97 protein-coding genes, 4 tRNA genes and 1 pseudogene (2 of these 102 cut by a window edge) are annotated in these 113,909 nt (G+C 67.3%); 31 read left to right on the top strand and 71 right to left on the bottom strand.

From position 1 onward, the window contains the following. From rnc to coaD, 4 genes are all read right to left on the bottom strand, one after another. Nucleotides 1-709, bottom strand: the 5' portion of a protein-coding gene (gene rnc / locus ACFTSA_RS11140) for a ribonuclease III (RefSeq protein WP_377951312.1). 68 nt of this gene lie to the left of the window's left edge; 709 of the gene's 777 nt are visible here — the first part of the coding sequence; its start codon is at nucleotides 707-709; the stop codon falls past the left edge of the window. 21 nt (nucleotides 710-730) lie between these two features. Beyond that, nucleotides 731-934, bottom strand: coding sequence for a 50S ribosomal protein L32 (rpmF, locus tag ACFTSA_RS11135; protein WP_003806041.1), 204 nt, complete (start codon nucleotides 932-934; stop codon nucleotides 731-733). A 36-nt stretch (nucleotides 935-970) separates the two neighbouring features. Next, nucleotides 971-1,495 (bottom strand): YceD family protein, encoded by a 525-nt coding sequence (locus ACFTSA_RS11130; protein WP_377951311.1) that lies wholly within the window; start codon nucleotides 1,493-1,495, stop codon nucleotides 971-973. Nucleotides 1,496-1,664: 169 nt separating this feature from the next. After that, on the bottom strand, nucleotides 1,665-2,141 hold the full coding sequence (gene coaD, locus ACFTSA_RS11125; RefSeq protein ID WP_377951310.1) for a pantetheine-phosphate adenylyltransferase: 477 nt from the start codon (nucleotides 2,139-2,141) through the stop codon (nucleotides 1,665-1,667). Nucleotides 2,142-2,232: 91 nt separating this feature from the next. Between coaD and ACFTSA_RS11120 the strand changes: the two genes are divergently transcribed. Together ACFTSA_RS11120 and ACFTSA_RS11115 are read left to right on the top strand one after the other, a co-directional pair. Then, complete coding sequence (locus ACFTSA_RS11120) at nucleotides 2,233-3,441, top strand: aminotransferase class I/II-fold pyridoxal phosphate-dependent enzyme (protein ID WP_377951309.1); 1,209 nt, start codon at nucleotides 2,233-2,235, stop codon at nucleotides 3,439-3,441. Nucleotides 3,442-3,443: 2 nt separating this feature from the next. After that, complete coding sequence (locus ACFTSA_RS11115) at nucleotides 3,444-4,229, top strand: spermidine synthase (RefSeq protein WP_377951308.1); 786 nt, start codon at nucleotides 3,444-3,446, stop codon at nucleotides 4,227-4,229. On the opposite strand, the gene rsmD is transcribed toward ACFTSA_RS11115, so the two are convergent. Genes rsmD through ACFTSA_RS11095 form a run of 4 tightly spaced genes read right to left on the bottom strand, consistent with a single transcriptional unit; the run spans nucleotide 4,230 to nucleotide 9,209 of the window. Further along, nucleotides 4,230-4,838 carry a 16S rRNA (guanine(966)-N(2))-methyltransferase RsmD gene (gene rsmD / locus ACFTSA_RS11110; RefSeq protein ID WP_377951307.1) on the bottom strand — a complete coding sequence of 203 codons (609 nt, stop codon included), beginning with the start codon at nucleotides 4,836-4,838 and terminating at the stop codon, nucleotides 4,230-4,232. It abuts the gene before it with no gap. 39 nt (nucleotides 4,839-4,877) lie between these two features. Beyond that, a complete protein-coding gene (locus tag ACFTSA_RS11105) occupies nucleotides 4,878-7,097 on the bottom strand; it encodes an ATP-dependent DNA helicase RecG (protein ID WP_377951306.1) in 2,220 nt (739 codons plus the stop codon). Further along, nucleotides 7,094-8,161: a DAK2 domain-containing protein gene (locus ACFTSA_RS11100; RefSeq protein WP_377951353.1), complete on the bottom strand. Its 1,068-nt coding sequence runs from the start codon at nucleotides 8,159-8,161 to the stop codon at nucleotides 7,094-7,096. Before ACFTSA_RS11100 ends, ACFTSA_RS11105 begins: the two co-directional genes overlap by 4 nt. 22 nt (nucleotides 8,162-8,183) lie before the next feature. Beyond that, the gene (locus ACFTSA_RS11095; protein ID WP_377951305.1) at nucleotides 8,184-9,209 is read right to left on the bottom strand and encodes a thiamine-phosphate kinase; all 1,026 of its coding nucleotides are present in this window, start codon (nucleotides 9,207-9,209) and stop codon (nucleotides 8,184-8,186) included. Nucleotides 9,210-9,283: 74 nt separating this feature from the next. Here ACFTSA_RS11095 and ACFTSA_RS11090 point away from each other — a divergent pair, with 74 nt between their 5' ends. Next, a complete protein-coding gene (locus ACFTSA_RS11090) occupies nucleotides 9,284-9,799 on the top strand; it encodes a DUF3515 family protein (protein ID WP_377951304.1) in 516 nt (171 codons plus the stop codon). A gap of 69 nt (nucleotides 9,800-9,868) precedes the next feature. Here ACFTSA_RS11090 and ACFTSA_RS11085 read toward each other — a convergent pair whose 3' ends face one another. The 6 genes from ACFTSA_RS11085 to leuC form a co-directional block, all read right to left on the bottom strand. Further along, entirely contained in the window at nucleotides 9,869-11,002 is a 1,134-nt protein-coding gene (locus tag ACFTSA_RS11085; RefSeq protein WP_377951352.1) for a D-alanine--D-alanine ligase family protein, read from the bottom strand. Nucleotides 11,003-11,046: 44 nt separating this feature from the next. Next, a complete protein-coding gene (locus tag ACFTSA_RS11080; RefSeq protein WP_377951303.1) occupies nucleotides 11,047-12,099 on the bottom strand; it encodes an NAD(P)H-dependent glycerol-3-phosphate dehydrogenase in 1,053 nt (350 codons plus the stop codon). Next, nucleotides 12,096-12,842 (bottom strand): lysophospholipid acyltransferase family protein, encoded by a 747-nt coding sequence (locus ACFTSA_RS11075; protein ID WP_377951302.1) that lies wholly within the window; start codon nucleotides 12,840-12,842, stop codon nucleotides 12,096-12,098. Before ACFTSA_RS11075 ends, ACFTSA_RS11080 begins: the two co-directional genes overlap by 4 nt. 10 nt (nucleotides 12,843-12,852) lie before the next feature. Next, the gene (gene murA / locus ACFTSA_RS11070) at nucleotides 12,853-14,178 is read right to left on the bottom strand and encodes a UDP-N-acetylglucosamine 1-carboxyvinyltransferase (RefSeq protein WP_377951301.1); all 1,326 of its coding nucleotides are present in this window, start codon (nucleotides 14,176-14,178) and stop codon (nucleotides 12,853-12,855) included. A 189-nt stretch (nucleotides 14,179-14,367) separates the two neighbouring features. Beyond that, a complete protein-coding gene (leuD, locus tag ACFTSA_RS11065; protein ID WP_003806025.1) occupies nucleotides 14,368-14,970 on the bottom strand; it encodes a 3-isopropylmalate dehydratase small subunit in 603 nt (200 codons plus the stop codon). Nucleotides 14,971-14,979: 9 nt separating this feature from the next. Continuing rightward, complete coding sequence (leuC, locus tag ACFTSA_RS11060; protein WP_377951300.1) at nucleotides 14,980-16,434, bottom strand: 3-isopropylmalate dehydratase large subunit; 1,455 nt, start codon at nucleotides 16,432-16,434, stop codon at nucleotides 14,980-14,982. A 111-nt stretch (nucleotides 16,435-16,545) separates the two neighbouring features. Here leuC and ACFTSA_RS11055 point away from each other — a divergent pair, with 111 nt between their 5' ends. The 3 genes and pseudogenes from ACFTSA_RS11055 to ACFTSA_RS11045 all read left to right on the top strand — a co-directional run bounded on the left by ACFTSA_RS11055 (nucleotide 16,546) and on the right by ACFTSA_RS11045 (nucleotide 19,645). Next, the gene (locus ACFTSA_RS11055; RefSeq protein ID WP_043420062.1) at nucleotides 16,546-17,265 is read left to right on the top strand and encodes an IclR family transcriptional regulator; all 720 of its coding nucleotides are present in this window, start codon (nucleotides 16,546-16,548) and stop codon (nucleotides 17,263-17,265) included. A 183-nt stretch (nucleotides 17,266-17,448) separates the two neighbouring features. Further along, nucleotides 17,449-19,084: pseudogene (locus ACFTSA_RS11050) on the top strand (DUF222 domain-containing protein). Nucleotides 19,085-19,093: 9 nt separating this feature from the next. Next, nucleotides 19,094-19,645, top strand: coding sequence for a DUF1697 domain-containing protein (locus tag ACFTSA_RS11045; RefSeq protein ID WP_377951299.1), 552 nt, complete (start codon nucleotides 19,094-19,096; stop codon nucleotides 19,643-19,645). A gap of 31 nt (nucleotides 19,646-19,676) precedes the next feature. On the opposite strand, the gene ACFTSA_RS11040 is transcribed toward ACFTSA_RS11045, so the two are convergent. The 18 genes from ACFTSA_RS11040 to ilvD all read right to left on the bottom strand — a co-directional run bounded on the left by ACFTSA_RS11040 (nucleotide 19,677) and on the right by ilvD (nucleotide 42,834). Further along, a complete protein-coding gene (locus ACFTSA_RS11040; RefSeq protein WP_377951298.1) occupies nucleotides 19,677-21,290 on the bottom strand; it encodes a GTPase in 1,614 nt (537 codons plus the stop codon). Continuing rightward, on the bottom strand, nucleotides 21,287-23,047 hold the full coding sequence (locus ACFTSA_RS11035; protein ID WP_377951351.1) for a dynamin family protein: 1,761 nt from the start codon (nucleotides 23,045-23,047) through the stop codon (nucleotides 21,287-21,289). The genes ACFTSA_RS11040 and ACFTSA_RS11035 overlap by 4 nt, the downstream gene beginning before the upstream one ends. 150 nt (nucleotides 23,048-23,197) lie before the next feature. Further along, nucleotides 23,198-23,270 (bottom strand) — tRNA-Glu (locus ACFTSA_RS11030). A 129-nt stretch (nucleotides 23,271-23,399) separates the two neighbouring features. After that, nucleotides 23,400-23,471: transfer RNA gene (locus ACFTSA_RS11025), tRNA-Gln, on the bottom strand. 162 nt (nucleotides 23,472-23,633) lie between these two features. Continuing rightward, nucleotides 23,634-24,386 (bottom strand): HAD family hydrolase, encoded by a 753-nt coding sequence (locus ACFTSA_RS11020; protein WP_377951297.1) that lies wholly within the window; start codon nucleotides 24,384-24,386, stop codon nucleotides 23,634-23,636. Next, nucleotides 24,386-25,897, bottom strand: coding sequence for a glutamate--tRNA ligase (gene gltX, locus ACFTSA_RS11015; protein WP_377951296.1), 1,512 nt, complete (start codon nucleotides 25,895-25,897; stop codon nucleotides 24,386-24,388). Before gltX ends, ACFTSA_RS11020 begins: the two co-directional genes overlap by 1 nt. A gap of 62 nt (nucleotides 25,898-25,959) precedes the next feature. Continuing rightward, nucleotides 25,960-26,736: a fumarylacetoacetate hydrolase family protein gene (locus ACFTSA_RS11010; protein ID WP_111905966.1), complete on the bottom strand. Its 777-nt coding sequence runs from the start codon at nucleotides 26,734-26,736 to the stop codon at nucleotides 25,960-25,962. Between the two features lie 18 nt (nucleotides 26,737-26,754). After that, nucleotides 26,755-27,561 carry an MBL fold metallo-hydrolase gene (locus ACFTSA_RS11005; protein WP_377951295.1) on the bottom strand — a complete coding sequence of 269 codons (807 nt, stop codon included), beginning with the start codon at nucleotides 27,559-27,561 and terminating at the stop codon, nucleotides 26,755-26,757. Nucleotides 27,562-27,696: 135 nt separating this feature from the next. Continuing rightward, entirely contained in the window at nucleotides 27,697-28,809 is a 1,113-nt protein-coding gene (locus ACFTSA_RS11000; RefSeq protein WP_377951294.1) for a branched-chain amino acid aminotransferase, read from the bottom strand. Nucleotides 28,810-28,909: 100 nt separating this feature from the next. Next, complete coding sequence (locus tag ACFTSA_RS10995) at nucleotides 28,910-29,962, bottom strand: 3-isopropylmalate dehydrogenase (protein ID WP_377951293.1); 1,053 nt, start codon at nucleotides 29,960-29,962, stop codon at nucleotides 28,910-28,912. A gap of 212 nt (nucleotides 29,963-30,174) precedes the next feature. After that, nucleotides 30,175-31,734 (bottom strand): methionine--tRNA ligase, encoded by a 1,560-nt coding sequence (gene metG / locus ACFTSA_RS10990; RefSeq protein WP_377951292.1) that lies wholly within the window; start codon nucleotides 31,732-31,734, stop codon nucleotides 30,175-30,177. Between the two features lie 34 nt (nucleotides 31,735-31,768). Further along, nucleotides 31,769-32,524, bottom strand: a complete 756-nt coding sequence (locus tag ACFTSA_RS10985) for an ABC transporter ATP-binding protein (RefSeq protein ID WP_377951291.1) — start codon at nucleotides 32,522-32,524, stop codon at nucleotides 31,769-31,771. Next, nucleotides 32,521-35,316, bottom strand: a complete 2,796-nt coding sequence (locus ACFTSA_RS10980) for an ABC transporter permease (protein WP_377951290.1) — start codon at nucleotides 35,314-35,316, stop codon at nucleotides 32,521-32,523. Before ACFTSA_RS10980 ends, ACFTSA_RS10985 begins: the two co-directional genes overlap by 4 nt. Before the next feature lie 231 nt (nucleotides 35,317-35,547). Beyond that, nucleotides 35,548-37,137: a phosphoglycerate dehydrogenase gene (gene serA / locus ACFTSA_RS10975; protein ID WP_377951289.1), complete on the bottom strand. Its 1,590-nt coding sequence runs from the start codon at nucleotides 37,135-37,137 to the stop codon at nucleotides 35,548-35,550. Between the two features lie 116 nt (nucleotides 37,138-37,253). Continuing rightward, on the bottom strand, nucleotides 37,254-38,279 hold the full coding sequence (ilvC, locus tag ACFTSA_RS10970; protein ID WP_377951288.1) for a ketol-acid reductoisomerase: 1,026 nt from the start codon (nucleotides 38,277-38,279) through the stop codon (nucleotides 37,254-37,256). Between the two features lie 86 nt (nucleotides 38,280-38,365). Then, the gene (gene ilvN, locus ACFTSA_RS10965; RefSeq protein ID WP_050054685.1) at nucleotides 38,366-38,878 is read right to left on the bottom strand and encodes an acetolactate synthase small subunit; all 513 of its coding nucleotides are present in this window, start codon (nucleotides 38,876-38,878) and stop codon (nucleotides 38,366-38,368) included. Between the two features lie 2 nt (nucleotides 38,879-38,880). Further along, entirely contained in the window at nucleotides 38,881-40,782 is a 1,902-nt protein-coding gene (locus ACFTSA_RS10960; RefSeq protein WP_377951287.1) for an acetolactate synthase large subunit, read from the bottom strand. Between the two features lie 330 nt (nucleotides 40,783-41,112). Beyond that, nucleotides 41,113-42,834: a dihydroxy-acid dehydratase gene (gene ilvD, locus ACFTSA_RS10955; protein ID WP_377951286.1), complete on the bottom strand. Its 1,722-nt coding sequence runs from the start codon at nucleotides 42,832-42,834 to the stop codon at nucleotides 41,113-41,115. 225 nt (nucleotides 42,835-43,059) lie between these two features. Between ilvD and ACFTSA_RS10950 the strand changes: the two genes are divergently transcribed. From ACFTSA_RS10950 to ACFTSA_RS10940, 3 genes are all read left to right on the top strand, one after another. Then, nucleotides 43,060-44,091, top strand: a complete 1,032-nt coding sequence (locus ACFTSA_RS10950) for a hypothetical protein (RefSeq protein ID WP_377951285.1) — start codon at nucleotides 43,060-43,062, stop codon at nucleotides 44,089-44,091. Nucleotides 44,092-44,130: 39 nt separating this feature from the next. Next, on the top strand, nucleotides 44,131-45,381 hold the full coding sequence (locus ACFTSA_RS10945; RefSeq protein ID WP_377951284.1) for a PQQ-dependent sugar dehydrogenase: 1,251 nt from the start codon (nucleotides 44,131-44,133) through the stop codon (nucleotides 45,379-45,381). 116 nt (nucleotides 45,382-45,497) lie between these two features. Further along, nucleotides 45,498-45,573: transfer RNA gene (locus ACFTSA_RS10940), tRNA-Lys, on the top strand. A gap of 101 nt (nucleotides 45,574-45,674) precedes the next feature. Here the strand turns inward: ACFTSA_RS10940 and ACFTSA_RS10935 are convergent. Then, complete coding sequence (locus ACFTSA_RS10935) at nucleotides 45,675-46,955, bottom strand: alpha/beta hydrolase (RefSeq protein ID WP_377951283.1); 1,281 nt, start codon at nucleotides 46,953-46,955, stop codon at nucleotides 45,675-45,677. Nucleotides 46,956-47,105: 150 nt separating this feature from the next. Between ACFTSA_RS10935 and ACFTSA_RS10930 the strand changes: the two genes are divergently transcribed. Further along, complete coding sequence (locus tag ACFTSA_RS10930) at nucleotides 47,106-48,416, top strand: alpha/beta hydrolase (protein ID WP_377951282.1); 1,311 nt, start codon at nucleotides 47,106-47,108, stop codon at nucleotides 48,414-48,416. Between the two features lie 5 nt (nucleotides 48,417-48,421). Next, entirely contained in the window at nucleotides 48,422-50,947 is a 2,526-nt protein-coding gene (locus ACFTSA_RS10925; RefSeq protein WP_377951281.1) for a bifunctional lysylphosphatidylglycerol flippase/synthetase MprF, read from the top strand. A gap of 31 nt (nucleotides 50,948-50,978) precedes the next feature. Here ACFTSA_RS10925 and ACFTSA_RS10920 read toward each other — a convergent pair whose 3' ends face one another. The 5 genes from ACFTSA_RS10920 to ACFTSA_RS10900 all read right to left on the bottom strand — a co-directional run bounded on the left by ACFTSA_RS10920 (nucleotide 50,979) and on the right by ACFTSA_RS10900 (nucleotide 55,736). Beyond that, the gene (locus ACFTSA_RS10920) at nucleotides 50,979-51,503 is read right to left on the bottom strand and encodes a DoxX family protein (protein ID WP_377951280.1); all 525 of its coding nucleotides are present in this window, start codon (nucleotides 51,501-51,503) and stop codon (nucleotides 50,979-50,981) included. Nucleotides 51,504-51,643: 140 nt separating this feature from the next. Next, nucleotides 51,644-52,678 carry a Gfo/Idh/MocA family oxidoreductase gene (locus ACFTSA_RS10915; protein WP_377951279.1) on the bottom strand — a complete coding sequence of 345 codons (1,035 nt, stop codon included), beginning with the start codon at nucleotides 52,676-52,678 and terminating at the stop codon, nucleotides 51,644-51,646. Between the two features lie 9 nt (nucleotides 52,679-52,687). Beyond that, entirely contained in the window at nucleotides 52,688-53,623 is a 936-nt protein-coding gene (locus ACFTSA_RS10910) for an ATP-binding cassette domain-containing protein (RefSeq protein ID WP_377951278.1), read from the bottom strand. Between the two features lie 5 nt (nucleotides 53,624-53,628). Beyond that, nucleotides 53,629-54,684, bottom strand: a complete 1,056-nt coding sequence (locus tag ACFTSA_RS10905; protein WP_377951277.1) for an ABC transporter permease — start codon at nucleotides 54,682-54,684, stop codon at nucleotides 53,629-53,631. Nucleotides 54,685-54,740: 56 nt separating this feature from the next. Further along, nucleotides 54,741-55,736, bottom strand: coding sequence for a substrate-binding domain-containing protein (locus tag ACFTSA_RS10900; protein WP_377951276.1), 996 nt, complete (start codon nucleotides 55,734-55,736; stop codon nucleotides 54,741-54,743). A gap of 345 nt (nucleotides 55,737-56,081) precedes the next feature. Here ACFTSA_RS10900 and ACFTSA_RS10895 point away from each other — a divergent pair, with 345 nt between their 5' ends. Further along, nucleotides 56,082-56,234, top strand: coding sequence for a hypothetical protein (locus tag ACFTSA_RS10895; RefSeq protein WP_377951350.1), 153 nt, complete (start codon nucleotides 56,082-56,084; stop codon nucleotides 56,232-56,234). Here ACFTSA_RS10895 and ACFTSA_RS10890 read toward each other — a convergent pair. After that, nucleotides 56,231-56,707: a MarR family transcriptional regulator gene (locus ACFTSA_RS10890; RefSeq protein ID WP_314191690.1), complete on the bottom strand. Its 477-nt coding sequence runs from the start codon at nucleotides 56,705-56,707 to the stop codon at nucleotides 56,231-56,233. The genes ACFTSA_RS10895 and ACFTSA_RS10890 overlap by 4 nt on opposite strands. Nucleotides 56,708-56,802: 95 nt before the next feature. On the opposite strand from ACFTSA_RS10890, the gene bcp reads away from it, so the two are divergent. The 6 genes from bcp (at nucleotide 56,803) to ACFTSA_RS10860 (ending at nucleotide 65,221) form a co-directional block, all read left to right on the top strand. After that, nucleotides 56,803-57,279, top strand: coding sequence for a thioredoxin-dependent thiol peroxidase (gene bcp, locus ACFTSA_RS10885; protein ID WP_377951275.1), 477 nt, complete (start codon nucleotides 56,803-56,805; stop codon nucleotides 57,277-57,279). A gap of 133 nt (nucleotides 57,280-57,412) precedes the next feature. Then, nucleotides 57,413-57,494, top strand: a tRNA-Leu gene (locus ACFTSA_RS10880). Nucleotides 57,495-57,730: 236 nt separating this feature from the next. Then, nucleotides 57,731-58,417, top strand: a complete 687-nt coding sequence (locus ACFTSA_RS10875) for a fasciclin domain-containing protein (protein ID WP_377951273.1) — start codon at nucleotides 57,731-57,733, stop codon at nucleotides 58,415-58,417. A 207-nt stretch (nucleotides 58,418-58,624) separates the two neighbouring features. Next, a complete protein-coding gene (locus ACFTSA_RS10870) occupies nucleotides 58,625-60,301 on the top strand; it encodes an ABC transporter substrate-binding protein (RefSeq protein WP_377951272.1) in 1,677 nt (558 codons plus the stop codon). Between the two features lie 77 nt (nucleotides 60,302-60,378). Continuing rightward, a complete protein-coding gene (locus ACFTSA_RS10865) occupies nucleotides 60,379-61,884 on the top strand; it encodes a malate:quinone oxidoreductase (RefSeq protein WP_377951271.1) in 1,506 nt (501 codons plus the stop codon). Nucleotides 61,885-62,002: 118 nt separating this feature from the next. Then, nucleotides 62,003-65,221 (top strand): efflux RND transporter permease subunit, encoded by a 3,219-nt coding sequence (locus ACFTSA_RS10860; RefSeq protein ID WP_377951270.1) that lies wholly within the window; start codon nucleotides 62,003-62,005, stop codon nucleotides 65,219-65,221. A 35-nt stretch (nucleotides 65,222-65,256) separates the two neighbouring features. On the opposite strand, the gene ACFTSA_RS10855 is transcribed toward ACFTSA_RS10860, so the two are convergent. Next, the gene (locus ACFTSA_RS10855; RefSeq protein ID WP_377951269.1) at nucleotides 65,257-66,003 is read right to left on the bottom strand and encodes a hypothetical protein; all 747 of its coding nucleotides are present in this window, start codon (nucleotides 66,001-66,003) and stop codon (nucleotides 65,257-65,259) included. Between the two features lie 243 nt (nucleotides 66,004-66,246). On the opposite strand from ACFTSA_RS10855, the gene ACFTSA_RS10850 reads away from it, so the two are divergent. Further along, nucleotides 66,247-67,392 (top strand): LLM class flavin-dependent oxidoreductase, encoded by a 1,146-nt coding sequence (locus ACFTSA_RS10850; protein WP_377951268.1) that lies wholly within the window; start codon nucleotides 66,247-66,249, stop codon nucleotides 67,390-67,392. Then, nucleotides 67,389-67,871: a MarR family winged helix-turn-helix transcriptional regulator gene (locus ACFTSA_RS10845; RefSeq protein ID WP_377951267.1), complete on the top strand. Its 483-nt coding sequence runs from the start codon at nucleotides 67,389-67,391 to the stop codon at nucleotides 67,869-67,871. The genes ACFTSA_RS10850 and ACFTSA_RS10845 overlap by 4 nt, the downstream gene beginning before the upstream one ends. 110 nt (nucleotides 67,872-67,981) lie before the next feature. Here the strand turns inward: ACFTSA_RS10845 and ACFTSA_RS10840 are convergent, their stop codons facing one another. Together ACFTSA_RS10840 and ACFTSA_RS10835 are read right to left on the bottom strand one after the other, a co-directional pair. Continuing rightward, on the bottom strand, nucleotides 67,982-68,788 hold the full coding sequence (locus ACFTSA_RS10840; protein ID WP_377951266.1) for a transglutaminase family protein: 807 nt from the start codon (nucleotides 68,786-68,788) through the stop codon (nucleotides 67,982-67,984). Nucleotides 68,789-68,865: 77 nt separating this feature from the next. Beyond that, nucleotides 68,866-69,654, bottom strand: coding sequence for a hypothetical protein (locus ACFTSA_RS10835; protein WP_377951265.1), 789 nt, complete (start codon nucleotides 69,652-69,654; stop codon nucleotides 68,866-68,868). Between the two features lie 84 nt (nucleotides 69,655-69,738). Between ACFTSA_RS10835 and ACFTSA_RS10830 the strand changes: the two genes are divergently transcribed. Together ACFTSA_RS10830 and ACFTSA_RS10825 are read left to right on the top strand one after the other, a co-directional pair. After that, nucleotides 69,739-70,401, top strand: coding sequence for a DUF1684 domain-containing protein (locus ACFTSA_RS10830; RefSeq protein WP_377951264.1), 663 nt, complete (start codon nucleotides 69,739-69,741; stop codon nucleotides 70,399-70,401). Nucleotides 70,402-70,447: 46 nt separating this feature from the next. Further along, complete coding sequence (locus ACFTSA_RS10825) at nucleotides 70,448-71,320, top strand: fumarylacetoacetate hydrolase family protein (RefSeq protein ID WP_377951263.1); 873 nt, start codon at nucleotides 70,448-70,450, stop codon at nucleotides 71,318-71,320. Here ACFTSA_RS10825 and ACFTSA_RS10820 read toward each other — a convergent pair. Genes ACFTSA_RS10820 through ACFTSA_RS10800 form a run of 5 tightly spaced genes read right to left on the bottom strand, consistent with a single transcriptional unit; the run spans nucleotide 71,313 to nucleotide 77,230 of the window. After that, nucleotides 71,313-72,479: a cysteine desulfurase family protein gene (locus tag ACFTSA_RS10820; RefSeq protein ID WP_377951262.1), complete on the bottom strand. Its 1,167-nt coding sequence runs from the start codon at nucleotides 72,477-72,479 to the stop codon at nucleotides 71,313-71,315. The genes ACFTSA_RS10825 and ACFTSA_RS10820 overlap by 8 nt on opposite strands. A gap of 7 nt (nucleotides 72,480-72,486) precedes the next feature. Continuing rightward, nucleotides 72,487-73,359: a carboxylating nicotinate-nucleotide diphosphorylase gene (nadC, locus tag ACFTSA_RS10815; protein ID WP_377951261.1), complete on the bottom strand. Its 873-nt coding sequence runs from the start codon at nucleotides 73,357-73,359 to the stop codon at nucleotides 72,487-72,489. Then, on the bottom strand, nucleotides 73,352-75,202 hold the full coding sequence (locus ACFTSA_RS10810; protein ID WP_377951260.1) for an L-aspartate oxidase: 1,851 nt from the start codon (nucleotides 75,200-75,202) through the stop codon (nucleotides 73,352-73,354). The genes nadC and ACFTSA_RS10810 overlap by 8 nt, the downstream gene beginning before the upstream one ends. 13 nt (nucleotides 75,203-75,215) lie before the next feature. After that, entirely contained in the window at nucleotides 75,216-76,523 is a 1,308-nt protein-coding gene (gene nadA / locus ACFTSA_RS10805) for a quinolinate synthase NadA (RefSeq protein WP_377951259.1), read from the bottom strand. After that, nucleotides 76,520-77,230, bottom strand: coding sequence for an NUDIX domain-containing protein (locus tag ACFTSA_RS10800; protein WP_331574896.1), 711 nt, complete (start codon nucleotides 77,228-77,230; stop codon nucleotides 76,520-76,522). The genes nadA and ACFTSA_RS10800 overlap by 4 nt, the downstream gene beginning before the upstream one ends. 185 nt (nucleotides 77,231-77,415) lie before the next feature. On the opposite strand from ACFTSA_RS10800, the gene ACFTSA_RS10795 reads away from it, so the two are divergent. The 3 genes from ACFTSA_RS10795 to ACFTSA_RS10785 all read left to right on the top strand — a co-directional run bounded on the left by ACFTSA_RS10795 (nucleotide 77,416) and on the right by ACFTSA_RS10785 (nucleotide 80,540). After that, nucleotides 77,416-78,798 carry an amino acid permease gene (locus ACFTSA_RS10795; RefSeq protein WP_377951258.1) on the top strand — a complete coding sequence of 461 codons (1,383 nt, stop codon included), beginning with the start codon at nucleotides 77,416-77,418 and terminating at the stop codon, nucleotides 78,796-78,798. Nucleotides 78,799-78,918: 120 nt separating this feature from the next. Beyond that, nucleotides 78,919-79,746: an alpha/beta fold hydrolase gene (locus ACFTSA_RS10790; RefSeq protein WP_377951257.1), complete on the top strand. Its 828-nt coding sequence runs from the start codon at nucleotides 78,919-78,921 to the stop codon at nucleotides 79,744-79,746. Between the two features lie 140 nt (nucleotides 79,747-79,886). Next, nucleotides 79,887-80,540 carry a phosphoribosyltransferase gene (locus ACFTSA_RS10785; RefSeq protein ID WP_377951256.1) on the top strand — a complete coding sequence of 218 codons (654 nt, stop codon included), beginning with the start codon at nucleotides 79,887-79,889 and terminating at the stop codon, nucleotides 80,538-80,540. Here the strand turns inward: ACFTSA_RS10785 and ACFTSA_RS10780 are convergent. From ACFTSA_RS10780 to ACFTSA_RS10770, 3 genes are all read right to left on the bottom strand, one after another. Next, entirely contained in the window at nucleotides 80,537-81,868 is a 1,332-nt protein-coding gene (locus ACFTSA_RS10780) for an MFS transporter (protein ID WP_377951254.1), read from the bottom strand. The genes ACFTSA_RS10785 and ACFTSA_RS10780 overlap by 4 nt on opposite strands. A gap of 131 nt (nucleotides 81,869-81,999) precedes the next feature. Then, nucleotides 82,000-83,454: a 4-hydroxyphenylacetate 3-monooxygenase, oxygenase component gene (gene hpaB / locus ACFTSA_RS10775; RefSeq protein ID WP_377951253.1), complete on the bottom strand. Its 1,455-nt coding sequence runs from the start codon at nucleotides 83,452-83,454 to the stop codon at nucleotides 82,000-82,002. Between the two features lie 53 nt (nucleotides 83,455-83,507). Beyond that, nucleotides 83,508-84,038 (bottom strand): flavin reductase family protein, encoded by a 531-nt coding sequence (locus ACFTSA_RS10770; protein WP_377951252.1) that lies wholly within the window; start codon nucleotides 84,036-84,038, stop codon nucleotides 83,508-83,510. A gap of 184 nt (nucleotides 84,039-84,222) precedes the next feature. Here ACFTSA_RS10770 and ACFTSA_RS10765 point away from each other — a divergent pair, with 184 nt between their 5' ends. Next, entirely contained in the window at nucleotides 84,223-84,957 is a 735-nt protein-coding gene (locus ACFTSA_RS10765; RefSeq protein ID WP_354258651.1) for a helix-turn-helix domain-containing protein, read from the top strand. Here ACFTSA_RS10765 and ACFTSA_RS10760 read toward each other — a convergent pair. From ACFTSA_RS10760 to ACFTSA_RS10745, 4 genes are all read right to left on the bottom strand, one after another. Then, nucleotides 84,945-86,336 carry an MFS transporter gene (locus ACFTSA_RS10760; RefSeq protein WP_377951251.1) on the bottom strand — a complete coding sequence of 464 codons (1,392 nt, stop codon included), beginning with the start codon at nucleotides 86,334-86,336 and terminating at the stop codon, nucleotides 84,945-84,947. The genes ACFTSA_RS10765 and ACFTSA_RS10760 overlap by 13 nt on opposite strands. Nucleotides 86,337-86,479: 143 nt before the next feature. Next, the gene (locus ACFTSA_RS10755) at nucleotides 86,480-89,620 is read right to left on the bottom strand and encodes an AAA family ATPase (RefSeq protein WP_377951250.1); all 3,141 of its coding nucleotides are present in this window, start codon (nucleotides 89,618-89,620) and stop codon (nucleotides 86,480-86,482) included. After that, nucleotides 89,617-90,807 carry an exonuclease SbcCD subunit D gene (locus ACFTSA_RS10750; RefSeq protein WP_377951249.1) on the bottom strand — a complete coding sequence of 397 codons (1,191 nt, stop codon included), beginning with the start codon at nucleotides 90,805-90,807 and terminating at the stop codon, nucleotides 89,617-89,619. The genes ACFTSA_RS10755 and ACFTSA_RS10750 overlap by 4 nt, the downstream gene beginning before the upstream one ends. A 55-nt stretch (nucleotides 90,808-90,862) precedes the next feature. Further along, nucleotides 90,863-91,819: an MIP/aquaporin family protein gene (locus ACFTSA_RS10745; RefSeq protein WP_377951248.1), complete on the bottom strand. Its 957-nt coding sequence runs from the start codon at nucleotides 91,817-91,819 to the stop codon at nucleotides 90,863-90,865. Nucleotides 91,820-91,988: 169 nt separating this feature from the next. Between ACFTSA_RS10745 and ACFTSA_RS10740 the strand changes: the two genes are divergently transcribed. Beyond that, complete coding sequence (locus ACFTSA_RS10740; RefSeq protein ID WP_377951247.1) at nucleotides 91,989-93,089, top strand: ADP-ribosylglycohydrolase family protein; 1,101 nt, start codon at nucleotides 91,989-91,991, stop codon at nucleotides 93,087-93,089. Here the strand turns inward: ACFTSA_RS10740 and ACFTSA_RS10735 are convergent. Beyond that, on the bottom strand, nucleotides 93,076-93,600 hold the full coding sequence (locus ACFTSA_RS10735) for a DUF4395 domain-containing protein (RefSeq protein WP_377951246.1): 525 nt from the start codon (nucleotides 93,598-93,600) through the stop codon (nucleotides 93,076-93,078). The two genes, ACFTSA_RS10740 and ACFTSA_RS10735, sit on opposite strands and share 14 nt — an antisense overlap. A 424-nt stretch (nucleotides 93,601-94,024) precedes the next feature. Further along, nucleotides 94,025-95,050, bottom strand: a complete 1,026-nt coding sequence (locus tag ACFTSA_RS10730) for an exonuclease domain-containing protein (protein ID WP_377951245.1) — start codon at nucleotides 95,048-95,050, stop codon at nucleotides 94,025-94,027. Nucleotides 95,051-95,118: 68 nt separating this feature from the next. Here ACFTSA_RS10730 and ACFTSA_RS10725 point away from each other — a divergent pair, with 68 nt between their 5' ends. Next, nucleotides 95,119-95,892 (top strand): DedA family protein, encoded by a 774-nt coding sequence (locus ACFTSA_RS10725; protein WP_377951349.1) that lies wholly within the window; start codon nucleotides 95,119-95,121, stop codon nucleotides 95,890-95,892. 101 nt (nucleotides 95,893-95,993) lie between these two features. Here ACFTSA_RS10725 and rdgB read toward each other — a convergent pair whose 3' ends face one another. From rdgB to clpS, 6 genes are all read right to left on the bottom strand, one after another. Further along, entirely contained in the window at nucleotides 95,994-96,638 is a 645-nt protein-coding gene (gene rdgB, locus ACFTSA_RS10720) for an RdgB/HAM1 family non-canonical purine NTP pyrophosphatase (protein ID WP_377951244.1), read from the bottom strand. Between the two features lie 32 nt (nucleotides 96,639-96,670). After that, a complete protein-coding gene (gene rph / locus ACFTSA_RS10715; RefSeq protein ID WP_377951243.1) occupies nucleotides 96,671-97,429 on the bottom strand; it encodes a ribonuclease PH in 759 nt (252 codons plus the stop codon). Between the two features lie 38 nt (nucleotides 97,430-97,467). Beyond that, nucleotides 97,468-98,265, bottom strand: a complete 798-nt coding sequence (locus ACFTSA_RS10710; protein WP_377951242.1) for an MBL fold metallo-hydrolase — start codon at nucleotides 98,263-98,265, stop codon at nucleotides 97,468-97,470. Then, on the bottom strand, nucleotides 98,262-99,287 hold the full coding sequence (murI, locus tag ACFTSA_RS10705; protein WP_377951241.1) for a glutamate racemase: 1,026 nt from the start codon (nucleotides 99,285-99,287) through the stop codon (nucleotides 98,262-98,264). The genes ACFTSA_RS10710 and murI overlap by 4 nt, the downstream gene beginning before the upstream one ends. A 143-nt stretch (nucleotides 99,288-99,430) precedes the next feature. After that, a complete protein-coding gene (locus ACFTSA_RS10700; protein WP_377951240.1) occupies nucleotides 99,431-99,997 on the bottom strand; it encodes a DUF2017 domain-containing protein in 567 nt (188 codons plus the stop codon). Beyond that, nucleotides 99,990-100,367 carry an ATP-dependent Clp protease adapter ClpS gene (clpS, locus tag ACFTSA_RS10695; RefSeq protein ID WP_331574915.1) on the bottom strand — a complete coding sequence of 126 codons (378 nt, stop codon included), beginning with the start codon at nucleotides 100,365-100,367 and terminating at the stop codon, nucleotides 99,990-99,992. The genes ACFTSA_RS10700 and clpS overlap by 8 nt, the downstream gene beginning before the upstream one ends. A gap of 214 nt (nucleotides 100,368-100,581) precedes the next feature. Here clpS and ACFTSA_RS10690 point away from each other — a divergent pair, with 214 nt between their 5' ends. Together ACFTSA_RS10690 and ACFTSA_RS10685 are read left to right on the top strand one after the other, a co-directional pair. Next, complete coding sequence (locus ACFTSA_RS10690) at nucleotides 100,582-101,910, top strand: nicotinate phosphoribosyltransferase (RefSeq protein ID WP_377951239.1); 1,329 nt, start codon at nucleotides 100,582-100,584, stop codon at nucleotides 101,908-101,910. Between the two features lie 19 nt (nucleotides 101,911-101,929). Then, nucleotides 101,930-102,565: an isochorismatase family protein gene (locus tag ACFTSA_RS10685; RefSeq protein WP_377951237.1), complete on the top strand. Its 636-nt coding sequence runs from the start codon at nucleotides 101,930-101,932 to the stop codon at nucleotides 102,563-102,565. A 4-nt stretch (nucleotides 102,566-102,569) separates the two neighbouring features. Here the strand turns inward: ACFTSA_RS10685 and ACFTSA_RS10680 are convergent, their stop codons facing one another. The 8 genes from ACFTSA_RS10680 to ACFTSA_RS10645 form a co-directional block, all read right to left on the bottom strand. Then, nucleotides 102,570-104,348, bottom strand: a complete 1,779-nt coding sequence (locus ACFTSA_RS10680; RefSeq protein ID WP_377951236.1) for a DEAD/DEAH box helicase — start codon at nucleotides 104,346-104,348, stop codon at nucleotides 102,570-102,572. Continuing rightward, nucleotides 104,348-104,689 carry a DUF3039 domain-containing protein gene (locus ACFTSA_RS10675; protein WP_377951235.1) on the bottom strand — a complete coding sequence of 114 codons (342 nt, stop codon included), beginning with the start codon at nucleotides 104,687-104,689 and terminating at the stop codon, nucleotides 104,348-104,350. The genes ACFTSA_RS10680 and ACFTSA_RS10675 overlap by 1 nt, the downstream gene beginning before the upstream one ends. A 50-nt stretch (nucleotides 104,690-104,739) precedes the next feature. Beyond that, complete coding sequence (nagB, locus tag ACFTSA_RS10670; protein WP_377951234.1) at nucleotides 104,740-105,522, bottom strand: glucosamine-6-phosphate deaminase; 783 nt, start codon at nucleotides 105,520-105,522, stop codon at nucleotides 104,740-104,742. Nucleotides 105,523-105,609: 87 nt separating this feature from the next. Continuing rightward, the gene (locus ACFTSA_RS10665) at nucleotides 105,610-107,181 is read right to left on the bottom strand and encodes a transporter (protein ID WP_377951233.1); all 1,572 of its coding nucleotides are present in this window, start codon (nucleotides 107,179-107,181) and stop codon (nucleotides 105,610-105,612) included. Next, complete coding sequence (locus tag ACFTSA_RS10660) at nucleotides 107,163-107,927, bottom strand: ABC transporter ATP-binding protein (protein ID WP_377951232.1); 765 nt, start codon at nucleotides 107,925-107,927, stop codon at nucleotides 107,163-107,165. The genes ACFTSA_RS10665 and ACFTSA_RS10660 overlap by 19 nt, the downstream gene beginning before the upstream one ends. An 85-nt stretch (nucleotides 107,928-108,012) precedes the next feature. Next, a complete protein-coding gene (locus tag ACFTSA_RS10655; RefSeq protein ID WP_377951231.1) occupies nucleotides 108,013-109,110 on the bottom strand; it encodes an NADH:flavin oxidoreductase/NADH oxidase in 1,098 nt (365 codons plus the stop codon). 5 nt (nucleotides 109,111-109,115) lie between these two features. Continuing rightward, complete coding sequence (locus ACFTSA_RS10650; RefSeq protein ID WP_377951230.1) at nucleotides 109,116-110,108, bottom strand: co-chaperone YbbN; 993 nt, start codon at nucleotides 110,106-110,108, stop codon at nucleotides 109,116-109,118. A gap of 79 nt (nucleotides 110,109-110,187) precedes the next feature. Beyond that, nucleotides 110,188-111,951 carry a hypothetical protein gene (locus ACFTSA_RS10645; protein WP_377951229.1) on the bottom strand — a complete coding sequence of 588 codons (1,764 nt, stop codon included), beginning with the start codon at nucleotides 111,949-111,951 and terminating at the stop codon, nucleotides 110,188-110,190. A gap of 326 nt (nucleotides 111,952-112,277) precedes the next feature. On the opposite strand from ACFTSA_RS10645, the gene ACFTSA_RS10640 reads away from it, so the two are divergent. Next, the gene (locus ACFTSA_RS10640; protein WP_377951348.1) at nucleotides 112,278-113,468 is read left to right on the top strand and encodes an AI-2E family transporter; all 1,191 of its coding nucleotides are present in this window, start codon (nucleotides 112,278-112,280) and stop codon (nucleotides 113,466-113,468) included. Between the two features lie 20 nt (nucleotides 113,469-113,488). Here ACFTSA_RS10640 and ACFTSA_RS10635 read toward each other — a convergent pair whose 3' ends face one another. Continuing rightward, a protein-coding gene (locus ACFTSA_RS10635) for an alpha/beta hydrolase (protein ID WP_377951228.1) crosses the window boundary here: on the bottom strand, nucleotides 113,489-113,909 show its 3' portion. It continues 377 nt past the right edge of the window; the window shows 421 of its 798 coding nt (coding positions 378-798); the start codon falls outside the window, past its right edge; its stop codon occupies nucleotides 113,489-113,491.

Below are 113,909 nucleotides of genomic sequence, written 5' to 3'. Positions count from 1 at the left end.
GTGCAGACCCCTCGGCCGGGGCCTTGGCTTCCGCGCCGGAGAGCTTCCGCCACGCATCCGCGGCAGCTTCCTGCTCGGCTTCCTTCTTGGAGTGGCCTGAGCCCTTTCCGTAGGCAGTCCCTCCGATCTGGAGGACGGCGACGAACGTGCGCGCGTGGTCCGGGCCGGAGCCCTCCACGGCGTAGTAGATGCTGCCCAGCTGGCGTCCTGCCGCCAGCTCCTGGATGCTGGTTTTCCAGTCCGTGCCGGCGCCGAGGGCGGCGGCATCCTTCAGGAGCGGTCCGATGAGACGCATCACCAGCTGGCGGGCGGTCTCGATGTCGTTGGACACGTAGGTGGCGCCGATGAGGGCTTCCATGGTGTCCGCCAGGATCGAGGCCTTGTTCTTGCCCTCGGTGAGCTTCTCCCCCTGGCCGAGGTAAATGTAGTCCCCGATGCCCAGGCTGCGGCCGATGCCGGCGAGGGCACGGGTGCTCACCACGGCCGACCGGCGCTTGGCCAGATCGCCTTCGGGAAGCGTCGGGTTGTCACGGTACAGCGCGTCAGTGACGGAGAAGCCAAGAATGGAGTCGCCCAGGAACTCAAGGCGCTCGTTGGTGGGTATCCCGCCGTTTTCATAGGCGTACGAACGGTGTGTCAGAGCAAGACGAAGCGTCCCGGCGTCAATGAAGACACCGAGACGCTTCAGAAGCTCTTCAGTTGAAGACATCCTGATCAGCTTGGGGGCCGATTAGACGTCCGCGACCTTGCGGCCCTTGTACTCAAGGAACAGCGCAGTGCCAGCCGAGTCGGTGACGACCTTTGCCTGGTGCGGCAGGCTGTAGGTGACCTGGCCGTTCTCGATGGTCTTCACCAGGTGGGGGGCAGTTGCCTTCCACTGGGAGCGGCGGGCGCGGGTATTCGAGCGAGACATTTTCCGCTTGGGAACAGCCACGGCTAACTCATTTCTCTCTAGAAAAACACTTACAAATCAATTTTGCCGGTCAGGCTTAGCCAGATCAGCTAGGGCAGCCCAGCGAGGATCTACGACCTCGTGGTGGTGCCCCGGCTCGTCTTCCAGGCGCGCTCCGCATTCGGAACACAGACCCTGGCAGTCTTCCCGGCACACCGGCTGGAACGGCAGCATGGTAACAACTGCGTCCCGCAACACCGGCTCAAGATCGATCAGATCGTGCTCGACTCGACGTTGCTCTTCTTCGTCTTCTTCATCCGAGAACACAGCGCCCTCGTAGAAGAAAAGCTCTTGCACATTGACCGCAAGGTCATACGCAAGGGGATCCAGGCATCGGCCGCACTCACCTTTGACTTCGGCGAGGGCGGTTCCTGATACCAGAATTCCTTCGTGTACGGCCTCAAGCCTCAGGTCGAGCTCGATATCCGAGCCTTCCTGAACGCCAATGAGCGCCACGCCGAGATCCCCCGGCGCGGGTACATGTTCCGTCAGTGTACGCATGCTCCCCGGACTGCGTCCGAGGTCCTTGACATCGAACATCAAGGGCGAACTTGCATCTCGCTTAATGAGAACTCCTGTTGAACATATGACCGACGTACCATCTTAGCCTGAACTCCCTGACGGACTCAAACCGGATGCCACGCCGGGGCACGCGGCCGGCGTGCACCGGAAACGTACCGGACAAGCCTACCCCTTTGGAAGACCCGCCCGCTTAAGGCGCGCCCGAAAGAAGCCGCTTCAGCACGGACCTCGGGACGTATTCAGAGACGCTGCCGCCGAGGCTGGCCACTTCCTTGATGAGGGTGGATGAGAGGTGGAGGTAGTGCGCCTCGGCTGGCAGGAACACGGTCTCCACGCCGCTCAGCTGGCGGTTCATGGTTGCCATGGGAAGTTCGTAGTCAAAGTCCGACGACGACCGCAGCCCCTTCACGATGGCGGACACGCCACGCTGCCGGCAGTACTCCGCCAGGAGGCCCTCCCCGACGGGTTCCACGACGATGCCGCGCAGCGAGGCCAGGGTCTCCCTGGCCATCTCGATCCGCTCCTCGAGCGGAAACCGGTACTTCTTGGCATAGTTGGTGGACACGGCGACGATCACCTCATCAAACAGGCTCGCGGCTCTGGCGATCACCTCGAGGTGTCCATTGTGGATGGGGTCGAAGGAGCCTGGGCATACGGCGCGTCTCATGCTCCGAACCTACCGTATCGGCGGGCCGGGATACCATGACACAGGCACCGGCCGCCACGGGGCCGTGGCCGAACAGACAGGCAGGAAACCAATGACTCAAACACGTCCGGCACCCTGGCAGCGCGCGGCCACCGGGGCGAACCTGTTGGCAAGTGACGGCGCCTTGGGCGTGACGATCTTCGAGGAGATGACCACGCTGGCCCTGCAGACCGGCGCCATCAACCTGGGGCAGGGTTTCCCCGACGAGGATGGCCCCGCGGAGATCAAAGCGGCCGCCCAGGCCGCAATCGCCGAAGGCTCCAACCAGTACGCGCCCGGCAAGGGGATCCCCCAGCTGCGCAAGGCCGTGTCAGCACACCAGAGCCGGTTCTACGGGCTGGAACCGGACCCGGACACCGAAATCATCGTCACTACCGGCGCCACCGAGGCCATCGCCGCGTCCCTGCTGGCCTTCGTCGGACCCGGCGACGAGGTCCTGACGTTCGAGCCGTTCTACGATTCCTACGGCGCGATCATCGGGCTCTCCGGCGCCACGCATGTCACTGCCCCTCTGCTGGCCCCCGAGTTCCTGCCTGATTCCGCAGCCCTGGCGGCGGCGTTCACCGACCGCACCAAAGTCGTGCTGCTGAACAATCCGCATAACCCCACCGGTGCCGTGTTCCCGCGCGAGGTGCTTCAGCGCGTCGTCGACCTCGCCCGGCAGCATGACGCGGTCATCATCACCGACGAGGTGTACGAACACCTCACGTTCGGTGTCCGGCACATCCCGGTGGCCACGCTGCCGGGGGCGGCCGACAGGACGGTCACCATCTCCTCGGCGGGCAAGACGTTCTCCTTCACCGGCTGGAAGGTCGGCTGGCTGAGCGGCCCCGAGCACCTGGTGGCGGCGGTCCGGACGGTGAAGCAGTTCCTCACGTACAGTTCCGGCACCCCGTTCCAGAGTGCGATCGCCACCGGCCTGGCCCTGCCCGACGAATTCTACGAGGGCATCTCCGCCACGCTGCGGAACAAGCGCGACATCCTGAGCGTGGGGCTGCGTGCGGCCGGCCTAGACGTGTTCACGCCCGACGGCACCTACTTCGTCAACGTGGACACCTCGCCGCTGGGCATCCGGGACTCGGTGGACCTGGCCCGGCGCCTGCCCGGGCTGGTGGGTGTGGCAGCGATCCCGGTTCCCGTGTTCTGCCACCCGGAGGGCGCGGAGCGGACGCGCAGCCTGCTGCGGTTCGCGTTCTGCAAACGCAATGAAGTCCTCGAGGAAGCCGCGGCACGGCTGGCCACCCTCCAGGACAGGCTCTGACCATGGCCGACGGCAGCGTCCGGGCGTCGCGCTTCCTGCGTGCCATCGGCCAGCATGCTGTCATCGAACCGGATACGTACACGGACGGCGGGTTCGTGCTCAGCATCGGCGGGGCCGAGCAGTCCCACGTGGACCTGGCCGATCCCGAGGATATCTTCTACGAATACCTGCGCCGCATCGGGCACATCGTGGATCTCGCCGCTCCGTGGGGTGAACCCATCCGCGCGCTTCACCTGGGCGCCGGCGCCCTGACCCTGGCCCGGTACATCCAGGCGACCCGCCCCGGCTCCCTGCAGTACGCCGTGGAACTGGAGCGGGAGCTGCTGGACTTCGTGCTGGAGAGGCTGCCGCTGCCGGAGGGCACCGACCTTCACACGGTCATCGGCGACGCGCGCGACGCCCTGGCGGAGCTGCCCGCGGACCTGCGTTTCGACGTCGTCATCCTGGACATCTTCTCCGGGCCGGAGGCGCCGGCGCACATCGCCTGCACCGGGTTCTACCAGGAAGCCGCTGCGCTCCTCACGGACCGGGGCGTGCTGATCGTGAATGTCGGCGACGAGCCCGGCTTGACGCTCGTCCGGAGCCAGGTGGCGGCGCTGCGGAGGGTCATGACGGACGTGGCCGCCTGTGCCGAGTCGGGGATGTTCACGGGAAAGTATCCGGGGAACATTATCCTTGCCGGCACCAGGAAGCCGTGGCCGCCCGAGTGGTCCGCCGCCCTCACCGCGCGCGGACCCCATCCGGCCAAGGTCCTGGCCGGGACGGAACTGGACCGGCTCTCGGACTAGCTACTGGTCCTCGGCCTCCAGCGCCACGTCCACGTCCTGGCCGCTGGACGGTTCCGCGTACCACAGCCGGGTCTCACCGTATTTCTTCTCGGCGAACCGCTCCAACCCTTCCGGCCACCCGGGTTCCGTGGCCCGGGACGAGCGTTCCACCACTACCACCGCACCGTCGTTGAGGTGCGGCGCGAGCTTTTCCAGGACCGAGGCCAGCGCCGGCTCTTCGAGGGGGTAGGGCGGGTCCAGGAAGGCGACGTCCCATGTGGCGTCTTCGGCAGCGCGGTCGAGGAAGGACTCCACCTTCGAGCGGTGGACCGTGACGGCCTTGCGGCCCAGGACGCCGTTGATGACGTCGGCGTTGCGCTGGCACACGGCGCTGGCCTTCGCGTCGAACTCGACGAGATCGACAGTTTCCGCTCCCCTGCTGGCGCTCTCCACCCCCAGCGCGCCGGAACCGGCGTACAGGTCCAGGACCCGGGCGCCGCCGAGCACGTTGAACGCGTCCAGCCGGGAAAACAGTGCCTCCTTGACCCGGTCGGTGGTGGGTCTGGTCTGGGACCCGGGCACGTTGGCCAGCGGGGTTCCACCCGCGGCACCGGCAACGATCCTGCTCATGCCCCGGCCCCCGCCGGCCCGGGTGGGAGGGGGTTCGTGCTAGCCGCGTTCAAGGAACGCCTCCTTCTCGGGATTCAAATACTCGTCAATGGCCTCGGCAAGTGCCGCATAGCCGGTCAGCGCGGGGTCCGCGGCGACGATCTTCTGGGCGTCCTGCCTGGCGCGGGCGATGATGTCCTCGTGCTCGAGCACGCGGAGCAGCTTCAGCGTGGACCGGCCACCGGACTGCGAGGCGCCGAGGATGTCACCCTCGCGGCGCAGCTTCAGGTCCTCCTGGGACAGCTCGAATCCGTCGGTGGTGGCCGCCACGGCGTCCAGCCTGCGCCGGCTCGGGTGCCCCGGTTCGAGCGTGGTCACCAGCAGGCACGTGCCCGGCAGCCCGCCCCTGCCCACGCGCCCGCGGAGCTGGTGAAGCTGGGAGATGCCGAAGCGGTCCGCGTCCAAAATGACCATCAGGGTGGCGTTGTGGACGTCCACGCCCACCTCAATGACGGTGGTGGAGACGAGCAGCTTGGTCTGGTTGGCGGTGAAGGAGGCCATGGTCTCGGACTTCAGGACCGGGTCCTGGCGTCCGTGGAGCGGCGCCAGCGCCACTCCGGCCAGGGCCGGTTCCTCTTTGAGATGCTCGACGACGGCGGTCACGGAGGCCAGTTCGCGCGCGGCTCCGTCGCCCTCCAGTTCCCCGGGCTCAGGTTCCGCTTCACCGGGAGTGAAGTCGCCGTCGTCGTCCGTGCCGATCTTGGGGCACACGACGTATACCTGGTGTCCTGACTCGATGTCCTCACGGGACCGGGACCAGATGCGGGCTGCCCAGGCGGGGTTCTCCGCAAGGCCCACAACATGCGTGGTGATGGGTGCCCGGCCTGCCGGCAGTTCGTCAAGCACGGAGGTTTCGAGGTCGCCGAACACCGTCATGGCCACGGTCCTGGGGATCGGGGTGGCGGTCATGACCAGCAGGTGCGGCGGCTTGCTGGCCTTGGCACGCAGGGCGTCGCGCTGTTCCACCCCAAAGCGGTGCTGCTCATCCACCACGATGAGGCCCAGATCAAAGAAGGTGACGTTCTCGCTCAGCAGCGCGTGCGTGCCGATGACGATCCCGGCCGTGCCGGACGCGGCGTCGAGCAGCGCCTGCTTGCGCGCGGCGGTGGGCATGGAGCCGGTAAGCAGGCTGACCTGCACCGAATGGTCGCCCAGTCCGCCCAGGAGCCCGTCGCGGGCCAGCGGGCCGAGAGTCCGCCGGATCGAGTCGAAGTGCTGTGCCGCCAGGACTTCCGTGGGCGCCAGGAGCGCCGCCTGCCCCCCGGCGTCGACCACCTGGAGCATGGCCCGCAGCGCCACAATGGTTTTGCCGGAGCCGACCTCTCCCTGCAGCAGCCTGTTCATGGGCCAGTCCTGGGACAGCTCCGCCGAGAGGGTCTTGCCGACGGCTGACTGGCCGGCGGTCAGGGTGAACGGCAGTTGGCGGTCGAAGGCTGCGAGCAGCCCGTCCGGCACAGGCCGACGCGCGGTGGCCTCCTCGGAAGCAAGCTGGGCACGGCGGCGGGCCAGGGCTGACTGGAGGACCAGGGCTTCCTGGTAGCGGAACCGCTCCCTGGCCTTACGCCAGTCCTGCGCGTTCTCCGGGGTGTGGATGAGCCGGTAGGCCTCCGGCACCGGAAGGAACTTTTCACGTGCGGATATGGCCGCCGGAACCGGGTCCGGCAGAGCGTCCAGGTCGGCGGTTTCCAGCAGGGCTTTCACGACCTTCTGGATGGACCAGCTGGTGATGCCTGCAGTGGCCGGGTATACCGGGATGGGCATGGCCGCGAGCTTTTCCGGGTCCATGTCCGGGACCTCCGGGTCGTTGTCCAGCAGCTGGTAGTTCGGGTTGGTCAGTCCCAGTGAACCCTGGTAGCGCGTGACCTTCCCGGAGAACATGGCCCGCCGGCCGGGATGCAGCTCGGCCCTGGCGAGGCGGCCGTTGAAGAAACTGATTTTCAGTGTGCCCGTTCCGGCGTCGTCGGTGACGACGACGTCGGTGATGGAGCCCTTCCGGGCGCGCATCTGCCGGGTGCTGTTGGACACGACGCGGGCGATAAGCGTCACTTCCTCATCGAACGGGAGTTCGCTGATGCGCGTCAGGTCACCGCGGTTGAGGTAGCGGCGCGGGAAGTGGTTGAGCAGGCCGCCGACGGTGGTGATGCCCAGATGCTTCCCGATGGCCGTCGCGGAGCGCTTGCCGACCCGGCGCTCCAGGCCGAGTTCCAGTTCGGCGTTCATCGTCCTTCTGCGCTCACTTCTCCCGACGGGTCCCGGGGCAGGGCGAGCTCGCTGACGGACACGTCCGCCGGAGCGCCCAGCGACCTGATCATGTCAAGGGCCGGGGCGGGGTCCGGGACATGCACGTGGACCCGCCACCGGTACCGGCCCTCGGCGTCGGCGGAAGGGCCCACCTGGCTCATGATCACGGAATCCCCGAGTTCATCCAGCCGCTGGCGGAGCGTGGCGGCGTCCAGCGGGGACAGGCTGATGGTGCACATGACCTCCACACCGTCGTCGGCCGGCATGCCGGTGTGGATGTGCGGGTCCTGGAGGTCGTATCCGTGCAGGCCGTCGAGCAGTTCGTTGCGGAGCTCCTCGCCGAGCACCGCCGAACGGAGGCAGTCCAGGATCAGCAGCATCCCCACGCCGCCGGCGTCCACCACGTGCGCGGCCTGCAGGGCATCAAGCTGCCCCTCAGTGCGGACCACGGCCTCGAGGGCCGCCTCCACGGCCGCGTCCAGGACCAGGCCCAGGGCATGGTTGCTGTCGTTGCCGTTCTGGCCGGCGTCGACGGCGGCCGCGGCCCGGCCCGCTGCTTCCATCACGGAGAGCATGGTGCCGGGAACGGGGTCGCTCAGTGCGGACCAGGCCCTGATCTGGGCCCGGTTGAGGGCGGCGGCGAGCAGAGACGAGGTGAGCCTCGCATGTCCGGCCAGTGGCTCTGCCGCGGCGCAGAGAAAAACGGAGAACAGCGTGCCGGAGTTCCCTCTGGCCTGCTCCATCGCCGCCTGGCCGGCGCGCGCCAGTACGGCGCCCACGTCATTGAGCTGCGCGGGTTGGCCGGGCTGCGCGGGCTGGCCGGGCTGCGCGGGCTGGCCGGGCTGCGCGGGCTGGCCGGGCTGTGCGGGCTGGCCGGAATCTGAGGGAGCACCGGCATCCTGCAGCGCCCGGGCTGCGGCACGGACCGTGAGGTACAGGTTGGTTCCGGTGTCGCCGTCGGCCACCGGGAAGATATTGATGGCATTGAGGCGGTCGCTGTGGTTGCCCAGTGCGGTTTCGGCCTTGCCCAGCCACCGCTTCATGGCTTGCGCGTTCGCGGCAACCTTAGTCTGCAAAGTGATCCCATCCCACGGAGTCAGCGGACCGTCCCGCGATCGTCACGCCCGGCGCCTTGTCTGCGCCGCAGGCCTGTACTGAGCCTATCCCAGTAAACCCGGGCGGTACCTGCATGCCCGCCGGGAATGTGGCGAGGAGCCCGTGGTCTTCGCCGCCGCCGAGCACCCAGGCGCGCGGGTCCGCGCCCAGCAGGCTGGCCGCGGTGCGGAGCGGCTCTGCGAGCACGGCCAGTTGCCCGGGTTCCAGGTCCAGCACAACGTGGCTGGCCGCGGCCAGTCTGGTTGCGTCCCGGACCAGGCCGTCGGAGATGTCCATCATGGCCGTGGCGCCGGACACGCGCGCCAGCGGTCCGGCCTCCAGGGGCGGCTCCGGCCGGCACTGAAGTTCGAGCAGTGACAGCTGCTCCGGGGTCAGGGAAGCCACATGATGGGGGGACTCCAGCAGCGCCAGCCCGGCGGCGGCCCAGCCTGCCCGGCCGGCGATGCCTAGCGTGTCGCCTTCCCGGGCGCCGGACCGCAGGACCGGCTGGCCGCCGTCGAGCGTTCCGAGAACCGCAACGGTGACGGACAGCTCGCGGCCGCGGCCAAGGTCGCCGCCGGCGACCGAGCAGGCCCCCGCTCCCAGTTTGCTGATGGCGGCCGTGAGGCCGTCCGCCAGGTCCTCGACCCAGCCGACAGGCGTGTCCGGGGGCATGGTCAGGCTGACCACCATGGAGGTTGCCGAGGCGCCCATGGCGTTGATGTCGCTGAGGTTTTGCGCAGCAGCCTTCCAGCCGACGTCGTACCCAGTGGTCCGGTAGCCGTTGTTCCACTCAAGCCGGAAGTCCTGGTCCTGGACCTGGGTGTCGATGCTGATGACCGTCCTGCCGTCCGGAACCGCGACGATGGCGGCGTCATCGCCGGGTCCGAGGACCACGGCGGCACTGTGCAGGGCGCTGAGTTCCAGGCGCGGGAAAATGCGCGCCAGAAGCTCCGCTTCGGACAGTTGGGCGACAGTCAATGGTGTTTGGGGCACGCCACTACGCTACCGCCACGGACAGACATTTTCGGCGGTCGGTCCGGATACCCGCGGAACGATAGGCTTGAGGGATGCATTGCCCGCCTGCCAAGAAACCCGTCCAGAAACCCGTCCGCAGGCTTGGGGCGGCAGTGGCCGCCGCGTTGACTGGGCTGGCGCTGGGCGGCTGTTCACCCGCCGTCGACGTCGCCCCCGCCGCCGATGCAGCCAATCCGGCCTGCGCCCCGATGATGGTGGCGCTTCCGGATGCCATCGGCGATGCCGGGCTGCGGAAAACGAACAGCCAGGCCACCGCCGCCTGGGGCGACCCGTCGCTGGTGGTCCTGCGGTGCGGGGTCAACGTCCCCGGGCCCACCACCGACCGCTGCGTCAGTGTCAACGACGTCGACTGGGTCATCAAGGAGGGGAACCCCGTGTGGACCCTGACCACCTACGGCCGGGAACCCGCCACGGAAATCCTGATGGATCCGAACAAAATCAGCTCGGCCACCGTCCTGGCTGACCTCTCCGGCGCAGCCGCGAAGATCAAGGCCAGCCGCAAATGCGTAGGCCAGCAGGACGTCCAGAACCTGCCCACCAGCAAGTAGGCAGGTTCCGGGCCCACGCCGGCAGGGTTCCCTGGCCGAAGCGGAGCGAGGTTAGGGTGCCGGTGGGGATTAGCGCAGGCCTGTCTTGCGGGTCAGCGCCAGGTGGATCAGCTCGTCGATCAGGTCCGGATAGGACAGGCCGGTGGCCGCCCACATCTGCGGGTACATGCTCTTCGGCGTGAACCCGGGCATGGTGTTGATCTCGTTGATGATGAGGTCGCCGTCCGGGGTGTAGAAGAAGTCGACCCGGCTCAGGCCCTCCGCCCCCACGGAATCGAACGCCGCGGCGGCAAGCTCGCGGACGCGGGCAATCGCTTCCTCCGGCATGTCCGCGGGGCAGCTCAGTGCGGCCGCGTCATCGACGTACTTGGCCTGGAAGTCGTAGAACTCGTGCTCGCCGGCGGCCACGGAGATCTCGCCGGGCAGGGACGTGCGGGGCGCATCGCCGCCGCGGCCCTCGAGCACGGCGCATTCGATTTCCCGGCCCATGATGCCGGCCTCAATCACCAGCTTCGGATCATGCTGGCGTGCCGCTTCAATCGCGGCATCCAGCGCGTCAAGGGAGTCCACCTTGGAGATGCCCATCGAGGATCCGGCGCGGGCAGGCTTGACGAACACCGGGAAGCCCAGCAGGTCGACCTGCTTGCGGACGGATTCGGGGTCGTTGCGCCACTGCCGGTCGGTCACGGCGATGTAGGGGCCAACCTTCAACCCGGCGGCCTCAAAGACCACCTTCATGAAGTGCTTGTCCATGCCCACGGCCGAGGCCAGGACGCCGGCGCCGACGTAGCGCGTGTCGGAGAGTTCCAGGAGCCCCTGGATGGTGCCGTCCTCGCCGAACGGCCCGTGCAGCAGCGGGAACACCACGTCGACGGTGCCGAGTTCCTGCGGGACCTCGTTGGGGGCCGTGACGATGAGCTGGTGTGCCCCGCCGATCTCGGTGAGGCTGACCGTCTGTTCCGACGGCGGGACCTCCGGAAGGGAGGTGGCGGAGAGGGACCACTGGGCAGTGTCCCCGGACGCGAGCACCCACTGGCCGGATTTAGCGATGCCGATGGGAACGACATCGTATTTGGTCCGGTCGATGGCCCCGAGCACTCCGGCAGCGGTCACGCAGCTGACGGCATGTTCACTGGAGCGGCCGCCAAAGAGGACGGCCACCCGTGGCTTGCGCCGGGCCGTCCCATCCTGGGTGGTGGTGATTTGGTTGGTCTTGTCCGCTGCGGTCAAGTTTTCTTCCGACACTGTCAGTAATCGCCTTCGGCTTTAAGTTCCCGGGACAGCAGCAGCGGCCCGAGTTGGTCAACGGACAATCTTCCGGCAAGGACCGCGACGACGGCCGCCGTGATGGGCATGTCGACGCCGAGCTTGCCGGCCAGTTCGTGGACGGCCTGGCCGGACTTGATGCCCTCGGCCGTCTGGGTCATTTTCTGGGCGACCTCATCCAGCGTGAGCCCCTGCCCCAGCAGGCGGCCCGCGGTGTGGTTCCGGGACAGCGGTGACGAGCAGGTGGCCACCAGGTCCCCGAGCCCGGCCAGGCCGGCCATGGTGTGGGCCTTCCCGCCAAGGGCCAGGGCAAGGCGGGAGGTTTCGGCCAGGCCGCGGGTAATCACGGAGGCCTTGGTGTTGTCCCCCATCTGCTTTCCTTCACAGATGCCCACGGCCAGCGCGATGACGTTCTTGACGATCCCGCCGATCTCGACGCCGACGATGTCGGAGGTGGTGTAGGGACGGAAGTACGGGGCGGTGCAGCTTCTGGCGATCCAGCCGGCGGCGGCTGCATCGGGGCAGGCGACCACCGAGGCCGTGGGTTCCTCCCGGGCGATCTCCATGGCCAGGTTGGGGCCGGATACGGCAGCGATGCGGTCGGCGGGGATGTCCAGTTCCTCGGCGATCACCTCGCTCATCCGGGCGTCCGAGCCCAGTTCAAGGCCCTTCATCAGGGACACCACGAGCGCATCGGGCCCGATCAGGGGCTTCCACTGGCGCAGCTGGAGGCGCAGCGACTGCGCCGGAACGGCAAGGACCACCAGGTCGGCCCCGGACAGCACCTCCGCCACATCGGTGGACGCAGTGATGCTCAGCGGAAGGTCGATGTCCGAAAGGTACTGCGGGTTGCGGTGGTTGCCGTTGATCTCAGCCACCACCTCCGCCCGGCGGCCCCAAATCCGGATCCTGCGGTCAACTCCCGACGCCGTGGCGGCGTCGGCCAGGGTTTTCGCGAACGTGGTCCCCCACGAACCGGCGCCGAGGACCGCCACGGACAGGGCTGAACCGGGCCGGCCGTGGACAACCGTCATTTCCCGCCCCGCTCGACGTCGCGGCCGTGCTTGGTCTGGTTGTGGGCGCTGGGGTCCCAGCGCCGGGCCGGCGGCTGCTCGCCGCGGAGTTCAGCCAGGAGTCCGGTCACGGCATCCATGATGACATCCGTGGCCTCCGCAAGGGTGGCCCTGTCCCGCGACCGTCCCGCAAAGCGCGAGAGGTCAACGGGGTCGCCGATCCTGATCCTGGAGGTCTTGCGCGGGAACAGGTGGAACCTCTTGGCGTAGCGGGGAAAGAGCTCGTGCGCGCCCCAGTGCGCCATCGGCACCACCGGGATGCCGGTCTCCAGGGCCAGGCGGGCGGCACCGGTATGGCCCTTCATCGGCCACAGGTCGGGGTCGCGGGTCAGTGTGCCTTCGGGGTAGATGATGATCGCCCCGCCCTCAGCCACAATCTCCTGGGCGAGCTGCAGCGAGCGGTTGGCCCCCGCCGTCGAACGTTCCACCGGAATCTGCTTGGTGGCATGCAAAATGGAGCCGACGACCGGGACCTTGAAGAGGCCCGACTTCGCAAGGAAGTGCGGGGCGCGCTTGTTGCTGTACAGCATGTGCCCGATCACGAGGGGGTCGATCTCGGTGCAGTGGTTGGGCACGGCGATGAAGCCGCCCGCGGGAAGCTTGTCCGTGCCCTCCCATTTCTTGTTCATGATCAGGTTCAGGGCCGGCCGAACAATGCCGGCGATGATGACGAACGTTATGTGGCTTTTGGCCGATTCTTTCACCGGGCCTCCGCTACTTCGCCGACGAAATGTCGAAGTCGGCGCCGAGCCCGGCCAGCTTCTCGGTGAACCGCTCGTAGCCGCGGTTGATGATGTCGATTCCGGTCACCCGCGAGGTGCCGGTGGCGGCCAGGGCGGCGATCAGGTGGCTGAAGCCGCCGCGCAGGTCCGGCACGTCGATGTCGGTTCCCTTGAGCTGGGTGGGGCCGGAGATGACGGCGGAGTGCAGGAAATTGCGCTGCCCGAAACGGCAGGGCACGCTGCCCAGGCATTCCCGGTGCACCTGGATGCTGGCGCCCATGCGGATCAGGGCGTCGGTGAAGCCGAAGCGGTTCTCGTAGACGGTCTCGTGCACGATGGACACGCCTTCGGCCTGGGTCAGGGCCACGACGAGGGGCTGCTGCCAGTCGGTCATGAATCCGGGGTGGACGTCCGTTTCGAGGACGAGCGGACTGAGCTTGCCGCCGCGGTGGTAGAACCGGATGCCGTCCTCGCCGATGTCCATGCCGCCGCCCACCTTGCGGAAGGTGTTCAGGAAGGTCATCATGTCCCGCTGCGAGGCGCCTTCGACGAAGATGTCGCCGCGCGTCACCAGCGCCGCGGACGCCCAGGAGGCCGACTCGTTGCGGTCCGACAGGGCCCGGTGGTTGTAGCCGCCCAGGTCGCGGACGCCCTCGATGCGAATGGTGCGGTCCGTCTGGACGCTGATGATGGCGCCCATCTTCTGCAGCACGGCGATGAGGTCGACGATCTCGGGCTCGGTGGCGGCACCGGAGAGTTCGGTGATGCCTTCGGCGCGGGTTGCGCTCAACAGCACCTGTTCCGTAGCTCCGACGGAGGGGTACGGCAGGGAGATCTTGGCCCCGTGCAGCCCCTTGGGCGCGGAAATGTGGATGCCGCCCGGGCGCTTCTCGACGACGGCACCGAACTGCCGCAGCACGTCCAGGTGGTAGTCGATGGGCCGGTCGCCGATCTTGCAGCCGCCCAGGTCCGGGATGAAGGCCTCGCCGATCGCGTGGATCAGGGGCCCGCACAGCAGGATGGGGATCCGTGAGTCGCCGGCGTGGGCGTCGATGGCCGTGCTCGGGGCCGTCTTGGCCGCCTTCGGATCCAGGGTCAGGTCGCCGGTGACGGGGTCCTTATCGACGGTCACGCCGTGCAGCTGGAGCAGGCTGGTGACCACCTCCACGTCCTTGATCTCCGGAACGTTCCGCAGCACGGAGGGCTCGTTGCCCAGCAGGGCAGCCACCATGGCCTTGGGCACAAGGTTCTTGGCACCGCGGACGCTGACACGGCCAGTTAGCGGGACGCCTCCGCGGATTGTCAGAACACTACTCATTTACCGGTTTCCTCACGACTACTCGCCCCCAAATCCTTACAAAGGCACCAGCTAAGCATATGAGTTCGCGTTACCGAACCGAAATACTGACGCGGGCGTGTGGGGCCCGGCGGCCGTTCCGGGGACAGCGGAAAGGCCCGCCGCGGCTATGCACGGCGGGCCTTCCGGCGTTGCTTTTGGGCTACCCGGTCAGGAGGTCCTGGCCGGCAGCGTCAGGGGTTTGAAGGACGGCCGCGTGGCTTCGTAGGCCGTAATGTCCTCCTCGTGCTGCAGGGTCAGCCCGATGTCATCGAGGCCCTCGAGCAGGCGCCAGCGTGTGTAGTCGTCGATCTCGAACGGGGCCACCACGTTGCCGCAGGTCACGGTCTTGGAGGCAAGGTCAACGGTCACCTCGGTCCCGGGCGCGTTCTCGAGCGTCTTCCAGATCAGCTCAATGTCATCCTGGGCAACCTGGGCCGCAAGGAGTCCTTGCTTGCCCGAGTTGCCGCGGAAGATGTCGGCGAAACGGGAGGAGAGCACGGCACGGAAGCCATAGTCCTTGAGCGCCCAGACGGCGTGCTCGCGGGAGGATCCGGTGCCGAAGTCGGGGCCTGCCACCAGCACGGACCCGGCGTTGAACGGCTCCTGGTTCAGGATGAAGGACGGATCCTTGCGCCACGCTGAAAACAGCGCATCTTCAAAGCCGGTGCGGGTGATGCGCTTGAGGTACACGGCCGGGATGATCTGGTCCGTGTCGACGTTGCTCTGGCGCAGCGGGACGCCAATGCCGGTGTGGGTGGTGAACTTTTCCATGGCGTCTTCCTAGGCGGCGTCGGTGGTGAGGGCTGCGGATTCCGGTGCCGGATCGAGGTCCGACGGCGAGCTAAGCGTTCCGCGGACGGCCGTCGCGGCTGCGACCACCGGGGAAACGAGGTGGGTGCGGCCACCCTTGCCCTGCCGGCCTTCGAAGTTGCGGTTGGAGGTGGAGGCGCACCGCTCCCCCGGCTCCAGCTGGTCCGGGTTCATGCCCAGGCACATGGAGCAGCCGGCAAATCGCCATTCGGCGCCGAAGTCCTTGAAGACCCTGTCCAGGCCCTCGGCCTCAGCCTCGAGCCGCACGCGGGCCGAGCCGGGAACCACGAGCATCCGGACCTTCGGGTCCTTCTCACGGCCGCGGATGATGTCCGCGGCGGCCCGCAGGTCCTCGATGCGCGAGTTGGTGCAGGAGCCGAGGAAGACGGTGTCCACCCGGATGTCCTTCATGGGCGTTCCGGCTTCCAGACCCATGTACTGCAGGGCGCGTTCCGCGGCGGCCTTGGCGTTCTCGTCGCCGAAGTCCTCCGGGGACGGCACCTGGGCTGACAGCGAGACGCCCTGGCCCGGGTTGGTGCCCCACGTGACGAAAGGCTCGAGCGTGTTCGCGTCCAGGTCGACCTGGGCGTCGAAGACGGCGTCGTCGTCTGTACGCAGCGTGTTCCAGTACTCGACGGCGGCGTCCCACTCGGCCCCCTGCGGCGCGTGCGGCCGGCCGTTCATGTACGCGTAGGTGGTCTCGTCCGGAGCCACCATGCCGGCGCGCGCGCCTGCTTCGATGGACATGTTGCAGATGGTCATCCGGGCATCCATGGACAGCGCGCGAATGGCTGAGCCGCGGTACTCCAGGACGTAGCCCTGGCCGCCGCCGGTGCCGATTTTGGCGATCACGGCGAGGATAATGTCCTTGGCGGTCACTCCGGGGCGCAGCGTGCCCTCGACGTTGATGGCCATGGTCTTGAACGGCTTGAGCGACAGCGTCTGGGTGGCCATGACGTGCTCCACCTCGGACGTGCCGATGCCCATGGCCAGCGCACCGAACGCGCCGTGCGTGGAGGTGTGGGAGTCGCCGCACACCACGGTCATGCCGGGCTGGGTCAGTCCCAGCTGCGGACCCACGACGTGCACGATGCCCTGCTCGGCGTCACCGAGAGGGTGCAGGCGGACGCCGAACTCCTCGCAGTTGTTGCGCAGGGTCTGGATCTGGGTCCGGCTGGTGAGGTCGGCGATCGGCTTGTCGATGTCCAGCGTCGGGGTGTTGTGGTCCTCGGTTGCGATGGTGAGGTCCGGGCGGCGCAGCTTGCGGCCGGCCAGGCGGAGACCCTCGAACGCCTGCGGGGAGGTCACCTCGTGGACGAGGTGCAGGTCGATGTACAGAAGGTCAGGCTGGGCGTTGGCGCCTTCGCCGTCGCCTTTGCGCACCACGTGCGCGTCCCAGACTTTCTCGGCCAATGTTTTGGCCATGGCCATCTCCCTTCGATGCTGTTTGTTGTTGGATCCACTGAAACAGCAGACCCCGGTAATAAGCCAGTCAAAAGATTTGCATCTCAGATAATGAGACGGCAATATCAGTACATGGACAATTCTAGTGGAGTCGGTGTCATTGATAAAGCGGCCCAGGTGCTCGACGCGCTTGAGGCTGGACCCACCACTCTTGCGCAGCTGGTCGCTGCCACGGGACTGGCGCGGCCAACAGTGCACAGGCTGGCGCTGGCGCTGGTCCACCACCGCCTGGTGAGCCGCGATATCCAGGGCCGCTTTGTCCTCGGCAGCCGCCTGGTGGAGCTGGCATCCGCCGCCGGCGAGGACAGGCTGATCGCCTCCGCCGGTCCGGTCCTGATGCAGCTCCGCGATGCCACCGGCGAAAGCGCCCAGATCTTCCGCCGCCAGGGCGACTGGCGGGTTTGCGTTGCCTCCGCCGAACGGCCCATTGGCCTGCGCGACACCATTCCCGTGGGCACCCAGCTGTCCATGAAGGCCGGCTCCGCCGCCCAGGTGCTGCTCGCCTGGGAGGACCACGACCGCCTGCTGGAGGGGCTGCAGTCCGCTCGCTTCACGCCCACCGTTCTGGCGGGAGTACGACGGCGGGGCTGGGGCCAGAGCCTCGGCGAACGGGAGCCGGGAGTCGCCTCAGTCTCCGCACCTGTGCGCGGACCATCTGGGCGGGTTATTGCCGCCGTTTCCATCTCCGGCCCGATTGAGCGGCTCACCCGGCAGCCGGGCCGGCTGCACGCGGAGGTTGTTTGCAACGCGGCCCGCGTTCTGACGGAAGCCCTCCGCAAGAATAACGACTGACTTCACGTTTGGGTGGCCCCGTCGCCCAACTGGGTGGCAGGCCAGGGCGTTCCCATGGCCGAAAACGCCCCCTGCTGCTACCCAGTTTTCGTTCTGAGATGGATCTAAAAAACTTTCAGGCCTTGCCCACATCTGGTGCCCGACGGACCCTTTAATGTCAGTGGGCATTGGCAGACTGTGTTCATGGAAGGCAGCCGGAATTCAGCATTGACAGGAGAGGCGCCGCGCGCCGGCGTTGTGCGCTCTGCTGCGGTTCCTGAGTTTGCGGTCCACGGGTTGGCCTACGACGATGACCCCAACTTCGTGTACCCCGACGACGTTTCTCCTGAGGACCCTTTCGCCGACGCCCCGATTGCTGACGATGACTTCCCGGAGGACCCCTTTCCTGAAGCCCTGTTTGCTGACGTTTTGTTCCCCGACGGCGCTGCCTGTGGCGGACCTAGGCCGAGTTTAACGGCCAGGGTCGCGGCGGCACCCACCCTTTTGCCGGTCGACCTCACCGCCGACGGCGCCGGGCTGATTGACCAGACCCGCGCGCTGGAGAAACTTAAATGCTGGGCTGCCGGGCAACAGGCGCGGCTTGCGGTTGCCTTCGAGATACGGCACCGCGACGAACACGCCGAACTCGGGGAGCAGGGCAGCCCTGAGACGCTGTTGGCTGAGGACCTCGGCAAGAAACGCCCCAAGGAAAACACCCTCGGGGTGGCCGGGCAGATCGCCCTGGCCCGGGGCGAGTCCCGCACCGCGGCGGCCTGCTGCTCGGCATGGCCAAGGCCCTCGTCACCGAAATGCCCACACGCTGGCCGCCTTGCATACGGGCCAGTTGAACGAAGAACGCGCCATGTACGTCGTGAAAGATACAGCAGTCCTGACCGTCGAAGACCGGATGGCCGTCGATGAGGAACTCGCCGCTGACACCGGAACTTTCACGGGCGCCGGAACCCGGACCATCATCGCCGCCGTCAAGGCCGCCGCCACCCGACGGGACCCGCGTTCGGTCACCCAGCGCGCCAGCCATGCCGTGTCCGAGCGGTTCGTGAGCCTGCGCCCGGCCCCGGACTGCATGACCTACCTGACCGCGCTGCTGCCCGCCCACCAAGGCGACGCCGTGTATGCGGCCCTGACCCGGCACGCCGAAACCCTCAAGTCCGCCGGGGACCCGCGTTCGCGAAACCAGCTCATGGCCGACACGTTCGTCGAGAGGACCACCGGTACCCCCGGCGGTGTCACCGGCATTGAGGTCAACCTCGTCATGACCGACCGCACCTTCCTCAAAGGCGACAGCGAACCCGCAAGGCTCGCTGGTTATGGCATCGTCCCCGCCACTTGGGCCCGGGAACTCATCAACCGGGAAGAAGCACCGGAACACAAACAAGAACCGGTACAAGAACGTCGGGCTGCTGGCCCAGGTGTGCCCGGCTCAAACAATGGCCAGAACGATGCGGTGAAGGAACTGAAGATCTGGCTCCGGCGCCTGTACACCGCCCCGGACACCGGCGACCTCGTCGCCATGGACTCGAGACGGCGCCTTTTCCCCGCCCCGCTGCGCCGCTTCATCCAAATCAGGGACCACACGTGTCGAACCCCGTATTGCGACGCCCCCATCCGCCACCACGACCACATCATCCCCTGGCACAACAATGGCCCAACCAGCCTCGCCAACGGCGCCGGACTCTGCGAAGCCTGCAACCACACCAAAGAACTCCCCGGCTGGAAAGCCCAACCCAGACCCGGCCCGAGGCACACCTACGAAATCACCACTCCAACCGGCCACACCTACCACTCCACCGCACCCCCGCTGCCAGGAACCGGGCAGTAGTCTGGGCGCATGACCAGCTATGCAGTGTTCCTCCGCGGCATCAACGTGGGCGGCATCAACATCAAAATGGCGGACCTCAAGGAGGCCCTCAAGGCGGGACCATTCACCGGCGTAAAGACCCTGCTGGCCAGCGGCAATGTGGTGCTGGCCAGCGATCTCGGACCTGCAGCCGTCAAGAAGGAATTCGAGGCCACCCTGCGGAAGGCGTTCGGCTACGACGCCTGGGTGGTGGTGCTGACAGCGGACCGGGTAGCCGAACTCGTTGCCGCGTGCCGCTACCCTGCCGACGACAAAACAACCCACACCTATCTCACCCTGGCTTCGGATAAGGCGGCACTGGACGAGCTGTTCGCCTCCGGGAAAGCGCTGGACGGCGCCGAGCAGGAGCGGCTGGGTCCCGAGGCCATGGCGTGGCTGGCGCCCGCCGGCGGCACGCTCGAGAGCCCGTTCAGCAAACTCTCCGCCAAGCCGAAGTACAAGGCCTCCACCACCACCCGGAATCTCCGCACCATGATCAAGGTCCGGGACGCCGCCACAGCTTTGGAGTCGGCGGCGGGCTGAGCAGAACTAACTGGCGGCGGGCTGAGCAGAACTAGCCGGCGGCGGCCCGCAAAGCCGCGTTGAATGATGCCAGCCGCCGCACCTCCACCTCGACCGGTTCCACCACCAGCCGGCCCGCCACCTCCGCCACGGCTGCATTGAGCCGCTTCCTGGCCCTCGCGCCGCGGCGGCGCGCCACGCCGGCGGAGATGAATTTGGCCGTCACGGCGAGCAGGATCCCAACCGCAGCTCCGCCCGCAATCAGCAGGGTGGGGACCGGCCAGCCTTCCACCCGGGGCACCTCCGGCACGGGCAGCTGCAGGTAGCCGAGACCGGCCAGCACACCGAGCCACCCGAGCCCTGCCACGGCCGCGAGCAGGGCCAGCCACTGGATCACGTTGAATGCGCCCCACCACCAGGACGTGCGGCCGGCAGCCAGGTCTGCCCCGGCGATCGCTTGGTCAAGAGCATCCGGCAACCGGTCCCTCCCCCTCCGGGCCGCCGCGCGGATGGACGCCCGCCACGGGCCGGGAGCGCCGTCGCTGGCGGCGTCGGCAAACTGGCGGACCGCGGTATCGGTCCGCGCCCGTTCCGGGGCTCCGGCGGGCGGCAGGGATGTCCGGTTCACCTCCGCGCTGGCATTGCGCCGCAGGTTGAGCCGGCGGAGCGGATCTGGCCGGAAACGGACAAGCCAGCGCGTCACGGGCCAGCCGGTGCGCCGGGTGGACTCGATCCGGTAGGACGCGGACACTGCGTCAGCCACCAGCGGCACGTTGGCCGCCGTGGCCAGTTCATCGGCAAGCCGCGCCACGGTCCCGCTCTTCACGCCGGCGGCTTCCCCGCGGCCCGAGGCTTCCTCCAGCTGTGCGGCTGTCTTGGTCACGTCCGCGGACAGCCGAAGGGACAGCGCCTCCCGCTGCGACACCACGCGGCGAATGGCAGCCCGGACGCCGTCCACTCCCGCTCCTGTCAGTGCGGAGGCCGCCAGGACCTGTACCTTGCCCAGTCCGTCGCGGGCCAGGATTCCGTGCAGGGACTCCAGCACCGGCCCGACGTCCGCTGCCGGAAGCCTGTCCACCTGGTTGAGCACAACCAGGGTGACGGCCCCATGTGACGCCAGCGGAGCCAGGAAGCCGTCATGGACAGCGGCGTCGGCATACTTTTGCGGGTCCAGCACCCAGACCAGGACGTCAACCATCCCCACGAGCCGCTCCACGATCTCCCGGTTAGCGGTACGGGTGGAATCGAAGTCGGGCAGGTCCAGCAGGATCAGCCCGGTATCCTCGTCGGCAAATCCGTCCACGGGATCTGCGAGGTGGCGGGCCCGCACGTCCAGCCAGTCGAGCAGCGGCTCACTGCCGTCAGCGCCCCAGACGCTCGCCAGGGGCTCGGAGGTGGTGGGCCGGCGCGCGGCCGCCGTGGCGATCTCGGCTCCGTTCACGGCGTTGAACAGTGTGGATTTCCCGCTTCCTGTCGCCCCGAAGAAGCCGACCACCGTATGGTCTGCCGAGAGCGCCCGCCGCGACCGGGCACGTTCCAGCACCCCAAGCACGTCCTCGAGGGCGGCCTCGGGAAGCACGCCTTGGGCCAACTCCCGCGCCGTGCCCAGAGCCTCGAGGCGGCCCTGCAGCCGCGTCTCGTCCTTCGCCCTCCCCCGGCGGCTCACGTGGCATCCGCCAGCCGGGTCAGCGCCCGCGCATGTTCGGCGAGTTCGACGGCGGCCTGCCCGGCTTCCGGGTCCAGCCGGTCCAGGAAGCGCTCCTGCTCGGCCGCCAGCAGGCCACGGCACCTGCTGCTCAGGTCCTCGCGGGCGGTACGGGCCAGCCGGCGGACGGCGTCCTCACCAAAGACGGCTTCGAGCAGTTTCTGGCCTACGACGGCGGTTCCTCCCGCCACGCCGATCTCAAGGCCGGTCAGCCCGGCGGTCATGGAGAAAACCACAATCATCAGGGCGGCACCGAGGCCGTTAATGCCGAAGGAAAGCCACCGTGCCTGGGTCCGTTTCTCCTGCCCTTCAGTCCTGATCAGTTCCATGAGGCCCGCCTGCCAGTCGCGTATTTCCGCCGCCACGAGGTCCCCGAAGCCGGGGCTCGTTCCTGAGAGGTCATCTGCGCCCAGGAGCTGCCGGCCCGCCGGGTCCGAGCGCCAGCGCTGGTCCGCGTCCTCCGCCGCCTTGGCAGCCTCATCCAGGATGACGGCCTGGAGGCCTGTCTCAATGGCGGTTTCCACTTTTACGGCGGGCGCGGGCTCGCCGCGGAAGAAGGCCCCCAGCCGGTCACGGAACCGCCCGACGTTCTGCTCCAGGCTCCGGAAGAACTCACCCGTTCCCACAAAGTCCTGCCAGCGGGCCAGGACCTCCCCGCGGAGCAGGGCCCCGTCCTTAGTGGCGTCGATGATCCGGGTGCCCGCGTCCCGGTAGGCGGCGCGCACGTCGTCGCCCAGCAGGCCGGCCGCGCGGCCCTGCTCGTTGGCGGCGTCGGCGATCCGTCCCACGCGCTGGCCAAGCTCCCGTACGGCGCCGTTCAAGGTCCTCCGTACGATGTCGGCCCGGGCAACGGCGTCGGCGGCAAGGCCGCGAAGCCAGGCCTGCAGGGGCTGCACCGTTTCCGCCGGCAGCATGCCGGAACCGCCAAGGTGGACTTCCGGGATGACGAAGAGGCGGGCGGTTCCAAGTCCCTCCCGCGCCAGCATGCTGCGCAGGTCCTCGCTCACTTCGGCTTCCGCAGCCGGCGGCACGCGGTCCAGGACCACCGCCACCATGATGTCCCTCGAGGCCGCGTTCAGCAGCAGCTTCCACGGCACAGCGTCAGCGTAGCGGTTGGCGGTTGTCACGAAGATCCACAGGTCCGCTGCTGCCAGCAACTGCCCGGCGAGCCTGCGGTTCTCATCGGAGATGGAGTCAACGTCCGGAGCATCAAGCAGTGCAATGCCCTGCGGCACGGCGGGCTCACCCACAAGGACCAGTGATGAGACGGGCGCGGTGTCTGATGACGTTCCGGCCTGACCGGCCGGCCCGGGCGCGGCGGCTATCGCGAGGGGGGTTCCCGGGACCACGGTCCCGCGGATCCGGCTGAGCCCGGGCAGTACCCGCTGGTCCTCGAACCAGGCGGCCTCCGAGGGATGGTGCAGGAGGATGGGCTGCCGGGTGGTGGGCCGAATGGCGCCGGCGCGCGTGACCGGGTGGCCCACGAGCGCGTTCACGAGCGTCGATTTTCCTGCCCCCGTTGAACCGCCGACGACGGCCAGCAGCGGTGCGTCCAGACTGCGGTAACGGGGCAGGATGTAGTCATCAAGCTGGGCCACGGAGTTCCGGATCTCCAGGCGCGCCCGGTCAGCCGTGGGCAGTGCCAGGGGCAGCGAAACAGCTGCCAGGACGCGGCGGATTTCCTCCAGGAGGGGAACGCCTGCAGGCTGCGTTTCCATGTCCTGGCCGCTGGTATTCGGGATCCGGTTGGACGTCACAGCCTCATCATGCCAGTTCAGGCCGGATTTCAGTCGAACCGTCTGCAGACCCACAGAATTCCCGGACAAAGAAAAACCGGCCCCGGGCTATTGCCCGGAGCCGGTTACTTGTGACCCCAGCGGGATTCGAACCCGCGTTACCGCCGTGAGAGGGCGGCGTACTAGGCCGCTATACGATGGGGCCGCGTACTTTCCGATCAGCGTTTCCGCCGATCAAGCCAAGATAGTGTTTCACACATTTGGCTTTGTTCCAAATCGATAATTTCGATTCGCAACGTCTGAAATTCTGCGAAAAGTCCGAAGAATTTCAGAGCTGGGATACCAGGACTCGAACCTAGAATGACGGTACCAGAAACCGTAGTGTTGCCAATTACACCATATCCCATTGGCGCTTTCGGGCCGGTCGAAAGTCTCTGTCTTTCGCTCCGTGCCCCTCAGCACGAGTAATTACTCTACCCGAGACTTTTGCGCCGCACAAATCGGCGGGGCGTTACCTGCGCCACACTTTCGGCGCACCGCAGCGGGGCAGGCAACGGTGCCGCGCCGGTTAGCTCGACTCCGTCGGGAGCGCCAGCAACTCCAGCAGCGAGGTGATCTCCTGCCCCTGGAAACCCGGAGCCTGTTCCCCGCCGCGGTTGAGCCAGATGCCCAACAGTCCTGCCGCCGTCGAGCCCTCAGCGTCCAGGAGCCGGTTGTCGCCGATATACAGCGTGGTGGCAGGCGTGCCGCCGATCAGCCGGACGCCTTCGAGGTAGATGGCGGGGTCCGGCTTGGGTACACCGACTGTGTCAGTGCCCACAAGGAACCGGATACGCTCCAGGCCGGCGCTGTCCAGCTTCACCCGCTGGTAGTCGTGCACGTTGTTGCTCACGGCCCCATAGGGAATGCCCGCCCCGTCGAGGGCGTCGAGGAGTGGCAGCACATCCTCAAAGGCCCGGACGTAGCTGGGCTGCAGCCGCGAGTACGTGCTGAGCCAGTTGTGGGACTCCTCTCCTTCGCCCATTTCGACGCCGAAGTGGCCCAGGGCCGCGCGGCCCCGGAGCAGCCGCTGCTCGTTGAAGGTCAGCTCTCCGGCGAGGTAGCGGTCGTAGTAGTGGGTTGTCTCGTGCGTGAAGATCCGGCCAACCTTCTCCCACCCGGCCTGGTCCAGGCCGGGCAGGAGGTGTTCACTGGCGTCACGCAGCGCCGTGGTCATGGCGTAGGCCAGGTCCACGAGGGTGTCGTCAATATCGAACAGGACGCCGCTGACCGCCCCGAGGCTCCGGGACAGGACGGCGTTTTCCACTGCGGGCTGTGACATTAGCCGCGGAAAGCGCGCAGCCGCGCCAGGGACGATTCCTTGCCCAGGATGACCATGGACTCAAACAGCGGCGGCGAGATCCGGCGGCCGGAGATCGCGGTGCGCACGGGGCCGAAAGCGAGCCGGGGCTTGATTCCCAGGTCCTCCACGAGGGCCTGCTTGAGCGCGGACTGGATGTTTTCTGCGTTCCAGTCCTCGATCGGCTCGAGCGCAGCCAGCGCCGCGTCCAGGACCTCGGTGACGTTCTCCGGCAGGCCCTTGCGCGCGTCGGCGGCGACGTCGATCGCGTCGTCGGCCTTGAACAGGAACGCCAGCATCTCCGGGGCTTCGCCGAGGAGGGTGATGCGCTCCTGGACCAGTGGTGCGGACTCCGTCAGGATTTCCTCCTGGCGGTCGGTGAGGATCTCCCCCACAAGGCCGGCGCGCCGGAGGTACGGGACCAGCCGCTCGCGGAAGTCAGCAGGATCCAGGCGACGGACGTGCGTCCCGTTGATCGCTTCAGCCTTCTTGAGGTCGAAACGGGCCGGGTTGGCCAGGACATCGTGGATGTCGAAGTTCTTCACCAACTGTTCCACCGTGAAGATGTCCTCGTCAGCGCTCAGGGACCAGCCGAGCAGGGAGAGGTAGTTGAGCAGCCCCTCGGGGATGAAGCCGCGCTCGCGGTGCAGGAAGAGGCTCGATTCCGGGTCGCGCTTGGAGAGCTTCTTGTTGCCTTGGCCCATGACGTAGGGCAGGTGGCCGAACTCCGGCATGTATTCCGCGACGCCCACAGCGTAGAGCGCCCGGTAGAGGGCGATCTGCCGGGGCGTGGAACTGAGCAGGTCCTCGCCGCGGAGGACGTGGGTGATCCCCATCAGTGCGTCATCCACCGGGTTAACCAGAGTGTAGAGCGGCGCGCCGTTGGCACGCACCACGGCGAAGTCCGGGACGGAGCCGGCCTTGAACGTGATCTCGCCACGCACGAGGTCGGTGAACGTGATGTCCTCGTCCGGCATCCGCAGCCGCAGCACGGCTTCCCGGCCCTCGGCCTTGAAGGCAGCAACCTGTTCGGCGCTGAGGTCGCGGTCAAAGCCGTCGTAGCCCAGCTTCGGGTCCCGTCCGGCGGCACGGTGGCGCGCCTCGATCTCGTCCGGCGTCGAGTAGGACTCGTAGATGTGGCCGCCCGCCCGGAGCTTGGCGATAACGTCCTGGTACAGGTCTCCCCGCTGCGACTGGCGGTACGGCGTGTGGGGACCGCCCACCTCGACGCCCTCGTCCCAGTCGATGCCGAGCCAGTTCAGGGCATCGAGCAGCTGGTGGTAGCTTTCCTCGCTGTCCCGTGCCGAGTCCGTGTCCTCGATGCGGAAGATCATCTTGCCGCCGGTGTGGCGGGCGTAGGCCCAGTTGAACAGCGCCGTGCGGATCAGCCCGACGTGCGGGGTGCCCGTGGGTGAGGGGCAGAAGCGGACGCGGACGGGCGTTTCGGCGGTGACGGCAGGAATGGCAGCAGAAGCGGCGGAGGGGGTAGTCATAGTGATACCAACTTTACCAACCGGGCGCGCCTGCCCCGCCCGGTTCGCAGGACTGTCGGTGGCTAGCGGCGGACGACGGGGTTCGACAGCCGGCCGATGCCTTCAATTTCCACTTCGTACCGGTCGCCGGCCTGGACCAGGCCCACGCCGGCCGGCGTGCCGGTCATGATCACATCGCCGGGCAGCAGCGTAAACGCGCTGGAGACGATGGAGACCAGTTCGCGGACTCCGCGGATCATTTGGGTGGTGCTGCCGTCCTGGCGGAGTTCACCGTTGAGCCGGCCCTTGATGGACAGGTCCTCGGGATCGAGTTCGGTTTCGATCCACGGTCCGAGCGGCGCGGAGGTGTCAAAGCCCTTGGCCCGCGCCCACTGCAGGTCGGTCTTTTGGACGTCGCGGGCGGTGAGGTCGTTGCCGCAGGTGTATCCGAAGATCACGTCATCGGCACGTTCCTCCGGCACGTCCTTGCAGATGCGGCCGATGACGACGCACAGCTCCGCCTCGAAGGAGACCTCCTCGGAGAACTCCGGCAGCACCACGGGATCGTTCGGACCCACCACGGAGGTGTTGGGCTTCAGGAACAGCAGCGGCTGCTGGGGCACCTCGTTGCCGAGTTCGTGGGCGTGCTCCACAAAGTTGCGCCCCACGCCGATCACCTTGCTGCGCGGAATGATGGGCGCCAGGAGGCGGACATCCTCCAGCTTGTGCCGCACGGAGGTGCGTTCCACACCGTTAAAGAAGGGATCGCCGTTGATGACAGTGATTTCCTCACTGCCGGGCTGGCCTTCAACAACGCCGTAAAGGGGATCAGAATCGACTACAAACCGGGCAATACGCATGGCTCCAAGCCTACAGTCTCAGTCCCTCTCCCTCAGGAGCCGCAGGTATTCCAGCTGTGCCGCCACGGAATTCTCGGCTGCGCGCCGAACGGAAGGGTCGACGTCGGCATACACCACGCTGGTGACCTCGCCTACGCCGGCATCCTGGCCGAGGCCGGCCAGGGCGGTCCGGATCTGCGCGAGCCGGTCCAGCCGGTGGTCCCGGTAGGCGCGGACCACGGCGTCGAGCGACGGCAGGACGGGGCCGTGGGCGGGCAGCACGGTTGCCGGGCCCAGCCGCTCCAGCCGGTCGAGGGAAGCGAGGTAGTCGGCCAGCGTGCCGTCCGGGTGGTCCAGCACGGTGGTCCCCCGGCCCAGGATGGTATCTCCGGTCAGCACCGAGCCGGCCGGGCCGTCGAGGGGCAGGTGGAAGCAGACGGAGTCGGAGGTGTGCCCGGGAGTGGACACCACACGGATCTCGGTGCCGCCGGCGGCGATGGTCTCCCCCGGCTGCAGCACGGCTCCTCCGTGGCAATGCCCGGAGGCGGCGGCCCGGACAGGGGCGCCGGTGATTTCGGCGAGGCGGGCCGAGCCGGCGGTGTGGTCCGCGTGCCGGTGCGTGACCAGGACGAGCTCCACGGGTCCGGCAGCCGCGAGGGCCTGAAGGTGCGTCTCGTCGAGCGGCCCCGGGTCCACCACCACCACAGACCCGTGGCCGGGTTCCCCGACGATGTAGGAGTTGGTCCCCTCGAGGCTCATCGGTCCCGGGTTGGGCGCGAGGCGGAACCGCGTCAGCGGGCTGCTGTCGGTAAAGGCGCTGGTGATGTCCTGGTTCACAGATTTCATTCTGTCATCCGTCAGGGCAAGCCAACGGGAACAGAAGGATGAATAGCAGAACGACGGCGGGCGTCCGGTGGGGCCAAAACAGCCCAGCCGGCCACCCGCCGTCGTTCGCTTCTTTAGTTATCGTGCAGCTGCGGCTCAGGCGAGCCGGGTCAGCCAGCCGTGCGTGTCCTCGACGGTGCCGGTCTGGATGCCGAGCAGCTGGGTTCGGATGGCCATGGTGGTCTCGCCGGCCTTTGCATCCTCCGAGCCGATGAATTCCGTAGCGTCCTTGAGGACACCGATCGGAGTGATCACGGCGGCGGTGCCGCAGGCGAACACCTCGGCTATGTCGCCGGAGGCCACGCCGTCGCGCCATTCGTCCAGGGTGATCTTCCGTTCGGAGACCTCACGGCCCATGTCCTTGGCGACCTGGATGATCGAGGAGCGGGTCACGCCCTCGAGGATGGTGCCGCTCAGCGCGGGCGTCACCAGCGAGCCGTCCTTCATGACGAAGAAGACGTTCATGCCGCCGAGTTCCTCAACGGCGTTGTCGTTGAACTGGTCCAGGAACAGCACCTGCTTGCAGCCGTTCGCCTCGGCCTCCTGCTGTGCGATGAGCGAGGCTGCGTAGTTGCCGCCGCACTTGGCAGCACCCGTGCCGCCCCGGCCCGCCCGGGCGTATTCGCGGGAGATCCAGATCGAAATCGGCTTCAGCTCGCCGCCGAAGTAGTTTCCGGCCGGCGAGGCAATGACGCGGAATGACACCTCACGGGCCGCCCGGACCCCCAGGAATGCCTCGGTGGCAATCATGAACGGGCGCAGGTACAGGGCCTCACCGTCGCCGGCGGGAACCCACTCCTTGTCCGCCGCAACGAGTTCGCGGATGGCGCCCAGGAAGTATTCGGCCGGAATCTCCGGCAGTGCCAGGCGGCGGGCGGACTTGTTCATCCGGGCGGCGTTGGCCTCAGGCCGGAAGCTCCAGATGGAACCGTCGGCGTGACGGTAGGCCTTCAGTCCCTCGAAGATTTCCTGCCCGTAGTGCAGCACAGCGGCGGACGGGTCCAGCATGATCGGCCCGTAGGCCTCGATCCGCGCATCATGCCATCCGCCCTGGCCGCTGGCGTCGACCGTGTAGTCAACAATCGCAGTGTGGTCGGTGAAGTGGTCGCCAAAGCCTGGGTTCGCCAGGATGGCTGCACGCTCCTCAGCAGACTTCGGGGTGGCCGAAGGCTGCTGGGTGAATTCGACGCCATGGGCAGTCTGAGTCATGGTTCCTCCACGGTCGGCTGCCTGGCATCTGAACGTGGCTCAGCATCGGACCACGGCAGCGATTGGTAATTCAGGTCAAGCTTACGCCTGCTGGCGGAGGCTAAACGGCCGCCGCAATGGCATCGCCGATGGCGCTGGTGCTGCGCACTTCGCCGTTGCGGCCTTCGACGTCGGCCACCACCGCGGACTCGATCCGCCGCGCAGCATCCGCGTAGCCGAGGTGGCCCAGCAGGAGGGCTGCGGACAGGATGGCAGCGGTGGGATCGGCCTTCTGCTGGCCGGCAATGTCCGGCGCGGAACCGTGGACGGGTTCAAACATGGACGGCGCGGTGCGGTCCATGTTGATGTTGCCCGAGGCGGCCAGTCCGATGCCGCCGGTGACGGCTGCCGCGAGGTCCGTGATGATGTCGCCGAACAGGTTGTCGGTGACGATGACGTCGAAGCGGGCGGGGTCGGTGACCATGAAGATGGTCGCGGCATCGATGTGCAGGTAGTCGTGGGTGACCTCGGGGAATTCCTGGGCCACGGCTTCGACAGTGCGCTTCCACAGGTGGCCGGCAAAGACCAGCACGTTGTGCTTGTGGACCAGCGTCAGCTTCTTGCGCGGGCGATCGTTGGCCCGGCGGAACGCATCCCGGACAACGCGCTCCACGCCGTGGGCCGTGTTCAGCGACACCTCGGTGGCCACCTCGTGCGGCGTGCCGCCGCGCAGGGTGCCACCGTTGCCCACGTAGGGACCCTCGGTGCCTTCACGTACGACGATGAAGTCGATGTTGCCCGGTTCAGCCAGCGGGCTGCCCACCGTGCCGTACAGCCGGGAGGGGCGCAGGTTGACGTAGTGGTCGAGGCTGAAGCGCAGCTTGAGGAGCAGTTCGCGTTCGATCAGGCCGGACGGAATGCGGGTGTCCCCCGGCGCTGCGCCGATGGCGCCGAAGAGGATGGCGTCGCGCGTCTTCAGGTCCTCGAGGACTGCGTCCGGAAGGGTCTCGCCGCTCTCGAGCCAGTGCTGGGCGCCGAGCTTGTAGTGGGTCTGGTCCAGGGTGACGCCCTCGGCGGCCACGACCTTTTCGAGAACCTTCAGGGCTTCGGCAATGACCTCCGGGCCAATGCCGTCGCCCGGAATGACAGCAAGATTGATGGTAGATGCGCTCATATTTTCAGGGTAGCCAAGCCATCCACATTCTGGTCAAGCTGTCTCATTATTCGGTCACCCTGTCACGACGCTCTCTCAGCTTTTGCCGCCCAGACGCCAACGTTCTCTCACTTTCCAGAGGAAAGGGAGAGAACGTTGGAAGAAAACCTGAAGGAGCTGATAGAGCGTCGCGGGAATTGCTGCAGGATCCGAGAGAGCGTCGGTAGTGGAGCCTAGGCGTCCGCGGGTTCCTCGTACTTCGGGAAGACCGGCGCGGGAGCGGGCAGGTCGGTGCCCGCAACGATTGGCGTCGCGAGGGCCGAGAACTCCCGGGGTGCCCCTTCCGGCTGGCCGAGGTACCCGAGCAGGGCGGCGGTGGCCGTGGGCATTACCGGCTGCGCCAGGATGGACACGATACGCAGCACCTCGAGGGTCACGTACAGCACCGTCTGCATGCGTTCGACGTCGGTCTTCCGCAGCACCCAGGGTGCCTGCTCGGCGAAGTAGGCGTTGGTGTCCCCCAGCACCGTCCAGATCGCTTCGAGGGCGCGGCTGAACTCCTGCTTTTCGAAGGCCGTCCGTGCGTGCCCGAGGAGCGCGTTGGCCTGGCCCAGGATTGCGGTGTCGGCGTCGGTGAACGCACCCGGCACAGGTACCCTGCCCTCGCAGTTCTTGGCCACCATGGACAGTGAGCGCTGGGCGAGGTTTCCGAAGTTGTTCGCCAGGTCGGAGTTCATCCGGCCCACGATGGCCTCGTGGTTGTAGCTGCCGTCGGCGCCGAACGGCACCTCGCGCAGGAAGAAGAAACGGACCTGGTCCAGTCCGTACTGCGCCACGAAATCCGACGGGGCCACGACGTTGCCCAGCGACTTGGACATCTTGACGCCGTTGTTGTGCAGGAACCCGTGGATCATGACCCGCTTGGGCAGTTCGAGGCCCGCGCTCATGAGGAAGGCCGGCCAGTAGATGGCGTGGAAGCGCGAGATGTCCTTGCCGATGATGTGGACATCAGCCGGCCAGTACCTCTTGAACGATTCCGATTCGACGTCCGGGTAGCCGGCGCCGGTGAGGTAGTTGGTCAGGGCATCGACCCACACGTACATGACGTGCTTTTCGTCGCCCGGAACGGGCACGCCCCAGTCAAAGGTGGTGCGGCTGATGGACAGGTCCTCGAGGCCGCGCTTGACGAAGCTGATGACCTCGTTGAACCGGGACTGCGGCGCGCCGAACTCCGGCTGGGCCTCGTACAGGGCCAACAGCTTCTCCTGGTAGGCGGACAACCGGAAGAAGTAGCTTTCCTCGGCGGTCCAGGTCACCGGGGTGTCGGTCTCCTTGGTGTACCGTGCGCCGTCCTCCTTGACCACGGTGTCGTCTTCACCGTAGTAGGCCTCATCCCGCACGGAGTACCAGCCCTCGTACTTGGACAGGTAGATGTCCCCGTTGGCTTCCATCTTTTTCCAAATGGCCTGGGAGGCTGTGTAGTGGTCCGCGTCGGTGGTGCGGATAAACCGGTCGTAGCTGATGCCGAGGGCGGCGTGCGCGGCTTTGTAGATCTCCGCGTTCCGGTCCACCAGCTCTTTGGGCGAGATGCCTTCCTTCTCCGCGGTCTGCGCAATCTTCAGCCCGTGCTCGTCGGTGCCGGTCAGGAACTTCACGTCGTAGCCGTCGAGCCGCTTGAACCGGGCCATCGCATCCGTGGCGATGTACTCGTAGGCGTGGCCGATGTGCGGCACGCCGTTCGGGTACGTGATGGCCGTAGTGATGTAGAAGGGGCTCTTGTCTGAGGAAGTCACGGGCGGAACGTTACCTTTATGCGGAGGGATGGATCTAGATCAGTTCGGTCAGCGTATCGCTCAGCCGGACCAGTTCGTGGTCATGTGACGCCACGAGGACTGCGATGCCGTCGGACGTGGTGTCCTTCAGGATGCTGATGATGCGGTTGGCGGAGGCCCGGTCCAGGCTCGCCGTGGGCTCATCCACCACCAGGACGCGGGTGCCCAGGATCAGGGCCCGGGCGATGGCGACGCGCTGGCGCTCACCGCCGGAGAGCTGCTCGGGACGGTGCCGCATGCGGCGGCCGAGGCCCACGAGGTCCAGCAGGTCCTTGGCCATCTCGCGCCGCTGCTCCACCTCGCCGTCAGGCACCGCCGGGAGGAGCACGTTCTCGAGCGCGCTCATGCCGTCGATAAGGGCACCGCCCTGGTCAACGTAGCCGATCAGGGCGCGGCGGCGGTCGGCGATCTCGTCGTCGGACATGGTTTCGAGGGAGTCCCCCTCCCACAGCACCCGGCCCGACGTCGGCAGGGTCAGGCCCGCTCCGACGGTCAGGATGCTGGTCTTGCCCGAGCCGCTTCGGCCGGCCACGCAGTGCATCTCCCCGGCATTCAGGGTGAGGTCAAAGCCTTCCACGACGCTGACGGCGTCGGAGCCGTTCTTGCCTCCGCCGTAGCGGATGGTGATGTTGTTCAGCTCCAGCGGGGTGGCGTGATCGGCTTCCTTGACAATGGTGTTGGCCCGGGTCTGGACCGGGGTTTCAGCCCCATTGTTCCCGCGCACGCGGCGAAGGTTCAGGTCGTTACTCATTTGACCACTTTCGTTGCAATCGGAATCCAGCAGAGAACAGCCACGAGCCCGGCCACGGCGGCCCACAACGCGGCGTAAGGGGCAAGAACAAGGCCAATGCCCAGGGCGCCAAGGATACCCAGCGGCACGGCAACCGCACCCACCAGGGCGTTTTCGAAGAAGCGGACCTGGCCCAGCATGTCGGGGTTCCAGCCCATTGCCTGCAGCGTGCCCAGATACCGGCGCTTCGCCTTCAGCTCGAAGCGACCGGTGACCAGCGTGAGAAGGAGCCCCACTGCCACGCCGGACAGGCCAAGGATGATGCTCGGCAGGGCCACGCTGGCGGCGGCCAGCCCGCTGAGGGCGCTGGCGCCGGCGGCGCGCGGGATGTCGATCAGCAGGGCGATCAGGCCGCCAACCGCCGAACCGAACACACCAACTGCGACTGCCAGCGAGATGGCGTTGAAGCGGTGCGTGCTCAGCTGCCGGTTCGCGAAGGTCAGCGGCGAGTCGACGGCGATGAGCTTCTCGTCGTGCTGAGGCTCCTGGTCGACCACCTCGCGGTGGCGCAGCTGCTGCGCGGCGAAGAAGGCCGCGCCCAGGTACAGGGCCAGCACGGACGCCGAGACGATGACCGTGGCGATGTTCCAGCTCAGCAGGCTGAGCACTACGCCGGCGACCGCCAGCAGGCCGGCGCCGACGGCGAACTCTTCCAGCACCCATGAGCGGATCCGGCGCTGGGTCCAGCCCATGGCGCGCAGCGTGCCCGCTTCGCTGCGGCGCAGCCGCACGTAGCTGACAGTCGAGGCGCCGGTCAGCAGCGCGGCACCGCAGAGGGTGAGAAACAGCAGCGTCAGGTTCGTCGCGGTCAGCGAGCCGGCCACAGCGTCGGCGGCGTTCTGCCGGACCCACGACTGTTGGACGGTGCCGAGCGCGGACTCCTTGCCGGCGTCGTCCTTGGAGTAGCCGGGAACGAAGATGTTAGCGTCCTCGCGGGCGGAACCGGCCACAACGGTGGCTTCGAGTCCCATGTCCCGGATCTCGGCGGCGAGCTTGTCCACCTCGGGCTGAACCTCCTTCCAGCTGCCGGCCGCACTGGCGCGGACGCGGACGGCGTCGATGACGGAGGCGTTCTTTTCATAGCCGCGGGCGGCAGCCAGACCGTAGTAGTCGGTGATGGCGCCGGCGGACTGGCTGACAAGTCCGGTGGCGCTCAGTGACGGCTTGAGCGTGGTGCCCGAAACGTCCTTGCCCTGCGCGTCCTTGGTCAGCGTCATGGGCGTGGGATCGTAGCCGCCGAGCGGAAGCCGGTTGACGTCCCCGGCCGCCTGCTGGACGGCGGCGGGATCGAAGGTGCCGTAAACCATGGCGAGCGGGGTGGCAAGCTTCTTGCCCGTTTCAAGGTTGTCCCGGTAGGAGCGCTCGTCCACGGGGTTCCGCTGGGTCTGGTCCACGGCCTCGCCGGTGGCGCTCTTTTCCGGCAGGCGGTTCACGGTGACCCACTCGCCGGGGGTTGCAGTCTTGTCCTCGGCGCCGTTGCCTGCGGTGGAGCCGTCCTTGTACTTGGGAGCGGATGCGAAATTGGTGCTCCAGGCGGCGGGGCTGTAAAGGCCGCGGCTGAAGTTCGCCGAGTTGCCAAGCAGCTTGGAGTAGTCCGTGGACCCTGGCCAGGACAGCGCGAAGGGCGACTTGGAGACGAAGGGCAGGTAGTCCTTGTCCAGGGAGCGTTCGGCGGTGCCGACTTCCTTGACCACGTTTCCGGAGTCGTCGATCTCTTCGATTTTCACGGAGTACTTCAGGTCGACCGATGTACCGGAGCGGACGATCAGGGGGATGGCCTGGGAGTCCTCGGTGAGCTGGCCGTTGCGCTTGGCCTGCTGGTATTGGGTCATGATGGGCGCCCAGTACTTGAGCTTCACGCCAAGGAAGTCGGGGCCCTCCTCGAGTTCCTTCATGCCGATGCCGGTGGTGAAGAGGCTCTCCAGGTGCTGGCCGACCGCCTCGGCGCTGCGTGCGTCAGCCGGCGGCGCCTTTTCCAACGGCGCCAGGAAGTCGCCTGCGGTGCCCAGCAGGGCACGCTCGGAGACGGGGTCGACGGCGACCACGGACTCCGTGACCTCCGGAGCCATGGGCAGTGCAACAGTGAGGTTGAACAGGTTGTGCTCGGAGCCGCCGGCCGGGGCCGGGAACTTGATCCCGGTCTCGCCGTCGGGGCCGGCGATCTGGATGCTGTTGCCTCCCTCGACCTGCTGTTCCACGAGTTTGCCCTTGCCCAGGGTGCCCTCGGCGGTGGACTTGAAGAGGGTGTGCTGCGAGGATCCGTCGGAGCTCGTGGCGCTGGCCGTGAGGCGGTATTTCTTGGGGGTGTCGCTCAGCACCGACTGCGCTGCCGGCCACTTGCTGGGGTCGGTGCCGCCGGGCTGCCCGGCGGTCGCGGTGCCGACGAGGCCGGCGTTGAAGCCCAGGTAGTCCATGGCCTCCAGGCGCGGGGTCTCGAGGTTCTGCGTCACACGGGAGACGAGGCTGATGGGCGCGGCGACAGAGGTGCCGGACAGGTCCCGTATCTTCTGCAGCTGGTCGAAGCTGATGCCGCCCTGGCCGGTGGCAATCTCGGGCTGCATGAGCGTACCGTCCGAGCCGGCCTTGGCCTGGACCAGGATGTCGTAGAGCCCGCGCGAGTTCTGGTCCACGGTCCGGTTCAGCGCTGCCTGCGACTGGGTCTGGACGAGGACTGACAGGCACATGGCGAAGATCAGAATTGCAGCGGTCAGCAGCAGCACTTTGCTTCTGATGAACCTCTGGACGGCGTTCATTGGGCTCCCTGAAACCTGGATTGCGTGTGCACGCCACGATGACCGTGAAATGTGGAGGTGTCCCTTGCGGGCGTGCAAAAAATATTGGCCGGCCTGCCGGCTGGATCCTTAAATTCGAACCTAGCTATTGTACGCAGACCGGCCAATCATATTTGGCCGGGGTGAACTCCAGGGGACGTGGAGTTCACCCCGCGTTGGGGACCCGGCCGTTGCCGGCCGGTGCTCGTCGGACTAGTCCTCGAGGTCCACTTCGCGCACCATCTCGGCACCGATGCCGGCCTTGATGGCGTCCAGCACCTGCTGCGGGACGGAGCTGTCGATGGTGAGCAGCGCCAGGACCTGGCCGCCCTCCGCGTTCCGTGCCACCTGCATCCCGCCGATGTTGATGTTGTTCATGCCCAGGATGTGGCCGATGGTGCCGATGACGCCGGGACGGTCGGCGTAGGAAACCACCACGAGGTGCTCGCTGATGGGGATCTCGACGTCGTAGCCGTTCACGCCGACGAGCTTCTGCACCTGCTTGGGGCCGGTCAGGGTGCCGGCCACGGAGATCTGGGCGCCGTCGCTCAGGGCGCCGCGCAGCGTCAGGACGTTGCGGTAGTCCTCCGCCTCGGGGGTGGTGATGAGGCGGACGTTGATGCCGCGCTGCTCGGCGATCACGGGGGCGTTGACGTAGGACACCTGCTCGGTGACGACGTCGGCGAAGATCCCCTTGAGGGCGGCGAGTTCCAGGACCTTGACGTCCAGGGCGGCGATTTCGCCGGCAACCTCGACGTCGATCTGGGTCACGGAGGCGTGGGTCAGCGCGGTGAAGATGCGGCCCAGCTTCTCGATCAGCGGGATGCCGGGGCGGACGTCGGGGGCGATTACGCCGCCGGCGACGTTCACGGCGTCCGGGACCAGTTCCCCGGCGAGGGCGAGGCGGACGGACTTGGCGACGGAGACGCCGGCCTTTTCCTGGGCCTCGTCCGTGGACGCGCCCAGGTGCGGGGTGACCACAACGTTGTCCAGCTTGAAGAACGGCAGGTCGGTGCTGGGCTCCTGGACGAAGACGTCCACAGCGGCCCCGGCAATCTGGCGGTCCTGCAGCGCGGTGTAAAGGGCTTCCTCGTCCACGAGTCCGCCGCGGGCCACGTTGATCACGTAGGCCGTGCTCTTCATCTTCTTGAAAGCGTCAGCGCCGAGCATGCCGACCGTTTCCGGCGTCTTGGGCATGTGGATGGTGATGAAGTCGGACTGTGCGAGCAGCTCGTCCAACGTGACCAGCTTCACGCCGAGCTGGGCGGCGCGGGCGGAGGTGATGTAGGGGTCGAACGCGAGGATCTCGGTGTCAAAGCCCTGCAGGCGGGCGGCCACCAGGGCGCCGATGCGGCCCAGGCCGATGATGCCGATCTTTTTCTCGAACAGTTCGATGCCGGTGTACTTGGAACGCTTCCACTCGCCGTCCTTCAGGGCGGCGCTGGCCTGCGGGATGTGGCGGGCCAGGCTCAGGATGTGGCCGACGGTCAGTTCCGCGGCGGACACGATGTTCGACGTCGGGGCGTTGACCACCATCACACCGGCCTGGGTGGCGGCCTTGATGTCGACGTTGTCCAGGCCGACGCCGGCACGGGCGATGACCTTCAGGTTCTTCGCGGCGGCAATGACCTCGGCGTCCACCTTGGTGGCGGAGCGGACCAGGATGGCGTCAACGTCCTCGATGGCAGAGAGCAGCTGGGAACGATCGGCGCCGTCGGTCTGGCGGATTTCAAAGTCCGGGCCAAGGGCCTCGATGGTGGCGGGCGAAAGTTCTTCGGCAAGCAATACTACGGGTTTTGACACAGCTGATCCTCTGCGTTGAAGTCCTGGGGGTAAATAAAGTCTAGGCGTACGGAAAGGCCGGGCTCACATTGTTAAGTGTGAACCCGGCCTCACTATCGCACTGGAAGGGTGCAGCCTTAGCGGGCTGCAGAGCCTTCGACGTAGTCCTGGTCCTGCTGCTGCCAGGAGAACAGGGAGCGCAGCTCGCGGCCAACGCCCTCGATCGGGTGCTGCTCAGCCTTGGCCCGCAGCTCCTTGAACTCGACGCCGCCGTTGTCCTGGTCTTCGATGAAGCGCTTGGCGAAGGCACCGGACTGGACGTCCGCGAGGACGGCCTTCATGTTTTCCTTCACCTCGGGGGTGATGACGCGCGGGCCGGAGACGTAGTCGCCGTACTCTGCGGTGTCGGAAACGCTCCAGCGCTGCTTGGCGATGCCGCCCTCCCACATGAGGTCAACGATGAGCTTGAGCTCGTGCAGCACCTCGAAGTAGGCGATCTGCGGCTGGTAGCCGGCTTCGGTCAGGGTCTCGAAGCCGTACTGGACCAGCTGGGACACGCCGCCGCACAGGACAGCCTGCTCGCCGAAGAGGTCAGTTTCGGTCTCTTCAGTGAAGGTGGTCTTGATGACGCCGGCGCGGGTGCCGCCGATGGCCTTGGCGTAGGACTTGGCCAGGTCCCAGGCGGAACCGGAAGCGTCCTGCTCCACGGCGATGATGTCCGGGATGCCGCGGCCGGCTTCGAATTCGCGGCGGACCGTGTGGCCCGGAGCCTTCGGGGCGATCAGGATGACGTCAACGCCCTCCGGTGCCTCGATGTAGCCAAAGCGGATGTTGAAGCCGTGAGCGAAGGCGAGGGCCTTGCCCGGGGTCAGCTTGTCCTTGATGGAGTCGTTGAAGATCGAGCGCTGGTGCTGGTCCGGCGCCAGGATCATGATGACGTCGGCCCATTCGGCGGCGTCGGCAACGTTCTTGACCTGGAAGCCTGCGTCCTCGGCCTTGGCGATGGACTTGGAGCCTTCCTTGAGGGCGATGACCACCTCGACGCCGGAATCCCGCAGGTTCTGCGCGTGGGCGTGGCCCTGGGAGCCGTAGCCGACAATGGCAACCTTGCGGCCCTGGATGATCGACAGGTCGGCGTCGTCGTCGTAAAACATTTCAGTCACTTGCGTAACTCCTCTTGAGTGGATTTCTTGTAGATGTAAAGCATTGGTGCTGCGTTTGCGGGCAATGCTTCCGCCTAGGCTGTGCCTTACGCGGAGCGTAGCGCCCGATCACTCATGGAGCGGGATCCCCGTCCAACGGCCAAGGTGCCGGACTGCACAATTTCGCGGATACCGAAGGGCTCCAGCACTGAGAGCAGTGCCGTGAGCTTTTCGGGATGGCCTGTTGCTTCAATGACCACCGAGTCTGTGGAGACGTCGACCACTGAAGCACGGAACAGGTCTGCAGCCTGGGTCACCTGCAGACGAGTTGCGGCATCCGCACGTACCTTGACCAGGATGTGGTCGCGCTGTACGGAAGATTCGGAAGTCAGTTCAACAATCTTGATCACGTTGATCAGCTTGTTCAACTGCTTGGTGACCTGTTCGATCAGGTCACCGTCGGCGTCGACGACGACGGTCATCCGGGAGATGCCCGGAACTTCCGTCGGGCCGACGGCCAGGGAATTGATGTTGAAGGCGCGGCGGGCGAAAAGGCTGGCCACGCGGGTCAGCACACCGGGCTTGTCTTCGACCAGAACGGACAGTGTGTGGCGGCTCATGATCAGTCCTCCTCTTCCCATTCCGGGGTCATGTTGCGGGCAACCTGGATCTGGTCATTGCTGACGCCGGCGGGCACCATCGGCCACACCATGGAGTCGGGGCTGACCACGAAGTCGATGACCACGGGGCGGTCATTGATCTCCAGCGCCTTCTGGATTGTTGCGTCGATGTCCTCATCCCGTTCGCACCGGAAGGAGGCGCAGCCGTAGGCCTCGCCGAGCTTGACGAAGTCCGGGATCCGGACGGTCTCGTGGCCGGTGTTCAGGTCCGTGTTGGAGTAGCGGCCCTCGTAGAAGAGGGTCTGCCACTGGCGCACCATGCCCAGCGAGGAGTTGTTGATGACAGCAACCTTGATGGGGATGTTGTTGATGGCACAGGTGGCCAGTTCCTGGTTGGTCATCTGGAAGCAGCCGTCGCCGTCGATGGCCCAGACCACGCGGTCCGGCTCCCCCACCTTGGCGCCCATGGCGGCGGGCACGGCGTAGCCCATGGTGCCGGCACCGCCGGAGTTGAGCCAGGCGTGCGGGCGCTCGTACTTGATGAACTGCGCGGCCCACATCTGGTGCTGGCCCACGCCGGCCACGTAGATGCCTTCGGGGCCGGTCAGGGCACCGATGCGTTCGATGACGCGCTGCGGTGCACTCAGGCCGTCCTCGGGTTCGGTCCAGCCCAGCGGGTAGGTGTCCTTCAGGTTGTTCAGGAAGGCCCACCAGTTGGCCAGGTCCGGGGTTCCGGTGGTGCCAAACTGGGTCCGGACGGCTTCCGTCAGTTCCGGAATGATCTCCTTGACGGAGCCCACGATGGGAACGTCGGCGGTGCGGTTCTTGGAGATTTCCGCGGGGTCGATGTCGGCGTGGATGACCTTGGCGTTGGGCGCGAAGGTCTTCAGGACGCCGGTGACGCGATCATCGAAGCGCGCACCCAGGGTCACCAGCAGGTCGGCCTGCTGCAGGGCGGTCACAGCCGAAACCGTGCCGTGCATGCCGGGCATGCCCACGTGCTGCGGGTGCGAGTCCGGGAAGACACCGCGGGCCATGAGCGTCGTGACCACGGGGGCGCCGGTCAGCTCGGCCAGCTCGCGGAGCTCGGCCGCGGCGTGGGCTTTGACCACACCGCCGCCCACGTACAGCACGGGCTTGCTGGCGGCGGAGATCAGCTTGGCGGCCTCGCGGACCTGCTTGTTGTGGCCGCGGACCACGGGGCGGTAGCCCGGCAGGTCGATCTTGGGCGGCCAGGAGAACGTCATCTGCCCCTGCTGGGCATCCTTGGCGACGTCAACGAGTACCGGGCCCGGACGTCCGGTCGAGGCGAGGTGGAAGGCCTCGGCCATGACGTGCGGGATGTCGTTGGGGTCCGTCACCAGGAACGAGTGCTTGGTGATGGGCATGGTGATGCCCACGATGTCGGCTTCCTGAAAGGCATCGGTGCCGATCACTCCGCTGGAGACCTGGCCGGTGATGGCCACGAGCGGAACGGAGTCCATGTGAGCATCCATGATGGCGGTGACGAGGTTGGTGGCACCCGGGCCCGAGGTGGCGATGCAGACGCCCACCCGCCCGGTGACCATGGCGTAGCCTTGCGCGGCGTGGCCGGCTCCCTGTTCGTGACGGACCAGAACGTGGTTCATTTTGGAGGCCATCAAGGGGTCGTAGGTGGGCAGGATCGCGCCACCGGGCAAACCGAAAATGTCGTCGACGCCGAGTTCTTCGAGCGAACGGACAATTGCTTCTGAGCCGGTCATCACCGTCGGGGGTACGACGTTGTTCGGCCCAAGGACAGGAGAGGCGGCTGCAGCAGTGTCGACCCCGGCGTCAGCCGGCTTGTCGACGCGTTCCGGGGCCTTGGCGGCTCCAGCGGACTTTGAAGCCATCAGCGAGGGGCTGATGGGCGATCCTTTGCTCATCGAACTCTTCCTTAGTGGATCTTGAATTGGTGTGGTGCCAGGAAAAACTGAACGGTCCGTCCCGCCCGGAAAATAAAAAAACCCCTCAGCCTGGCGGCTTTTCGAGGGGTTGCGCGTGACAGTTCGTTACCAGTCGGGCTATGGAGCCACGCGCTTGGTAAGTACGACGACGGTGCCGACGGTAACGAATGCGATCATGCGTTCAGTTTTCCCTCTAAGTGAGATACGTGTCAACGAGCACGACCCGTGTCTCACACTGTGGACGTCATTGTCCACAAATTGATCCGACAGGCTCAAGCGGCGGGCGCCGGTTGAGCATGCCGGAACGTTCTACCCGCAGTATGCGCCGGTGGAGGCGCTGTGTACCAGCTTGGCGTACTTGGCCAGGACGCCCTTGGTGAACTTGGCGGGCAGCGGCGCCCAGCCTTCCTTACGGGATTCCAGCTCGGCGTCGTCCAACAGCAGGTCGAAACTGCGGGCTGCAATGTCGACGCGGATCCGGTCGCCGTCCTTGACGAAGGCGATGGGGCCCCCGTCGACCGCTTCGGGGGCGACGTGGCCGATGCACAGGCCGGTGGTGCCGCCGGAGAAGCGGCCATCGGTGAGCAGCAGGACATCCTTGCCCAGGCCGGCGCCCTTGATGGCACCGGTGATCGCGAGCATTTCGCGCATGCCCGGCCCGCCCTTGGGGCCTTCGTAGCGGATCACCACAACGTCGCCCTTCTGGATTTCGCCGTTGTCGAGTGCGTCCAGGGCGCCCTGCTCGCGTTCGAACACGCGGGCGGTGCCCTCGAAGACCTCGGCGTCGAAACCAGCGGTCTTCACGACGGCACCTTCCGGAGCCATGGAGCCGTGCAGGATCGTGATGCCGCCGGTCTTGTGGATCGGGTTGTCCAGCGCGCGGAGGATCTTGCCGTCGACGTCCGGCGGGTTGATGGCCTCGAGGTTTTCCGCGACGGTCTTGCCCGTGACGGTGAGGCAGTCACCGTGCAGCAGGCCGGCGTCGAGCAGGGCCTTCATGATCACCGGCACGCCGCCGATCTTGTCGACGTCGGTCATGACGTAGCGGCCGAACGGCTTCAGGTCGCCCAGGTGCGGGATCCTGTCGCCGATGCGGTTGAAATCGTCCAGCGTCAGTTCAACCTCTGCCTCGCGGGCGATCGCCAGCAGGTGCAGGACGGCGTTGGTGGATCCGCCGAAGGCCATGGTGACAGCGATGGCGTTCTCGAAGGCCTTCTTGGTCATGATGTCGCGGGCAGTGATGCCCTGGCGCAGCAGGTTCACCACTGCCTCGCCGGACTTGCGGGCGAACTCATCACGACGGCGGTCTGCCGAGGGTGGAGCCGCGGAGCCGGGCAGGGACATGCCAATGGCCTCACCGATGCAGGCCATGGTGTTGGCGGTGTACATGCCGCCACAGGCGCCTTCGCCGGGACAGATGGCCTTCTCGATGCGGGTGAGGTCCTCCATGCTCATCTTGCCGGCGGCGCACGCACCGACGGCTTCGAAGGCGTCAATCAGGGTGACTTCCTTTTCGGAGCCGTCCTCCAGCTTGACCCAGCCGGGCATGATGGAGCCGGCGTAGAGGAAGACACTGGCAAGATCCAGGCGCGCTGCGGCCATGAGCATGCCCGGAAGGGACTTGTCGCATCCGGCCAGCAGCACGGAACCGTCGATGCGCTCTGCCTGCATGACGGTTTCCACGGAGTCGGCGATGACTTCGCGGGAGACCAGGGAGAAGTGCATGCCTTCGTGGCCCATGGAGATGCCGTCGGAAACGGAGATGGTGCCGAACTGCATCGGGAACCCGCCGCCGGAGTGGACGCCTTCCTTGGCGCCCTGGGCCAGCCGGTTCAGGGACAGGTTACAGGGAGTGATTTCGTTCCAGGAGCTCGCGACACCAATCTGGGGCTTGGCGAAGTCGTCATCCCCCATGCCGACCGCCCGGAACATTCCACGTGCCGGAGCTGCATGAATGCCGTCGGTGACAATCCGGCTCCGGGGTTTGATGTCAGGCTTGTTGTCGGCTGCGTTCAGCGTGTCCTCACTCATGGGTCAAAGTCTATGACTCAGAAACGGCTGCCAATGACCGGAAGCGCCCCGTTTGGCTCATTTCGCGGAAAATTCCGATCAAATAGTGGACTTCCGTCTCACATTATGGAATGGCGGCTCTGCCCGCCCGCTCCCCTGCTGGCGTTGACAAGCCTAGACAGCCCTATTGACAGCGACGTACCGTCAAGCAACGGCAACCTCGTGTGACGGATGAAAGGCTTTGCTATGGAGTGGATTATCTGGGTCATTGTCATCGTTTTGATTATCGCGATCGTTTGGATGCTGCTGAACCGGAAATCGCGGGGAACGGCAGCAGACGCGGCCCGGACCGAACAGGTGAAGTCCCCGTCCGCATCGGCTCCGATAGCATCCGCCCGGACGGAAGGGACGCCGTCGGCCGCACCCGCCGCCGCCGCAGCGGCGGGACCGCCGTCGGACACCAGCCTGACCGTGCCGGAAACGGGCCGCCTGGCCGGACCGGACGCCGGCCCGGCAGCCGCGGAAGCCGCGCCGCAGATGAGCCAGGCCGCCCCCGCGGCTACGGGCCCGGACCCCGAGGACGTGGAACCTGACATCGAATCCTGGGAAGCCGCCACCGCCCGCCCCTCCTCCGCACAGTCCGCGGGCGGAGACGTTGACGACTGGGATGACGACGGCGACAAGGCCGAGTGGGACGCCCAGTGGTCGGATGCATCCAGCGCAGACACAGGCAGTGCTGAAGCAGGCAGGGCCGAGGAAGGCCGTTCCACCCGGCAGGACGCGGCGCAGCCTGCCACCCCGGCGCACCATGCCGAGTACACGGACCCGCACGCCCCCACCCTGCCGGGCGCGGAGTCGGCCGCGGCCGAATCCCTTGACGCCGAGGCGGAAACCCAGCAGCGGATTCAGTCCTCCGCTGCAACCGAGACCGGAGCCAGCCACGAGGCCCAGCCCCCGTACCGCGAACCCCAGCCCCACCACCTGGAACAGGGCTTCGGCGCGGAACGGGGTTTCGGCGAACAGCCCATCCCCCACAAACAGGTCGGCGCCGAGGGCACGGAAACCGTGGCGGAACAGCCGTACGGCGAGGGTTCTGCCGCGCCGGCAGCAGACGGCGGCGCCCCGGAGGGGTTCACCGTCAAGGGAGATGTCAGCGCCATGACCTATTACGACGAAGACAGCGCCGGCTACGAGGACGCGCGGGCAGAGGTCTGGTTCCTTTCCCCGGCGCACGCCGAGGCTGCCGGGTTCCGGGCGCCGCGCCGGTCCCGGCGCTAGCGCCAGGCGGCGGCGCCGGATGGCGGACGGAGTAAGCGCATGACACGCAACCACCCCGGGAAACCCGCAACTGCTGCCGCCGCTATGCCTCCGTCGGGGACCGCCCCGGCATTTTCAGCCTTAGCGGCGCCCCTGACGTTGACCCTGTCGCTGACGTTGGCCCTCTCCGGCTGCACGGGCGACGGCGGTCCGGCGCCCCCGGGCAGCACCGGCTCCACGGCCGGCGGAGCAACGGCGACGCTGGCACCGGGTACCGGCAGCCAGGGGACAGGCTCCTCCGGTACCGGCCCCTCGGGTACCAGTGCGGCCCCATCGTCTCCGCGGGCCCCTGAACTGCGGAGCAGGATTGAGGGCCTGCAGATTCCGTGGTCGACTGTCTTCCTGCCCGACGGCACTGCCGTCATCTCCGAACGCGATTCCGCCCTGCTCAAATCCGTACGCGATGGCAAGCTCAGCACCATCGGCGCCGTTCCCGGCGTCGTTCCAGGCGGTGAAGGCGGACTGCTGGGCCTGGCGTTGTCGCCCGACTTCGCCTCGGACCACTACCTCTACGCCTACTTCACCGCGGCCGATGACAACCGGATCGCCCGCATGCGACTGGAAGGCGCCGGGACAGCCGGCGGCGGGGACCTCCGGCTGGGTGCCCCGGAGGTGATCTTCTCCGGCATGTCCAAGGCCTCCACCCACAACGGCGGCAGGATCCGCTTCGGCCCGGACGGTTTCCTCTACGTCGGAACGGGCGATTCGCAGCGCCGGGAGCAGCCGCAGGACCGGAACGCCCTGGGCGGAAAGATCCTGCGGCTGACCAGGGACGGCGCCCCCGCGCCGGGCAACCCCTTCCCGAACAACCCCGTCTACAGCCTTGGCCACAGAAACGTCCAGGGTTTGGCATGGGACAGCCAGGGCCGCCTATGGGCCAGCGAGTTCGGTCCGGACGTCAACGACGAACTCAACCTGATCCGGCCCGGCGGAAACTACGGGTGGCCGGAAGTCACGGGGGCACCGCACCGCGACGGCTTCATCGACGCCAAGGTTGTCTGGCCATCGACGGCGGACTCCTCGCCCAGCGGACTGGAAATCGTCGGCAGCACGGCCTACCTCGGCGCGCTGAGGGGTCAGCGCATATGGGCCGTCCCGCTCGACGGTGAAAATGCCGGCAATCCTGTGGGCTATTTCACGCGGCAGTTTGGGCGGATCAGAAACGTGGCGCTGGCCCCCAGCGGCGATCTATGGGCTCTCAGCAACAACCAAAACCCTGATTCCGCGCTGATTTTGCGGCTTCCGCGGTAAGTGCCATCTCCCGCCCGCCCCGATTTCACACCTGCCGAAAGTTCGTGTAGAGTTTCATGTCGTTGCGGAGGTCAACCAGGGAAATAAACAGCCCGCGGATGAACGAAACAGCAGCTGCACCTCTAGCTCAATTGGCAGAGCAATTGACTCTTAATCAATGGGTTCCGGGTTCAAGTCCCGGGGGGTGCACCACCGAAGCCCCGCCTTCAAGGCCACAAGCCTGAAGGCGGGGCTTTGTCGTGTCCCTGGGCTTTGTCGTGTCCCGGGATCGGCCGTTGCTGACCAGGCTGGGCTCAGGGAGCGGTGAGCCCAAAACGTGGACACAGCAGCGGCAGCCCCGTCCTCACACCGAAGTCCAGGGCATCTCCGCGGTGCCCCACACCATTGCCCACAAAGCTCCGGGTCCTCATCCCGGCGGCCTGGGCGTCCTGCGCGGCCGCCGCCGCCTGGGGTCCGTACACCCGGTCCAGGGATCCGCTGGTAAAGATGGCGAGTTCGTCCGAATACCTGCGCGCCTTCATGATGTTGGCAGGCTCTTCCGCTGCGAAGGCCGCGCGGTTGCCCTTGAAGATGACGCTGACGGTGTGCTCCTCGGTGCCGTTCAGCGGCTTCAGCTCCCCGGATATGTCCAGGATCGTGCCGAACAGGTCCGGGCGCTTGGCGCCAAAGGACAGCGCGCATTCGCCGCCGTTCGAGTAGCCCCCCACCGCCCACTCGGCCCGGCGCGGATCAACGTTCAGGTTCGTGCGGATGTAGTTGACCACGTCTTTGGTGACGTAGGTGTAGACCTTGCCGATGTCTGAGTCGACGCAGACCGGGTTGTTGAAGGGATTGCCGAGCTGGTCGATGGTCAGCATGATCGGGGCAAGTCCGTGGTTCTGCCGGGCCAGCGCATTGAGTTCCCGGACCGACGACTTGTCCTGCTCCGGTCCGCCGGGCTGGCCCATCATCATGACAAGGACGGGCAGTTCCGGCGGATTCGGGACCAGCGCGGCCGGCGGCAGGTACAGGTGGGCGTCCCGGGCACGGAAACCGGAGGCAGTGGCGGGAATGGTCACAGTTCCGCTCCGGCCCGACTCCGGCATCCCGGCCGGCGCTTTCCACGTCTTCCACAGCGGCTGCGGGGACACCGGTTTTCGGTCGAGCTTCGGCAGCGCGAGATGGCCGGTGGTGTTGAGGTCCAGAAGGGCGCCCAGCGTGGTGTTCAGGCCATACCCCGCATTGATGCCCAGGGCCGCCGTCGAAATGAAGAGCGCAACGGCCGCCACGGCGGCTATCTTGCGCCGCCAGGGTGTGCGCCACAGGTTGGCCAGGGCGAGGGCAACGCCACCGAAGGCGGCGACGACCCAGGCGCGGGTGTCGGTGTCCAGGGGCAATCCAAAGATATTGAGCCATGCCTCGCAAATCAGGAGGGTGATCACCCCTGCAGCGGCACCGCCGGCAAACGCCAGCCCCGCCGTGCGGAGCCGCGCAAACCCCGGCCGGGCCAGGAGGTAGAGCACGGCAAGAAGGCTTGCTGCATCAAAAGTGTTCAGCAGGGGTCTTTGAAGAATGTTGAGGTCCAACAACTGCATCGCGGCTCCTTGTACGCCCCCTTTAGGCGAGCGTAAAGCCGGAGCCTTAGAGCTCCCTGAATGCTTTCTGGGCGCCGGCTCGGACGCCCAGCAAAGTTCCAGATTAGAGGGCTAGGGTGTACCCGCCCGCAAGCAAACCGGAGGATTCTGTTGTCGACGTGGCTGTATTCCATCAGTCTCCTGGAAGGCTGGTTCCCCAACACCCTGTGGGTGCTCAGCACCCTTTCACTTGGATTCCTCCTCCTCCGCAGGCGGCGGCGTTGGTGGATCTATGCAGGGATAACGCTGGGCGCTTCATTGGCAGCCTGCTTTGGCCTGGCATGGCTGCTGGTCCATGCGTTCTATGTGTGGCCGGAGGATCTTCCCCCGGAGGTTGTCGCCTGGACGGGGCTGGGCGTCTTCGCCGCCGCGGCCGCCGTCGGAAACATGGTCCGGGGCGGTCTTTTGCGCACCTTGGCTGCACCGGTTGCCGCCCTGATTGTCCTGGGCCTGTGCGGACTGCAGATCAACGCCTACTTTGGTTTTATGCCGACAGTAGGGACCCTACTCGGGAAGTCCTCGTCCACGCTGCTGCCCCTGGAATCGGCACTGAAAAAGCACGGCGACGCCGCATCCTTCGAGACCTCACCCGTCTACGAGCGCTGGCACAAGCCGCTGAACCTGGCCGCGTCCGGCGTTCTGCGCCACGCTGAAATCCCGGGCACCGTTTCTGGCTTTCACGGACGCCACGCACATATCTACCTGCCGCCCGCCTATCTGGTCAAAAACCGGCCAAAGCTTCCGGTCCTGGTTCTTGTCGGCAGCCAGCCGGGCTGGCCAGGAGTATGGGCTGTCAGCGGAAATCTGGTTCAGATCATGAACCGGTTCGCCGAAGCGCACCGCGGCCTGGCACCGGTGGTGGTCATCCCTGATCCCAACGGCACCGAGGACGGGAACACCATGTGCATGGACACCACCCTCGCCAAAACCGACACCTACATGAGCGTGGATGTGCCCGACTGGATCAAGCACAACCTCGACGTCGACTCCGACCCGCGTCACTGGGCTGTGGGCGGCTTCTCCTTCGGCGGCACTTGCGCAGTCCAGATGACCACCCGGCATCCCGGGGTTTACCCGAACTTCATGAGTTTTGCCGGCGAGCGCGAGCCGGCCCTCGCCGTCTCGCGGCAGGAGACTGCAGACCTGGCGTTTGCGGGAAACCTGGCTGCGTTCACGGCAGAGGTCCCGCTGACCCTGCTTGCCCAGCGGCACTACCTGGACAGTTACGGTTTTTTCGCGGCAGGCGGTGATGACAGCGAGTTCCGGGACAACGCCGTCGTCCTGTCCGCTGCCGCCGTAAAAGCCGGGATGCACGTCAGGACCGCCATCATTCCGGACGCGGGACACTCCTGGAAAGTGGTCCTGGACTCGATGCCGCAGGCATTGGATTTCCTGGCAAAACCCATGGGGCTGGTCCCGTGAAGCCCGTGAGCATAACCCTGCCCGGCCGGCTCCCGAGGATGCGGGCGATCGGGCGTCTGCTCCTCAGGATTCCTCTCGCTTCGTGCCTCACCGTCTCGATGTGGACTGCCGCCGTCGCGACGCATGCAGTTACTGCCGGTCCCCCGGCCGGAATCCGGCAGGCGGTCTCACCGAGCCTGTTCGCCGCCGGCCAGGTCGACCTCCTGGCCCCGCTCTTGGCCATTTTCTTCACCGGGAACCTGGTTTCCTACGTGCTGGCGAGCGTAGTCATCCTCGCCGCCGTGGGGTTCGCCGAATCCACGATGGGCACCTGGCGGGCCGGGGCGGCTTTCCTGGGCGGCCATCTGGGTGCCCTGGTGCTGTACGTCGCCGTGGTACAGGCGGGCTCCGCGCTCGGCAGCGACTGGCTGGCCAGCATGAAGCACACGGGCGTCCCGGGCGCCTATGCCGGCGCGCTCGCTGCGGCGATGGCCGCCAGTCCGCTTATCAGTGCGCTGTGGCGCCGCCGCCTGCGGTCCGTTGCCGTCGCAGTGACGCTGATGCTTCTCCTGTATGTCGGGCACCCGCAGTCGCTGGATGCTTTCCTGGGGCTGCTGTGCGGGCTGGCGCTGGGCCAGTTCATGCACCGCCACATGACACGGGCCTCCCGGCTCTCGGCCCATTTCACCCGGTCGTCCAGCAGGGAAACCAGGGCGCTGCTGTCCATGGCTGTGGCTGTCTTCGCGGCCGGCCCGGCCATGGCGGCCCTGGCGCAGGCGCCTTCGGGTCCGCTGGCGGTGCTGCGGGACCTCATCGTCAACCCGGTCCCCACCATCGGCCAGCTCCAGGCCAACTGCCGGGCTGCAATCGACCTCAGCTGCGCGCAAGTGATCCACAGTCCCGGCCTCAACGGGCCGGGCGGAGTCGCCTTGTCGCTGGTGCCGTTCCTGATGCTTCTGGTGTGCGCGGAAGGCCTCCGGCGGGGAAGCCGCCTTGCGCTCTGGCTGACCATCGGAGTGCACCTGGTGATCGCCGTTCTGTCCGCCCTGCACCTGCAGCTCTTCTCGCTTTTTGGAACCTACATGCGCACCGGCGGCCGCGTGCTTTCCGTGGACTCGGCGATCGTCGAAGTGCTGCCGGTAGTGCTGGTCCCGTTCTTCATCGCTGCGCTGCTGTTCGCCAGCCGGCGGCATTTCATTGTCGACCCGGACCCCGTGCTGCGGCACCGGACGCTGGTCCTGCTCCCGTCCCTGTTCGCGGTGTTTGTGCTCGGATACGTGATCGCCTGGTTTGCGGAGGACAACTATCATCGCCGTGCCGGCTTGCTGGCGCTGGTCACCACGCTTCCCAGGATGTTCCTGCCCTACCCGTTTTCCTTCCGCTATTCCGTGTCCGTGTATCCGCACGGTTTCTTCTCCACCCTGCTCTTCAGCTTTGGCGGCGCCGCCTTTTGGCTGGTCGCCATGTTCAGCGTCCTCGGACTCTTCCTCAGCCGCGGGCTCAGGGATGCCCGCCAGGACAGCGACCGGGCTTTGGCCAAAGACCTCGTCCGGGTGGGCGGCGGCTCGTTGTCGTGGATGGCCCTGTGGCCCAATAACCGCTATTGGTTCAATGACGCCGGGACGGCGGGGATCGCCTACCAGGTCCACTTCAATGTTGCCGTCACCGTGGGCGGTCCCTTCGGGGACCCCGCGGACGCGTACGCGGCAGCCGAGGAGTTCACCCGCTTTTGCGCGGCGCAATCCCTGGCACCGTGCTGGTATTCCGTCGCCGACGACCAGTGGGGGCATCTGGAGAAGCTGGGCTACCGGCGGGTCGCCGTTGCCGAGGAGACGCTGCTGCCCATCCGTGAAATCGAATTCAAGGGCAAGGAGTGGCAGAACGTCCGCACCGCGATCAACAAGGCGCGGAAGCTGGGTATCGCCGCGCTCTGGTCAACCTACGGCGAACTGCCCGGAAGCCTCCGGTCGCAGGTCCACGAGATCTCCGAAGCCTGGGTGGCGGACAAGGCCCTGCCGGAAATGGGGTTCACCCTGGGCAGCCTGGAAGAACTGAAGGACGACGACGTTCTCCTGTGCCTGGCCGTGGACACGGAGGGCACAGTCCACGGCGTAACGAGCTGGCTGCCGGTGTTCGAGAACGCTCGTGTTGTCAGCCGGACCCTTGACTTCATGCGGCGGAGCCGTGACGCTTTTCCCGGCGTCATGGAGTTTCTGATCGCCTCGGCCGTCCTTCACTTCAAGGAGACGCTGGACGTCATTTCGCTCTCCGGCTCGCCGCTGGTCAGCTCCGGAGCGGCCGCGCCGGTTGCCGCGGAAGGGGATGCCCTGGGCCGGTTCCTGGACCTGCTGGGCAGCGGCCTCGAGCCCGTTTACGGGTTCCGGTCGCTGGCCGCGTTCAAGGCACGGTTCCGGCCCAGGCACCGGACCCTCTACATGATGTACCAGGATCCACTGTGGCTGCCGCGCATCGGACGTGCCGTCACAGAGGCGTACATGCCCAACATCTCATTCCGGCAGACGGCGAAGCTGGTCCGCGAAATCGTGGGCTAGCGCCCTGCTGCCCTGTTCCTGAAGGGCCGCACTATTTCTTAACGGCCGCACGGGAGGGTACCGGCAGCGGCCATGCCGGGGCGCGGTTCCGTGATCTGGCGGGAGCATGGGCGATCAAGGCCAGTGTCGCCCCGATAAGGACGAGATTCTTCATGACGAACTCGCCATCCTCTGTCAGAAGCAGCGGGTCGCCCTGGGCAAACATCAGTCCGGGCAGCATCACGAAGGTCAGGAACGTTCCGCACAGGTGCGCGGCGAGGACCGGCAGTGCCAAGCGAAGCGCCACCCCGGTGACGAGCGCCGCGCCGAGCAGCACTTCGACCGCACCGAGAACAGGGACCACCGCGTGCGGGTCCGCCCATGGCAGGGTTCCGGCGACCATCGCCGCGACCGGCGATACGCCTGCCACTTTCAGCGCCCCGAACCACATGAAAAGGACGCCCAGCAGAATACGCAGCGAAGGCAACGCCGCCGGGCGCAGCACCCGCACAAGGCGGGCGTCCGCAGCACCCCCAAGACGCACCAGAAGCCCGCCCCCGCGCAGCAAAGTTTTCATCGTGTTCCCTCCTGGCCTTGGGGACAGCCGCAGCCCCGGTTAATGGATGCAGGGAGGTTACCGGCGAGCCCTTATGTTTTCCTTTGGCATGCGGGCAGAGGACGGGTCCCCGCAGACGACAGGCGCGGCTTCTCCCCGCGTCAGCCCGCCGGCTGGAGCGCGACCCGCACCGGCTCCCCGGACTGCAGCGACTCCTGGGCGGCGTCCGCCACCATCGACGCCGCGACGGCGTCCTCGGGTGTGCACGGGTTCTCCCGCTGCCCGAGCACCACTTCCACGAAGGCCGCCAGCTCGGCGCGGTATGCCGTCTGGAACCGCTCGGCGAACGTGCGGTGCGGCGGTCCCGCGGGAAAACCCACGCCCGGTTCGGCAGAGGACATCGCCATCTGCGCGTCCATCCCCACCATGATGGAACCCGCGGATCCCTGGAGTTCCAGGCGGACGTCGTGGCCCGCCCCGTTGTAACGGGTGGCCGAGACGGTTCCGACGCTGCCGTCGTCGAACGTCACCACTGCCAGCGCGGTGTCGACGTCGCCGACGGCGCCAATGGCGGGGTCACCGTTGTTGGATCCCTTGGCGAAAACTTCCACGATTTCCTTGCCGGTGAGCCACCGGAGGATGTCGAAGTCGTGGACGGAGCAGTCCCGGAACAGCCCGCCGGAGGTCGCGAGGAACTCCACCGGCGGCGGCGCCATGTCGCAGGTTACCGCCCTGACCGTGTGGAGCCATCCCAGCTCCCCGGCGTCGAAGGCACGCTTGGCCTCCAGGTAACCCGGATCGAACCGGCGCTGGTGCCCGATCTGGACTCGGCCGCCCGCAGCCCGGATATGGTCGAGCACGGGCAGTGATTCCGCCACGTTGACGGCGACCGGCTTTTCGCAGAAAACCGGGATTCCCGCGTCCACGCCTGCCCTGATCAGCTCGGGGTGCGTGGCGGTCCCGGTGGCGATGACGAGGCCGTCGATGCCGGAGTCCACCAGGGCTTCAACCGAGGGCAGGAACCCGGCACCCATTCCGTCGGCCAGCGAGCGGGCATGCTCTATGGCAACGTCGGTCAGGTTGAGCTGCACGGAGGTGCCCTGCGGCCCCAAAAGCTCATTCAGTCCGGTGATATTCCGGGCGTGCATGGCGCCGATCCGGCCCACTCCGACGAGTCCAAGAGTTACTTCCTTCATGCGGCTCCCCTACTTCGACGCCTGGCCGGCGACTGAGCCTTCGCTGGCGGAGTCGGTCACGTCGGCCACTTCGGCTTGAACTTCCTTGAGGGCGTCGGTGTGGCCGCCGAGTTGTTCGAGTTCGTGGGCGAGCTCGGCGAGTTCGGCGCCGCCGGCCATCTGGGCGGTGAGTTCTTCGAGCGTGATGTCCTTTTTCTCGTAGTAGCCGATCGAGCGGCCGCGTTTCAGGAGCAGGAACCTGTCCCCGACCGGGAACGCGTGGTGCGGGTTGTGGGTGATGAAAATGACCCCGAGCCCCCGGTCCCTGGCCTGCAGAATGTACCGCAGGACCACGCCGGACTGCTTCACGCCGAGGGCGGCGGTGGGTTCGTCCAGGATCAGGACCTTGGCGCCGAAGTACACGGCCCGGGCGATCGCCACGCACTGGCGTTCACCGCCGGACAGCTGCCCGATGGGCTGTTCCACATCGCGCAGGTCGATACCCATGTCCGCCAGTTCCTGCTTTGTGACGTCCTTCATGGCTTGGACGTCCAGGCGCTTGAAGGGGCCGAAGCCCGTGGTCAGCTCGGAGCCTAGGAAGAAGTTACGCCAGATGGGCATCAGCGGAACGACTGCGAGGTCCTGGTAGACGGTGGCGATGCCGGCATCCAGGGCGTCACGGGGCGAATCGAATTTCCGCTCCTCACCCATGATGTGAAGGACACCCTCGTCGTGCTGGTGCAGGCCGGCGATGATCTTGATCAGCGTGGACTTGCCCGCGCCGTTGTCCCCGAGCACGCAAGTCACCCTGCCGTTGTCCACGGCCATCGTGACGTCCGTGAGGGCGACGATGTTGCCGTAGTGCTTCGCCACGCTCTCCAGCGAGAGCAGGTGCACCGGGGTGTGGGTCAACGGGTCCTTCTCGTCCCTGAGGAGTTCCTGCTGGTGGATTTGTTTAGCGTCCATGGTGTTCAGCCCTTACTTGAGTCTGCGCGGCGCTTGACGATCAGGTTCACGATGGTGGCCAGGAGCAGCATCAGGCCAAGGAAGAACTTGAACCAGTCCGGGTTCCACTGCGCATACACGATGCCCTTGTTGGCCATGCCGAAGATGAAGGCGCCGATCGCGCCGCCCACTGCGGATCCGTAACCTCCAGTCAGCAGGCACCCCCCGATCACGGCGGCGATGATGTACAGGAATTCGTTGCCCACGCCCTCGCCGGACTGCACGGCGTCGAATGCGAACAGGTTGTGCATGCCCAGAATCCAACCGCAGAAACCCACGGCCACGAACAACCCGATCTTGGTCTTGGTCACCGGAACACCAACCGCCCGGGCCGCGTTCGCGTCGCCGCCGGCAGCAAAAATCCAGTTCCCCACCCGGGTCCGCAGCAGCACCCACGACGCCACCGCCACCAACGCGATCCAGATGAACACCGTGATCTTGACCTCCACCCCGCCCAGCGTGACCGAGGAAGCAAAGATCGCCTGGGCCGATGAGAACCCGTCCATCGTGGAGATCGACGGCGAGGACACAGACCCGCCAACCAGCCGGGTCAGGCCGAGGTTCAGGCCGGTCAGCATCAAAAACGTCGCCAGCGTGACGATGAAGCTCGGCAGCTTGGTCTTGATCAGGATCCACCCGTTGATGAACCCGATACCCAGCGAAACGAGCAGGGCCAGGCCCACCCCGACCCAAACGTTCATGCTGAAGTACCAGCTGAACAGGGACGCGGTCAGCGCCGAACTGATCACCGCCACACCGGTGGAAAGGTCAAACTCACCGCCGATCATCAGCAGCGACACCCCCACCGCCATGATGCCGATCGTCGAGGACCCATACAGCACCGTCGCGAACGCGTTCGGCTGGGTAAAGGTCTGGGACACCGACGCGAAAAACACAAACAAGACAATCGCACCGACAAGCGCGCCCACCTCGGGACGGCCCAACAGCTTCTGCAAAGGGTTGCGCCTGCCGACACGCTCGTCGGTCACCGCCGGTTTGGTAATGGTCCGGGTCATGGTCATTGGAATGCTCCTTGCTGCCCGGTCCGGCGTTTCCGCCGGACCGGGCTGGCGGGCTGCTAGCGGATACCCTGCTGCGCGAACGTGAGGGCGTTGGCCGCTCCGGCCTTGTCCACGATGGTGGGGCCGGTCAGGACGGGCTGGCCGCCGCCGAGCTTGAAGCCGCCGCGCTTGGCCTGCCACAGGGCGTCCACCGAGCCGTAGCCCTGCAGCCAGGGCTGCTGGTCGACGGTGAATTCCACGGCACCGTCGGCGATCTTCTGGGCCAGCTCGGCGTTCATATCGAAGGAGGCCACCTTGGCTTTGCTGCCGGCCGCGGTCACCGCCTTGAGGATGGTCAGCGTGTAGGGCGCACCCAGCCCGATGATGACGTCGGCGTCAGGCGTGGCCTGCAGTTTGGCGGTGACGGTGGAGGACACCTGCGTCATGTCCGTGCCCTGCACGTACAGGATCTCGGTGGCCGGAACCTTGGACTTGACACCGGCACAACGGGCTTCGAGGCCAACGTGCCCCTGCTCCTGGATGACGCAGACCGCATGCTTGAGTCCGAGGGAATTGAGCTTGTCGCCCACTGCTTCGCCGGCGAGCTTCTCATTCGAACCGAAGTGCGTGAACGCTCCCAGCTGGGCAAACACGGATTCACCGGCGTTGAGGCTCACTACCGGAATTCCGGCGTCCGTGGCCTTCTTCAGTGCATCCTTCAGGGCGTCCGGTTTGGCCAGGGTGACTGCGATGCCGTCCACCTTCTGGTCCACGGCCTGCTGGATCAGCTGGGCCTGCCGGCCGCCTTCGGGGTCAGAGGTGTACAGCAGCTCGACGTTGTCCTTGGCTGCGGCCTCCTCAGCGCCCTTGCGGACAATATCCCAGAAGGTGTCTCCGGGAGCGGCGTGCGTGATGAGCGCAACCTTGATCCGCGGTGTCGACGCAGCCTGGCCTCCGGCGCCGGCATTCGCGTTCTCCGGAGCCCTGCCGCCGCTGGACGAACAGGCACTCAGAGCCATCATCGGCACGACGGCGGCAACCAGTGCCACCCGCCGCCATGAAAATTTCTTCACCGAAAATCTCCTTTGATCCGGGTTCCCGCCGTGCCACACCGCACCGGCCGGGAGTGTTGATATCTCCGATCATGGTGACTCGGATCACTCTTGTCAACGTTTGTCCTAACATTAGGACGATATTAGTTTTTCATCCGTGTGGTTACCGGTGAAGGCGTGCCCGAACGCCGAGAGAGGGTTCGTCCCCGCAGCAGGCCCCGCTCCGCCCGAAGCCCCCGCTCAAACCCTATGACGCCGGCATAGCCGACGTCCGCGAGCGCTTTGGCGAGGGCTGTAGTTGATCTCGCCCGTGCCGGGCCCGAACCCGGCCGTCATCGCCTTTGACGAGAGGTCAGCCTCGGGGTCATTGAGAGCCTTCGGGCACAGGGATTTCAGGTTCCGGCAGATGTGTCAGTGCTGGGCTACGACGACAGCCAGTTCGCGTGGCTCAGCTATGTCCAGCTGTACCACTGCTGCTCCCCGGGCAGGCGGTTAGCCACCGGTTACGGGAAGAACTAAGAATTTGCCTCGACGGTCAGCCCGGAGTCGGCACCGGCAACGATGGCGTTGGTCTCCGGGGATGCGAAGCGCTTCGCCAGCTCCCGGACCACGGCCTGAAGTTCCTGGCGGAGCAGATCCGGGTCAATGGACGCGGCGGCGAGGACGGAGCGTTCCATGTCCGCTGCGGCCATGACGGCTTCGGTGCCGCGCTCCGTGAGCGAGACGACGTGGCTGCGCCGGTCCGAGGTGCTGCGCTGGCGCACGATGTGCCCGTGCGACTCGAGGCGGCTCAGCGTCTTGCCCATGGTTTGCGCCTGCACCCGGACAAGCTGGGCAAGCTGCGCCTGCGTCATGGGACCGCTGTTGTAGAGCACTTCGATGGCGATAACGCCGGCGTGCGTCAGGCCAATGGCGCCCAGCTTCTCGTTCCATGAGTGCTCAACAAGGCGGGCCGCCGTTGACAAGAGGCGCCCTGTGGGCCAGCGATCCATATCAGGCATACCACCAAGTATAACTAAGCCTGATTAGTACCCGACACGAAGCCTTACTAAGCTGAAATGTCCTGCACCAAAACAAGGAGACAACGTTGGCTGAAAAACTCACGCCGGGCGACACCGCCCCCGGCTTCACGCTGAAGGACGCCACGGGAGCGGACGTCAGCCTCAGCGATTACCACGGCCGGAACACTATCGTTTATTTCTATCCGGCCGCTGCCACGCCCGGATGCACCAAGCAGGCCTGCGACTTCCGGGACAGCCTGGCGTCCCTTCAGGCCGCCGGCTACGAGGTGCTGGGAATTTCCCCCGACCCCGTGGGCAAGCTTGCCAAGTTCGCCGACGCCGAAGGCCTCACCTTCCCCCTCCTTTCGGACGAAGACCATGCAGTTGCCGAGGCATACGCTGCGTGGGGCGAGAAGAAGAACTACGGCCGCACCTACGAGGGCCTCATCCGTTCCACCGTGGTGGTGGATCCGGACGGCAAAGTCGCCGTGGCCCAGTACAACGTCCGGGCCACCGGGCACGTCGCCAAGCTGCGCAAGGACCTCAAGCTCGAAGAGGTCTGAAACCCTGCGCCTGACCACCTCTCCGCGCCTGCCGCAAGGACCGCACAGGTGACGGTACAATTGAGGCTGGCATCCGCCGTCGTACGTTTTTCCTGCTGCTGACAGCGTGCAGGGGCGGACCAGGTGGTGCCAGGCGCGAGTGGTGAAATTGGCAGACACGCAGGATTTAGGTTCCTGTGCCTTCGGGCGTGGGGGTTCAAGTCCCCCCTTGCGCACTGCGGTGATCGACAGCGAAATCCCGGGCTACGGCCCGGGATTTTTTCTGTTTAACGCGCCGCCAAAAAATTATTCCCGGTTCACCCATCCGTTGCTGCCGACCAGGCGAATACCCAGTGAGACACCGCCCAACAGCCTGGAACTTCAGGCCGGTGACCCACAGTCGGAAAAGGATCGCCGGAGGAAGCCGGACTCCCTTCGGTCCTGTTCGTCGGCACAACTAAGGAGAATCGAAATGCAGTCTTTCAAGCGCTCAACCTTCACCGTCGCAGGCATTGCAGCCGCCGCTCTGCTGAGCCTCACCGCGTGCGGCGGCTCCGCCGGCACGTCCAGCAGCTCGTCGGCCGCCGCTGAACCGTCCAGCATGGCGCCCTCCGCCTCCAGCAGGGCGCCGTCACCGTCGGAAACCTCGACGGCGGCCATGGATCCCGCAGCCAACCTCGCCGGACCCGGCTGTGCCGACTACGCCAAGCAGGTTCCCAGCGGCAAAGGCTCCGTCGCGGGCATGGCCCTGGACCCCGTGGCCGTCGCCGCCTCGAACAACCCGCTGCTGAAGACGCTCACCGCCGCGGTCTCCGGCAAGCTGAACCCGAAGGTCAATCTCGTAGACACGCTGAACGGCAGCGAGTTCACGGTGTTCGCGCCGGTTGACGCTGCCTTCGCCAAGGTTGATGCAGCAACGATCGGGACCCTCAAGAAGGACGATGCCCTGCTGAGCAAGATCCTCACCTACCACGTGGTCCCCGGCCAGATCACCCCGGACAAGATTGTGGGCACGCACAAGACCGTGCAGGGCGGGTCGGTCACCGTGACCGGCACCAAGGATGCCCTCAAGGTGGACGGCGCCAACGTGATCTGCGGCGGCGTCCAGACGGCCAACGCCACCGTGTACCTCGTGGACTCGGTGCTGATGCCCAAGTAATCGCTGAGCCCGTTCCGGGACCCAGGCCCTGCACAGAGGCCGCAGTCCGCATCCGACAGGTGCGGACCGCGGCCTCTTCTTGTGCCGCCAGCCGCCCGGCGTGTCCTGGCTCACGCGTAAGCCAAGCGCGTGCGATCCGTCAATTAGACTGGGTGGCGGGCAAGCAGCCGCCCACGCGCACCCCAGCAGTCCAGAGGTGGTAATCGAGTGCCCAGCAGCAGTATCCCGCGCCGTACGGCCCTCAAGACCGGCGCCGTCCTACTGGGCCTGTCCCTCACGTCCTGCACGAGCGAAGCCCAGCCCACGCCGTCGTCCGCCGCGGCGAGCACCACAACTGCCGCCGCTGCGCCTTCAGAGACCTTCACGTTCGGCACCGCCTCGCAGCCGCTGGGCCTGGACCCCGCCCTGGCCAACGACGTCGAATCGCAGCGGGTCACCCGGCAGATCCTGGAAGGCCTGGTGGGCGTAGACCAGACAACGGGCGAGCCCACACCGCTGCTGGCCACGGAGTGGACGGAATCGTCGGACGGCATGTCCTACACCTTCACCCTTCGCCCGGGCATCAAATTCCACGACGGCTCGGCGTTCAACGCTGAGTCCGTCTGCACCAATTTCGAGCGCTGGTTCAAGTTTTCAGAGGCGCTGCGGAAGCAGGCTCCGGGAACCACCTTCAAGGGCGTCTTCAAGGAGCACGCCGACCATGCGGAGCTGTCCGTCTTCAAATCCTGCACTGCCCTGTCGGCGCTGCGGGTGCGGATCAGCCTCACGGAGCGCTTCACCGGTTTCCTCCAGGCCCTGACGCTTCCCGCGTTTGCCATCTCCTCCCCCAAGGCACTCGCCGCCGGGAAGGCTGACCAGCTCAGCCTGCGCCGTGGCAACCAGGCACTTTCCGGCTACGCAACGCATCCCGTAGGCACCGGCCCCTTCCGCTTCTCCTCCTGGGACAGCGCGGGCGTCTCCCTGGTGACCAACAAGGGATACTGGGGCGCCCGGGGCCAGATTTCCACGCTCAAATTCGTCCCCTACGACCACCCGCAGACGCGGCTGCAGGCACTGCTGGACGGCAGGATCGACGGCTATGACGCCGTAACGGTGGGGAACTTCGACCAACTGGTCAAACGCGGCAAGCAGATTATCCAGCGGGATCCGTTCTCCGTGATGTATCTCGGCATGAACCAGGACATTCCGGTCCTGAAGGACCTCAAAATCCGGCAGGCCATCGAGTTGGCCATCGACAAGGACACGCTGATCAGGCGCTTCTTCATCGACAACACCGCGCAGGCCTCGCAGTTCGTTCCGCCGAAGCTGAGCGGGTTCAACAACAACGCTCCCGCGCTGGGGCATGATCCCGCCAAGGCGAAGGAACTGCTGGCCGACGCCGGGTACAAGGGCCAGGCGCTGAAGTTCTACTACCCCATGAACGTCACGCGGCCCTACCTGCCGACTCCGGAGAAGGTCTACGCGGAAATCAGCCGCCAGCTCACGGCAGTGGGCCTGAACATCCAGCCCGTTCCCGTCGATTGGACGGACGGCTACCTGCAGAAGGTGAAGAACCCCGGCGACCATGCCCTGCATCTGCTCGGCTGGAACGGCTCCTATGCCGACGCGGACAACTTCCTCGCGCCGCTCTTCGGCGAGAAAAACGGTGAGTTCGGGTATCAGGACCCGCAGGTCTTCGCCAAGATCGACCGCGCGCGCGGACTCCCGGACGGCCAGGAACGCACGGCTCAGTACCAGACCATCAACGCCCAGATCGCGGAGTCCCTGCCCGCAGTTCCCATCGCTTTCCCGATCTCCGCACTGGCCCTGTCCGACCGGGTGGTCAGCTATCCCGCCTCGCCGGTATTAAATGAAGTTTTCACCAAGGTCCAGCTGAGGTCTTGACGCCGGGGCCCAATTTCAGTTAGTGGGCGGTGCAGGGATATTCTGTGACAGCCAGAGCCGCCTATCGGAGACTGATTGTGACCTTCATTTCCAAGACCCAACATGCCGACGTCGTTCTTATTGGCGGCGGCATCATGAGCGCCACGCTGGGTGCGTTCATCAAGCAGCTCGAACCCAACTGGACCATTTCCCTGTTCGAGCGGCTCGACGAGGCCGGCCTGGAGAGCTCAGGGCCGTGGAACAACGCCGGCACCGGACACGCCGCGCTGTGCGAGCTTAATTACTCCCCCGCAGCCAAAGACGGCTCGGTCAACCCCGCCAAGGCGCTGCACATCAACGAGCAGTACCAGCTGTCCCGCCAGTTCTGGTCCCACCTGGTGGACAACTCGCTGATCGGCTCCCCCAAGGGTTTCATCAACACCGTTCCGCACATGAGCTTCGTCATCGGCGACGACAACTCGAACTTCCTCAAGACCCGGTACAACGCGCTCAAGGAGCACACCCTGTTCCGGAGCATGGAGTACTCCGAGGACTTCGCGCAGATCGCCAAGTGGGCGCCGCTGATCGTGAAGGGCCGCGACACGAAGCAGCGCGTCGCCGCAACCCGCGCGGCAGAGGGCACCGACGTCGACTTCGGCGCCCTGACCCGTGAGCTCACCGGCTACCTGGCAAACAACGGCGTCGAAATCAACTACGGCCACGACGTCACCGATGTCCGCAGGGCGTCCGACGGCGGCTGGGACCTTTCGCTCAAGCACCCGGCTTCCGGTGAGCGCGGCAGCATCCGCGCCAAGTTCGTCTTCGTCGGCGCCGGCGGCGGCGCACTGCACCTGCTGCAGGCTTCCGGCATTCCGGAAAGCAAGGGATTCGGCGGTTTCCCGGTGTCCGGCCAGTTCTTCCGCTGCACGGACCCGTCCCTCGCGTCCCAGCACAACGCCAAGGTCTACGGCCAGGCTTCTGTCGGCGCCCCCCCGATGTCCGTGCCGCACCTGGACACCCGCTACGTCAACGGCAAGCGCTCCCTGCTGTTCGGCCCGTACGCCGGCTTCTCCACGAACTTCCTGAAGAACGGCAGCTATCTCGACCTTCCGCTGTCCATCCGGCCGAGCAACATCATCCCAATGCTGGCCGTGGCCAAGGACAACATGGACCTGACCGCCTACCTGGTCAAGGAAGTGGCCAAGCGCCACGCCGACAAGGTGGAGGCGCTGCGCGAGTACTACCCCGAGGCCAAGGACGGCGACTGGGAACTCATCACCGCCGGCCAGCGTGTGCAGATCATCAAGAAGGATCCGAAGAAGGGCGGTGTGCTGCAGTTCGGCACCGAGGTGATTGCCGCCCGCGACGGTTCCATCGGCGCCCTCCTCGGCGCTTCACCTGGTGCCTCCACGGCCGTGCCCATCATGATCGAACTCCTGCAGAAGTCCTTCCCCAAGAACTTCAAGGGCTGGCAGTCCAAGCTCAAGGAAATGATGCCGGGCTATGGCGTCAAGCTCAACGAAAACCCGGAGCTGGCGGCGGAGCTCGAGAAGGCCACCGCCAAGAGCCTCCAGCTGGAAGCATCGCCCGCAGTCCAGCGGTGACTGTGCAGAGCTGACCGTCCTGGCTGACCGTGCAGGGCTGACCGTCCTGGGCTGACCCGGCGCGGGTTTCGGCAGGCACCACCGAAGCAAACAGTCCGTCGACCCAGGAGATCATGCGATGTTCCGGCTGGCCCACCTATCCCTCGGGAACCGCGCGCTCATCGCGCTGATCACGGTCTTCGCCTCGGTGTTCGGGGTGATCACCATGTCTTCGCTGAAGCAGGAACTCATTCCCTCGATTGAGTTCCCGCGGATCACGGTGATCACGTCGATGCCCGGGGCGTCGCCGGAGGTGGTGGACAAACAGGTCAGCAGGCCACTCGAGAATGCGCTGAACGGCGTCGAAGGCCTGGAGTCGACGTCGTCCACCTCCCGCAACGGCGTCTCGCAGATCAGCCTGGTGTTCACCTACGGCTCCAACCTGGACCGGGCCCGGAACCAGATCGACCGCGCCATTTCCAACGCCAGGCGCACACTGCCGGACGACGTCCAGCCCCAGGCCATCGCCGGCAGCATCAGCGACTTCCCGATCGTCTTCCTCGCCGTCTCCTCGGACAAGCCGCTGAGCGAGCTGAACACCGACCTCCAGCGGCTGTCGGTGCCGAGGCTGCAAAAGCTCGACGGCGTCCGTGGCGCCGACGTGACGGGCGGCGCCACCCGGCACATCCTCATCCAGCCGAGCGCGGCCAAAATGGCTGCCGGCGGCGCCAGCATCCAGTCCGTGCGGAACGCCCTGACCAATAACGGCGACCTTATTCCGGCGGGCACGATCGAGGAGAAGGGCAAAAGCCTGTCCCTGCAGATCGGCAGCCCTGTCGACTCCGTGGCTGCGGTGAAGGCCCTGCCGCTCAGCGGGGCCAGCCCGGGCACCACCATTGGTTCCGTGGCCGATGTCAGCATCAAGGATGACGCCCGCACCTCCATCACCCGGACGAACGGCCTCGAAACACTGGCCATTTCCGTGACGAAGAAGCCCGAGGGCGACACCGTGGCGATATCGCACGCGGTCAAGGATCTGCTGCCGCAGCTCGAGGCGGAGCTTGGCTCGAACGCCAGGTTCACCCCCGTCTTCGACCAGGCACCCTTCATCGAAAAATCCATCAAGGACCTCACCACGGAGGGTCTGCTGGGCCTCGGTTTCGCGGTTGCCGTCATCCTTCTCTTCCTCATGTCCGTCCGCTCCACGCTGGTCACCGCCGTCTCCATTCCGCTGTCGCTGCTGATCACCTTCATCGGCCTCTCCGGCACCGGCTATTCCCTGAACATCCTCACGCTCGGGGCACTGACCATCGCTATTGGCCGGGTGGTGGACGACTCAATCGTGGTGATCGAGAACATCAAGCGGCACCTCAGCTACGGCGAAGCCAAGCTCACCGCGATCCTCACCTCCATCCGTGAGGTGGCCGGCGCCATCACGGCCTCCACGCTGACCACCGTGGCCGTCTTCCTCCCCATCGCCTTTGTGGGCGACCTCGCGGGTGAACTGTTCCGTCCGTTCGCGCTGACCGTCACCATTGCGCTGCTCTCCTCGCTGCTGGTGTCCCTGACCATCGTCCCCGTACTGGCGTACTGGTTCCTGAAGAGCCCCGCCGATGCAGGCGCGGGCGATGCTCCCCGCTCCGCCCTGGAAGTCCAGGCGCAGGCGCACCAGGCCGAGCAGCGCAGCATCCTTCAGCGCGGCTATCTCCCGGTCCTGAACAAGACCCAGAAGCACCCGGTGCTCACCCTGATCGCCGCGGTCCTGGTCCTCGGCGGGACCGCTGCCATGACGCCGCTGCTCGCCACCGACCTGCTGGGGCGTTCAGGCGAGAACAGCATGACGGTCAAGCAGGAACTTCCCGCCGGCACGGGCCTCGACGACACCAGCGCAGCGGCCCGGAAGGTCGAGGACGTGCTCCTGGGCATCGAGGGGATTAAGGATGTGCAGGTGACCTCCGGCAATGCGCAGGCGGGCTTCACCGCGCTGACGTCCTCGGGCGCCTCCAATTCCTCGTTCACGGTGGTCACCGACGAAAAAGCGAACCAGGGCAAGCTGCAGGACACCGTCCGCAGCGAGCTGGCCGCGGCAGGCGCCGCCGGGAAGATCTCCGTCGGTTCGCAGCAGGGCGGCTTCGGCACGTCCTCCACCGTGGACATCACCCTCAAGGCGGCTACCTCCGAAGGCCTGAAGAAGGCCAGCGACGCCATGGTCCAGGCCATGGCCGGGGTACCCGGAAGCAGCGAGGTGACCACCAACCTGGCTGCCAGCCAGCCCGTGGTGCAGGTTAAGGTTGACCGGGCCAAGGCGGTTGCCGCGGGCCTGACCGAAGAGCAGGTGGCGGGCGTCCTGGCCTCCACCATCAGCCCCGTTCCCGCCGGCACCGTCCGCATCGACACGGACGACTTCCCCGTCCAGATCGGCGAAGGCAAACGCTTCACCAGCATCGCTGCCGTCCGCGACATCCCGCTCCCCACCGCCTCCGGCGCCGTCCCGCTCAGCCGGATTGCCGCCGTCGAGCAGGTGGACGTCCCCGTTTCCATCACCTCCAGCAACGGCCAGCGGACCGCCCAGGTGTCCATCACGCCGTCGGGATCCAACCTGGGCGCTCTCAGCGCCGAGGTGCAGCAGCGGCTCAAGGGCGTGAAGCTGCCCGCCGGAGTGACCGCGGAGATCGGCGGCGCCACCACCCAGCAGGCGGAATCGTTCCGGCAGCTCGGCCTCGCGCTGCTGGCCGCCATCGCCATCGTCTACGTGATCATGGTGGCGACGTTCAAGTCCCTCGTGCAGCCGCTGATCCTCCTCGTTTCCGTGCCGTTCGCCGCCACCGGAGCGGTGGCGCTGCTCCTGGTCACGCGGGTTCCGCTGGGGCTGCCGTCGCTGATCGGCATGCTGATGCTGGTGGGCATTGTGGTGACCAACGCCATTGTGCTGATCGACCTGATCAACCAGTACCGGAAACCGCGCGGCGCCAAGCCCGCGATGAGCGTCGCCGACGCCATCACCCACGGCGCCCGGCAGCGGCTCCGCCCCATCCTCATGACGGCGCTGGCCACGGTCTTCGCACTGACCCCCATGGCGCTTGGCATGACGGGCGGCGGCGGGTTCATTTCCCAGCCGCTGGCCATCGTGGTGATCGGCGGACTGGTCTCCTCCACGGCGCTGACGCTGGTGCTCGTCCCCGTGCTGTACCGCCTGGTGGAGGGTCGGAAGGAGAAGAAGGAACTGATGCGCCAGCTCAAGCAGCGGCCCGGCTTCTCCCCCGCCGACGACGACGTCGATGCCGAGTTCGCCGACTGGACCACCGGCATGGTGCCCAAGCTCAGCGGACGCCGTGCCGCCCCCGGCTCCCCGGAATAAGCCCCTGCCGGTTGACGCCGCTGCCGGCACCGGGCTTACGCTGCGTCCCGCGGCTCCTCCTCCGTGCGATACAGGTTTTCGATGACGGCGTCGGCATACAGGGGCCCAATCTTGGGATACATCGTGCGCAATTCGCGCACCGCCGCCTCATGGCCGCGCCTGATGTGGATGACCCTGAGCCAGCTGATCTGGAGACCCGACAGACGCACGCCGGCCTTGGAAACCTGGCGTTGTTCAATGATGCGCCAGATACTCACGGCTGACTGCGCAAGCGCCAACCCGACGATCAGCGGCGCCGCGGCACCAGGCGCGGACGGGTAGGAGAAGAACATGGCGGGAATAACCAACGACAGCAACAGCGTGCCGAGACCGAATGCCTGCCATCTCAGCCAGTCCCGGTAACGTCCGCGCCGCAGCGGCGGTATCTCCGACGGCGCCACCTTCTCTGCGGCCATCACAGTTATCCCAGCCGAGGCCAGCAGCAGGCCGGCCATCCACATGTAAGGGCGGGCCGGGCTGGCGAGGGCCGGTACGGCCAGAAATTCCGATGCGAACATAACGAGGGGCAGGATCCCCGGCAGGATGTCCGCCAACTGCATCCGCATCAGCACCCTGTCCCGGGACCGCAGACGCCAGGATAATATGACACCACCGTGAACCACGGCCACAGCCCCGAAGAAGAAGGTGAATGCAACCGCCTTTGCGTCTGCTGCCACGGAGGGCAGGGCAGCCAGCCAAAAACCAAAGCCTCCGGTGACGAGCAAAGCGCCGCCGACCACCACGGAGACCGGTTTGGCATTCTTCACTGCCTTCATCGACAGTTGCACCTCCCCCGGAAGGTCGCAGGCCCCGTGTGCCCATGGAACGCCCGGGCTGCACACGTGTCAATGGTCTTACCTGGCCGGTCCGGGAGGGCGGGAATATCCTGGCGCCGGGAACGTTGAGGGCATTACATGCAAATGCATGTAAATCGGGTACACTGGTTAAAGCAGGCCCGAACAACCCCGGCGAACGGAAGGCTCATCATGCAGATCGGCGTATTCAGCGTCAGCGACATCACCCAGGACCCCACCACGGGCCGGACCCCCACCGAGCACGAGCGCATCAAGGCATCCGTGGCGATCGCCAAGAAGGTCGAAGAAATCGGCATGGATGTCTACGCCATCGGCGAGCACCACAACCGGCCGTTCTTCTCCTCCTCCCCCACCACCACGCTCGCGTACATCGCCGCGCAGACCGAGCGCATCACGCTGTCCACGGCCACCACGCTGATCACCACGAACGATCCGGTCAAGATCGCCGAGGACTTCGCCATGCTGCAGCACCTCTCCGACGGCCGCGTGGACCTGGTCCTGGGCCGCGGCAACACGGCCCCGGTCTACCCCTGGTTCGGCAAGAACATCCAGGACGGGATCGAACTCGCCATCGAGAACTACAGCCTGCTGCGCAAGCTGTGGGATGAGGACACCGTCAACTGGTCCGGCAAGTTCCGCACGCCGCTGCAGAACTTCACCTCCACCCCGCGCCCGCTCGACGGCGTGGCCCCGTTTGTCTGGCACGGCTCCATCCGGACGCCGCAGATAGCGGAGGTGGCCGCCTACTACGGCGACGGGTTCTTCGCGAACAACATCTTCTGGCCCAAGGAGCACTACCAGCAGCTGATCGGACTCTACCGCGAGCGCTACGAGCACTACGGCCACGGCAAGGCGGACCAGGCGATCGTGGGGCTGGGCGGACAGTTCTTCATGCGGAAGAACTCCCAGGACGCCGTCCGGGAATTCCGGCCGTACTTCGACAACGCCCCCGTCTACGGCCACGGCCCGTCGCTGGAGGACTTCACGTCCCAGACGCCGCTCACCGTCGGCAGCCCGCAGGAGGTCATCGAAAAGACCCTCACGTTCCGTGAGTTCTTCGGCGACTACCAGCGCCAGCTGTTCCTGATCGACCACGCCGGCCTGCCGCTGAAGACCGTTCTGGAGCAGCTGGACCTGTTCGGCGAGGAAGTCCTGCCGGTCCTGCGCAAGGAGTACGCCGACCGCACGGCCGCCCACATCCCGGCTCCGCCCACGCACGCCGGACGCGTTGCCGCCCGTATCGCAGGTGAAGGCACCGCCACCGAAGGCACAGCAGGTGAGGGCGCTGCCGCCGCCTCCCCGACGGAGTCGCGATGACACCCCGGAACGCCCCGGCGGCGTCCGGGCCGTCGATGTCCACGGTCCGACTGGCGGCCGAAACCTGGGAGTCGCTGTTCCGGGCACAGGTGGCCGTGATGCGCCGGCTGCAGTCCGGCCCCGCCTTCCGGAACCTGGCGGTGAACGAGTACGATGTGCTGTTCACCCTGTCGCGGTGCCCGTCCGGCTGGCTACGGCTGAACGAGCTGAACGACAACGTGCTGCTGAGCCAGTCCAGTCTGAGCAGGCTGGTGGACCGCCTGGAGAAACGCGGCCTCGTGGAACGCACGCCCGCCCCGGACGACGGCCGGGGCGTGCTGCTCAAACTCACGGAGGAGGGCGCGGCGCTGCAGAAGGAAATCGGCCGGGAGCACGTGCGGGACATCGCCGAGCTGGTTGCCCCGGCCCTGACCCCGGCGGAGCAGCGGGAACTCTTGCGCCTCACCGAGAAGCTGCGTGCGTCCCTGCCGTTGCGTTAGTCACCAGCCGTCCCGTTAGCGGGACGGCCGGCGGCGCCGTCGGACGGCAGGTGACAGTGCCGACGTCGGACGGCCGACGGCGGGAGGCTGCTTACGCTGCAAAGCTGACGTCAGCGGAGAACGGCCAGTTTGTCCGGATCCTCCGCCGGCAGCTCGCCGTCCACCGTGGCGGAAACACGGATCTCCCGGAGGGAGAGGCTGCCGCCCACCGTGGACAGGAAGGCGGTGTCCGAGGAGTCGCGCCCCGCGGTGATCCGGAGCATGGCGTCCCGAGGCGCCAGGCCCGTGGGGTCGATGACGTGCCAGGCCCCGTTGACATGGGCTTCGGCCACGGCGTGGAAGTCCATCGGGGAAAGACCCGGCGCATACACGGCCGCCAGCCGGGCAGGCACGTTCTTGGCGCGCAGCAGCGAGATGGCCAGGTGCGCATAGTCCCGGCAGACGCCCCGCCGGTGCAGCAGGGTTTCCACGGCGCCGTCCGTTCCGCGGGAGGAACCGCTGACGTAGCGCAGTTCGTTGAAGACCCATTTGCGCACGGCGTGCAGGAGCTCCCCGCCCTGGAGTCCGCCGAACTCCGCATACGAAGTGGGAAGCAGCCTGTCAGACTCTGCGTAGCGGCTGGGCCGGACATAGCGGATCAGCTCCATCAGCGAGGCTTCCTCGGGCTCGGCACGGCCCCCGACGGTCGCTGAGTAATCCACCGTTACCTCGGTGGGGTCGGCAAACTCCATGTAGTGGAACCTGCCGCCGTGGTGGTCCGAAAGCTCAGTAAGTGGAACCTGCTCCCCGTCAGCCGTCACGCTGAGGTCCTCCACAAAGGACGTGTAGCCGGCGTTCCTTGCCACGGAGATGGCCATCGCCACCTTGGTGTCGGCCACGGTCTTGAATATCAGGCGGGCAGCAACAGTTCGTTCCATGGGTCTCCGGGGTGTGGGGCGGCGGCGGCGTCAGTCAGTCGCGGCTGCGGGCTGGGTGTGCCGGAGGCGCAACGCGACTAGCTCTTGATCTCCAGAGACATTAGCATCCGCTGGACGTTGGCGAATTCGGAGCCCTTGTTGACGTAGCCGGCGGCCTGGTCGAGGGTGTCGAAGGCTTTGGCCGGAGCCACTTTTTCGTCCGGCGCGAACGGCTTCAGCGAGCGCACGTCGCTGAACGAGTAGTTCCCCCTGCCCGCCAGGCCCTGCACCACATTCTGCAGCTGGCAGGCCTTGGAATCAGCGCCGCCCACCAGATTGGTGATGCCGTAGGAGCCAAAGTAGCGGTAGCCCTGGATCACCCTGAACACCACGTGCGGGTCGATGGTCCCCTGCCCTCCGCTGTGCGGCAGCTCCATGGGCACGCTGCTGACGACGACGTAGGGCTTGCGGGCGGAAGCGGCGCAGCTCGCTGCGGTGATGTTGGGCAGGCCGGTCTGCAGGGTGGCCAGGTACGTGCCTTCCTTGTCCTTGACCTCAATCTTCACCGCACCGGGAAGGGTTCCCTTGTCGGGGTCCACCGACTGGGCAATCCAGTCCTGCGGAAGTTCGAAGCTCACTGTCTTGGCAGGGTCGGTGAAGACCTTCCACGCCGCCGCCGTGGCGCCGGGTGAGGCTGAGGAACCCTCCGACGCGGCGGCGGAGGGGCTCGCGGACCCCGAGGCCGCCCCGCTCGCCGGGCTGGTGCCCGGCTCCGCCGTCCAGGCGGGCCCGCCCTTGCCGTCGCTGCTGCAGCCGGCCATCAGTCCCGCCGTCAACAGCACGACGGCGGCGATGCCAGTACGTCCGGAGGCCGTGATCCCTGTCATGGCTCCAGCCTAGCCGGGACGCCCTGCCCAACCCGAAGGCACAGGTCAGCGTTTCGCAGGTGAAACAGCAACTAGGCTGAGGTCATGGCCGAACATGAGCTGGACGCAGCAGAGCAGACACTGGCGAACATGTCCGCCCTCGACATTGCCGACTGGCGGCTGAGGACCTTCGCCCTCTACGACACGGTGCGCAAGATCGCCGCGGACAGCCCCGCGGAAGCCCACGCCTACTGGCGCCAGGAGCGCGACCGCATGTTCGGCACCCACGCCGCGTCGGCACTGACGGCCGAGGCCAAGGCGTCCTTCTACGGTCTCAAGACCGCAGACTACGATCCCATCTACCGTTTCTATGTGCCCCTCACCAAGGAGGGCGCCGGGCAGGAGATGAACGTTGAGACCGGGACGGACGGGCTGGTCAGATTCCTCCGGCTGGGAACGTTCGACCTTCCCGAGATGGGGCAGCTGGCGGTGTGGAAGCTGAAGGGCTACGGCGGCGGGATCTTCGTCCCGTTCCGTGACGCCACGGCCGGGAAGCCCGGTGGAAGCTACGGTGCCGGCCGCTACCTCCTGGACACCATCAAGGGTGCCTTCCACGGCGTCCGCGGTTCCGGGTCGGACGCCCAGTACGTGCTGGACTTCAACTTCGCCTACAACCCCTCGTGCGCCTACAACGAGGCCTGGGCCTGCCCGCTTGCCGGCCCCGCCAACCGGCTGGCCGTGGAGATTCCGGTCGGCGAACTGTACTGACGCCACACGGTTCGTGGCAGTTCCGGCCGGCACATACGATGGCTGAATGACCCCACCTGCCCAGCGGATTGCACGTGTCCGCCCCGTAACCCCAGCCCCGTCGTCCGCGGCCCTGGACACAAACCCACACTCAGGCACCGCCGAACTTCCCGAACAGTTCTTCGTGGCCAGCTACGCCACGGACTTCGAGTGTGCGGCAGGACGGACCTGGACGGTGGTGGAGTCCCCGTTCCCGGGCTCGCGCGCCAACGCCAACAGCAACCACAGGCAAGGATGGGAGCCCGGGACTGAGGTCTCCGAGGACAGCTTCACCTTCCTCGCGCCGAGCGTCCCGGCCAATGTCCTGGGGATGGCCCACAACACCGGGCAGGCCGGCCGGGACCTTCCCGCCCAGGCCTTCCACAAGGCGGCCACCAGCGTGATCGGGCCGGGCGAGGCGATCGAACTGCCGGCCGGAATCGGCCTGGTGGAGCCGGAGGCGGAACTGGCCGTGGTCGTCGGCCGGACAGCGAAAAACCTGACCCTGAACAACGCACGGACCGCGATTCTTGGCTACACCATCGGCAACGACGTCACCGCGCGCAACCGGCAAAAATCCGATGAACTTTGGCTGAGTGCCAAGAGCCAGGACACGTTCACGCCGGCCGGGCCGTGGATCGTCACCGGGCTGGACCACGCGGACCTTCCCGTCGGCGTCGTCCACAACGGCACCGAACTGCCGGCGGCAAGCACCGCAGACCTCGGCTGGAAGGTGGACGAGATCCTCGTCTACCTGACGTCGTTCATGACCCTGCACCCCGGCGACCTGGTGCTCACCGGGTTCCCGGCGGCCAGCACCGGCATCCGGCCGGGCGACACCGTCACCTGCCGGGTGGGCGGGATCGGCGAGCTCACCAACCCCGTCAGCGCCGCTAGCTGACCGGCACGCCGCCCAGGTTCCGGACGCTTCCGACGGCGGCCCTCACCGCGGCGGCGGCAGCGTCCAGGTCAGCGGCGGTCACCGACGAGTCAAAGCTGAACCGCACGGCGGTCTGCGCCACCTCCGCTTCGATGCCCAGTGCCACCAGCACCGGTGACGGCGCATCCGATCCTGCCGCGCACGCCGAGCCGCTGGAGCAGACCACGCCCTGACGCTCGAGTTCCAGGAGCACGGACTCCCCGCTGGTGCCGGGGAAGCAGAACGACGCCACGGAGGGCAGCCGTTCGGACGGGTGCCCGGTCAGCAGCGCACCGGGCACGCCGCCCAGTACCGCGGCGACAAACCGGTCGCGGAGACCCGTGACGCGGGCTGCGAGCGCGGGCTGGTCGGCGTGTGCCAGGGTGAGCGCGGCGGCCAGGGCCACGGCGCCCGCAACGTTCTCGGTGCCGGACCGCCGGCCACGTTCCTGGCCGCCGCCGTGCACGAGCGGCTCCATGCGGGTCCGGCCCCGGACGAACAGGACGCCGTTGCCCTTGGGCGCCCCGAGCTTGTGCCCCGAGATGCTTAACGCGTCCACGCCGAGCGCGCGCACGTCCAGGGGCAGCCAGCCTGCGGCCTGCACGGCGTCGGTGTGGAAGGGGATGCCCCGCTCCTTCGCCAGGGCCGCCAGATCGGCCACCGGCTGAACGGTCCCCACCTCGTTGTTGGCGTACATGATGCTGACCAGCGCCGTTTCCTCCCGCAGCACCGCGGCGAGCGCATCCGGGGTGACCGTCCCGTTTCCGTCCACCGGCACCACGTCCACGGTGAAGCCGTGGAAGCGTTCCAGGTAGCGTGCGGACTCCTCCACGGCGGGATGCTCGACGGCGCTGATCACCACCCGGTTCAGCGCCGGGTCCGCCGCCTGCCGGGCCAGCGCAATGCCCTTGACGGCAAGGTTGTCCGCCTCCGTGCCGCCCGACGTGAAGGTGATCTCCCCGGGCCGGCAGCCCAGCACGGCGGCCACCGTCTTGCGGGCATCCGTGAGCGCCCGCGCGGCGGAGTCACCGAGCGAGTGGTGGCTTGACGGGTTCCCGAATTCGCCGGTGAGGTAGGGCCACATGGCCTCCAGCACCTCCCGGCGGACGGGTGTTGTGGCTGCTGCGTCCAGGAAGATCATGGTGCGTTCACCCCACTGTCAGTTCGACGTCCAGGCCGAGGTCCAGGGCCGTGACGCTGTGCGTCAGGGCTCCGACGGAGATGACGTCCACGCCCGCGGCGGCGATGTCCGCCACGGTTCGCAGGTTGACGTTTCCGCTGGCCTCCACCACGGCCCGCCCGGCGACCTGCCGGACGCCGTCACGGAGTTCCTCCAGGCTGAAGTTGTCCAGCATGATGGTGTCCACGCCGGCGGCCAGCACGGGTTCGATCTGCTCGGCGCTGTCCACCTCCACCTCGAAGTGCGTGGTGTGTCCCAGCTGGGCCTTTGCGCCGGCGAGCAGCGCGGTCAGCTTTGCCGGGTCTCCCCCGGTCATGACGGCCAGGTGGTTGTCCTTGGCCAGCACCGCGTCGGACAGGCTGTAGCGGTGGTTGGCGCCGCCGCCGCACCGGACGGCGTACCGTTCCAGGACCCGCAGGCCGGGGGTGGTCTTGCGGGTGTCCGTGATGCGGGCCTTGGTGCCGGCGGCGAGTGCCACGAATTCGGCCGTCCTGGTGGCGATCGCGCTCATCCGCTGTGCGAGGTTCAGCCCGACCCGCTCGGCAAGCAGCACGCTGCGCGCCCGGCCGGTGACCCGGGCGAGCTTTGTTCCCGCCGCGAACGCTTCGCCGTCGGCCACGAGCAGCTCCACCTGCGTGTCCGGGTCCACCATCAGCATCGCGTCGCGGAACACGCTGCCGCCGCTGAAGACTCCCGGGACGCGGGCGTTGAGCACGGCGGTGGCGCGGGCCTCGGCCGGGATCAGCAGCTGCGAGGTGATGTCACCGCTGGGCGCGTCCTCCGCAAAGGCCCGTTCGAGGATCTCGCGGACGGGTGCTGCAGGGAGGGTCAGGCTAGTCATGGACAAGGCTCGCTTTCGGGCTCATTCTGAATTCTTCGTCTAGGTCGTGTGCCTGGCCGTCCAGGCTGGCGACCGGTTCCAGCAGGCCGTCATCGCGGTAGTGCGCGCCGAGCGACGCCCGCCGCTCCCCCGCGGCGTGGACCAGCAGCTGCGCGGCGAGCAGCAGGTTGGCGTCCTCATGGGCGCGGGGATCGTCCGCTCCCGGCACGCGGTCAGGACGTACGACGGCGGCCCACGCCGCCAGCGCGGCCCCCGCTTCCCGCAATAGCTCGCCACTGCGAAGCACCCCAGCCTTGGCGGTCATCACCCGCCGGAGGGAACTCCGGGAAAAGACCCCCGATTCCGCGGGGCCCCCATCAATAGGTTCGGTTCGGGGCAGCCGGTCGCGGGACAGTACTACGGAAGGGTGCGTCAAGGGGAGGCCGCCAGCGGCCGTGGGCCCACACGATCCGGGTTCCCTGGCCGAGCTTGCGAGGTTAGGGGGATCGTGGGGACGCGGAGTAGTGCTGTCTTGCGACGCCCCAAGGAAAGTTACGTCGCCAAGGAACGTCTCAACAGCCCGCCGCCCGAACACCAGTCCTTCGAGAAGCGAGTTACTGGCAAGCCGGTTGGCCCCCTGGACGCCGGTGCAGGCGACTTCGCCGGCCGCGAAGAGTCCGGGGACCGTGGTGCGGCCGTGCAGGTCGGTGGAGACACCGCCCATCCAGTAGTGCGCCGCCGGCGCGACGGGGACCAGTTCCCGGGTCCAGTCGACGCCGGCCTCGCGGGTGCCGCGGGTGATGGTGGGGAAGCGGCGCTCCAGGAAGCCTGCTCCCCTGGCGGCTTCGATCCCCCGGGCGTCGAGGTAGACGTGGCCGTTGGGGTCGCCGAGCGCGGCCAGGTGCAGGGCGATGCTGCGGGATACGACGTCGCGCGGGGCGAGTTCGCCGTCGGGATGGTAGCCGTGCAGGAATCGGCGGCCCCGGGCGTCAACGAGGATGGCACCCTCGCCGCGCACTGCCTCGGAGATCAGCAGCGGGTCCCGGCCGCCGTCGGACTTTGTTCCCCTGTCCGGCCGGACGGCACCCCTGTCCGGCCGGACGGCACCCCTGTCCGGCCGGACGAGGCAGGTGGGGTGGAACTGGAAGAACTCCAGGTCCGCCACCGCGGCACCCGCGCGCCAGGCAAGGCCCAGGCCGTCGGCAGTGGCAACGGACGGGTTGGTGGTCTGCGCGAACAGCTGCCCTGCCCCGCCGGTGGCCAGCAGCACGGCGTCGGCCTGGATGCTGCCAAGCCGGCCGCCCTGCAGGAACTCGACGCCCGTGACCCGCCGGCCCTGCTGCCGAAGGGCTGTGACGCTGGCGTGCCCCAGCAGCCGGATCCTGCCCGTGGCCTGCGCTGCCAGCACGGCGCAGATCAGGGCGTTGGCGATCCCGGCGCCGGTGGCATCGCCGCCGGCGTGCAGGATCCGCGGCGCGGAGTGGGCTGCTTCGAGACCCAGGGCGGGGTCGCCGTCGTCGTCCAGGTCAAAGCGGACGCCGAAGCGTCCGAGCCCAGCGATGTCCCGGCGCGCCTCGGTGCACAGCACCCGGACAGCCGCCGGGTTGCAGTGCCCGGCGCCGGCCTTCAGCGTGTCCGCGATGTGGGCGGCCACCGTGTCACCGGGCGACGGCTCGTCCAGGACGGCGGAAATGCCGCCCTGGGCGAAGTACGTGTTGCTCTCGGCGAGCGCGCCCTTGGTCAGCAGCACCACCTCGGCGCCCGCCTCCGCCGCGAGCAGCGCGGCGTAGAGGCCGGCGATGCCGCTGCCGACGACGGCGAGACGCCGTGGGCCGGCAGATCCGTATTCGCTGGGGATGGTCATTGCGGGCTCCCTGTCAGGGCTTGGCGGCGAGCATGCGCTCGAGTGCTGTCCTGGCGTCCTGCTGCACGTCGTCGTCCACGGTGATGCGGTTGACAATACGGCCGGCGACGAGTTCTTCGAGGACCCAGGCCAGGTAGCCGGGGTGGATCCGGTACATGGTGCTGCACGGGCAGATGACCGGGTCCAGGCAGAAAATGGTGTGCTGCGGGTACTGCGCCGCCAGCCGGTTCACCATGTTGATCTCGGTACCGATCGCGAAGACCGTGGGCTCGGTGGCTGCCGCGATGGCCTTCTGGATGAAGTCCGTGGATCCGGCGGAGTCGGCCGCGTCCACCACTTCCATGGGGCACTCGGGGTGCACGATGACGTTGACGCCCGGGAAGTCGGCGCGGGCCTTCTCGATCTGGGCCACGCTGAAGCGCTTGTGGACCGAGCAGAAGCCGTGCCAGAGGATGACGCGGGAGTCCAGCAGGGCCTGTTCGTCGTTTCCGCCAAGTTCCCTGCGCGGGTTCCACATGGGCATCTGCTCGAGCGGGACACCCAGCGCTTTGGCCGTGTTCCGGCCAAGGTGCTGGTCCGGGAAGAACAGGACGCGCTGGCCGCGCTCGAAGGCCCACTCGAGGACCGTCTTGGCGTTGGAGGAGGTGCAGACGATGCCGCCGTTCCGGCCGCAAAAGGCCTTCAGAGCTGCGGAGGAGTTCATATAGGTGACGGGGATGACCGGAACGCGGCCCTCCGCGTCGGGCTCGGTGCCGAATATCTCCTCGAGCTGTTCCCAGCACTCCTCCACGGAATCGGCGTCAGCCATGTCCGCCATCGAGCAGCCGGCAGCGAGGTTCGGCAGGATGACAGCCTGCTCCGGCTTGGAGAGGGTGTCAGCGGTCTCGGCCATGAAGTGCACACCGCAGAACACGATGGCCTCGGCGTCGGGCCGGGTCAGGGCGGCGTTGGCCAGCTGGAAGGAATCCCCGACGAAGTCGGCGTACTGGACAACCTCATCGCGCTGGTAGAAGTGGCCCAGGATGACAGCGCGGTCACCCAGCGTTGCCTTGGCAGCACGGATCCGGGCATCGAGCTCGGCTTCGCCGGCCAGCTTGTACTCCTCGGGAAGCTGGCCCTGGCGCGGCGTGGAGGGAGGAGCGACGTCCGCGCTGGAAGCCCCGGGGCCGTAGGCGGGAACACCGGCGAGCGTTTCCGCGAGGTCGTACTCCCAGGGCCCCTTGGCAAGCGCCGGGCTGCAGGTGCCGCCCGTGCCGGCTGCCGTGGCCTTCTCGGCCTGTTCACGCGTGATCAGCTGGATGGCAGTATTGACGCTGCTCATGGGGTGCTCCTGTTATCTGGGTCGAGGCCGGGGCGGCCGGTAAATCGGTAAAGACGCGGCGGGCGGTGCTTGCCGCCCTGGAGGTATTCACCGGTTTCTTCGATTTCCGGCGTCGACTTGATCTGCCGGCGGAAGTTGGCGGGGTCCAGTTGCGTGTCCAGCACGGCTTCGTAGACCTCGCGGACCTGGGCGAGGGTGAAGTATTCCCCCAGGAAGTGGTAGGCGATAGAGCCGTAGGCCAGCTTGTTCCGCAGCCGCCACAGGGCGTAGTCCACGATCGCGTTGTGGTCGAAGGCAAGGCTGCCGAGCTTGTCGGCACGGAACCACCTGACGTTCTCGGATTCGTCCGCGAGCGCAGCCTCGGTGGGCTGGACCAGCGCCCAGTAGACGATGGACACCACACGCTGGGTGGGTGAACGGTGCAGGCCGCCGAAGGCGTAGAGCTGTTCGAGATAGCTCGGTGCCAGCCCGGTGGTTTCGCGCAGATTACGTGAGGCGGCGTCCTGCAGGGATTCGGCGTGGGTCAGCGGGCCGCCTGGGAGGGCCCACTGGCCTTTGAAGGGTTCCCGGATCCGGCGGACCAGCGGGATCCACAACGTGGGGCGGCCGGAGGACTCGCTGGGCCGGAGTGCAAAAATCACCGTGGAAATGGCGAGCGACGGCGGCGCGGACTGCCGCTCGGCCACGTTGGCTGAGGTGGTGTACACGGTAATCACCCGCTTCGCTGCGATCGGCCGGGCGCCTTCGGCTCCGTCCTGGACTAGTTATAGTCAAGTTGACTAAAACTGATTCTACGGCCGCCCGCCCGGGATGCAAAATGTTTCGCGAAAGTTGGGTGTAAATTCGAAAGGTCCCAAAAGGACCAGTCCCCAACCCCAAGAAGGTACGCAGCATGACGACGAAGTCCACGGCAGAGCGGCCCGCAGTCCAGCTCCGCCACAGCATGAAGCCCCGCCAACTCACCATGATGGGCCTCGGCAGCGCCATAGGCGCCGGGCTTTTCCTGGGCTCGGGCGCCGGGGTCCAGGCGGCCGGCCCCGCCGTCCTGGTGTCCTACCTTGTGGCCGGCACGCTCATCATCCTGGTCATGTGGGCGCTCGGCGAGATGGCGGCAGCCAACCCCAACAGCGGCGCCTTCTCCGTGTACGCCGAACGCGCCATGGGCAAGACCGCCGGGGCAACCGTGGGCTGGCTCTGGTGGCTGCAGCTGGTGGTGGTCATCGCTGCGGAGGCACTCGGTGCGGCGGGGCTGCTGTTTTCGGTCTGGCCGGTGGTTCCGGTATGGGCACTCGCGCTGGTGTTCATGGTGGTGTTCACGGGCATCAACCTGGCCGGGGTGAAGAACTTCGGCGAGTTCGAGTTCTGGTTTGCCATTCTCAAGGTGGCCGCCATCGTCCTGTTCCTGGGCGTCGGCGCCGCGCTGCTCCTCGGGTTCCTGCCGGAGGTGGCGTCCCCCGGGCTGGCCAACATCACCGGAGACTTCGCGCCCTCGGGCCTTGGCGGCATTGCCACGGCCCTGTTCGTGGTGATCTTCGCGTTTGGCGGCACGGAGATCGTGAGCGTCGCGGCCGCCGAAACCGAAGACCCCGAGCACAGCGTTACCAGGGCCATCCGCACGGTGGTGTGGCGGATCCTCGTTTTCTACATCGGCTCTGTCTTCGTGATCGCCGCCGTCCTTCCCGCCACGTCAGAGGCCCTGTCCTCGCCGTTCGCCGGCGTCCTGGATGCCGCCCGCATCCCCGGTGCCGCCACCGCCATTACCCTGGTGGCCGTCGTCGCCCTGCTGTCCGCCCTGAACGCCAACCTGTACGGGGCGTCCCGCATGGTGTTCTCGCTCGCAGAGCGCGGCGAGGCTCCCGGTTTCCTGTCCCGGCTCAGCGGGGCCGGGGTGCCGATGATCGCCGTCGGCGTCTCCGTCGCGTTCGGCTTCATCGCCACTGTCCTGGAGCTGCTGTTCCCGGGGCGCATCCTGCCCGCCCTGTTCCAGCTCGTCGGGTCCACCTGCCTCGTGGTCTGGGGCTCGGCGCTGGTCTCCCAGCTCATCCTGCGCCGGCGCGCGGACCGCGACGGCACTGCGTTGCCGCTGCGAATGAAGGGCTTCCCCGGGCTCACCGTGTTCGGCCTCGTGCTGCTCGGACTGGTGTTTGCGGTGGGCTTCAGCGCCGAGAGCAGCCGCATGCAGCTGATCAGCACGCTGCTGCTGATCGCCGGCATCGCCGCCGCCTGCTGGGCGGGGGCCCGGTTCGCGGCGTCCCGGCGCGCCCGGCTCTCCTAGCCGTGGATTTGCCCGGTCCGCAGACAGGTAGAGTGGTGCCCATCCACGGCGGACCGGCCACGAAGCAGTCCCGGCGAGCCCTGTACCTGACAAGGATGAGACTTGACGAGGACTGAGGCGATGAGCGGCAGACACACCGGCGAACAGCACTCCCACACGGTCGAGGGCACCGACCCGCAGCTTTACGTCGAGGTGCATGACCCTGCGAACGACGCCGGTCTCCGCCCCGTCCTCCTCATTCACGGCTTCTCCGCGTCCAGCAAGCTGAATTGGGAGGACACGGGCTGGATCCCGGCGCTGCTGGAGGCCGGCCGCCGGGTCATCGCCGTCGACCTTCCCGGCCACGGCCGGAGCGGGGCTCCGGAGGACATGGACTCCTACTCCCCCAGCAGGATCAGGGCTGACCTTTTGCAGATAGCGTTCGACGCCGGCGCCCGGCCCTTGCGCGATGGTGACCCTGCCAGCGGGCTGGACGTGGTGGGCTATTCCCTTGGCTCCCGGCTCGCCTGGGAGTTCGGCGCCACCCAGCCGGAGCTGGTCCACCGGCTGGTGCTGGGCGGCCCGAACATGGCCGACCCGCTGGCGGCCTTCGACCTCGTGGCCGCCCAGCGGTACCTTGCCGACGGCACGCCCATCGAGGACTCGTCCACGGCCGGGCTCTTGAGCATGGCGCAGGCGCTGCCGAGCAACAACATCTTCGCGCTGCTGTCCCTGGTGGAGGCCATCAAGGGGGAACCGTACGACCCCGCCGAGGCCGTGCCGCACATGCCGATGCTGCTGGTGGCCGGCGAAAATGACGAACGCGCCGCGTCCATGCCGCAGCTCGCCGACCTGGCCCTGAAGGCCGGCTCCATGGCCGAGCAGCTGGTCCTGCCGGGCCGCACGCACACCAACGCCATCACCAGCCGCGCCTTCAAGCAGGCGGCCATCGCGTTCCTCGGCAGCTAGCAGGTCCACGCGGCTCCCGCTCCCAACCGGTCCGGAGCTTTCCGCCGGCCCGGCCGGACGCCGTCGAAAACCCCGGCTCCCGCCGGAGCCGACGGGCGTAGGCTGGACTTTGGGGGGCGGAGACACCGGAAGAGGAACCCATGGCCATGGTTTTTGAGGACCGGGAGGATGCAGGACGGCAGCTTGCGGCCGCCCTTCCGCAATTCCGCGAGCGCACGGACACCATGGTGCTGGGCCTGGCCCGCGGCGGCATCCCGGTGGCCGCCGCCGCGGCTGAGGTCCTGCACCTGCCATTCGGGGCCCTGCTGGTCCGCAAGCTGGGCATCCCGGGCCATGACGAGACCGCATTCGGCGCGTTGGCCTACTCGGGCGGAAACATCGTCCGCCTGCTCAACCGGCCGCTCGTGGAGCGGATTCTCGACGACGGCGTGCGGCAGGATTGGCTCGACCAGGTGGAGCGCCGGGAGCGGGCCGAACTGATGCGCCGCGCCGACAGCTATCCAGCCGTTGACCCCGACATCCACGGCAAGACGGCCTTGCTCGTGGACGACGGCCTGGCGACGGGGGCCACCATGCGGGCAGCGGTCGAGGCGGTACGGATGGCCGGTGCGGCAGCGGTAGTTGCCGCCGCACCCGTCGGTTCGATAGAGGCGGAGAAGTCACTGTCCCGGGTGTGTAATGTTCTGTGCCTCCACCTGCCGGGAAGATTCCGGGCTGTGGGAGCCTTTTACCGGCGCTTTGACCAGCTGAGCGACGAGGACGCGATAGCCCTGCTGCACGGCGCCCGCATCTAGTGCCGGCTGACCCCGAGCGGCCGGCCGCGGGTCTCCTTCGCCAGGATCACTCCGATGCCCGAAATGACGCACAGGATCATGATGTAGATGCCGATGGAGCCGGTCCACTTGGTGCTCTGCAGGAGCGACTCGGCGATGGTGGCCGCGAACGCACCGCCCAGGATGGCGCCGAAGGCGTACCCGATCGAGATGCCCGAGTACCGCACGTTAGCCGGGAACATCTCCGCGTACATGGCGGACATGGGTCCGTAGGACAGGCCCAGGCCCACCGTGAGGACGAACAGCGCGACGCCGTAGAGCATGATGTCCTTGGTGTCGATGAGGGCGAACATCGGGATCATCCAGGCGAAGACGATGGCGTAGCCGGTCAGGAAGGTCTTGACCCGGCCGATCCTGTCCGAGAGCCAGCCGCCCACCAGCGTGAAGATCAGCCAGCCGAAGGATGCCAGCGTGGTGGCCAGGAGGATCTGCGGCGTGGGCATCTTCAGAGTCCTGGTTGCGTAGGCAATGAAGAAGGCAATGAGGAGGTAGCCGGCGGCGTTGTTGCCGATGAAGATCATGGTGGAGTAGAGCACAGCTTTCTTGTGGCTCCGAATGAGTTCTCCGAGCGGGGCCTTGCTTTCTTCCTTGCGGGCAGTCATTTCCTTGAAGACCGGGCTTTCACCGACTGCGCGGCGGATCAGGTAGCCAACCACGATCAGCACGATGGAGAGCAGGAAGGGAACGCGCCAGCCCCACGAGGCGAAGTCTTCCTTGGACATGCCGGTGTTGAGGAAGAACAGCAGCCCGGTGGCCAGGATCATGCCCACGGGGACGCCAATCTGCGGGTAGGCGCCGAACAGGCCGCGCCTGCTCTTGGGGGCGTGTTCCACTGCCATCAGGGCGGCACCGCCCCATTCACCGCCGGCGGAGAAGCCCTGGATGACGCGGAGTGTGATCAGCAGCACCGGCGCCCAGAAGCCGATCTGGCCGTAGGTGGGCAGTATGCCGATCAGTGCCGTGGCCGCACCCATCATGATCAGCGTGAACACCAGCATGGCCTTGCGGCCCAGGCGGTCACCCAGATGCCCGGCGATGATGGCGCCGAGGGGCCGGAACAGGAAGCTGATGCCGATCAGGGCGAAGGAGAGGATCTGCGCCAGGCCCGGGTTGGATTCGTTCAGCGGGGCCAGGAACAGCGGTGACAGCAGCGTTGCCGTCAGCTGGGCGAAGATGAAGAAGTCGTACCACTCGATGGTGGTGCCCACCAGTGTGCCGGCGAGGACTTTGCGTTCCTCGCGCTTGCTGCTGGGCCCGGCCTCTGAATCGACGTGTGAAGCTGCGGTCATTGGAACTCCGTGGGTGGGGGCAGTACTACTGCCGGCGGCGAGAAAGGGCTGTCCGATTTACTGATCGAACGGTCAGTTGGTGTGAGGATACTACGAAAGCGTGATCTGGCGCACCCCTCAGCCGGTCCGGCTTAGTCTGTCCGGTGCAGGAACTCACGCAGCCGCGCCCGGGCCGGCTCGCGGTCGTAGGTGTTGACCAGTGCCCCGGCCATCCGGACCGGATCCCCGAAGAAGAAGTACTCGTACAGCGACTGCCGGCCGGAGAATCCCGAGATCGAGGCGTCGAACGCGAGTTTGAACAGCCGGACCCGCTCGGGCCCGGTCAGCGTCTTTCCCTGCAGGTACAGGTCGATGTCCGCGCGGGCATCGCCGTTGACGTCCGCTTCGCCGGGCAGGGCCATCAGTCCCGACGCGGAGAATTTCCGGATGATCTGCGGGAAGCGCTGGGCCACCTTCGGATACCAGTTGCGGGCAGCGTTGAGGGTGGTCCACTTGGGGAGCATCATGCCGGCCTCGTTGGGTTCGGCGTCGGCCTCGGACGCACGGACCAGCGCCTTGCCGATTTCGACGTCGATGATCAGTTCGGCGATGTCCTCCTGGATGTGCTGGAACCCGTCGATGCCGATCGAGTCGGCGAGCTCGGAGGCCAGGCCCAGGAAGAACTCACTCTTGGCGATGGTCCGGGTAACCACCTGGTGGGTCATGAGGGCGCCCGCGCCGGTCTCGGCATAGAACGAGTTGCAGAGTTGCGGGTTGCCGAGCATGAAGATGCGGTCGCCGGGAACGAAGACGTCGTCGAAGACGGCCACGGCGTCCATTTCCTCGTAGCGGGAGGCCAGCGGTTCATCGTGGGTGCTGCCGCCGTTGTACAGCGAGGTCCGGCAGAGGTACCTGAGCCCTGGCGTGTCATTGGGAATGGCGAAGGCAAAGGAATACGGCGCATCCTCCGGCGTGCCGCGGAGCACCGTGGACGGGAAGACCAGCAGCTCGTCGGCGATGGGCGCGATCGTGGCGAGCATGCGGGCGCCGCGGACCACGATGCCGCCGTCGCGCTCTGCCACGATGTGGGCCGTGAGCTGTCCGCCTAGCTGCTCCGAGCCGGATACGGACCTGTTCACCTGCGGCGGGATCAGGGTATGGGTTGCGAGCATGTCGTTTTCGCGCGCCCACTCGTAGTAGTTGCCGATGTTCTCGGCGAACTTGGGATCCGCCTGGGCGAACCACGTCCCGGCCGTGCCCAGGGCGGTGAGTGCTGAGTTCATGTAGTCGCCGGTGCGGCCGAGGAATCCGTTGGTCGCCTCGGCCCACGCGGAGGTGGCCCGGCGTCGGTGCCGCAGGTCCTCGATGGTCCGTGGCACCAGGAAGGACGCGTTGACGAGGTCCCCGGTGGTGGGCGAGGCATAGGTCAGCGCCTCCTGATGCCGCTGGTCGTGCTGCATGTCGAACAGCTTCGCGTACTGCCGGGCAACGTTGCGGAAGGCCGGGTGTTCGGCAACTTTTTCGCTGACCACCTCGCCGTCGATCGCGATGTGCGGGGTCATCGCGTTGAGTTTGTCCAGGTACTGCTGGCCGGTTCTGATGCCCATTGCTGCCTCCAGTCGTCGTTGAACTGTCTTTTGTGATGATGGAAAGGTGCCGCCTACAGCAGGTCCTCTATCCCCAGCTGGCTCTCCGGGATGGTGGTGAAGACGCTGTTGGCGAACGCGAGCGCGTCGCCGTTGCGGTGGTCGAAATCCACCACCTCGCCGATATAGAGGGTGTGGTCGCCGCCGTCGTATGCCGCCCAGGGCCGGCATTCAAAATAGGCCAGGACACCGGAGAGCCGGGGTGCCGTTGCCCCTTCCACCCAGCGGGGCTCCGGCCCGGGACGACCCGCGAAGTGCAGGGCCAGCTGCCGCTGCTCGGCCCCCAGGATGTTGACGGTGAAGGGCCGGCCGGCCAGCTCGTCGTGGGCTTTGGCGGTGCGGGCGATGCTGGCCAGGACCAGCGGGGGGTCCATTGAGACTGCCGTGAAGGAGTTGACGGTGATGCCGTGCCGCTTGGTGACGCCGTCGAAGGTGACGATGGCAACCCCGGTGGCGAACCGGCCAAGGCTGCCGCGGAAGCGGTGGGCACGGGGCACCGACGTCCTGCCCGGAACACCGGGGCCCGCTGCTGGATTGGCCGTCATCATTGATCCTTCGGGGGCGCGGTTCCTGGCTCTGGCGCACCGTGCCGCAGTCGCTCTAAACTGTTCCGTAGATACACTGTTCTATAGTTGAACAGGCGGTTCCTATATGGAACGGTAGCCCAACGGAACGGGCCACACAAGCCCTTTTGGCTGGCGCCCCGCTTACTTGCCTAGGATGGACAGCATGACTCCCAACGCCGGCGCCGCAACTCAGGTTGCACCCGCCCAGGCTTCCCCATCGCAGACCCTCTCCCGGGGCATCCGCGCCTTGGAAATCCTGGCCGAAGCCGACCGTCCGCTGACCATCGCCGAACTTTCGGAGGCCATGGGCGTGCACCGCTCCGTCGCCTACCGGATCCTGCGGACCCTCGAGGACCATTCCCTGCTGGTGCGCGACGACGCCGGCCGCGTCCAGCCCGGGCCGGGGCTCGCGGTGCTGGCTCGCGGCGTTTCGCGGAACCTCCAGACCGCGGCGCTGCCGGAACTGACCCAATTGGCCAACTCACTCAATATGACGGCCTTCGTGGCGGTGTGGGACCACCAGGACTGCGTGACGCTGGTGACGGTGGAACCCCGGCATTCGGCCGCCACCGTGGTGCAGCATCCGGGGTCCCGCCATCCGATCAGCTCCGGCGCTCCCGGAATCGCCATCCAGTCCGCCCTGACGGAGCACGAGTGGAGCCAGCTGGCTCCCGCCGTGCCCTACCGCCCCGAAGCTGCGGAGGCGCGGAAGCTCGGTTACGCGGCAAGTCACGACGAGGTGATCGCCGGGGTTTCCTCCCTTGCCGCACCGGTCCGTGTGCCCGGCGGACGCCCGGCAGCGGTCGCCGTCGTCTATATCCGATCGTCGCAGGATCCGGCGGAAGTGGCAGCCGCCCTGACCGCCAGCGCCGCCCGGATTGAAGGTCAGCTCGCCTGAGCTGTCCTTTTCCGGGAACGGACGACGACGGCGGCCACCGCGCCGAGGGCGAACAGTGCCGCCGCGGCGGCTGCCGTGACGTGGAAGGCCGCCTGATGGCCCCCTTCCTGCGCCAGCTGGCCGCCGACGGAGGAGCCAAGGGCGGTGCCCGCGACAATGCCGCTGGCGAGCGCCGTCATCACAGTGGCAAGCCGGCCGGCCGGTGCCACCAGCCCGCCGATGGCAAAGACCGTAACCATGACCGGACCCACCGGCAGGCCCAGTACGAGCAGCACCAGCACCATGCCCCAGCCGTCGGTGGGCAGGAACAGCAGGGCCGACAACCCGGCCATCGCCGCCGCCCCGGTGACCCAGCGGACGGCCACCGGGAAGCCGGCCGGCCAGTAGGCCACTGAGATCGCGGCCCCGGCCGAGCTGATCCCCATGACGGCGTAGAGGAGGCCGGCCGCCTCCGACGTTGCGAACCCGGCGGCAAACGCGCTCAAAGCTGCCTGCGTGGAGCCGAAAAAGGTGCCCATGCAGACCATGGCCAGGACAGGAAGTGCCACGGCGGCCAGGCCGGCAAGCCGGCTGCCAGCACGGGTTCCGGCACTTCCGCTGCCCGCTGTGCGGGCGCTTTCCGTGCCCTCGCGGGTGCCGGCGGCGGCCCGCCGCGGAACAGCGGCGTGGGTGCGGTGGACGGCGAAAGCCGGAACCAGCGTGAGCGTGAGCGCGGCGGCCAGGGCCAGCGGCACCCACGGGGCAAGCAGGCTGGCCAGGACACCCACGAGCGCCGGACCGAGCACGAACGTCAGTTCGTCGGCTGTGCTCTCATAGGACAGGGCGACGTCGAGGTCGGAGCTGATCCCCGCACGCCGGCTTTCGGCGGTCAGGGCCATCCAGCGGACACGGGCCAGCGGGCCGACCTGCGGGCAGCTGAGGCCCGCCGCCAGTGCGGCCGCGATGACGCCCCATGCGGCACCGACGTTGTGCACCCCGGAAATCACGTACGCGGCGGCGATGACGGCAAGCACGGCCACGACATTCAGGACGGCCGAGACCAGCAGCACCGGGCGCTGGCCCAGCCGGTCGGCGAGCCAGCCGAGGACGGGCGCACCGACAGCCGAGCCGATACCCACGGCGCCGGCAGCGGCGCCGCCGACGGCATACGAGCCGGCGACCGAGGTGGCGAGGGTGAGGGTTCCCAGGGTCAGCATCGCCAGGGGCAGGCGGGCAAACAGGCCAATGGGCAGGAATTCCCTGCCTGCGAGCGCCGGCAGGCGGGCGAAACGGCCGCCAAGCTGCCGGGCTGGCGATGCCGGACTGGCTGGCTCATCTGTGCCGGCGCAGGTGGTCGGGCGGGAGTCGGCGGGTGGCTGGGGCGCCGTTGAAGTGCTCATGTATGCGGGCTCGTTCAGTCGTGCGCATCGTCCCTCCTCCCGATGCGCTGAACCCGGTAACAGTCCCATGATAGTGGACCCGGAAACCGCGGCTGAAGTCACAACCGCCCGGTGGTGCCCCTGCTGGCGGGCACCACCGGGGGTCAGACCGTTACGAGTGCATCAACGATGCGCGCGGTGGAGCCGTTGCGCTGCTTCACCACCTGGAGCTGGCTGCCGATGCGCTGCTTCATCTCCCCCACATGGCTCACCAGGCCGACCACCCGGCCGCCGTCCCGGAGGCCCTCCAGGGCATCCATGACCTGCTCGAGTGCCTGCTCGTCGAGGCTGCCGAAGCCTTCGTCGACGAACAGGGTTTCAATGTCGACGCCGCCTGCCTCCTGCTGCACGACGTCCGCGAGGCCCAGCGCCAGCGACAGCGAGGCCATGAAGGATTCCCCGCCGGAGAGTGTCGAGGTGTCGCGGCGGCGGCCGGTCCATTCGTCCACGACTTCCAGCCCCAGCCCGGACTTGGCGTTCCGGGCTGCCCTCGCGTCCGAGTGCTGCAGGGTGTAGCGGCCGTCGCTCATGGCGACCAGTCTTTCGGAGGCGGCGATGGCAACCTGCTCCAGCCGTGCCGCCAGGACGTACGCATTCAGACTCATGCGGTAAGTGTTGTCGCCGGAACCGCGGGCGGCCTCGGCAAGGCCCTTCAGGACTCCGGCGCGTTCCCGCGGCTCCCGGCCGGACGCAGCAAGCTCCCCGTACTCGGCATGCAGGCGGCCCAGAGCCCTCACGGCCTGCCGGGCCAGGCCTGCCGCCAGCTCCACGTCCTTTGCGGCTTTGGCTGCCTGCTCGGCTTCGGTGCGCAGCACGTCCAGGTCCACCGCGGCCGCCGCTGAGCCGGCACCGGATTCGCCGGCTGTCTGTTCCCTGGCGGCCTGCTCCTCTGCCGCGACCATGAGTTCCTCGCTGGCGAACAGCTCCTCGAGCCGCACCTCTTCGTCCCGTCCGGATTTGACGGCCGACTCCAGCCTTGCCGCCTCCGGTCCCGGCAGCAGAGCCTCGCGGGCCTCGGCGGCCGAGGCGAATCCGGCTTCGGGAAGGGCACGGTCCAGCTCGCTCCGCGCCTCCGCCAGGCGGTCCGCGGCCTGGTCCAGCTGTTTCCGGGCGGCGTCAGCCTGTTCGAGAACGCTGACAACCTGGCCAATGGCGTCGCTGCGGAGTCCGAGGCTCGCGTGGCCTGCACGTAGCGCTTCGAGCGACGATTCCAGGGCGCCGGACTGCACTTCGATTTCGGTGCGGGCGGATTCCGTTTGTGCCAGCTGCGCCACCATGTCCACGCGCACCTGTTCCGTCGCCTCGATGCGTTCGGCCAGTTCCTCCTGCCGGCTCCTGCTTGCCGCCAGGTCCGCGACGGCGGCGGCTGCCTCGGCAGCGGCTTGCCGGGCGGTCCGGGCCGCTTCCTCTGCTTCGGCAGGATCGGTGTCACCACCCTGGCTGGCGAGAACGGCGACCAGCTGCCTGGCCTCGGAGAGCTCGGCCTCCAGTACAGACAGCGCGCGCTCCGCCGCCTCGCTGCGTTCCTTGGCACGTTCCTCTTTCTCGGCGAGCCCCAGGACGGAGTCCCCGGCGGGAACCGGTTCGGGGTGCTCCGGGCTGCCGCAGACAGGACAGGGCGCGCCGTGCTCCAAGCGCGAAGCCAATTCAGCCGCCGCATTGGCCAGCCGTTCCTCGCGGACGTCCAGCCACCGCCGGCGCAGTTCCTGGTGGTGTTCCCTGCCCTTGAGATGCCGTTCGGTGACGGCGGCACACTCGGCGGCCGCGGCTCCATGGCGTCTGACAACGTCCACCAGCTCGTCGGCGGCCGCCGCCTCCTTGGTGCGCAGGACGGATTCCCCTGCCAACTGCTCCAGCGGCTGCAGGGCGGCTCGCAGGGCCTCCATCTCCGTGCGGAGGGAAAGCAGACGCGCGGCGTGGGTATCGCCGGCACGGGTGAGTTCCAGCCGTCGCTGCGCAAGCCCGGCGGCCCGTGCGCGCAGGCCGCCCAGCTTGTCCTCATCGGCGAGGCGTTCGCCGATCACGGCTGCGAGCGCCCGCAGGCGCGAAAGCTCCGCGGCGACGTCGACGGCCTCAAGTTGTGCGACCGCGCCGTGTCCTGCAGGGCTGTTTTCGGCACGGCTGTTTTCGGCATGGCTATGTTCCAGGCCGGCTAGTAGGGAGCCGGACTGCAGTTCGGAGCTGGACTCCGCTGCCTTCCGTACACCGGCAGAGGCAAGATCGAAGGCTGCTTCGGCCCGGGCAAACAAGGTCTCAGCGGCGGTCACGGCCTTCAGCTGCCCGCCGAGGAGCTCTGCCTTGCGGTGCAGGTCCAGCGCGGCCCCGGCGCTGGCCAGTCCGGGCGCGGCGGCCTGCGCATCTGCCCTCCGGCGCAGTGCGGCAGCAAGCTTCAGGCGCCGTCCGTCGCGGGCCAGCTCCGCTTCGAGCCGCTCCGCGCAGCGGCGGCGCTGGTCCTCGCAGGATTCCGCATCGCCGGCCAGTGCCGAGGCGCGCGCCGAGGCCGCAGCCTCCAGCCATGACAGGAGTTCAAGGCCGCCGGCGGCATCCGGCGCTGTCTCGGGATCGATTTCGAGAGCCGCTGCCTCAGACCATGCCCTCGCCACCAGCAGGCCGAGCCGGCCCTCAAGGTCGGCGACCTGGCTTGCGGCCCCGGCGGCCTGGGACGCGAGTTCCCGTTCCACTGCCTCGAACCGTTCGGTCCCGAAGAGCTTCTGCAGCAGTTCCAGGCGGTCGGATGCCTTGGACCGGAGGAAAGCGGCGAAGTCCCCCTGCGGGAGCATGACTACGCGGGTGAACTGCTCCCGGTCCATGCCAAGGAGCGCGGTGATTTCGGCGCCTGCTTCGTCGTTGCGGCCGGATTTTTCCACCCATTCCCCCGCGACGCGTTCGCGCAGGAGGGTCTTGGCCTGCTGCGTGGTGAAGCCGTTCCGGCCGCGGGCGCTGGGTTTGTCCCAGGCCGGCGACCTGGAGACTTCGAAGCGCCTGCCCCGGGCGGTGAATTCGCAGGTCACGCGCGGTTCCGCGGCCGTGTCCGCGTGGTCGCTGCGCAGTCTCTTGCCGTCCTGCCGCGCTCCGGGTACGGACCCGTAGAGGGCATAGCAGATGGCGTCCAGCACGCTGGTCTTGCCGGCTCCGGTGGGGCCGTTGAGCAGGAACAGCCCCTGGGCGCTCAGCCGGTCAAAATCAATTTCCTCGGTTCCGGCAAAGGGCCCGAACGCGGAGATTTCCAGGCGGTGGATCCTCACAGTGATGCCTCCTGCAGGCGCACGTTCTCCAAAGCTTCGGTGAGGGCGGCCTGTTCCGCCGGATCCGGCTCCCGGCCGCGGACATGTTCCAGGAACCCGCAGCACACGGCGAGGTCGTCCTCCGCCTTCGCCAGCCGGCTGCTGTAGCTCGCCCCGGAGGCGGCGGGTGCCCCCTCCGGGTCGAACCCGAGGACGAGCGTGTCCGGGAACCTGGCGCGCAGCCGCTCCATGGCCTGGGCCGGGCGCTGGGCGTCCGTCAGGGTCACCTGGCAGTAGGCGTGCTCGGCCCAGGCGTGCTCGGGTGACTCCAGCAGCCCGTCGAGGGTTCCGCGGAGGACGGCAAGTTGCCGCGGCGCGTCCCAGAGGATCTCTTCGACGGCGGTGACCCCGGACGCGTCCACGTCAATGAGCCAGCCGCCCTTCTGGTGCTTGGCCTCCGAGAAGGAGTACGCCAGGGGCGAGCCCGAGTACCGCACCTCCGCGGAGAGGGACTGCCGGCCATGCAGATGGCCGAGCGCCGTGTAGCTAAAGCCGTCAAACAGGTCCAGCGGTACGGCCCCCACTCCCCCGATGCTCAGGTCGCGTTCACTGTCCGAGCTGATGCCCCCGCTGGCGAAGGTGTGCGCCAGCACAATGGAATGGACCGTCCGGGATTCACCCCGCGCGGCGACGTCGGCCCGGATGCGTTCCGTGGCGGCGCGGGTGACTTCGAAGTGGCTGGCAGTGTCCACCCCGAGCTGGTCTGCGACCAGCCGGGGTTCGAGCCACGGGATGCCGTAGATCGCCAGCACCGGCCCGTCTTCGCCGCGCTGTTCAGTCCCGGCTTCGCCGAGGGGCAGCAGGAGGGGGACGTCCAGCTCGTCGAGACGGGTGCGCAGGTGAACGCCTCCCTTCTCCAGCAGCCGGGAGGCGAAGCCGAGCCGGATGGCGGAGTCGTGGTTTCCGCTGGTCAGCACCACCTGGGCGCCTGCCCCGGTGAGCCGGACCAGGGCATCGTCCAGGAGGTTGACGACGTCGACCCCTGGCAGTGCCCTGTCGTAGACGTCGCCGGCGATCAGCACGACGTCGACGGACAGTTTCCTGACCCGGGCAACCAACTGGTCGACAAAGGCACGCTGGGCGTCCAGCATGCCGACGCCGTGGAAAGACCGGCCCAGGTGCCAGTCGGAAGTGTGCAATAACCGCATATTCATAAGCTAGACGCGGGCACTGACAAAATAGCCGACCCCGCGCTTCGGCGCGTCAGGACTGCTTGGTGCGCGGCCCGTCGAAGAAGTCGCGCGCCTCATCGCCCGCGTCAGGCGCGTCGGCCGCTGCGGGCGCTGCGGCCCGGGTGGCCACGGCGGGTTCTTCACCGTCGTCGTCAAAGTCATCCGCGGGGTCAGACCCGGCGTCGGCCTCGTCGTCGGAACGGTCAGCATCCAGCGCTGCGGTGCGGCCCAGGGAGTCGGCGAATCCGCGGAAAACAAGGCCTGCAATGCCGGCGCCGACGATCGGGGCCACCCAGAAGAGCCACAGCTGCCCGAGCGCCCAGCTGCTGCTGAAGATCGCAGAGGCGGTGGCACGGGCGGGGTTGAAGGGTGCGTTGCCCAGGGCCTGGCCCAGCTGCAGCAGCACGGCAAATGCCAGACCGACGGCGAACGGGGCGGCCGCCGCGTGCGTGTTGCGGCGGGCCGTCATGCCGAGGAACACGGCGACCAGGAGGGCGGCTCCCAGAACCTCCACCAGCAGCACCCCGGCCATCGACGTCTGGATCACGGAGTGTTCGCCGAAGCCGGCGGTGACAGTGTCAAAGGCGGTGCGGGCGTCGGGAATGTTGGGCACCGTGCGGAGGACGCCGAACAGGGCGAGCGCGGCTGCCGCAGCGCCGACCAACTGCGCGCCGATGTAGGCTGCTGCGGCGGCGATGCCGATCCTCCCGGCCACGAGGTTGCCGAGCGTGATGGCCGGGTTGAAGTGCCCGCCCGAGATGTAGCCGAAGGCGAGCATCGCTGCCGTCACGGCAAGGCCTCCGGCGAGGGCGCCTGGCAGCGGGTTGGACTGCGGTAGGGTGAAGAGCGGCACGCCCAGCCCGGCGAGCACCAGAAAGAGCGTTCCGAACGCCTCCGCTCCGAGCCTGGACAGCAGCCCGGGCCGGAATCCGTTATCACCGGCGGGTTGCCGGTGGTCGGTCGGGGGGACGGACACAGGGGTGCTCATGGCGTGGAAATCCTTTGTTTCGGTCAGCGGGGGAACGCCGCTCACGTCGGGAGCGGGCCCCAGCAGTCTTGCAGCAAAGTCTGGACGGTTGCTGAATCCGAGCCTATCGTCCGGTGGCCGGACGCCCGGCATTGAGAGTGGGATATCACAGCAGGGTAAATTTGCCTGCATGAGCAATGAACCCGGCGCTGTTCCGTCCCCCGAGTCCCGCATCCATGGCTGCCTGCTGGGCGGCGCCCTGGGCGACTCGCTTGGCTATGCCGTCGAGTTCGATCAGATAGACGAGATCCGGCGCCGCTTCGGCGCCGCCGGACTCCGGGATTTTTCCATGCTCGACGGCGGGACGCACTTCTCGGACGACACCCAGATGACGCTGTACACGGTTGACGGGATTGTCGAGGCCCTGGAGTGGGCCAACTCCGGCGTCGGTGCCGACGCCAACGCCTGCGTCTGGCTAGCGTACCTGCGCTGGCTGGACACGCAGGGCGTGCCTGTTCCCGAATCCGCGCCGCGGCCGCAGCCCCGCTGGATTGACGGCCAGGAGGTCCTGCGGCACCGGCGCGCCCCGGGCAATGCCTGCCTGCGCGGGCTGGCCACCGGCGAAATGGGAACGGCTGCCCGTCCGGTCAATCCGGATTCAAAGGGCTGCGGCACGGTCATGCGTTCGGCTCCCTTCGGACTCGTTCCGCATATTCCGGCGGACTCCGTATACAAGCTGAGCTCCGACGCGGCGTCGCTCACGCATGGGCATCCGTCCGCCCGGCAGAGCGCGGGTGCTTTCAGCCTGATCATTCATTCCCTGGTGCAGGGCAGCAGCCTGGCCGGAGCAGCGCAGGCTGCGCTGGACCGTGTGCTGGGCGACGACGACGCAGCGCCCGAACTCCGCGACCGGCTGGGAGCCGCGGTCCGCCTCGCCGGCGGGGCCGGCCAGGCCGGCGCTGCCCCCGTGCTCAGCCCGGAGGATCTGGTCCGTGAACTGGGTGAGGGCTGGGTGGCGGAGGAGGCTCTCGCCGTCGGGCTTTATGCGGTCCTTTCCACGGCGCCCCGGGGAGATGGCGGCGCGGCGGATCCGGTGGACCATTTCAGGGAGGCCATTGCCGTGGCCATCAACCACAGCGGCGACAGCGATTCCACCGGGTCCATCGCGGGCAACATCCTGGGCACGTACTACGGCACGGCTTGCCTGCCCACGGACTGGCTGGAGGCGCTCGAGGCCCCCGAGGTGATCCGCGGCATGGCCAAGCAGCTGGTTGCCGTCACGTCCGGCTGAGAGAAATGTTGTTGCACGCCTCGCAGACGTCCTCGGGGATGAGGCCCCGGCGCTGCAGCAGGCCAAACAGGGCACAGCCCAGGCAGAACCCGGCGAAGGCCTCCAACGAGGCGGCAACAATCAGCACGGCGAGCAAAATCCAGGCGGCAGGCGCGACGCCGGCGGCCAGCAGGACGGCGGCCGCCGTGGTCATCGCGGCGCCGATTCCCTGGGCGAAACGCTTGGGCGGCCCGGGCACCAGTTTGACCCGTCCCAGCCGCGGGGCGAGGACGCGGACCGAAAGCAGTGCTAACGGGGAGATCCTCGGGCCGAACAGCACGCGCAGCCAAAAACCGGCGGAAAGGAGCGCCAGGCCCCAGCCGAAGCCGGTGAGCAGAGTTGCGGCGGCCAGCAGGACCACCAGCCCGGCCGTGATGCGGGCCGCGTACTCGTTGACGGGGTTGGGAAAGGCGAAGACGGAACCCGGCCTGCCCTGACTGCCCTGTGTGTCGGCTGTGCCTGGTGTGCCCAAACTGCCTTGTGTGCTTGACCTGCCCCCTGTGCCCATGCACCAAGGCTAGGAGAGCACCAGCCTCGCGCGGAAGCTTTATTGCGGCATATGAACCGGCGCCACCTCATCTGGAGAAGCGGCACGGCCCACGCGCTTCCGGGCGCTCTCTCAGATCCTGCGTAATTCCCGGCAACGCTCTATCAGATCCTGCGGAATTCTCGGCAACGCTCTATCAGATCCTGCAGCACATATCTCTGGCAGATCTCAGCTTCGATCGGTTGACCGCTGCTTTCCATAGAGAAGTGATCGGGCGTTCCAGGAAACCCGACAGGAAGTGATCGGGCGTTCCAGGAAACCCGACAGGAAGTGATCGGGCGTTCCAGGAAACCCGACAGGAAGTGATCCGGCGTTCCAGGAGACCCGACAGGACATGAGGAAGGGCTGCTCAGCAGGCCGCGGGATCCGAGGAAGCGTTTGCCATATGTATCGGCGCGCCGCCCACCATCTGCAGGAACTCGCCCTCGGAGATCACCTCGATGGCCTGGCCGCGGTCATGCAGCTCCAGCACGCGTTTGGCCTTGCCGGTGAGCCGGCCGGAGCGCAGGTCGTTCGCCACGAAGCCGTCCCCCACCACCAGGACGCTGGTCCGCGCCGTGACCCGGCTTTCTGGGCGCGCGCCCAGTTCGGCCGACCGCGTTTTCGCTTCGGGCCGCGGCATGGCGAGCTGGCCGGTGAACACGACCGTCTGGCCGAACAGCGGGTTCCCGGGCTCGGCGTCGGGATTGGGGTCCGGGTTGAGCCCTTCCTCCGGCCATCCGCTGCGGAACGGCCGGGCCACGCTGACGCCGCCCGCGGCGAGTGCCGCGACGGTGGCTTTCGAGAGCTCACCGGCGGAGGGGTCGAATGCCGCCTGCTGCGGAATGGAGAGCCCCAGTGACAGGTAGAGTTCGGCGATGCTGTTGGCCCGGTTGCGCCCGGCGATGTCGATGAGGATGCCGGCGCACGCCCTGGCGTCCTCGGCGGCGTCGTGGTGGTTCACGAGGGGCACACCCGCCTCTTCGGCGGCAAAGGGCAGCGAATTCGACACCAGGGAGTAGCAGCGCCGGGACAGCATCACCGTGCAGACATAGTCGTAGGCAGGGCCGGGAAGCCCCGAAACCTCAAGCCCGGACCGGATCACCCCGAGGTCGAAGGCGGCGTTGTGGGCCGCGAGGATGTCGCCGCCGATGAATGCGCCGATCTCCGGAAAAAGCTCGCCGAAGCGGGGCTTGCCGGCCACCTGTTCGGGCCTGATGCCGTGGACGCGGACGTTGTGATAATCGAACGAGTCGTGGTTCTCCGGCGGCCGCATCAGCCACGAAGCCTCCTCGACGATGACGCCGCCGCGGACCTTGGTGAGGCCAACGGCGCACGGCGAACCGCGGAAGCCGTTGGCGGTCTCGAAGTCGATCGCCGTAAAGTCCAAACCCACGGGGACAACTGTAGCCCGGCAGGGGCGCTGAACCCGTCAAGTACCCTTGAAACGTGAACTTTAATGCATTGAGCGACTTTGCCGTGCCCGCGCTGGGCGGCGCCGGCCCCGTCCAGCCGCATCTGGCATCATTCCTGCCCGATTGGCTCAACCCCCAGGTGTTCCTCGCCGACCCGGCCCTTGCCCCGTGGGTTGTTGTGCTGGTCTGCGGGATCATCTTCGCTGAGACCGGGCTGCTGATCGGATTCTTCCTGCCCGGTGATTCCATGCTGTTTACGGCCGGCCTGCTCGTGGCCACGGACACCATCAAATTCAACATCTGGCTCTTCGCCGCGCTGATCGTCGTGTCCGCCATCATCGGCAACCAGACCGGCTACCTCATCGGGTCCAAGGCCGGCCCCGCCATCTTCAACAAGCCGGACTCACGGCTCTTCAAGCACGAGAACGTCGACAGCGCACACAAGTTCTTCGAAAAGCACGGCGGCAAGGCCCTGATCCTGGCCCGCTTCGTGCCCATCATCCGCACCTTCGTTCCCGTGATCGTGGGCGTCGCCGGGATGGACAAGCGGAAGTTCTTCCTGTTCAACGTCATCGGCGCCGTCCTCTGGGGCGGCGGCGTGACGCTTCTCGGCTACCTGCTGGGCGACAAAGTCCCCTGGGTGCGGGACAACCTGGACATCATCTTCATCGTCATTGTCCTGCTCTCGGTCATCCCCGTGGGCATTGAGGTAGTCCGAGGCATGACCGCCAAGCGCGAAGCCGCGGCCTTTGGGACGGATCCGGTGGAAGAGTTCATCGAGGAGCACGAGCCCGAGGCCGAGCGCAAGACCAACCTCGACTGACCAGCACTCCGGCAGGCTTCCCAGGGCACCCCAAGACACCAGAAAGGCACCTCACGGGTGAGGTGCCTTTCTGCTGTCAGCGACCGGCTGTGTCTTGGCGGCTACCGCAGGGCCTCGACGATCGAGGGAAGCAGCGCACGGAACGCCAGCCCGCGGTGGCTGATGGCGTTCTTCTCCTCAGGGCTGAGCTCGGCGCAGCTGCGGTCCAGGCCCAGGGGTTCCAGGACGGGGTCGTAGCCGAACCCGCCTTCGCCCCGCGGCTCGCGCAGCAGCGTGCCGGCCAGCTGCCCGTATTCCACCACTTCGCGAGCTCCGTCCCCGGATGCCGACGCCGGCACAGCGAGCGCCGCAGCGCACACAAACGCGGCACCGCGGTGGCCGTCCGGCACGTCCGCCAGCTGGGCCAGCAGCAGGTTCAGGTTCGCGTCGTCATCGCCGTGGCGGCCCGCCCAGCGTGCGGAGAAAATCCCCGGCGCCCCGCCGAGGACATCCACGGACAGCCCGGAGTCGTCGGCGATGGCCACCAGTCCCGTGGCCTCCGCCACAGCCCGCGCCTTCAGCAGCGAGTTCTCCGCAAACGTCACCCCGGTTTCCGCAACGTCGGGGGCTCCGACGGCGGCCGCGTCCACTACCTGTGTGTCGACGTCGAGCCCCGGGACCTGCCCGCGCAGCAGCTCACGCAACTCCCGCAGCTTCCCGGCATTGCGGGTGGCCAGCACCAGCCGGGGCGCAGATCCCCCACTCACGGCGCTGTTTCCATTCACGGCGCTGTCTTCACTCACGGCGCTTCGGCCAGGGTCTCGCGCTGGATGGCGGCCAGCTGCTCCGTCCCCAGCAGGGCCAGGTCCAGCAGCTGGTTGAGCTCGTCGCGGTCAAAGGGAGCGCCTTCGGCCGTGCCCTGGACCTCCACGAACTTGCCGGAGCCGGTCACCACAACGTTCATGTCGGTTTCGGCGCGCACATCCTCGATGTACGGCAGGTCCAGCATCGGGATGCCGTCGATGATCCCCACGGATACGGCGGCGATGGTGTCAATCAGTGGCTGGGCATTGCGGGCGATCATCTTGTTCTCGCGGGCGAAGCGGATGGCCTCGGCGAGCGCCACGTAGGCGCCCGTGATGGCCGCGGTCCGGGTGCCGCCGTCGGCCTGCAGGACATCGCAGTCCAGCACAATGGTGTTTTCGCCCAGGGCCTTGGTGTCGATGATGGAACGCAGCGAACGCCCGATCAGGCGGGAGATCTCGTGGGTGCGGCCGCCGATCTTGCCCTTGACGGACTCGCGGTCGGACCGGGTGTTGGTGGCCCGCGGGAGCATGGCGTATTCGGCCGTCACCCAACCGCGGCCCTCGCCCTTGAGCCAGCGCGGAACGCCTTCTGTGAGGGAAGCGGTGCACAGGACCCGGGTGTTGCCGAACTCGATGAGGGCCGATCCCTCGGCCTGCTTGGACCACCCGCGGGTGATGCTGATGGGCCGGAGCTGGTCAGGGGTGCGGCCGTCGGCACGGATGACGGGGGCAGTGGTTGCTTCGGAAGTCATGCCTTTAGCTTATCGAGGCTGCAGGCCGGAGGTGCACGTCAGACGGTGTAGTGCACGCCCGCCACGGCCACGGCCACGTCACCGGCAAAGGCGGGGCGCGCCTCGGCCATAACCTTGGTCTGCGATGTCCACACCGGAATGTGGGTGAGGAGCAGGCGGCGGGCACCGGCGGCCGTGGCTGCCTCGGCGGCCCGTTTGCCGGTCAGGTGGACGTCCTTGATGCCGTCGTCACGGCCTTCCTCGAAGGCTGCTTCGCAAAGGAAGAGGTCGGCGTCCTTGGCCGCTTCCTCCAGCCCGCGGCACGAATCGGTGTCACCTGAATAGGTCAGCACGCGGGTCGCGGCATTTCCAGCGGCACCCGGCTCGGTCACCTCCACGCGCAAGGCGTAGGCCTCCTCCACCGGGTGGTTCACGGCGAACGGCGTCACAGTGAAAGGACCGACAGTGACGGACTGGCGCTCGGTCCAGTTGGTGAAGTCGAATTCCTCATGCATCCCGGGATCGAGGTCCAGGCCGTAGGCAGTGGCCATCCTGTCGGCGGTGGCGGCCGGGCCCCAGACGGGGATCCTCCCCCGGTCCCAGCCGCCCGGCTTCCAGCGCACCGCCACATGCAGACCGCAGAGATCCATGCAGTGGTCCGGGTGCAGGTGCGTGAGGAAAATCGCGTCGATGTCCTCCAGGTCGGTGTACCGCTGGATGGCGCCCAGCGCCCCGCTGCCGAGGTCCATGACCACCTTCCACACCCGTTCGCCGTCGTTGGCCGTCAGTAGGTAGCAGGAGGCGGGCGATCCGGGGCCGGGAAATGAGCCGGTGCAGCCGACGATGGTGAGCTTCACAGGAAGGACCCCCGGGGGGCTGCGCCGCTGCCGGCGGCCTGCTCGACGAAGTTGGAGATGCGCGGCCGGGCGGCCGCGTTCCGCGCGGCGGCGATCATTTCAGGGGTGATCCGGGCCAGACTGCCCGTGGGGTACTGCGCGGCAACGTGGTCCACGTGCTTGACGCTGAGCACCTCCGGGCCGAGGAACCTGCGGGCCAGGGCCTCGAACTGGCCGGGATCGCCGGTGGCGATGAAGCTGTGCTCGGGCCGTGCCGGGTCCGTCCGTTCGAGGCCGTTGCTGGCAAGCGCCCGGTACACGTCCTTGGCGGTTTCCTCGGCGCTCGAGACCAGGGTGACGTCCTCGCCCATGACGTAGGAGATCACGCCGGTCAGCAGCGGGTAGTGCGTGCAGCCCAGCACCACGGTGTCCACGCCCGCAGCCTTCAGCGGTTCCAGGTATTCGCGGGCGACGTCCAGCAGTTCCGGTCCGGTGGTGATGCCGGCCTCCACATAGGGCACGAATGCCGGGCAGGCCACAGAGGTGATCTCCAGGTCAGGCGCCGCGGCGAACGTGTCCTCGTAGGCCCGGGACCCCACCGTGGCGGAGGTGCCGATCACGCCCACCCGCCCGGTGCGGGTGGCAGCGACGGCGCGGCGCACAGCGGGCTGGATCACTTCGATGACGGGGATGCCGTAACGGGCCGTGTAGCGCTCACGGGCGTCACGGAGCACAGCGGCCGACGCCGAGTTGCAGGCGATGGTGAGCAGCTTGACGCCGGAATCCACGAGTTCGTCCATGACACCGAGGGCGTTGGCGCGCACCTCCGCGATGGGCAGCGGCCCGTACGGGCCGTGGGCGGTGTCGCCGACGTAGAGGATGGATTCGTTGGGCAGCTGGTCGATGATCGACCGTGCCACCGTGAGGCCGCCGACCCCGGAGTCGAAGATGCCGATCGGCAGCGATCCCACATTTACGCCGTCGGCCGTTGCGGACTCCGCTGCAGCTCCCGCTGCCGGATCCATGCTCGATGCTGAAGTCATGATTATTTGAGGATAGGTCTTCCCGTGAGGTGCGGCCATCACTTGTGGCGAGCGACTCATGTCGAATTTGTCACATTCGGCGGCCGAAACGCCCGCAGCCGAAACCGGTCAGGCCGAAGGAACCGGCCGGCGCCGGAAACCCCTCAGGCCCGCGTGTCCAGTGACTGCAGCATCGCCTGCACCAGCGACTCCTGCAGCCACGTGGTGAAGTTGTAGACCAGCGCGAGGTAGCTTTCCACGTCCTCGGCCTGGGACCAGTCCTGCATCTGGTGGACGTGGTCGGCGTCCGCTTCGTCCCGGATGTCGAGGCGCTCGGCGAGCACCAGCCGCACGTCGTTGAGCGCGGTGGACCAGTGCCGGGCATCGGACGGGGTCAGGACGAGCTCGTCCTTGTCCAGGCCCAGCGCGGCGGCGCGCAGCGCGCCGATCTTGCTTTCCCGCAGCGAGCGTTCGGTGAGCTGGCGGAACTCAAGCGAGGCCTCGGCGTCGTCCTTCACGGCGTTGGGCAGTAGCCGCCGGAGGGCACGGTCGGACGGTTCCCGGACCTCCATGTCCAGCCCGATCAGCGCGGCGAGCGGATCCTCGGAGCCGCGGTCGGCCGGTTCCAGCATGGAGATAACGTCGGCGAAGAGGCTGCGCAGCAGTTCCCGCTCGGCCGGCTCCAGGAAACCGGTAATGCCCTTGAGTCCGTATTTGAAAGCCTTAGCCACGTTTTCCCTTGCCCTTGCCCGGGCCGCTTTTGCCGCCCCCGCTGTCTCCGCCGGTGGCCTTCTCCACGGTGGCCCACAGGCCGAACCCGTGCATCGCGACCGCGTGCTGCTCCACCTGTTCCTTGCTGCCGTGGGCAACGATGGACCGGCCCTTCCTGTGGACCTCGAGCATCAGCTTGTTGGCCTTGGTTTCCGAGTAGCCGAAATAGCTTTGGAAAACGTAGCTGACGTAGCTCATCAGATTGACGGGGTCATTCCAGATGACAAGGTTCCAAGGGACGTCCGGGGCGGTCAGGGCATCGGTGGATACCGCCGTTCCGGTCTGGGTGCTCTCCTGGGTGTCAGGGCCGAGCGCAACGCTTAAGGTCATCTGTCCATTCTATGGCGATGCTCGGCCCACACCGGCGAGGGCCCCGCGGCGAAGCGGAGCGAGACGTGGGAGCCGGTGGGTGGGCCCACACCGGCGAGGGCCCCGCGGCGAAGCGAAGCGAGACGTGGGAGCCGGTGGGTGGGCCCACACCGGCGAGGGCCCCGCGGCGAAGCGAAGCGAGACGTGGGAGCCGGTGGGGACTAGAGTGATTTTTGTGAGTAACTCCGCCGGCTGGGAGCAGCCCCGCACATCCCTGTTCACCGACCATTACGAGCTGACCATGCTGCAGGGGGCCCTCCATTCCGGCGCCGCGCACCGCAAGGCCGTGTTCGAGGCGTTCGCGCGCAGGCTCCCGGACGGCCGCCGTTATGGGGTCGTGGGCGGCACGGGCAGGCTGCTGGAAGGCATCATGGCGTTCCGGTTCGGCGAGGCGGAGCTCGAATTCCTGGCGCGCACCGGCGTCGTTAACAAGGAGACTATCGACTACCTGGCCGATTTCCGGTTCACCGGCGATGTCTGGGGTTATGCCGAGGGTGAGGCGTACTTCCCCAACTCCCCCATCCTGATCGTCGAATCAACGTTTGCCGAGGCGTGCATCCTGGAGACGTACGTCCTGTCCGTCCTCAACCACGACAGCGCCATCGCCTCGGCGGCATCGCGGATGGTCATGGCCGCCGGCCAGCGGCCCTGCATCGAGATGGGCTCCCGGCGGACGCAGGAGGAATCAGCCACGGCTGCCGCCCGCGCCGCCGTCATCGCCGGCTTCGACAGCACTTCAAACCTCGAGGCCGGGCTGCGGTACGGCCTCAAGACGGTGGGCACCGCCGCCCACTCCTTCACGCTCCTGCATGACACCGAGCGGGACGCCTTTGAGGCGCAGGTCGCCTCCCTGGGGGCCGGCACCTCGCTGCTCGTGGACACGTACGACGTCGAAACCGCCGTCCGTACGGCCGTGGACATCGCCGGGGACAAGTTGGGCGCCGTGCGGCTGGACTCCGGCGACCTGGTGGAGCAGGCGCAGTGGGTCCGGCAGCTGCTGGATGAACTGGGCAACGAGCACACCCGGATTACTGTGACCTCGGACCTGGACGAATATGCGATTGCGGCACTGCAGTCCGCCCCCGTTGACTCGTACGGGGTGGGCACCTCCCTGGTGACCGGCTCCGGAGCGCCCACCGCCAGCATGGTCTACAAGCTGGTCAGCCGGACCAACGACGCCGGAGAATTCGTCGCCGTCGCCAAGACCGCCAAGAACAAGGCCAGCAAGGGCGGACGGAAGTACGCCCTCCGCAGGCTCAACGACAACGGCACGGCCACCCAGGAGCTCATCGGCGTGGGCCACCGGCCCGCGGATGACGGCAACGACCGTACTCTCCTGCAGCAGTTCATCAAGAACGGCGAACTCCTGCCGGGCTGGACCGGCCACGAAGGCGTCCTGCGGGCCCGGCAGCGCCACGCTGACTCGCTGGCCGAACTCCCGGCAGTGGTCCACCGCCTGCACCGCGGCGAGCCGGCCATCCCGACGCTCTATGAGGACAACTGAAGAGAACTGAGGAGAACTGATGGCACGGGCACTCATCATCGTCGACGTCCAGAACGATTTCTGCGAGGGCGGCGCGCTGCCGGTGGAGGGCGGAGCTGCAGTGGCCGGGGCCATCAGCGAGTACGTCGAGAACCACCACGGCCAGTTCGACCACATCGTGGCCACTCAGGACTGGCACGTCGATCCCGGCGCCCATTTCTCGGAGGCCCCGGATTTCAAGGACACCTGGCCGCCGCACTGCGTGGCCGGCACGCAGGGCGCCGAGCTGCATCCGGAGCTGGACACCGAGCACATCCAGGCGTACTTCCACAAGGGCCTCTACACCGCTGCCTACTCCGGGTTCGAGGGCCTGCTGGCACCGGAGGACGCCGTCCCTACCGGCGAGCGGCAGCCGGGTACCCTGCCCGGGGCGGCCGACCCCGGCTACACTCCGGAGGAAGACGCGATCGGCCTCGATGACTGGCTGCAGAGCCACGACGTGGAGGACGTCGTGGTGGTGGGCCTCGCCACCGACCACTGCGTCATGGCCACATCACTGGATGCGGTCCAGGCCGGCTACTCCGTCACCGTGATCAAGCGGCTGACGGCGGGCATCGCCGATGACCTCGACGACACCTTCGCCGAAATGGAACTGGGCGGCGTGGACCTCGAGTAGGTCCTTACTTCCTGCCGATGAACCAGTCCTGGAGCTTCTTCAGCCTGGACTGGAGCTGCTCCTCGTTCGCCTGTGCCACCGGCGGGCCGCCGCAGACGGTCCGCAGCTTCGTGTGCACTACGCCGTGCGGGGTGCCCGTCCGCGCAGACCAGGCCGCCACGTTCTTTGCCAGCTCGTTCCGCAGGTCCATCAGCATCCGGTGGTCAGGTATTGCCGGTCCGGCGGGCTCGGCTGCCGGACCCTGGCGCTTCTTCCTGCCCTGCTGCTCGTGCTGGCGCTGGCGCAGCAGAACGCCCACCTGCTCGGCGTCCAGCAGGCCAGGAATGCCGAGGAAGTCGAGTTCGTCCTCGGAGCCGATATCGCCTCCGGTGCCGAATTCGCCGCCGTCGAACAGCACGCGATCGAAGGACGCCTGCGAGTCCAGTGCTTCGAATTTGCCCTTGGTCAGGCTGTCCGAGGCCTTTTCCTCGCGGTTCGCCTCGTCCATCAGCGATTCTTCGAGGTCCATCAGGCCGTCAGGGTCGTCGTTCTGCGGCCGGTCGAGGGCGTGGTCGCGTTCGGCTTCCATGCTGTTGGCGAGCGCCATCAGCTGGGGAACGGACGGCAGGAAGACCGAGGCCGTCTCGCCACGCTTCCGGGAACGCACAAAGCGCCCCACTGCCTGGGCGAAGAACAAGGGGGTGGAGGTCGAGGTGGCGTAGACGCCCACCGACAGGCGCGGCACGTCCACGCCTTCGGACACCATGCGCACGGCGACCATCCAGCGCTTGTCGCCCGCGCTGAACTCCTCGATCTTGTTTGAGGCCTTGGCATCATCGGACAGAATCACCGTCGGCGATTCGCCCGTGATCTTCTTGAGCTGGCCGGCGTATGCCCTGGCGTCCTCGTGGTCGGTGGCGATCACCAGGCCGCCGGCGTCGGGAACGGTGCGGCGGACCTCGCTGAGCCGTTTGTCGGCTTGTGCCAGAACGGCGGGAATCCATTCCCCCGCCGGGTTCAGGGCGGTGCGCCACGCCTGTGACGTGATGTCTTTGGTGACGGCCGCCTCGCCGAGGGAGGCGGCCATCTCGTCGCCGGCACTGGTGCGCCAGCGCATCTGCCCCGAGTACGCCATGAAGATGACCGGACGAACCACGTGGTCACGCAGCGCGTTGCCGTAGCCGTAGGTGTAGTCCGACTTGGAGCGCCGGATGCCCTCGCGGTCCTCGGTGTACTCCACGAACGGAATGGGCGAGGTGTCCGACCGGAACGGGGTGCCGGTCAGGGACAGCCGCCGGGCCGCGGGGTCGAACGCCTCACGGAGACCGTCACCCCAGGACAGCGCCTCACCGCCGTGGTGGATTTCGTCAAGGATCACCAGGGTGCGGGCGGCCTCGGTCTTGGCCCGGTGCAGCATGGGCTTGCTGGCCACCTGCGCGTAGGTCACGGCCACGCCGATGAACCCGCGGCCGTGCTGGCCGTCCGAATTCTTGAAGTTCGGGTCAATGGCGATGCCGACGCGCGCGGCAGCGTCGGCCCACTGCCGCTTCAGGTGGTCGGTGGGTGCGACGATGGTCACGCGGTTCACCGTGCCGGCCTCGATCAGCATCGAGGCCACCCTGAGTGCAAAGGTGGTCTTGCCGGCGCCGGGGGTGGCCACGGCCATGAAATCGCGCGGAGCCTTGCTGAAGTAAAGATCCAGGGCTTCCTGCTGCCAGGCACGGAGCTTCGGGGCGGTTCCCCAGGCTGCACGTTCCGGGTAAGCCGGGGGCAGGGTGGGTCCGCCGAAGAGTGTCTCCGTCACTATTTGCTGTTGCCTGAGTCTCCGCCGGACCCGCTGCCGCCGTCGTTGCCCGGGCGGAGGCCGTCATAGACCTCTTTGCACATCGGGCAGACCGGGAACTTCTGCGGATCCCGGCCGGGCGTCCAGACCTTGCCGCACAGCGCAATGACCGGTTCGCCCGTCATGGCGGACTCCATGATCTTTTCCTTGCGCACGTAGTGTGAAAAGCGCTCACGGTCGCCGGGCTCCACTTCCTGGCGCAGTTCCTCGCGCTCAATGGTTGCGGTGGACGATCCGGCGCCGGAAAGCTCACGCATGGGGTCGTTGTCGAGAGGATCCGTCATGCTACTCATGGCATCCATCTTAGCCGTTCCGAAGGTGCGGCCGCGGGAGGACCGGGCGCAGGTTCCGGTCACAGACCCTGCCACGCCGGTTTGTGGTCGTAGGTGTGGCGGTAGTAGTCGGCGAGCTTCAGTGAAGATGCCGCGGCCTCATCCACCACGATCGAGGCGTGCGGGTGCAACTGCAGGACCGAGGCAGGGCAGATCGCCGCGAGGGGTCCCTCCACCAGGTCGTGGACGGCCTGCGCCTTCTGGGCCCCCGTGGCCAGCAGGATGGCGTGCCTCGATTCGAGGATGGTGCCCAGCCCCTGGGTCACCACGTGGTGCGGAACCTCGTCAAGGCTGCGGAAGAAGCGGGCGTTGTCACGCCGGGTCTGCTCGATGAGCGACTTGATCCGGGTACGGGATGCCAGGGACGAGCCCGGCTCGTTGAAGCCGATGTGCCCGTCGGTGCCGAGTCCCAGCAGCTGAACGTCGATCCCGCCTCGCTCCCTGATCCGGCCCTCGTAGGCCCGGCATGCCGCCGGAATGTCCGCGGCGCTGCCGTCCGGTCCAAAGACGTTCCCTGGGTCGATGTTGACCCTGTTCGCGAAGTCGCGCCGGATGACCTCCCGGTAGGACTCGGGGTGGCCGGGTTCCAGCCCGACGTACTCGTCCAGGGTGAATCCATAGGCACGGCTGAAGTCCAGGCCGGCCTGCTCGTGGCGCCGGGCGAGTTCGTCGTAGACCGGCAGCGGCGAGGAGCCCGTGGCCAGCCCCAGCACGGCGTCGGGCTTGCCCCGCAGCAGGCTTTCCACCGCATCCGCCACGAGGGCGGCAATCTGCCTGGCGCCCGGAAGTATGACGACCTCCATGTTCGGCCTTTCTCTCAGCTGTCCTGCCAGTCAACCACGGCGGGCAGATACTTTCAGCGGTTGCATGCTTTCAGCGGTTGCGCGCTCTCAGCGATTGACCGTGACCTGGGCCAGGAGCTCCGGGCCGCGGGCATCGAGCCAGCGCCCACCCACCCGGACCCCAACTATGAACAGCGCCGCGCCCAGGACGGGGCCCAGAGCCAGGTTGATCCACCCAAACAGCGGTTCACCGGTGAGCACCTGGGCGAGGACCAGCCCGGCCTCCGGGAGGACCAGGACCAGGAGGACACCCATCCCGCCAAACTGGACGGCGAGGGTCTGCCCCACATTTCCCGGCGGCTTCTTGAACGGGCTGTCGCCGGGCAGCGGCACGGCAATGGTGTAGCGGGCGGACACCACGGACGACAGGCCCAGCCCGGTCAGCAGCACACCCACGGATATCCCCAGGAGGGAGGGCCACCACGCCCAGTCCCCGGTGATGAAGAACGGCACGGTGGCCAGGATCAGCACCGCCGGCAGGGCGAACGCCAGGCAGGCCAGCGCCCGCCCCAGCCGGTCATGGACTCCACGCACGCCGGCGGCGACGTGCAGGGCAAACGCGGTGTTGTCATAGGAGACATCCCCCGAGATGGACCACGCCAGCAGGAACGCCGTGAGCGGGCCGGTGATCATCAGCACGCCGTAGTCATTGGTCTGGCTCCCCTGGAAAGCCAGCACCACGGGCAGCAGCGGAATGACCACCAGCGAGCCTGAATACCGGGGATCACGGAACCAATAGGTCAGGGCCCGCGCCGTGACGGCACCGGCCGGCGTCGCGGGCAGGAGGGCGAACAGCCCCAGGCGCCCGCCCTTCCGGCGGCTGCTTCCGCTGTAGGGCGGCGTGACCAGGGCACGTTCCAGCAGCAGCTTCCAGCACCAGGTAAGACCTGCCAGCGTGGCCACGGCAATGAGCAGTTTGAGCGCAGCCGGGCCGGTGTGTCCGGTTTCAAGGTCGCCGCCCAACGACCAGGCCGCCCCCAGCGGCGTCCAGGAAATCCTGCCGGCCAGGTCGGACAGGAAGGCCCCGGAACCCGCCATGCCCTGGAAGATGCCTGCCGTGATGGGGCCCAGGAGGACCAGGGGAACCATGAAGGCGATGCCGCTGACGTCCTTGAACCGGCGTGAGGCCGCGAGGCTGGACGTCGCGGTGGTGACCACGCGGCAGAACACCACGCAGGTAAGCACGCCCAGGACGGCGCCCGCCAGTGCGCCCGCAGCGGGCAGCACACCGCGGGACCAGGTGACCACGGTGCCCAGGGCGACCAGCAAGGTGGCCAGCCCCGGAATGCCGATGAGGCCGCCGAGGGCCAGGCCGGCCAGCAGCTGCGGCATGGGCACGGCCGACGTCGTAAATCGCGCGGGGTCCAGCGTCATGTCGACGGCCGAGGCAATGACCGGCACAATTCCCCAACCGAGCAGCGCCGCAGAGCCGGCAAGCACCACCACGGTCTGGGCAAGCCCCGGATCCTCCTGCCGGAGCAGGACGAGCAGCACCACGCACATGCCGACGAAGAAGAGCGCGTACAGGGCGCCGAAGGCCAGCCCCACGAGCTGCCAAGGGCTGCGCCGCAGGCCGTTCCGCAGCAGCGTGAGCTTCAGCTTCAGGAGGTGCGCAACCATTCGAGCCCCTCCGTCTGGCTCCGGCCGCCCACGAGCTGCACGAACCGTTCCTCCAGAGTGGCTCCGGCGCGCACCTGGTCAATCGTTCCGGCGGCCAGGATCCGCCCGCCGGCAATCACTGCCACGTGGTCGCACATCCGCTGCACGAGGTCCATGACGTGGCTGGACACGATTACGGTGCCGCCCGAGGCCACGTACCTGTCCAGGATGTCCCTGATGTTGGCCGCGGAGATGGGATCCACGGATTCGAAGGGCTCATCCAGCACGAGGACCTTCGGCGCATGGATCAGTGCTGAGGCCAGCGCGATCTTCTTGGTCATGCCGGCGGAGTAATCCACCACCAGGGTGCCCGCGTCCTGGCTGAGGTCCAAAGCCGCGAGCAACTCCCCCACCCGGGCAGCCACCACGTCCCTGCCCATGCCCCGGAGCAGCCCGGCGTACGTGACCAGCTGCTCACCGCTGAGCCGGTCAAAGAGCCGCACCCCGTCGGGCAGGATGCCCATCAGCTTCTTGGCTTCCAGCGGCTGCGCCCAGACGTCCACGCCGTGGACCACCGCCGTTCCAAAGTCCGGGCGGAGGAGGCCCGTGGCCATGGACAGCGTGGTGGTCTTGCCGGCGCCGTTGGGCCCGACAATTCCGAAGAACGAACCCGCGGGAACGTCGAGGCTGATGCCGTCCACCGCGATCTTGGTGCCGAAGCGCTTGGCAAGCCCCCTGATCGAGAGGGCTGTTAAGGGATTGCTCATGCACTCACCCTAGCCGCGCCTTGCGGCCAGCGGGATCCTCCGGAAGGAGTAGAAAAATCAGAACATCCAGCCGTAGAAACTACGCCTAAAAAGCACGCCGCGGCACGGCCCGTTCATACTGCGGGGCCCACCGCAGGTCATGGCCGAGTTCAAAGGCGGCCCGGAGCCACCAGTGCGGATCCCGCAGTGCCGCCCGGGCGATGAAGACGCCGTCTGCCTGTCCGGTGGCCACCACATGCTCCGCCTGGTCCGGGGACGTCAGCAGCCCCACAGTGCCGGTGGCGACTCCCGTTTCGCGGCGGATCCGGGCCGCGAATTCGGTCTGGTAGCCCGGTCCGGGCTGGATCTTCTGGTGCGCGACGGCACCGCCGCTGGACACGTCGACGAGGTCAACGCCCCGCTCGGCGGCCTGCGCGGCCAGGCTGACCGAGTCCTCGACGCTGATGCCGCCCTCTGCCCAGTCGGTGGCCGAAATGCGAAGCAGCAGAGGCATGGAGTCGGGGATGACATTGCGGACAGCGTCGACGACGGCCAGGGTCAGCCGGTTCCGCCCCTCCGCGTTGCCGCCCCAGGAGTCGGTGCGGTCATTGATCAGGGGGCTCTGGAACTCGTGGAGGAGGTATCCGTGGGCACCGTGCAGTTCGATGGTGTCGAAGCCGGTCTCCACGGCACGGGCCGCTGCGGCGGCGAAATCGTTGATGACGCGCTGGATGTCGTCCTCGGTCATGGCAGCAGGCGGCGTGTAGCCGTCGAAGGCCTGGGCGCCCGGCCCCACTGTCTCCCAGCCGCCGTCGGATGCCGGGACTGATCCGGTCCGGCCTGAAAATGGCCAGTACGTGGACGCTTTGCGTCCGGCATGGGCGAGCTGGGCACCGATCTTTGTGTCGGCCACGCCGTGGCGGTGCACGAAGCGGACGATCCGCTCCCAGGCCTGCGCCTGCTCGTCGTTGTACAGCCCCGCGTCGCGCGGGCTGATGCGCCCTTCGGCGTTGACCGCGGCAGCCTCGGTCAGGATGAGGGCGGCGCCCCCGGCGGCGAACGATCCGAGGTGCATGAGGTGCCAGTCGTTGGGCACACCGGGGGCCTCGTCGGGTTCGCAGCTGTACTGGCACATCGGCGAAACCCAGCCACGGTGCTGCAGCTCCAGGGAACGCAGCACCAGGGGCCGGAACAGCGCGGGCACCGCCACTAGAACAGCACCCGTGCCAGCGCCTGGCGGGCCTTGCCCACGCGTTCGTCCGTGGTGCCGACTACTTCGAACAGCTCGAGCAGCCGCACCCGCGCGGACTCGCGTTCCGGCCCGAAGTTCCTGCCGATGAACGCGACCACGCGGTTCAGGGCATCCTCCACGTGGCCGCCGGCGATGTCGAGGTCCGCCACGCCCAGCTGGGCCGAGAGGTTGTCAGGCTCATCCGCCGCGAGCTGGCGCAGGGCCTCACCTTCGGGTCCGGAAAGGCTCTGCAGGCGTTCCATGAGTTCCACCTGTGCCAGGCCGGCCTTGGCCTCCGCGTCCGCCGGCATCTCGGCGAGCGCCTGCCGGTAGGCAGCCGCCGCTGCGGCGTAGTCGCCCTCTTCAATGGCGTCGAAAGCCTTCTGGTGAAGCGGCGGCAGAGGGGCCGGGCCGGGTTCTTCAAGCGTGCCCGCGCCGCCTCCGACGTTGCCGGTCACCCCGTTGGCAGCGGCAACGGTCAGAAGTTCGTCCAGCAGGGGGCGGATTTGCTGTTCGTCCGCGCCGCCCTGGAAGAGCGGAACCGGCTGGCCCTTGATCACGGCGACGGCGGTAGGGACGGCCTGCACCTGGAAGGCCTGGGCCAGCTGAGGGAACGCTTCGACGTCCGCAGCGGCGAGGACCAGCCTGCCGCCGTAGCTCTGGATGTTCCGGTCAAGCGCGTCCAGCACGCCGGACGATTCTGGCGAATAGGCGGCCCAGAGGATGAACACCACGGGCACCTGGGCGGACAGCTCGATCAGGCTCTGGAAGTTTGCCTCGGTGACGTCCACCCTGAGGGCAGGTCCGCCGTCGTTCTGCTGGGCCGGCGGGGACTGTGCGTCGCCGGCCGCGGGGCCACCGGTGGGCGCCGGCGGTGCCGGCCGCTGCTTGAGGGAGGAGAGGTCGACGGCGCCGCGAAGGTTAAGCTGGCTCGCGGCCGAAGGGACTGGGCGGGAAGCTGGCGAACTCATAGCTCCCACTCTAGCCACAAGAGCGGCCGCGGTAAGTACCGCGGCCGCTCGAGTGCGGCAGGTTGAGAGAAACTTTCCCCTACTTGAAGCTGGCGCCAACCAGTCCACGGGTGGCAGCCACAAGCTTCATGGGATCCTTCGAGTCGGCCGGCGGCACGTACACGGCCACGGACTCGGCGAACTTCAGCACCATGCCGGTGGTGGTCTCCTTGCCGCCGGCGAGGACGGCCGCATCGTTGCCAATGGACAGCTTGTCGCCTTCGGCCTTGGGCGTGCCGTCGAAGTTGAAGGTCAGGCGGCCAAGGACCAGGGCCCCGCCGTCCTCCGTCCGGAATACCACAGTGCTCTCCGGAGAGACCTTGTGGGTGAACGCGAACTTGCCGTCGACGCCGTCCTTCACGATGTCAGCCTGGTAGGACAGCGTGTCCGCGATGTACGGGGATGACTCGCCTTCCACCAGCTTGCTCTTGAACGTGGAGTTGGACTTGGTCAGCCGGTCGGCCAGTCCTGCGAGCGCTTCCTGCCCGCTGTAGAGCAGGCCGGACTTGTCGCCTGCGGCAAGCGTTTCCGTGCCGCCGCGCGCGATCGCCGGGAAGGTGGTGCCGGGCTGCAGCGGCGACGTGCCCACGAGCTTGTAGTTCTCCCGCGGGGAATTCTGCACGAGCGTGAGCAGCTGCGGCACAACGTTGCCCTCGCCCTGCGTGACGGCGAGGACGGAGCGCGGCCATTCGCGCTTGTCCGTGACCACCGTCGTCAGCAGCTTCGTGGAGCGCACGGGCATGCGGGCGTCATAGGAGGCCACGCGCGACCTGATCTTGTAGTTCTGGGTGCGGACCTCAAGCTCCGTCCCGGCAACGCGGGAGGCCAGCTTCTTGGCGTCCTTCGCGGCGTCGCCGGCGTCGGTGGCACTGGCCACCTGCTCCAGGATGCGGCGGAACTGGGCATCCAGGACCACCGGTGTTCCGCCGGCGGCGGGCGATGCACTGGCCGTGGACGTCGACGCCGGGGCGGACGAAGTGCTGGCCTGCGCGGCGGCCGCGGTGCCGGCGAGGACGGCGGCGGTGGTGGCCGCGACCACCACGCTGAGCCGTGCCGAGGAGGACCGTTCACCGGCCTTGGCTGCCGCCTTGGCACGGGCGCGCCGCGCGAACAGGCTGCCCTGTTTGTCGGCACCCTTGGCAGCGGGCCCGCTGCCTGGGGATCCACCGTCGGAGGACCCGCCGTCGCGGGGCGCTCCGCTCTTGGGCTTGAGGACCAGCAGCGCTCCGCCGGCCAGGATCAGGAGACCGCCGAGGACCGTGAGCGGCACGGCCCACGGCATGGAGGTGTCGTTGGGGAACGTCATGGAAATGGACGACGGCGCGGGCTTCTTTCCGTCCGCCGCGAGCAGCAGGGACCAGTCGCCATCGGCCGGGGCGGACCACGTGTAGTCCAGTTCGCCGCTGGCGTTCTCGGTGCTGACCCAGAGATCGGAGCCGGCCGGCGACGGCGCGCTGGCCTCGCCGTCTGTGTGCTTCACCTGCAGCGACTTCTTGTCGTCCGAGACTCCGGTGACCGTGTTGTGGGCGGTCTTGCCCACCCAGGCATCGACGTCATCCGGGCGTCCTGCCGCGAGCAGGAAGCTGCCTTCGCCCTTCACCTTGATGGTGACCGTTCCACCGTCGACGGTGCGCAGCTTCTGGTCGATAACGGTCAGGGGCGCGGCTTCGCCGGCGGAAGCCGTTGCCGTCACGGTCTCGGCGGGAGCCCAGAAGGTCTTCTGCCCGATGCCGGCCAGCAGTGTCAGGAGGCCGAGCAGCACAAGTGCAACTGCAGTCTTGAAACGCAAAGGAATACCTATCATCAGCGGGGGTTTATCTCAATAGTAACCGTTTTGTTACCAATAGGCCGGATCGGGGGGTTCGGGGTTCCGGCTGCCACTCCGGCGAAACGCCGCCCGCCCGGCTATTCACAAGGCTGCTGATAGTGTTTGCGATGATCATCACACCCGGCCCGCAGCCGCGGCGCCACGTACGGTAAAGGCATCAAAAAGCAGTGACTGAACACACGGATCCGTCTAAGCGCGGCCCCGAAGATCTGCCCGACGCCGACTCCGCGCAGAGCCTGCACGCGCCCCGGGAAACTGCAGCACAGGACACTTCCCCGAAGACCAAGGGCCGTCCGGCTGCCCTGGGCGCCGTATTGAGGCGTCTGCGCCAGCCAATTCCCGGTGCGCAGCCCAGGCTCAGGTTTGAGTTCCCGCCGGAGCATCCGGACAACCTTGAGGCCGAAGATGCCGGCGAGACTGGGGACACCGCACGGTTCGGTTCCCCCGGCCCCCGCATCTCGGCCCAGCACCCGCTGTACCTGGGGTTCATGGGCACCGTGGGCGTGGGCCTGGCCCTGCTGGTCTACTGGATCGGGTCCCACACCACCCAGCTCCTGCTCTGGATCGTGGCCGCCCTGTTCATCGCCCTGGGCCTGGACCCGGTAGTCCGCTGGCTGGAGGGCCGCAAGATCCCCCGGCCCGCCGGCATCCTCGTGTCGGTATCCGTGCTGATGCTCGCCGTCGTGGGGTTCTTTGCAACCCTCATCCCCACGATCGTGGAGCAGGTGACCGAGCTCGTGCAGCAGGCCCCGGTCTGGGTGCGCGACTTCATCAACTCGGATTTCTTCCGGACCGTGGACAACCAGTTCGGCGTCCGCGACCGGATCACCGAGGAACTGGACAAGTTCGTCAAGAACCCGGAGGCCATGAGCGGCATCTTCGGCGGCGTCGTCGGCTTCGGCTCGACGGTGGCCAACGGCCTGTTCGGCACACTGATCGTGCTGGTGCTCAGCCTGTACTTCCTGGCCGCCCTGCCTGCGATGAAGAAATGGGGCTACCGGCTGGCACCGCGGTCCCGGCGGGCGAGGGTCGAAGCGCTGTCCGAGGAGATCAGCCGCTCCGTGGGCAACTATGTCATCGGCCAGGCCGTGGTCGCCCTGCTGAACGCCACCTTCGCCTTCATCGTGATGTCGATCATCGGCGTGCCGTTCGCAGTGCTGCTGACGTTCATCGTGGCGCTGCTGGCCTTCATTCCGCTGGTCGGCGGGCTGATCGCCGGCGTGGTGGTCATCCTGATCACCCTGACGCTGGGTTGGCAGTCCGCCCTGGCCTACGCCATCTGCTACTTCGCCTACCTGCAGTTCGAGGCCTACTTCATCTCACCGCGCATCATGCAGAAGGCCGTGGCGGTGCCCGGCGCCGTCGCCGTCATCTCCGTCATTGCCGGCGGCAGCCTGCTCGGCGTCCTGGGCGCACTGATTGCCATCCCGACGGCGGCTGCAACCCTGCTGCTGATCAAGGAGATCTACATCGTCCGCCAGGACAAGCATTAGGCGCAGTCCAGCACCTTCCGTCAGACGGCGGTGGCCACCGGCCCATTCCACTCCTGCGGGAGGCCCGCGGCTCCTGAGCCGTCGCGCGTAACGTCGTCCACGATTTCGTTCAGCACCCGGGCGGCCTGCTTCTCCCCCACCCAAAGGTGCTTGGCGCCGTCGACCCCCACCACCCTGGCCTGTGGCACGAGGCCGAACCGCGCCTCCGCGGCGGCGGGCCGGAGATAGTCGTCGTGCTCGGGCACCAGGACGGTCAGCGGCTTGCCGGCCTCCGCCCACAGCTTGAGGTGCTCGTCGGTGGCGCGGTGCAGCGGCGGGGACAGCAGCACCGCGCCCTCCACCTGGGATGCCACCGGCTCCACGGCGCCGTACATCAGGGCGAGCTCGGTGCCGAAGGACCAGCCCACGAGCCAGCGGTTGGGCAGCCCCCGCTCGACCGCG

Source organism: Arthrobacter sp. NPDC057013 (assembly GCF_042674585.1).
Taxonomy (GTDB): domain Bacteria; phylum Actinomycetota; class Actinomycetes; order Actinomycetales; family Micrococcaceae; genus Arthrobacter.
The sequence above is the reverse complement of the archived record's forward strand: the minus strand, read 5'-3'. Positions and strand labels throughout refer to the sequence as shown.

Coding starts and splice junctions, on each gene's coding strand:
- coaD (WP_377951310.1), bottom strand. CDS start 2,141: ATGAGACGCGCCGTATGCCCAGGCTCCTTCGACCCCATCCACAATGGA.
- ACFTSA_RS11120 (WP_377951309.1), top strand. CDS start 2,233: ATGACTCAAACACGTCCGGCACCCTGGCAGCGCGCGGCCACCGGGGCG.
- ACFTSA_RS11115 (WP_377951308.1), top strand. CDS start 3,444: ATGGCCGACGGCAGCGTCCGGGCGTCGCGCTTCCTGCGTGCCATCGGC.
- rsmD (WP_377951307.1), bottom strand. CDS start 4,838: ATGAGCAGGATCGTTGCCGGTGCCGCGGGTGGAACCCCGCTGGCCAAC.
- ACFTSA_RS11105 (WP_377951306.1), bottom strand. CDS start 7,097: ATGAACGCCGAACTGGAACTCGGCCTGGAGCGCCGGGTCGGCAAGCGC.
- ACFTSA_RS11100 (WP_377951353.1), bottom strand. CDS start 8,161: ATGAAGCGGTGGCTGGGCAAGGCCGAAACCGCACTGGGCAACCACAGC.
- ACFTSA_RS11090 (WP_377951304.1), top strand. CDS start 9,284: ATGCATTGCCCGCCTGCCAAGAAACCCGTCCAGAAACCCGTCCGCAGG.
- ACFTSA_RS11080 (WP_377951303.1), bottom strand. CDS start 12,099: ATGACGGTTGTCCACGGCCGGCCCGGTTCAGCCCTGTCCGTGGCGGTC.
- murA (WP_377951301.1), bottom strand. CDS start 14,178: ATGAGTAGTGTTCTGACAATCCGCGGAGGCGTCCCGCTAACTGGCCGT.
- leuD (WP_003806025.1), bottom strand. CDS start 14,970: ATGGAAAAGTTCACCACCCACACCGGCATTGGCGTCCCGCTGCGCCAG.
- leuC (WP_377951300.1), bottom strand. CDS start 16,434: ATGGCCAAAACATTGGCCGAGAAAGTCTGGGACGCGCACGTGGTGCGC.
- ACFTSA_RS11055 (WP_043420062.1), top strand. CDS start 16,546: ATGGACAATTCTAGTGGAGTCGGTGTCATTGATAAAGCGGCCCAGGTG.
- ACFTSA_RS11045 (WP_377951299.1), top strand. CDS start 19,094: ATGACCAGCTATGCAGTGTTCCTCCGCGGCATCAACGTGGGCGGCATC.
- ACFTSA_RS11035 (WP_377951351.1), bottom strand. CDS start 23,047: ATGGAAACGCAGCCTGCAGGCGTTCCCCTCCTGGAGGAAATCCGCCGC.
- ACFTSA_RS11020 (WP_377951297.1), bottom strand. CDS start 24,386: ATGTCACAGCCCGCAGTGGAAAACGCCGTCCTGTCCCGGAGCCTCGGG.
- gltX (WP_377951296.1), bottom strand. CDS start 25,897: ATGACTACCCCCTCCGCCGCTTCTGCTGCCATTCCTGCCGTCACCGCC.
- ACFTSA_RS11010 (WP_111905966.1), bottom strand. CDS start 26,736: ATGCGTATTGCCCGGTTTGTAGTCGATTCTGATCCCCTTTACGGCGTT.
- ACFTSA_RS11005 (WP_377951295.1), bottom strand. CDS start 27,561: ATGAAATCTGTGAACCAGGACATCACCAGCGCCTTTACCGACAGCAGC.
- ACFTSA_RS11000 (WP_377951294.1), bottom strand. CDS start 28,809: ATGACTCAGACTGCCCATGGCGTCGAATTCACCCAGCAGCCTTCGGCC.
- ACFTSA_RS10995 (WP_377951293.1), bottom strand. CDS start 29,962: ATGAGCGCATCTACCATCAATCTTGCTGTCATTCCGGGCGACGGCATT.
- ACFTSA_RS10985 (WP_377951291.1), bottom strand. CDS start 32,524: ATGAGTAACGACCTGAACCTTCGCCGCGTGCGCGGGAACAATGGGGCT.
- ACFTSA_RS10980 (WP_377951290.1), bottom strand. CDS start 35,316: ATGAACGCCGTCCAGAGGTTCATCAGAAGCAAAGTGCTGCTGCTGACC.
- ilvN (WP_050054685.1), bottom strand. CDS start 38,878: ATGAGCCGCCACACACTGTCCGTTCTGGTCGAAGACAAGCCCGGTGTG.
- ACFTSA_RS10960 (WP_377951287.1), bottom strand. CDS start 40,782: ATGAGCAAAGGATCGCCCATCAGCCCCTCGCTGATGGCTTCAAAGTCC.
- ilvD (WP_377951286.1), bottom strand. CDS start 42,834: ATGAGTGAGGACACGCTGAACGCAGCCGACAACAAGCCTGACATCAAA.
- ACFTSA_RS10950 (WP_377951285.1), top strand. CDS start 43,060: ATGGAGTGGATTATCTGGGTCATTGTCATCGTTTTGATTATCGCGATC.
- ACFTSA_RS10945 (WP_377951284.1), top strand. CDS start 44,131: ATGACACGCAACCACCCCGGGAAACCCGCAACTGCTGCCGCCGCTATG.
- ACFTSA_RS10935 (WP_377951283.1), bottom strand. CDS start 46,955: ATGCAGTTGTTGGACCTCAACATTCTTCAAAGACCCCTGCTGAACACT.
- ACFTSA_RS10920 (WP_377951280.1), bottom strand. CDS start 51,503: ATGAAAACTTTGCTGCGCGGGGGCGGGCTTCTGGTGCGTCTTGGGGGT.
- ACFTSA_RS10915 (WP_377951279.1), bottom strand. CDS start 52,678: ATGAAGGAAGTAACTCTTGGACTCGTCGGAGTGGGCCGGATCGGCGCC.
- ACFTSA_RS10910 (WP_377951278.1), bottom strand. CDS start 53,623: ATGGACGCTAAACAAATCCACCAGCAGGAACTCCTCAGGGACGAGAAG.
- ACFTSA_RS10905 (WP_377951277.1), bottom strand. CDS start 54,684: ATGACCATGACCCGGACCATTACCAAACCGGCGGTGACCGACGAGCGT.
- ACFTSA_RS10890 (WP_314191690.1), bottom strand. CDS start 56,707: ATGGATCGCTGGCCCACAGGGCGCCTCTTGTCAACGGCGGCCCGCCTT.
- ACFTSA_RS10875 (WP_377951273.1), top strand. CDS start 57,731: ATGCAGTCTTTCAAGCGCTCAACCTTCACCGTCGCAGGCATTGCAGCC.
- ACFTSA_RS10860 (WP_377951270.1), top strand. CDS start 62,003: ATGTTCCGGCTGGCCCACCTATCCCTCGGGAACCGCGCGCTCATCGCG.
- ACFTSA_RS10850 (WP_377951268.1), top strand. CDS start 66,247: ATGCAGATCGGCGTATTCAGCGTCAGCGACATCACCCAGGACCCCACC.
- ACFTSA_RS10845 (WP_377951267.1), top strand. CDS start 67,389: ATGACACCCCGGAACGCCCCGGCGGCGTCCGGGCCGTCGATGTCCACG.
- ACFTSA_RS10840 (WP_377951266.1), bottom strand. CDS start 68,788: ATGGAACGAACTGTTGCTGCCCGCCTGATATTCAAGACCGTGGCCGAC.
- ACFTSA_RS10835 (WP_377951265.1), bottom strand. CDS start 69,654: ATGACAGGGATCACGGCCTCCGGACGTACTGGCATCGCCGCCGTCGTG.
- ACFTSA_RS10830 (WP_377951264.1), top strand. CDS start 69,739: ATGGCCGAACATGAGCTGGACGCAGCAGAGCAGACACTGGCGAACATG.
- ACFTSA_RS10825 (WP_377951263.1), top strand. CDS start 70,448: ATGACCCCACCTGCCCAGCGGATTGCACGTGTCCGCCCCGTAACCCCA.
- ACFTSA_RS10820 (WP_377951262.1), bottom strand. CDS start 72,479: ATGATCTTCCTGGACGCAGCAGCCACAACACCCGTCCGCCGGGAGGTG.
- nadC (WP_377951261.1), bottom strand. CDS start 73,359: ATGACTAGCCTGACCCTCCCTGCAGCACCCGTCCGCGAGATCCTCGAA.
- ACFTSA_RS10810 (WP_377951260.1), bottom strand. CDS start 75,202: ATGACCATCCCCAGCGAATACGGATCTGCCGGCCCACGGCGTCTCGCC.
- nadA (WP_377951259.1), bottom strand. CDS start 76,523: ATGAGCAGCGTCAATACTGCCATCCAGCTGATCACGCGTGAACAGGCC.
- ACFTSA_RS10795 (WP_377951258.1), top strand. CDS start 77,416: ATGACGACGAAGTCCACGGCAGAGCGGCCCGCAGTCCAGCTCCGCCAC.
- ACFTSA_RS10790 (WP_377951257.1), top strand. CDS start 78,919: ATGAGCGGCAGACACACCGGCGAACAGCACTCCCACACGGTCGAGGGC.
- ACFTSA_RS10785 (WP_377951256.1), top strand. CDS start 79,887: ATGGCCATGGTTTTTGAGGACCGGGAGGATGCAGGACGGCAGCTTGCG.
- ACFTSA_RS10780 (WP_377951254.1), bottom strand. CDS start 81,868: ATGACCGCAGCTTCACACGTCGATTCAGAGGCCGGGCCCAGCAGCAAG.
- hpaB (WP_377951253.1), bottom strand. CDS start 83,454: ATGGGCATCAGAACCGGCCAGCAGTACCTGGACAAACTCAACGCGATG.
- ACFTSA_RS10770 (WP_377951252.1), bottom strand. CDS start 84,038: ATGACGGCCAATCCAGCAGCGGGCCCCGGTGTTCCGGGCAGGACGTCG.
- ACFTSA_RS10765 (WP_354258651.1), top strand. CDS start 84,223: ATGACTCCCAACGCCGGCGCCGCAACTCAGGTTGCACCCGCCCAGGCT.
- ACFTSA_RS10760 (WP_377951251.1), bottom strand. CDS start 86,336: ATGAGCACTTCAACGGCGCCCCAGCCACCCGCCGACTCCCGCCCGACC.
- ACFTSA_RS10750 (WP_377951249.1), bottom strand. CDS start 90,807: ATGCGGTTATTGCACACTTCCGACTGGCACCTGGGCCGGTCTTTCCAC.
- ACFTSA_RS10745 (WP_377951248.1), bottom strand. CDS start 91,819: ATGAGCACCCCTGTGTCCGTCCCCCCGACCGACCACCGGCAACCCGCC.
- ACFTSA_RS10740 (WP_377951247.1), top strand. CDS start 91,989: ATGAGCAATGAACCCGGCGCTGTTCCGTCCCCCGAGTCCCGCATCCAT.
- rph (WP_377951243.1), bottom strand. CDS start 97,429: ATGACTTCCGAAGCAACCACTGCCCCCGTCATCCGTGCCGACGGCCGC.
- murI (WP_377951241.1), bottom strand. CDS start 99,287: ATGACTTCAGCATCGAGCATGGATCCGGCAGCGGGAGCTGCAGCGGAG.
- clpS (WP_331574915.1), bottom strand. CDS start 100,367: ATGACCTTAAGCGTTGCGCTCGGCCCTGACACCCAGGAGAGCACCCAG.
- ACFTSA_RS10685 (WP_377951237.1), top strand. CDS start 101,930: ATGGCACGGGCACTCATCATCGTCGACGTCCAGAACGATTTCTGCGAG.
- ACFTSA_RS10675 (WP_377951235.1), bottom strand. CDS start 104,689: ATGGATGCCATGAGTAGCATGACGGATCCTCTCGACAACGACCCCATG.
- nagB (WP_377951234.1), bottom strand. CDS start 105,522: ATGGAGGTCGTCATACTTCCGGGCGCCAGGCAGATTGCCGCCCTCGTG.
- ACFTSA_RS10665 (WP_377951233.1), bottom strand. CDS start 107,181: ATGGTTGCGCACCTCCTGAAGCTGAAGCTCACGCTGCTGCGGAACGGC.
- ACFTSA_RS10660 (WP_377951232.1), bottom strand. CDS start 107,927: ATGAGCAATCCCTTAACAGCCCTCTCGATCAGGGGGCTTGCCAAGCGC.
- ACFTSA_RS10650 (WP_377951230.1), bottom strand. CDS start 110,108: ATGAGTTCGCCAGCTTCCCGCCCAGTCCCTTCGGCCGCGAGCCAGCTT.
- ACFTSA_RS10645 (WP_377951229.1), bottom strand. CDS start 111,951: ATGATAGGTATTCCTTTGCGTTTCAAGACTGCAGTTGCACTTGTGCTG.